The 114455-nt window shown below is 74.1% G+C and carries 105 protein-coding genes, 1 pseudogene and 1 riboswitch; of the genes and pseudogenes, 50 read left to right on the top strand and 56 right to left on the bottom strand.

Annotated elements, in window-relative coordinates:
• Window positions 1–212 precede the first annotated feature (212 nt).
• Entirely contained in the window at window positions 213–1079 is an 867-nt protein-coding gene (locus tag LG396_RS32085; protein WP_225797468.1) for a D-alanyl-D-alanine carboxypeptidase family protein, read from the top strand.
• A gap of 122 nt (window positions 1080–1201) precedes the next feature.
• Here the strand turns inward: LG396_RS32085 and LG396_RS39850 are convergent, their stop codons facing one another.
• Window positions 1202–2605 (bottom strand): SGNH/GDSL hydrolase family protein, encoded by a 1404-nt coding sequence (locus LG396_RS39850; RefSeq protein WP_225797443.1) that lies wholly within the window; start codon window positions 2603–2605, stop codon window positions 1202–1204.
• A gap of 333 nt (window positions 2606–2938) precedes the next feature.
• Here LG396_RS39850 and LG396_RS32075 point away from each other — a divergent pair, with 333 nt between their 5' ends.
• A complete protein-coding gene (locus LG396_RS32075) occupies window positions 2939–3859 on the top strand; it encodes a glycoside hydrolase family 19 protein (RefSeq protein WP_018838566.1) in 921 nt (306 codons plus the stop codon).
• Window positions 3860–3976: 117 nt separating this feature from the next.
• Here the strand turns inward: LG396_RS32075 and LG396_RS32070 are convergent, their stop codons facing one another.
• The 4 genes from LG396_RS32070 to LG396_RS32055 form a co-directional block, all read right to left on the bottom strand.
• Complete coding sequence (locus LG396_RS32070; RefSeq protein WP_225797442.1) at window positions 3977–4675, bottom strand: hypothetical protein; 699 nt, start codon at window positions 4673–4675, stop codon at window positions 3977–3979.
• 13 nt (window positions 4676–4688) lie between these two features.
• Window positions 4689–5666: a phosphotransferase family protein gene (locus LG396_RS32065; RefSeq protein WP_225797441.1), complete on the bottom strand. Its 978-nt coding sequence runs from the start codon at window positions 5664–5666 to the stop codon at window positions 4689–4691.
• Between the two features lie 97 nt (window positions 5667–5763).
• Window positions 5764–6351 (bottom strand): short chain dehydrogenase, encoded by a 588-nt coding sequence (locus LG396_RS32060; RefSeq protein WP_225797440.1) that lies wholly within the window; start codon window positions 6349–6351, stop codon window positions 5764–5766.
• A gap of 7 nt (window positions 6352–6358) precedes the next feature.
• Complete coding sequence (locus LG396_RS32055) at window positions 6359–8017, bottom strand: FAD-binding oxidoreductase (protein ID WP_225797439.1); 1659 nt, start codon at window positions 8015–8017, stop codon at window positions 6359–6361.
• 167 nt (window positions 8018–8184) lie between these two features.
• Here LG396_RS32055 and LG396_RS32050 point away from each other — a divergent pair, with 167 nt between their 5' ends.
• Window positions 8185–8820 carry a hemerythrin domain-containing protein gene (locus tag LG396_RS32050; protein ID WP_225797438.1) on the top strand — a complete coding sequence of 212 codons (636 nt, stop codon included), beginning with the start codon at window positions 8185–8187 and terminating at the stop codon, window positions 8818–8820.
• 145 nt (window positions 8821–8965) lie between these two features.
• On the top strand, window positions 8966–9997 hold the full coding sequence (locus LG396_RS32045; RefSeq protein ID WP_225797437.1) for a sigma-70 family RNA polymerase sigma factor family protein: 1032 nt from the start codon (window positions 8966–8968) through the stop codon (window positions 9995–9997).
• A gap of 9 nt (window positions 9998–10006) precedes the next feature.
• Here the strand turns inward: LG396_RS32045 and LG396_RS32040 are convergent, their stop codons facing one another.
• Complete coding sequence (locus LG396_RS32040) at window positions 10007–10972, bottom strand: NAD(P)-dependent alcohol dehydrogenase (protein WP_225797436.1); 966 nt, start codon at window positions 10970–10972, stop codon at window positions 10007–10009.
• Between the two features lie 101 nt (window positions 10973–11073).
• Between LG396_RS32040 and LG396_RS32035 the strand changes: the two are divergent.
• Window positions 11074–11755 (top strand): annotated as a pseudogene (locus LG396_RS32035) (TetR/AcrR family transcriptional regulator).
• Window positions 11756–11921: 166 nt separating this feature from the next.
• Here the strand turns inward: LG396_RS32035 and LG396_RS32030 are convergent.
• Window positions 11922–12587, bottom strand: coding sequence for a nitroreductase (locus LG396_RS32030; RefSeq protein ID WP_225797435.1), 666 nt, complete (start codon window positions 12585–12587; stop codon window positions 11922–11924).
• 28 nt (window positions 12588–12615) lie between these two features.
• Window positions 12616–13179 (bottom strand): dihydrofolate reductase family protein, encoded by a 564-nt coding sequence (locus tag LG396_RS32025; protein WP_100300340.1) that lies wholly within the window; start codon window positions 13177–13179, stop codon window positions 12616–12618.
• A 211-nt stretch (window positions 13180–13390) separates the two neighbouring features.
• Between LG396_RS32025 and LG396_RS32020 the strand changes: the two genes are divergently transcribed.
• The 5 genes from LG396_RS32020 (at window position 13391) to LG396_RS32000 (ending at window position 20351) form a co-directional block, all read left to right on the top strand.
• Window positions 13391–14191 (top strand): calcium-binding protein, encoded by an 801-nt coding sequence (locus LG396_RS32020; RefSeq protein ID WP_225797434.1) that lies wholly within the window; start codon window positions 13391–13393, stop codon window positions 14189–14191.
• A 105-nt stretch (window positions 14192–14296) separates the two neighbouring features.
• Entirely contained in the window at window positions 14297–15511 is a 1215-nt protein-coding gene (locus tag LG396_RS32015; protein WP_225797467.1) for a helix-turn-helix domain-containing protein, read from the top strand.
• 81 nt (window positions 15512–15592) lie between these two features.
• On the top strand, window positions 15593–16030 hold the full coding sequence (locus LG396_RS32010; RefSeq protein ID WP_225797433.1) for an ATP-binding protein: 438 nt from the start codon (window positions 15593–15595) through the stop codon (window positions 16028–16030).
• A gap of 487 nt (window positions 16031–16517) precedes the next feature.
• Window positions 16518–19613: a helix-turn-helix transcriptional regulator gene (locus LG396_RS32005; protein WP_225797432.1), complete on the top strand. Its 3096-nt coding sequence runs from the start codon at window positions 16518–16520 to the stop codon at window positions 19611–19613.
• Between the two features lie 108 nt (window positions 19614–19721).
• Window positions 19722–20351 (top strand): hypothetical protein, encoded by a 630-nt coding sequence (locus LG396_RS32000; protein WP_225797431.1) that lies wholly within the window; start codon window positions 19722–19724, stop codon window positions 20349–20351.
• 161 nt (window positions 20352–20512) lie between these two features.
• Here the strand turns inward: LG396_RS32000 and LG396_RS31995 are convergent, their stop codons facing one another.
• Window positions 20513–20863 carry a winged helix-turn-helix transcriptional regulator gene (locus LG396_RS31995; protein WP_037746160.1) on the bottom strand — a complete coding sequence of 117 codons (351 nt, stop codon included), beginning with the start codon at window positions 20861–20863 and terminating at the stop codon, window positions 20513–20515.
• Between the two features lie 59 nt (window positions 20864–20922).
• On the opposite strand from LG396_RS31995, the gene LG396_RS31990 reads away from it, so the two are divergent.
• The 4 genes from LG396_RS31990 (at window position 20923) to LG396_RS31975 (ending at window position 24603) form a co-directional block, all read left to right on the top strand.
• Window positions 20923–21828: an NAD(P)-dependent oxidoreductase gene (locus LG396_RS31990; RefSeq protein WP_225797430.1), complete on the top strand. Its 906-nt coding sequence runs from the start codon at window positions 20923–20925 to the stop codon at window positions 21826–21828.
• Window positions 21829–22075: 247 nt separating this feature from the next.
• The gene (locus LG396_RS31985) at window positions 22076–22348 is read left to right on the top strand and encodes a hypothetical protein (RefSeq protein WP_037746164.1); all 273 of its coding nucleotides are present in this window, start codon (window positions 22076–22078) and stop codon (window positions 22346–22348) included.
• A gap of 107 nt (window positions 22349–22455) precedes the next feature.
• On the top strand, window positions 22456–23337 hold the full coding sequence (sigJ, locus tag LG396_RS31980; protein ID WP_225797429.1) for an RNA polymerase sigma factor SigJ: 882 nt from the start codon (window positions 22456–22458) through the stop codon (window positions 23335–23337).
• Between the two features lie 75 nt (window positions 23338–23412).
• Window positions 23413–24603, top strand: a complete 1191-nt coding sequence (locus LG396_RS31975) for an NAD(P)/FAD-dependent oxidoreductase (protein ID WP_225797428.1) — start codon at window positions 23413–23415, stop codon at window positions 24601–24603.
• On the opposite strand, the gene LG396_RS31970 is transcribed toward LG396_RS31975, so the two are convergent.
• Window positions 24587–25126 carry an SRPBCC family protein gene (locus LG396_RS31970; protein WP_018838542.1) on the bottom strand — a complete coding sequence of 180 codons (540 nt, stop codon included), beginning with the start codon at window positions 25124–25126 and terminating at the stop codon, window positions 24587–24589. The genes LG396_RS31975 and LG396_RS31970 overlap by 17 nt on opposite strands.
• A gap of 93 nt (window positions 25127–25219) precedes the next feature.
• Entirely contained in the window at window positions 25220–26755 is a 1536-nt protein-coding gene (locus LG396_RS31965; protein WP_225797427.1) for an MFS transporter, read from the bottom strand.
• A 55-nt stretch (window positions 26756–26810) separates the two neighbouring features.
• On the opposite strand from LG396_RS31965, the gene soxR reads away from it, so the two are divergent.
• Entirely contained in the window at window positions 26811–27317 is a 507-nt protein-coding gene (soxR, locus tag LG396_RS31960) for a redox-sensitive transcriptional activator SoxR (RefSeq protein ID WP_037746172.1), read from the top strand.
• A gap of 120 nt (window positions 27318–27437) precedes the next feature.
• Window positions 27438–28751 (top strand): PP2C family protein-serine/threonine phosphatase, encoded by a 1314-nt coding sequence (locus tag LG396_RS31955; RefSeq protein ID WP_225797426.1) that lies wholly within the window; start codon window positions 27438–27440, stop codon window positions 28749–28751.
• A 36-nt stretch (window positions 28752–28787) separates the two neighbouring features.
• On the opposite strand, the gene LG396_RS31950 is transcribed toward LG396_RS31955, so the two are convergent.
• From LG396_RS31950 to metE, 3 genes are all read right to left on the bottom strand, one after another.
• Complete coding sequence (locus LG396_RS31950) at window positions 28788–32408, bottom strand: SpoIIE family protein phosphatase (RefSeq protein ID WP_225797425.1); 3621 nt, start codon at window positions 32406–32408, stop codon at window positions 28788–28790.
• Window positions 32409–32412: 4 nt separating this feature from the next.
• Entirely contained in the window at window positions 32413–32619 is a 207-nt protein-coding gene (locus tag LG396_RS31945) for a hypothetical protein (protein WP_037746174.1), read from the bottom strand.
• A gap of 287 nt (window positions 32620–32906) precedes the next feature.
• Entirely contained in the window at window positions 32907–35222 is a 2316-nt protein-coding gene (gene metE / locus LG396_RS31940) for a 5-methyltetrahydropteroyltriglutamate--homocysteine S-methyltransferase (protein WP_225797424.1), read from the bottom strand.
• A gap of 183 nt (window positions 35223–35405) precedes the next feature.
• Window positions 35406–35638, bottom strand: a riboswitch (cobalamin riboswitch).
• Window positions 35639–35702: 64 nt separating this feature from the next.
• On the opposite strand from metE, the gene LG396_RS31935 reads away from it, so the two are divergent.
• The 4 genes from LG396_RS31935 to LG396_RS31920 all read left to right on the top strand — a co-directional run bounded on the left by LG396_RS31935 (window position 35703) and on the right by LG396_RS31920 (window position 39413).
• The gene (locus LG396_RS31935; protein ID WP_225797423.1) at window positions 35703–36653 is read left to right on the top strand and encodes an ABC transporter ATP-binding protein; all 951 of its coding nucleotides are present in this window, start codon (window positions 35703–35705) and stop codon (window positions 36651–36653) included.
• Complete coding sequence (locus tag LG396_RS31930) at window positions 36650–37438, top strand: ABC transporter permease (protein WP_225797422.1); 789 nt, start codon at window positions 36650–36652, stop codon at window positions 37436–37438. The genes LG396_RS31935 and LG396_RS31930 overlap by 4 nt, the downstream gene beginning before the upstream one ends.
• Before the next feature lie 9 nt (window positions 37439–37447).
• Window positions 37448–38221, top strand: a complete 774-nt coding sequence (locus LG396_RS31925) for a MerR family transcriptional regulator (protein WP_130456602.1) — start codon at window positions 37448–37450, stop codon at window positions 38219–38221.
• Between the two features lie 184 nt (window positions 38222–38405).
• Window positions 38406–39413: a ferric reductase-like transmembrane domain-containing protein gene (locus tag LG396_RS31920; protein WP_372483603.1), complete on the top strand. Its 1008-nt coding sequence runs from the start codon at window positions 38406–38408 to the stop codon at window positions 39411–39413.
• A 365-nt stretch (window positions 39414–39778) separates the two neighbouring features.
• On the opposite strand, the gene LG396_RS31915 is transcribed toward LG396_RS31920, so the two are convergent.
• The 8 genes from LG396_RS31915 to LG396_RS31880 form a co-directional block, all read right to left on the bottom strand.
• Window positions 39779–40618, bottom strand: a complete 840-nt coding sequence (locus tag LG396_RS31915) for an anti-sigma factor (protein WP_225797420.1) — start codon at window positions 40616–40618, stop codon at window positions 39779–39781.
• The gene (sigK, locus tag LG396_RS31910; RefSeq protein WP_018838532.1) at window positions 40615–41184 is read right to left on the bottom strand and encodes an ECF RNA polymerase sigma factor SigK; all 570 of its coding nucleotides are present in this window, start codon (window positions 41182–41184) and stop codon (window positions 40615–40617) included. Before sigK ends, LG396_RS31915 begins: the two co-directional genes overlap by 4 nt.
• A 96-nt stretch (window positions 41185–41280) precedes the next feature.
• On the bottom strand, window positions 41281–41955 hold the full coding sequence (locus LG396_RS31905; protein WP_225797419.1) for a fasciclin domain-containing protein: 675 nt from the start codon (window positions 41953–41955) through the stop codon (window positions 41281–41283).
• 76 nt (window positions 41956–42031) lie between these two features.
• Complete coding sequence (locus LG396_RS31900; protein WP_225797418.1) at window positions 42032–43828, bottom strand: molybdopterin-dependent oxidoreductase; 1797 nt, start codon at window positions 43826–43828, stop codon at window positions 42032–42034.
• Between the two features lie 67 nt (window positions 43829–43895).
• Window positions 43896–44891, bottom strand: coding sequence for an aldo/keto reductase (locus tag LG396_RS31895; protein ID WP_225797417.1), 996 nt, complete (start codon window positions 44889–44891; stop codon window positions 43896–43898).
• An 80-nt stretch (window positions 44892–44971) separates the two neighbouring features.
• Window positions 44972–47740 carry a hypothetical protein gene (locus LG396_RS31890; protein WP_225797416.1) on the bottom strand — a complete coding sequence of 923 codons (2769 nt, stop codon included), beginning with the start codon at window positions 47738–47740 and terminating at the stop codon, window positions 44972–44974.
• Between the two features lie 69 nt (window positions 47741–47809).
• A complete protein-coding gene (locus LG396_RS31885) occupies window positions 47810–48031 on the bottom strand; it encodes a DUF397 domain-containing protein (protein WP_225797415.1) in 222 nt (73 codons plus the stop codon).
• Window positions 48028–48858 (bottom strand): helix-turn-helix domain-containing protein, encoded by an 831-nt coding sequence (locus tag LG396_RS31880; protein ID WP_037746201.1) that lies wholly within the window; start codon window positions 48856–48858, stop codon window positions 48028–48030. The genes LG396_RS31885 and LG396_RS31880 overlap by 4 nt, the downstream gene beginning before the upstream one ends.
• A gap of 190 nt (window positions 48859–49048) precedes the next feature.
• On the opposite strand from LG396_RS31880, the gene LG396_RS31875 reads away from it, so the two are divergent.
• The 3 genes from LG396_RS31875 to LG396_RS31865 all read left to right on the top strand — a co-directional run bounded on the left by LG396_RS31875 (window position 49049) and on the right by LG396_RS31865 (window position 53344).
• Window positions 49049–49477: an ATP-binding protein gene (locus LG396_RS31875; protein WP_225797414.1), complete on the top strand. Its 429-nt coding sequence runs from the start codon at window positions 49049–49051 to the stop codon at window positions 49475–49477.
• Between the two features lie 121 nt (window positions 49478–49598).
• Complete coding sequence (gene fxsT, locus LG396_RS31870; protein ID WP_225797413.1) at window positions 49599–52085, top strand: FxSxx-COOH system tetratricopeptide repeat protein; 2487 nt, start codon at window positions 49599–49601, stop codon at window positions 52083–52085.
• 827 nt (window positions 52086–52912) lie between these two features.
• Complete coding sequence (locus tag LG396_RS31865; RefSeq protein WP_225797412.1) at window positions 52913–53344, top strand: nuclear transport factor 2 family protein; 432 nt, start codon at window positions 52913–52915, stop codon at window positions 53342–53344.
• Window positions 53345–53347: 3 nt separating this feature from the next.
• Here the strand turns inward: LG396_RS31865 and LG396_RS31860 are convergent, their stop codons facing one another.
• Window positions 53348–54790: an MFS transporter gene (locus LG396_RS31860; protein ID WP_225797411.1), complete on the bottom strand. Its 1443-nt coding sequence runs from the start codon at window positions 54788–54790 to the stop codon at window positions 53348–53350.
• A 158-nt stretch (window positions 54791–54948) separates the two neighbouring features.
• Between LG396_RS31860 and LG396_RS31855 the strand changes: the two genes are divergently transcribed.
• Window positions 54949–55752, top strand: coding sequence for a helix-turn-helix domain-containing protein (locus LG396_RS31855; RefSeq protein ID WP_225797410.1), 804 nt, complete (start codon window positions 54949–54951; stop codon window positions 55750–55752).
• A gap of 150 nt (window positions 55753–55902) precedes the next feature.
• Here the strand turns inward: LG396_RS31855 and LG396_RS31850 are convergent, their stop codons facing one another.
• The 4 genes from LG396_RS31850 to LG396_RS31835 form a co-directional block, all read right to left on the bottom strand.
• Complete coding sequence (locus tag LG396_RS31850) at window positions 55903–56376, bottom strand: SAM-dependent methyltransferase (RefSeq protein WP_225797409.1); 474 nt, start codon at window positions 56374–56376, stop codon at window positions 55903–55905.
• Between the two features lie 54 nt (window positions 56377–56430).
• A complete protein-coding gene (locus LG396_RS31845) occupies window positions 56431–57171 on the bottom strand; it encodes a hypothetical protein (protein ID WP_225797408.1) in 741 nt (246 codons plus the stop codon).
• A 1-nt stretch (window position 57172) separates the two neighbouring features.
• The gene (locus tag LG396_RS31840; protein WP_018838516.1) at window positions 57173–57694 is read right to left on the bottom strand and encodes an RNA polymerase sigma factor; all 522 of its coding nucleotides are present in this window, start codon (window positions 57692–57694) and stop codon (window positions 57173–57175) included.
• A gap of 83 nt (window positions 57695–57777) precedes the next feature.
• On the bottom strand, window positions 57778–58170 hold the full coding sequence (locus LG396_RS31835) for a RidA family protein (protein ID WP_037746219.1): 393 nt from the start codon (window positions 58168–58170) through the stop codon (window positions 57778–57780).
• A gap of 189 nt (window positions 58171–58359) precedes the next feature.
• On the opposite strand from LG396_RS31835, the gene LG396_RS31830 reads away from it, so the two are divergent.
• The gene (locus tag LG396_RS31830; protein WP_308190144.1) at window positions 58360–59562 is read left to right on the top strand and encodes an NAD(P)/FAD-dependent oxidoreductase; all 1203 of its coding nucleotides are present in this window, start codon (window positions 58360–58362) and stop codon (window positions 59560–59562) included.
• A gap of 33 nt (window positions 59563–59595) precedes the next feature.
• On the opposite strand, the gene LG396_RS31825 is transcribed toward LG396_RS31830, so the two are convergent.
• Entirely contained in the window at window positions 59596–61278 is a 1683-nt protein-coding gene (locus LG396_RS31825) for a tetratricopeptide repeat protein (RefSeq protein ID WP_225797406.1), read from the bottom strand.
• Window positions 61279–61485: 207 nt separating this feature from the next.
• On the opposite strand from LG396_RS31825, the gene LG396_RS31820 reads away from it, so the two are divergent.
• The 6 genes from LG396_RS31820 (at window position 61486) to LG396_RS31795 (ending at window position 67610) form a co-directional block, all read left to right on the top strand.
• Window positions 61486–63318, top strand: coding sequence for a hypothetical protein (locus tag LG396_RS31820; RefSeq protein ID WP_225797405.1), 1833 nt, complete (start codon window positions 61486–61488; stop codon window positions 63316–63318).
• A gap of 242 nt (window positions 63319–63560) precedes the next feature.
• Window positions 63561–65561 carry a sensor histidine kinase gene (locus tag LG396_RS31815; RefSeq protein ID WP_225797404.1) on the top strand — a complete coding sequence of 667 codons (2001 nt, stop codon included), beginning with the start codon at window positions 63561–63563 and terminating at the stop codon, window positions 65559–65561.
• Window positions 65558–65962 (top strand): roadblock/LC7 domain-containing protein, encoded by a 405-nt coding sequence (locus LG396_RS31810; RefSeq protein WP_018838511.1) that lies wholly within the window; start codon window positions 65558–65560, stop codon window positions 65960–65962. Before LG396_RS31815 ends, LG396_RS31810 begins: the two co-directional genes overlap by 4 nt.
• Window positions 65963–65969: 7 nt before the next feature.
• On the top strand, window positions 65970–66338 hold the full coding sequence (locus tag LG396_RS31805; protein WP_018838510.1) for a DUF742 domain-containing protein: 369 nt from the start codon (window positions 65970–65972) through the stop codon (window positions 66336–66338).
• Complete coding sequence (locus LG396_RS31800) at window positions 66316–66993, top strand: GTP-binding protein (RefSeq protein ID WP_037746227.1); 678 nt, start codon at window positions 66316–66318, stop codon at window positions 66991–66993. Before LG396_RS31805 ends, LG396_RS31800 begins: the two co-directional genes overlap by 23 nt.
• A complete protein-coding gene (locus LG396_RS31795) occupies window positions 66990–67610 on the top strand; it encodes a GAF domain-containing protein (RefSeq protein ID WP_018838508.1) in 621 nt (206 codons plus the stop codon). Before LG396_RS31800 ends, LG396_RS31795 begins: the two co-directional genes overlap by 4 nt.
• A gap of 182 nt (window positions 67611–67792) precedes the next feature.
• On the opposite strand, the gene LG396_RS31790 is transcribed toward LG396_RS31795, so the two are convergent.
• The 5 genes from LG396_RS31790 to LG396_RS31770 form a co-directional block, all read right to left on the bottom strand.
• On the bottom strand, window positions 67793–69004 hold the full coding sequence (locus LG396_RS31790) for an acyl-CoA dehydrogenase family protein (protein ID WP_051642540.1): 1212 nt from the start codon (window positions 69002–69004) through the stop codon (window positions 67793–67795).
• Between the two features lie 388 nt (window positions 69005–69392).
• A complete protein-coding gene (locus LG396_RS31785) occupies window positions 69393–70181 on the bottom strand; it encodes a hypothetical protein (protein WP_225797403.1) in 789 nt (262 codons plus the stop codon).
• 6 nt (window positions 70182–70187) lie between these two features.
• Window positions 70188–70454 (bottom strand): hypothetical protein, encoded by a 267-nt coding sequence (locus LG396_RS31780; RefSeq protein ID WP_225797402.1) that lies wholly within the window; start codon window positions 70452–70454, stop codon window positions 70188–70190.
• 131 nt (window positions 70455–70585) lie between these two features.
• Entirely contained in the window at window positions 70586–71377 is a 792-nt protein-coding gene (locus LG396_RS31775) for a carbon-nitrogen hydrolase family protein (protein ID WP_225797401.1), read from the bottom strand.
• Window positions 71378–71425: 48 nt separating this feature from the next.
• Entirely contained in the window at window positions 71426–72184 is a 759-nt protein-coding gene (locus LG396_RS31770) for an HpcH/HpaI aldolase family protein (protein ID WP_225797400.1), read from the bottom strand.
• Window positions 72185–72245: 61 nt separating this feature from the next.
• On the opposite strand from LG396_RS31770, the gene LG396_RS31765 reads away from it, so the two are divergent.
• On the top strand, window positions 72246–72923 hold the full coding sequence (locus LG396_RS31765; RefSeq protein ID WP_037746238.1) for a GntR family transcriptional regulator: 678 nt from the start codon (window positions 72246–72248) through the stop codon (window positions 72921–72923).
• A 23-nt stretch (window positions 72924–72946) separates the two neighbouring features.
• Here LG396_RS31765 and LG396_RS31760 read toward each other — a convergent pair whose 3' ends face one another.
• From LG396_RS31760 to LG396_RS31710, 11 genes are all read right to left on the bottom strand, one after another.
• Entirely contained in the window at window positions 72947–74635 is a 1689-nt protein-coding gene (locus LG396_RS31760; RefSeq protein WP_225797399.1) for an ABC transporter ATP-binding protein, read from the bottom strand.
• Window positions 74632–75465: a creatininase family protein gene (locus LG396_RS31755; RefSeq protein WP_018838500.1), complete on the bottom strand. Its 834-nt coding sequence runs from the start codon at window positions 75463–75465 to the stop codon at window positions 74632–74634. The genes LG396_RS31760 and LG396_RS31755 overlap by 4 nt, the downstream gene beginning before the upstream one ends.
• A 65-nt stretch (window positions 75466–75530) precedes the next feature.
• On the bottom strand, window positions 75531–76424 hold the full coding sequence (locus LG396_RS31750; RefSeq protein WP_018838499.1) for an ABC transporter permease: 894 nt from the start codon (window positions 76422–76424) through the stop codon (window positions 75531–75533).
• A gap of 1 nt (window position 76425) precedes the next feature.
• Window positions 76426–77370 (bottom strand): ABC transporter permease, encoded by a 945-nt coding sequence (locus tag LG396_RS31745; protein ID WP_225797398.1) that lies wholly within the window; start codon window positions 77368–77370, stop codon window positions 76426–76428.
• A complete protein-coding gene (locus LG396_RS31740) occupies window positions 77370–78956 on the bottom strand; it encodes an ABC transporter substrate-binding protein (RefSeq protein WP_225797397.1) in 1587 nt (528 codons plus the stop codon). Before LG396_RS31740 ends, LG396_RS31745 begins: the two co-directional genes overlap by 1 nt.
• 188 nt (window positions 78957–79144) lie before the next feature.
• On the bottom strand, window positions 79145–80245 hold the full coding sequence (locus LG396_RS31735) for a hypothetical protein (protein ID WP_225797396.1): 1101 nt from the start codon (window positions 80243–80245) through the stop codon (window positions 79145–79147).
• Window positions 80246–80339: 94 nt separating this feature from the next.
• A complete protein-coding gene (locus LG396_RS31730) occupies window positions 80340–81689 on the bottom strand; it encodes a WD40 repeat domain-containing protein (RefSeq protein WP_225797395.1) in 1350 nt (449 codons plus the stop codon).
• A gap of 91 nt (window positions 81690–81780) precedes the next feature.
• Window positions 81781–82230 carry a GNAT family N-acetyltransferase gene (locus LG396_RS31725; protein WP_225797394.1) on the bottom strand — a complete coding sequence of 150 codons (450 nt, stop codon included), beginning with the start codon at window positions 82228–82230 and terminating at the stop codon, window positions 81781–81783.
• Between the two features lie 56 nt (window positions 82231–82286).
• Window positions 82287–82901 (bottom strand): hypothetical protein, encoded by a 615-nt coding sequence (locus LG396_RS31720; protein WP_225797393.1) that lies wholly within the window; start codon window positions 82899–82901, stop codon window positions 82287–82289.
• A 127-nt stretch (window positions 82902–83028) separates the two neighbouring features.
• Window positions 83029–85542, bottom strand: coding sequence for a discoidin domain-containing protein (locus tag LG396_RS39495; RefSeq protein ID WP_263979823.1), 2514 nt, complete (start codon window positions 85540–85542; stop codon window positions 83029–83031).
• A gap of 84 nt (window positions 85543–85626) precedes the next feature.
• A complete protein-coding gene (locus LG396_RS31710) occupies window positions 85627–87588 on the bottom strand; it encodes a serine/threonine-protein kinase (protein WP_225797392.1) in 1962 nt (653 codons plus the stop codon).
• Between the two features lie 265 nt (window positions 87589–87853).
• On the opposite strand from LG396_RS31710, the gene LG396_RS31705 reads away from it, so the two are divergent.
• From LG396_RS31705 to LG396_RS31680, 6 genes are all read left to right on the top strand, one after another.
• Window positions 87854–88657 carry a helix-turn-helix transcriptional regulator gene (locus LG396_RS31705; RefSeq protein WP_225797391.1) on the top strand — a complete coding sequence of 268 codons (804 nt, stop codon included), beginning with the start codon at window positions 87854–87856 and terminating at the stop codon, window positions 88655–88657.
• Window positions 88658–88667: 10 nt separating this feature from the next.
• The gene (locus LG396_RS31700) at window positions 88668–89387 is read left to right on the top strand and encodes an SDR family oxidoreductase (protein WP_100300389.1); all 720 of its coding nucleotides are present in this window, start codon (window positions 88668–88670) and stop codon (window positions 89385–89387) included.
• A 156-nt stretch (window positions 89388–89543) separates the two neighbouring features.
• Window positions 89544–89930, top strand: a complete 387-nt coding sequence (locus tag LG396_RS31695; protein WP_186543098.1) for a TOBE domain-containing protein — start codon at window positions 89544–89546, stop codon at window positions 89928–89930.
• A gap of 45 nt (window positions 89931–89975) precedes the next feature.
• Window positions 89976–90779 (top strand): molybdate ABC transporter substrate-binding protein, encoded by an 804-nt coding sequence (gene modA / locus LG396_RS31690; protein WP_225797466.1) that lies wholly within the window; start codon window positions 89976–89978, stop codon window positions 90777–90779.
• Window positions 90776–91660 (top strand): ABC transporter permease, encoded by an 885-nt coding sequence (locus LG396_RS31685; protein ID WP_372483597.1) that lies wholly within the window; start codon window positions 90776–90778, stop codon window positions 91658–91660. Before modA ends, LG396_RS31685 begins: the two co-directional genes overlap by 4 nt.
• Window positions 91661–91833: 173 nt before the next feature.
• Complete coding sequence (locus LG396_RS31680; RefSeq protein ID WP_225797465.1) at window positions 91834–92883, top strand: ABC transporter ATP-binding protein; 1050 nt, start codon at window positions 91834–91836, stop codon at window positions 92881–92883.
• 30 nt (window positions 92884–92913) lie between these two features.
• On the opposite strand, the gene LG396_RS31675 is transcribed toward LG396_RS31680, so the two are convergent.
• From LG396_RS31675 to LG396_RS31665, 3 genes are all read right to left on the bottom strand, one after another.
• Window positions 92914–94065 (bottom strand): SPFH domain-containing protein, encoded by a 1152-nt coding sequence (locus tag LG396_RS31675; RefSeq protein ID WP_225797390.1) that lies wholly within the window; start codon window positions 94063–94065, stop codon window positions 92914–92916.
• Between the two features lie 101 nt (window positions 94066–94166).
• Window positions 94167–94604 (bottom strand): NfeD family protein, encoded by a 438-nt coding sequence (locus LG396_RS31670; protein WP_018838484.1) that lies wholly within the window; start codon window positions 94602–94604, stop codon window positions 94167–94169.
• A 102-nt stretch (window positions 94605–94706) separates the two neighbouring features.
• Complete coding sequence (locus tag LG396_RS31665) at window positions 94707–95663, bottom strand: arsenic resistance protein (protein WP_225797464.1); 957 nt, start codon at window positions 95661–95663, stop codon at window positions 94707–94709.
• A 325-nt stretch (window positions 95664–95988) separates the two neighbouring features.
• Here LG396_RS31665 and LG396_RS31660 point away from each other — a divergent pair, with 325 nt between their 5' ends.
• The 3 genes from LG396_RS31660 to LG396_RS31650 all read left to right on the top strand — a co-directional run bounded on the left by LG396_RS31660 (window position 95989) and on the right by LG396_RS31650 (window position 97980).
• Window positions 95989–96552 (top strand): hypothetical protein, encoded by a 564-nt coding sequence (locus LG396_RS31660; RefSeq protein ID WP_225797389.1) that lies wholly within the window; start codon window positions 95989–95991, stop codon window positions 96550–96552.
• A 151-nt stretch (window positions 96553–96703) separates the two neighbouring features.
• Complete coding sequence (locus LG396_RS31655; protein WP_100300395.1) at window positions 96704–97333, top strand: thioredoxin-like domain-containing protein; 630 nt, start codon at window positions 96704–96706, stop codon at window positions 97331–97333.
• The gene (locus tag LG396_RS31650; protein ID WP_372483596.1) at window positions 97330–97980 is read left to right on the top strand and encodes a DUF305 domain-containing protein; all 651 of its coding nucleotides are present in this window, start codon (window positions 97330–97332) and stop codon (window positions 97978–97980) included. The genes LG396_RS31655 and LG396_RS31650 overlap by 4 nt, the downstream gene beginning before the upstream one ends.
• Before the next feature lie 64 nt (window positions 97981–98044).
• Here LG396_RS31650 and LG396_RS31645 read toward each other — a convergent pair whose 3' ends face one another.
• Together LG396_RS31645 and LG396_RS31640 are read right to left on the bottom strand one after the other, a co-directional pair.
• Window positions 98045–98731: a DsbA family protein gene (locus LG396_RS31645; RefSeq protein WP_225797388.1), complete on the bottom strand. Its 687-nt coding sequence runs from the start codon at window positions 98729–98731 to the stop codon at window positions 98045–98047.
• Window positions 98732–98802: 71 nt separating this feature from the next.
• Entirely contained in the window at window positions 98803–99444 is a 642-nt protein-coding gene (locus tag LG396_RS31640; protein ID WP_225797387.1) for a hypothetical protein, read from the bottom strand.
• Window positions 99445–99543: 99 nt separating this feature from the next.
• Between LG396_RS31640 and LG396_RS31635 the strand changes: the two genes are divergently transcribed.
• The 3 genes from LG396_RS31635 to LG396_RS31625 all read left to right on the top strand — a co-directional run bounded on the left by LG396_RS31635 (window position 99544) and on the right by LG396_RS31625 (window position 102004).
• On the top strand, window positions 99544–99924 hold the full coding sequence (locus LG396_RS31635; protein WP_037746309.1) for a BlaI/MecI/CopY family transcriptional regulator: 381 nt from the start codon (window positions 99544–99546) through the stop codon (window positions 99922–99924).
• Window positions 99921–100856, top strand: coding sequence for a M56 family metallopeptidase (locus LG396_RS31630; protein ID WP_225797386.1), 936 nt, complete (start codon window positions 99921–99923; stop codon window positions 100854–100856). Before LG396_RS31635 ends, LG396_RS31630 begins: the two co-directional genes overlap by 4 nt.
• Before the next feature lie 119 nt (window positions 100857–100975).
• Window positions 100976–102004: a C40 family peptidase gene (locus tag LG396_RS31625; protein WP_225797385.1), complete on the top strand. Its 1029-nt coding sequence runs from the start codon at window positions 100976–100978 to the stop codon at window positions 102002–102004.
• A 13-nt stretch (window positions 102005–102017) separates the two neighbouring features.
• Here LG396_RS31625 and LG396_RS31620 read toward each other — a convergent pair whose 3' ends face one another.
• From LG396_RS31620 to LG396_RS31595, 6 genes are read right to left on the bottom strand one after another with little or no spacing between them, the layout of a single operon-like run.
• Window positions 102018–102353 (bottom strand): ArsR/SmtB family transcription factor, encoded by a 336-nt coding sequence (locus tag LG396_RS31620; protein ID WP_026276475.1) that lies wholly within the window; start codon window positions 102351–102353, stop codon window positions 102018–102020.
• 48 nt (window positions 102354–102401) lie between these two features.
• Window positions 102402–103313, bottom strand: coding sequence for a UbiA family prenyltransferase (locus tag LG396_RS31615; RefSeq protein WP_225797384.1), 912 nt, complete (start codon window positions 103311–103313; stop codon window positions 102402–102404).
• A complete protein-coding gene (locus LG396_RS31610) occupies window positions 103310–104632 on the bottom strand; it encodes an FAD-dependent monooxygenase (RefSeq protein WP_225797383.1) in 1323 nt (440 codons plus the stop codon). The genes LG396_RS31615 and LG396_RS31610 overlap by 4 nt, the downstream gene beginning before the upstream one ends.
• Entirely contained in the window at window positions 104629–105210 is a 582-nt protein-coding gene (locus tag LG396_RS31605; protein ID WP_100300898.1) for a hypothetical protein, read from the bottom strand. Before LG396_RS31605 ends, LG396_RS31610 begins: the two co-directional genes overlap by 4 nt.
• An 11-nt stretch (window positions 105211–105221) precedes the next feature.
• Entirely contained in the window at window positions 105222–106016 is a 795-nt protein-coding gene (locus LG396_RS31600; RefSeq protein WP_225797382.1) for a class I SAM-dependent methyltransferase, read from the bottom strand.
• Window positions 106013–107113: a polyprenyl synthetase family protein gene (locus LG396_RS31595; RefSeq protein WP_225797381.1), complete on the bottom strand. Its 1101-nt coding sequence runs from the start codon at window positions 107111–107113 to the stop codon at window positions 106013–106015. The genes LG396_RS31600 and LG396_RS31595 overlap by 4 nt, the downstream gene beginning before the upstream one ends.
• A 295-nt stretch (window positions 107114–107408) precedes the next feature.
• On the opposite strand from LG396_RS31595, the gene LG396_RS31590 reads away from it, so the two are divergent.
• A complete protein-coding gene (locus LG396_RS31590; protein WP_018838469.1) occupies window positions 107409–107870 on the top strand; it encodes a hypothetical protein in 462 nt (153 codons plus the stop codon).
• A gap of 209 nt (window positions 107871–108079) precedes the next feature.
• Here LG396_RS31590 and LG396_RS39845 read toward each other — a convergent pair whose 3' ends face one another.
• A complete protein-coding gene (locus LG396_RS39845; protein WP_225797380.1) occupies window positions 108080–108724 on the bottom strand; it encodes a TetR/AcrR family transcriptional regulator in 645 nt (214 codons plus the stop codon).
• An 86-nt stretch (window positions 108725–108810) separates the two neighbouring features.
• On the opposite strand from LG396_RS39845, the gene LG396_RS31580 reads away from it, so the two are divergent.
• The 5 genes from LG396_RS31580 to LG396_RS31560 all read left to right on the top strand — a co-directional run.
• Window positions 108811–110283 carry a serine hydrolase domain-containing protein gene (locus LG396_RS31580; protein ID WP_225797379.1) on the top strand — a complete coding sequence of 491 codons (1473 nt, stop codon included), beginning with the start codon at window positions 108811–108813 and terminating at the stop codon, window positions 110281–110283.
• Window positions 110284–110731: 448 nt separating this feature from the next.
• Entirely contained in the window at window positions 110732–111547 is an 816-nt protein-coding gene (locus tag LG396_RS31575) for a MerR family transcriptional regulator (protein ID WP_225797378.1), read from the top strand.
• On the top strand, window positions 111535–112842 hold the full coding sequence (locus LG396_RS31570; protein WP_225797377.1) for a glycosyltransferase: 1308 nt from the start codon (window positions 111535–111537) through the stop codon (window positions 112840–112842). Before LG396_RS31575 ends, LG396_RS31570 begins: the two co-directional genes overlap by 13 nt.
• Window positions 112843–112885: 43 nt before the next feature.
• Window positions 112886–113356 carry a hypothetical protein gene (locus LG396_RS31565; RefSeq protein ID WP_225797376.1) on the top strand — a complete coding sequence of 157 codons (471 nt, stop codon included), beginning with the start codon at window positions 112886–112888 and terminating at the stop codon, window positions 113354–113356.
• A gap of 553 nt (window positions 113357–113909) precedes the next feature.
• A partial coding sequence (locus LG396_RS31560) for a DUF6851 domain-containing protein (RefSeq protein WP_372483595.1) occupies window positions 113910–114455 on the top strand: 546 nt, incomplete at its 3' end.

Here is a 114455-nt window from a genome sequence, read left to right as displayed (position 1 = left end):
GAAGCCGCCGCGCCTGCCGTGAGGCTCGCGCCGGCGCCGCGCGCAGCGTGCGAGCGCCGCGCGCACGCGCGCCGCGCACCGACATTCGGAGCATCGGAGCAACTGCCTTGACAACAACAGAACACAGCGTCCGCCCGCGCCGTACGGGCACCCGGTTCCGCAAGGTGACCGCCGGCGTCGTCGCCGCGGGCGCCCTGCTGGCCGTGGCCCCGATGGCCTCCCCGGCGAGCGCGGCGGAGACCGCCGCCGCGCCGACGGTCTCCGCCAAGGGCGCGTTCCTGATCCACGGGCGGTCGGGTGAGAAGGTCTTCGCCAAGGGGGCCGACACCAAGCGGCAGATGGCCAGCACCACGAAGATCATGACCGCGCGCGTGGTGCTCAGCCAGCCGAACCTGAACCTCGACAAAAAGGTCACCATCCAGCAGGCGTACCGCGACTACGTCGTCAACAAGGGCGCCAGCACCGCCGACCTGAAGACCGGCGACAAGGTCAGCGTCGGCACACTGCTGTACGCGATGATGCTCCCCTCCGGCTGCGACGCCGCGTACGCACTGGCCGACACGTACGGCTCCGGCAGCACGCGCTCGGCGCGGGTGAAGAACTTCATCAAGAAGATGAACGACAAGGCCGCCTTCCTCGGGATGACGAACACCAAGTTCGACTCCTTCGACGGCATCTCGGCCACCGGGAACAACTACTCGACGCCGCGCGACATGGCGAAGCTGGCGCGGAGCGCGTACCGCTACTCCGACAAGTTCCGCGAGATCATCTCCAAGACCAAGGCCGTGCGCTACGGCACCGCGAGCAACGGCAACAGCCGCACCTACACCTGGCACAACACCAACCAGCTCCTCGGCTCCTACAGCGGCGCCAACGGCATGAAGACCGGCACCACCACCCCCTCGGGGCCCTGTCTGGTCTTCACCGCCAAGCGCGACGGCAAGGTCTACATCGGCGTGGTCCTCAACGCCAGCGACCGCTACCGCGACGCGGCCAAGCTCCTGGACTACGCCTACGGCAGCCGCACGGCCAGCACGATGCAGCTCCGCCAGCTCCCGGAGAACGCCCAACGCGACTGATCCACAGGCACGCGCGGACGTAGGTCCGTGAGCCTGTACGCCCGTACGGCATGAGGGGCCGGCCCGCGAACCGCGGACCGGCCCCTGTGCTGCTCATGCCGATGCTGCCTGTCCCGTGCCGCTCAGGTGAACAGGCGGAGGGGGATCGAGGCTGCCATGGCTTCCATGCCCGCGTCGTTCGGGTGCAGGCCGTCGCCGCTGTCGTACGCGGCCAGGAGGCGGCTCGGGTGGGCCGGGTCGCGGGTGGCCGCGTCGAAGTCGACCGTGCCGTCGTACTCGCCGGCGGTGCGGATCCAGTCGTTCACCGTCTGGCGGACCTCCTCGCGCTCCGGGGTGTAGAAGCCGAGGTCGTCGCCCTCCACCGGCAGGACCGTCGCGCCGTGGATGCGCAGGCCGCGGGCGTGGGCCTGGCGGATGAGGCTGCGGTGGCCGTTGATGAGGTCGGCGGCGGTGACCTCCTCGTCGCGGGGGGCGTCGCGGCCGGGGTGGCCGAGGTCGTTGATGCCGAGGAGTACGACGACGTGCCGGGCGGCCGGCTGGTCGAGTACGTCGCGGGCGAAGCGGCGGATGCCGGCCTCGCCGAAGAACGGGGCGTACCGCTCGGCGTTGGAGCCCGGGGGCGGGTTGGGGTCGCGGAGGAGGCGGTTGCCGCCGATGCCGGCGTTGAGGACGCCGGTGCCGGGGCGGCCGGCCTCGTCGCGGAGGCGGCGGGCGAGGACGTCGGGCCAGCGGCGGTTGGCGCCCACGGTGGTCGCGGAGCCGTCGGTGATGGAGTCGCCGAAGGCGACGATCGCCTGCCGGGAGCCGGTGCCCGCCCCCGCGTCGCTCCCCGGCGCGGCGCCGGTGACGGCGATGCCGGCGAGGAAGTACCAGCTGGTGACGGAGCGCACGGGCTCGACGGCCGGCTTCGCGGCGACGTTGCCGGCGGCGACGTAGTTGCGCTGGAACGCCGACCTGTGCACGGTGTCGGCCGGCGTCGCCTGCGGCAGGTACACGCTGACCGCGAGGTCGGCCGCGGTCGGTACGTCCAGCGACACCGGGTCGCTCCACCGCCGGGTGCCGGGCGCCAGCGTCACCGACGTACGGCCGCCGAAGCGCACCGCCCGGTCGGTGCCCGGTACGACGGCGGTGCCGTCGCCGGGGACCGAGCGGGCGACGCGGACCTCGCCGACGACGAGGGGTTCGGTGCCGTACCGGTTGGTGAGGCGGATACGGAGTGCGCGCCCGCCGGCGCTCGTGTGGACGACCTGGCGCAGGGTCTGGTCGGCGAAGGCGGTGGTGTCCGAGGCGGGTGCCGTCGTCTCGGCGGCGGCCCAGGTGCCGGTCCAGGCCCGGCCCTGCGCGCCGTCGGCCGCCGCGCCGTCCGTCTCCGCGGCGGAGGCGGCGGTGGCGGTGAGCGCCTGCCACGTACCGGCGAGGACGGGGGTGGCGGCGACGGCGACGGCGGCGCGGCCGAGGCTGCGTCTGCTGGGACCCCGCGAGGGGCCGTGGCGGGGATCGGGTGGCGGGGTGGCTTCGTCGGGCACGTGCGTACCTCCCGGCTCGGCGGTCGGGCCGCGTTCGGCGGCCCGCCGCGAACGGCGGCCGGTCCTGCTGCCGGACCGGCTGAGAAACCAAACGGAAGGAAGGTACGGCTGCTCAGAGCGGGGGTCAACGGTGCGTGGGGGGCGTTCGATCGGCGCGTACCGGCGCGATAGAAAGCCCTTGCTGGTGAGGGCCGTGGACCGGCCGTGGGCCGGCGTGCTGATCCTCGCGGTATTTGTTGGTCTAGACCTTGACAGGTCCAGACCAATGGGCTTTGCTCCACCATGCCACGTACACCCCCACTGACAGGATGTGATGACGTGTCAGCCACACACGTGCACGTACACCTGCACCGCAGACTCGGCAGACGGATCAGGCGCACCGTCGCCGCCCTCGCCGCCGCGGCCGTCCTCGCCGTGCTCGTCCCCCTCGCCACCGCCACCACCGCCAGCGCCGCCGCCTGCGCGGCCGCGTGGAGCAGCGGTTCGGTCTACACCCAGGGCAACGTCGTCTCCCACAACGGCCACAACTGGCAGGCCAAGTGGTGGACGCAGGGCGAGACCCCCGGCACCACCGGGCAGTGGGGCGTCTGGGCCGACCAGGGCACTTGCGGCGGGAGCGACCCCGGGCCCGGCCCCGGGGAGTTCGTGACGGAGGCCCAGTTCAACCAGATGTTCCCGAACCGGAACTCCTTCTACACGTACAGCGGCCTCACCACCGCCATGCGGTCCTACCCGGCCTTCGCCAACACCGGCGACAACACCACCAAGGCCCGCGAAGCCGCCGCCTTCCTCGCCAACGTCAGCCACGAGACCGGCGGCCTCGTCCACATCGTCGAGCAGAACCAGGCCAACTACCCCCACTACTGCGACGCGACCCAGCCCTACGGCTGCCCCGCCGGCCAGGCCGCGTACTACGGCCGCGGACCCATCCAGCTCAGCTGGAACTTCAACTACAAGGCCGCCGGCGACGCGCTCGGCCTCGACCTGCTCACCAACCCCTACCGGGTGGAGCGCGAGCCGGCCGTGGCCTGGCAGACCGGCCTCTGGTACTGGATGACCCAGTCCGGCCCCGGCACCATGTCCGGACACACGGCGATGACCACCGGCGCCGGCTTCGGTGAGTCCATCCGCTCGATCAACGGCGCCCTGGAGTGCAACGGCGGCAACCCCGCGCAGGTCCAGAGCCGCATCAACAACTACCAGCGCTTCACGCAGATCCTCGGCGTCACCCCGGGCGACCGGCTGAGCTGCTGAGCTGAGCCGCCCTACCCCCGCCCCGTCCCCGGGGACGGCGGGCCCGCCCCCCGGCGGGCCCGCCGTTCGCGCTTTCCGGCACGCGCCGGGGCCGTGTCCCGGGGCCGCGCGCCCGGGTCACTCGGCGGGCATCGGGAAGAGGAAGCGGAACTCGCCGTGTCCCGGGCCCTCGAAGCCGGCGTTCCGCCAGGTCAGCGTCGTGTCGCAGGTCGCGTCGTCCAGGCGGGACGCGGTCACGCGCACGACGGCCGGGGGCCCGTCCCGTAGCGCCACGTCACCGAGGCCGCGCCGCTCGCCCTCGCCGAACGTCCCGGCTGCCAACGGCGCATCACCGGCGCCGCCCGCCTCACCCACCTCGCCCGCCTCGCCCGCGCTGATACGCCAGCGGACGTGCGCCGCCTCGCAGCCGTAGCCGACGCTCAGGTTGCCGGCGAGCTTCTCGGCATCGGACCCCCCGTCCACGTCCAGGGTCGTGCTCACGTCGGCGCCGGGCTCCAGGCCCCAGACCTGGTAGATGCCCGTGCCCTGCACGTCCAGGGCCGGCCGGTCGCCGTCCCGGTACGCCAGCGGGTAGTCCGTCAGCGACTGCCACATGAAGAACGCGAACAGAGCCGATATCCCGACGATGCCCCCGCCGACGACGATGTTCCACCCGCCGTCCGTGGCCGCGACGTACAGGAAGACCCCGGCGAAGAGGACCACCGCCGGGATCCAGCCGTTCACGTACACGACGTCCGAGGCCAGCGTCCCGGCCCCGGTACCGGCGGCGTGCGCCATGGTCATCGCCTGCCCGTCGCCCTGCGGTTCCCCTGCCACGGAGGCCGGGAGCTTACTCCCCAGTGTCCCCCGGGCCGCCGGGGACTCCTCCCTCGAGTTCCTGGTACAGGCCGGCCAGCGCCTCGGCGTCGTCCTCCGTACCCGTGTGCGGCGCGCTGAACCAGCGGGTGTACTCGTCGAGTTCGGAGAGCCGCCAGTCCAGCGCGAACAGCTCCAGCATCGACGGGTCCGGGTCGAGTCCGTCCCGCAGGGCCGAGGGGACATCGGCGTAGTCGCGTTCGCGCGGGGCCAGGGCCAGCGACTCCCAGTCGACGAAGTGCAGCCCGGCGGGGGTGAGCAGCTGGTTGGCGTGGTGCGGCTCGCCGTGCGTGGGGACCCACGAGGCGCGGCGGGCGCGGGCGGCGTCGGCGAGGTGCCGGTAGCGGTCCGTCCAGCGGGCGATGGGCTCGGCGTGCGCGGCGAGGGCGGCGCGCGCCTCCTCGCCGAACGGTCCCGACGTCCAGGGCTCCGCGGTGCGGGCCCGCAGTCCGGCCGCGAACCCGGGGCCGACGCGCGGCGCCCAGAGGGGCAGGTCCTGCTCCCCGACGACCGCGCCGTGCAGGGTACGCAGGGCGCGTACGACCTCCGCCACGTGCTCCGGCTCGGCGGCCTCGGCCTCCGTGGGCGTACGGCCCGCGACCCACGGCGTGACGCTCAACGCGCCTTCGCCGAACGGCACCGTGAACCGCGCCCCGGCCCCCGGCACGGCCCCCGACCCCGCCCGCGCCAGCGGCGGCGCGCACACCGACTCCAGCCCGGCCGCCGCCAGCGCCGCGGCCCCCGCGTATGCCGCCTCCAGCGACTCCGCCGTGTGCCGCGGCGCCGGCCCGTCCAGCGTCGCGAACAGCACCGTCCCGCCCCCCGACACCCGCCAGTGGTGCGCCCCGAAGCCCCACGGGAGGTGCTCCGCGTGCGCCGCCGCCGGCAGCCAGTGCTCGGCGACGGCCTCCAGGACGTCCTGATCGGTCACGGAAGCGGGCCGGGTCAGCATGAAGGGGATCTTGCGGAGCCCGGGCAGGCCCGGTCCGTACGGGCCGGGCACCGACCGCCCCGTCCCCGCGAGGCCCCCCGCCCCCGCGAGGCCCCCGTCACGGCCGGACGGTCACGCCCTGCGCCGTGCCCGCCACGGCGTCCACGTACGCGCGCGCCACCTCGGCGGCGGGCGTGCCGTCCGCCGGGTCCATGCCGAGGCTCTCCAGCGTCTCCGCGACCCACCCGGGGCTGACGAGGTTGATCCGCAGGCCGCGCGGCAGTTCGGCGGCGGCGTTGGTGACGAACCCCTCCAGCCCGGCGTTGACCAGGGCGCCCAGCGACCCGCCGGCCAGCGGCGCGGCGAAGGTGCCGCCGGTGAGGGTGACGGAGCCGCCGTCCCGGAGCCGGCGCAGCGCGCGCCGGGCCAGAGCGACCTGGCCCAGGAGCTTGCCCTGCACCCCCGCGGTGAACTCCGCGTCCGTCACCGCCGCCAGGTCCACCAGCGGCCCGCTCGCCGCACAGCACACCACCGCGTCGAGGTCCGGCACCTCGTCGAAGAGGCCGTCCAGGGTGGCGGGATCCTCCAGGTCCACCCGCACGGGCCCGCTGCGGGAAGCCTTCACGACCTGATGGGACGCGCCCTCCAGAGCGTCGGCGACAGCGCTGCCGAGCGTTCCGGTCGCACCGATGACAAGTACCTTCATGCGGCGATCATGTCAGTGACCGTACGGACAGCGCGTGGTGGAAGACGTTCCGCGGGTCCCAGCGCTCCTTGGCGCGCTGGAGCCGGGCGTAGCCCTCCTCGCCGAAGTACAGCGTGTGCCAGGGAGTGCCGGACGTGTTGAGGGCGGGGTCGGCGAGGTCGTTGTCCGGGTAGTTGATGAACGTCCCGCTGTCGTCCGCGCCCGCCGGTACGCCGCCGGAATCCGCCCATACCTTGTCGTACAGCTCGCGCGTCCACCTCAGTTGCCGCTCGTCCTCCTTCTCGTCCATCCAGCCGGTGAGGAAGCCGACGAGGAAGACGGAGTCGCGGTGCGGCATCGCGGTCGCGCCGGGGGAGACGCTGTTGACCTGTCCGCCGTAGGTGTTGATGAACACGGTGCTGAAGGGGTTGTCGTAGCCGGGGTCCGTGAGGCCCCGGTGGAGGGCGCCGAGTTGGGCGGCGGAGAAGCCGCGGCGGCGGTAGCCCGACTTGATCTTCATGCGGCTGGTGAAGGGGACGGCGTCGGCGCCCGAGGTCCGCAGCGTCGCGTGCAGCCACGGCAGCGTCTCGGCCCGCCGCTCGGGCCGCGGTACGCCCCGGCCGCCGGTCAGCGCGCCCTGGAGGTCGTCCAGCAGGCGGCGTGCGGCGGTGTCGCCCGCGGCGATCTGGCCGGAGATGCCGATCGTCCCGGTCTTCGAGGCGGACATCGCGAACTCGCCGTAGAGGGCGGCGGCGGAGGAGCCGGGGGCGGAGTTGCGCTCGCCCCAGCGGCCGTAGTTGCGCAGGAGGGTGACGAAGGCGTCCTCGTCGAGGTCGGCCCAGCGCCAGTCGAGGGAGTACGTGAGGACGGTGGCGGGCGGACGCGGGAGCAGGCCCCCGGGGTCGGCGTCGGCCGCGGTGCCGCCCGGGCCGGCGCCTGCGCCGGTCGGGGAGCGGAACCAGTAGCGGGTGACGACGCCGAAGCTGCCGCCCCCGCCCCCGGTGTGCGCCCACCACAGGTCGCGGCGGGGGTCCGACGCCTCCCGGGTCGCGACGACGCTGCGCGCCCGGCCCGACCGGTCGACCACGACGACCTCGACGGCGTACAGGTGGTCCACCGTCAGCCCGTGCAGCCGGCACAGCGCGCCGTACCCGCCGCCCGCGACGTGCCCGCCGGCGCCCACGCCGGTGCAGGTGCCGCCGGGAACGGTGACGCCCCAGCCGAGGAAGAGCCGCCGGTACGCCTCGGCGAGGGTGGCGCCGGCCTCGACGACGAAGGCGCGGCGGCGGGGGTCGTAGCCGACGTCGCGCATGCCGCTCATGTCGATGACCACGTCGGTGCCGGGGTGGTCGACGAAGTCCTCGAAGCAGTGCCCGCCGCTGCGCACGGCGACGCGCCGCCCGGTGCGTACGGCGTCGTCGACGGCGCGTACGACGTCGGCGGTGGTGCCGACGAGGCGGATGCGGGAGGGGCGGGAGGCGTGGCGGTGGTTGTAGCCGCGGAGGCGGAGGGAGTCGTAGCGGGGGTCGTCGGGGCGTACGGTCACGGGGCCGAAGTCGGCGGCGGCCTCGGTCGCGCTGTCGGTGCTCGCGGCCTGCGCCGGGGCGGCGGCGTACGCGGCGGCCGGTGCGGCCACAGCGGCGGCGGCGCCCGCGCGGAGGAGGTTGCGGCGGGTGGACGGGGGCATGGTGGTGGTTCCTCCCAGAGCCGGGACGGTGGCATCCGACGCTAAGGACCCGCCGTACGGCGGGACATGGGCCCAGCACCCCGCCCCGGGGTACAGCCAGCCCCCCTGCGGCGCTCACATTCCGCGGGGCTGCTCCGTCTTAAGGGGTGAGCAAGGGAGAACCGATCATGAGCGACACCATCGACTTCACGCTGATGTACGTGATGCACGACGCGCTCCGCCGCGACCTGGAGCACATCGCGAAGGCGACACAACGCACCGACGACGACCCGCGCCGCATCCTCGCCGCCGCGGCCGGGTGGGAACTGTTCAAGAAGGTCCTGCACATCCACCACACCGCCGAGGACGAGGCCCTGTGGCCCCCGCTGCGCGACGCCCTGGCGAGCCGGCCGGACGACCTCGCCGTCGTGGACGCGATGGAGGACGAGCACGCGCGGATCGACCCTCTCCTCGACGCGGTCGACGCCGCCCTGGCCGACCGCGAGCGGGGCCCGGAGCAGCTCGCGGGGCTGGCCGACGAACTGGCCGTGCAACTCACCGCGCACCTCACCCACGAGGAGGACGTCACGCTGCCGCTGATCGAACGGACGCTGACACCCCCGCAGTTGCTGAACTTCGGCGGCGTGCACGCCGCCAAGGGCGCCGCCGACGGGCCGGTGCTGACGGCGTGGATGCTGGAGGGCGCGGACGAGAAGACCCTGGCGGCGACGCTGGCGATCCTCCCGGAGCCGGTGCGCGCGGCGTACCGCGACGAGTGGCGGCCGGCGTATGTGGCGAAGGACTGGTGGGGCACGGGCGCCTGAGGTCGCTCCCTGTGTCGTACGGGTCGGAATCTCACATTCCGGCCCGTACGGCAGGCCATCGGCGCATTTTCGCTTCGGATGTCACATCAGCCGGCTCTGGACGGTCATCATCTGGACGGAGGTGTCAGAGGGAGGACTCGACCAGATGGACGAACACGACTGGCTGGCCGAACGTTTCGAGACCGACCGCCCCGGCCTGCGCCCCCTTGCCTACCGGCTCCTCGGCCCGGCCGACGACGAGGCGGCCGGCGGGGACGGCTGGACGCGGCTGAGCCGCGCGGACCGCGGTGCGCGCGCGACGGGCGCCACGGGCGCCGACGGCGCGCGGGGCAGCGCCGACCGCGCCGCCGGAGACGCCACGGGGGCCGGCCGCGAGGGCGCGGAGGACCTCGACGGCTGCCTGCGTACGACCGTCGCGCAGGTCACGCTGCACATGCTCCGGTCCGGCACCGTCGTGGAATCGCCCGGCACGGGCGAACCCCCGGCGCTTCCCGGCTCCGTACGGGTGGCCATGCTGGTCGTACTCGACACGCTGACGCCGCCGGAGCGGCTGGCGTACGCGCTCCAGGACATGTTCGCGGGGTCGTTCGAGGAGGTCGCGGCGCTGGCGGCGCGGACGACCCGGCAGCTGGCGGGCAGCGCGCGCGGGCCGGGCCCGGCGGGCGAGGCCGGCTACGACAGGGGCCTTTCGGGGGCCGCGCCCGCCGTGAACTTCGCGGCGCGGACGGGCGCGGACATCGCGGGCGCGTTCCTGGCGGCGTCCCGCGGGGGCGACTTCGAGGCGATGCTGACGGCACTGGACCCGAACCACCCGAACCACCCGGAGCGCGGCAGCGCACCGCAGCCCCCGCGCACCAAGCCCACCACCGGCGACACCCCCCGCAACGACGGCACCCCCCACCCGCCGTCCTCGGCAGGCCAGCCCGGCACCCACGCCGAACGCCGCGGCGGCGACGCGGTCATCGGCACCACGGAGGTCCGCGGCCCGGAGACGGTCACCCGCGTCTGCACGGTACGCACCTGGGCCCCGATCCCCGCCCTCATCGACGGCGCCGCAGGCCTGGTCTGGGTCCGCAACGGCCGCCCCCAACTGGCCTTCCGCTTCACGGTCCAGGAGGGCGAGATCACAGCCACGGAACTGGAGACCGACATCGCGGACCTGAGCATCGTCTACTAGGCCGCGTATCTACGCGACCCTGACCACGTACTTGCCCTGGACACCGCCCGCCTCCAGCGCCTGGTGCGCCGCTGCCGTCTCCTCCAGGGGGAAGACCGTGTCCACCGCGGGGCTCAGCTTGCCCTCGGCCACATGCCGGGCCAGGTCGTCGAAGTCCGCCCGCGTGGGGTTGCCGCTGAAGAATCGCACCCGGCCGTGTCCGTGGACCGTGCTGGCCGCGAGGTAGCCGAGCGACGCCGCAGGCCGTTTCGGGTCGAAGGCGATGGTGACCATGCGCCCGCCCGGATTCAGCAGGCGCCGGAAGGCCCGCAGGTCGGTCCCCGCGGTGTCCAGGACCACGTCGAAGCGCCCCAGTTCCGCCGGCCGCACGGTCCGGTGGTCGACGGCCTTGTGCGCGCCGAGCCCGCGGACGAAGTCGAGGTTGGCCGCGCGGGCCAGGGCCGCGACCTCGGCGCCGTACGCCCGTCCGAGCTGGACCGCGGCGTTGCCGACACCGCCCGCCGCGCCCCGGACGAGGAGTCGTTCGCCGGGGTGCAGCCCGGCTTTGTCCCGCAGCGCCGTGATGGCCGTGGTGGCCACCGGCAGCGCGGCGGCGTCCACCAGGTCAAGGCCGTCGGGGAGCCGGCCGACCCGCTCGGCGGGCACGGTCACGTACTCGGCGGCGCTGCCGAACCCGGAGGTGCGGCCCAAGACCCCCCATACGCGGTCGCCGGCCGCGAACCGTGTGACTCCGGCCCCCGGGGCGGCGACCTCGCCGGTGAAGTCCAAGCCGACGCGCTTGGGGAATTTCCGGCCGCTCAGCAGGCGGAGACGGCCGGCACGCGCTGCCAGTTCGCCGCCGTTGACGCTGAACGCGCGCACCTTCACAAGGACCTCGCCGGGGGCCGGCTCAGGACGTGGCACGCGGCCCGTGTAGAGCACATCGGGGCCGCCGTAGCGGTCGTAGAGCACTGCCTTCATCATGCGGTCGTTCATCGTTCTGCCTTTGCCGCCGGGGCCCGTACGGGGATCTGGCATCGACCGTAAGCTCCTAAGTGGACGCAATCGTCCACTTGGACCGGAAGCGAGAGACACTGATGGCGAAATCCTCTCGGATCACAGCCCGGGACGGGGTGCGGGCGGACGCCCGGCGCAACCGGGAGCGCGTCCTCGTCGCCGCCCGTGCGGTCTTCGCGGAGCACGGGATCGACGCTCCGATGGCGACCGTGGCCCGACGGGCCGGGGTCGGCGTGGCGACGCTGTACCGGCATTTCCCGACCCGGGACGCCCTGGTGAGAGGCGCGTTCGCGCAGCAGATGGAGGCCTGCGCGCGGGCGCTCACCGAGGCTCTGGCCGCCCCTGACCCATGGCAGGGCTTCCAGCAGCTGGTCGAGACGGTCTGCGCGCTGCAACGGGAGGAACGCGGGTTCCCGGCCGCGTTCGTCGCGGCCTTCCCGGAAAGCACGTCGGAACACGCGCAGTCCCGCCGACGAGCCGAGCAGGACTTCACGACCCTGGTGCGGAGGGCCCAGGCATCGGGCGAGCTGCGGGCCGATTTTCGCCCTTCCGACCTCGCCGTGGTCCTGTTGGCACACTGCGGTCTGGTGACCGCTCTACCGGATGACGGTGCAGCGTCCCGGCGCCTGGTGGCCTATCTGCTCCAGTCGTTCCGCACCGACCCGGCCAACAAACCGCTACCCCCGCCGACTGCGCTGTCACTGCGCAGCCTCCCGATGGCAAACTGACAGTCCCCAGGGGCAGCGGTCCCCCGGAGCCTGACATGAAACGGTGCCTGCCGCGGGGACGCGCGCGGGCCCGCCCCGGGAACCGGTCCTTGGAGCCGATCCCGCCCGCTTCTATGAGCCCTCCCGCGCGCTCGTAGGCGGCCATTTCATGCCGTGATTGTGGGGGCGCCACCGCCCGTCGCTGAAGAGCCGGTCGGCCGTCATCCGCCGATGAAGCTCACCGTTTCCGTCAGCCGCGCCCGCCCGGTGCGCAGCGGCGGCACGCCTTCCTGCTCGAAGCCCACCGAGATGCCGCAGAGCAGTACGGAATCGTCCCCGGCGCCGACCGCGCGGCTGACGGTCGTGCGGTACATGGTCCACATCACCTGCGGGCAGCTGTGCAGCCCCTCGGCCCGCAGCAGCAGCATCACCGTCTGCAAGTACATTCCCGCATCGGCCCACTGCCCGGGTCCCATCGCACGGTCGAGGTAGCAGAACAGGACGACCGGCGCCCCGAACGCCCCCGAGTTCAGCGTGGCGATCTTCCTGGGCCGGTCGGGATCGTCGCGCTCGATCCCCAGCGCCTCGTACCGCTGGCGGGCCGCGGCGGAGAAGCGGTCCAGGTACGGCGGGGTCAGCTCGTCCGGGTACATCGGGTACTCGCGCTCGTCACCCGGGTCGCCCGCCAGCGCCCTGGCGGTCGTGAGCCTCTTCAGCTCGGCCAGCGGTCCGCCGGTCACGACGTACAGCTGCCACGGCTGGAGGTTCCCGCTGGACGGAGCCCGCGTCGCCCCGGCCAGCACGCGCTCCAGCACCCTCCTGGGCACCGGCTCACCGCTGAACGCCCGCACGGCCCGGCGGCTGTCCACGGCCTCGTACACGTCCACGTCCTGGCGCCTCCCCTGCGGCCGGTCCCTACACGGTACGGGTCCGGTAGCGCGCATAGATCAGCCCACTGTCGAACGCCCGCTCCTCGACCAGCTCCAGGTCGAGCCGCACCCCGTCGGGAAAGAACCGCTTGCCGCCGCCGACCACGCTCGTCGTGATGAACAGGTGGTACTCGTCCACCAGCCCGGCCGCGATCGCCTGCGCCGCGAGGTTCGGCCCGTCGACGGTGAGGTCCGCCTCGGCCTCGTCCTTGAGCCTGCGCACCGCGTCCGGGTCGAAGGACCGCTCGATCCGCGTCTTCGCACTGGACACCGACTCCAGCGTGGTGGAGTACACGACCTTCTCGGCGGCCTGCCAGTCGCGGGCGTACTGCATGATGTGCGGCGGCTGCCCGGGCACGTCGTGCGCGGTCTCCCAGTAGACCATCGTCTCGTACATCCGCCGCCCGTAGAGGTACGTGCCGACGGGCCGGAAGACGTCGTTGACGAAGGTGTGCACCTCGGGATCCTCGGCCCCGGTGCCGATCCCTCCCTCCTCCGCCTCGGCGTAGCCGTCGAGCGAGGTCATCATCGAGTAGATGAGCTTTGCCATGCTTCTCCTTCGGACAGAGCGAGAACCCCCGGCACCCCGAAGGATCTGACCCCGCCCAGCCCCGAAACTCATCGCCCGGCGCGCCAGTGTGATCGCAGGGCAACCATTTCCGTGCGGTGTGGGTCTTGTCGGTGCCGCCCGTGTACGGGGTCGGCACTCAGCTCCGCCCCGGGGCGATCCCGGGGCGTTGAACCGTGGAGGAAGCGCCTTCATGCATCACCGCACCGCCGTGGCGGGCCTCGCCGCGGCCGTAGCCCTGTCCGCGTTCACGATCCCGGCGACCGCCCGGGCGGACGCGTCCGACGGCGACATCCAGATCACTGAAGTGGTCGCCAACGGAGGGAAGAACATCGTCCTGGGGACCAGGGAGGTGAAGAAATTCACCATCTCGGTGACCGCCGTGGACGACTCGGGCATCGAGGTCGGAGACACCTTTCCGACGATGTGGAACAGAATCATCCACAGGGACGACGGCCTCTACGAGTACTACGGCTTGGTGATGCCCGACGACATCGCCGGCAAGTGCGTGAACGAGAGCTTCACCACGACCACCTGCACCTACAAGCTCGAAATGGATCCGCGCGTCGACCCCGGGGACAACACCACGGCCGGAACCTGGAAGGTCAGCGCGCACTCCGAGGCCAACGACGGGGACTACATCGACAAGGACGCCGCCGCGAAGGCGAAGGTCCTGCGCAACTCCAAGCTGAAGGTCAACGCCTCGCCGGAGCCGGTGAAGAAGAACAAGGCCATCACCGTCACGGGCGCCCTGACCCGCGCCAACTGGAAGACCTTCAAGTACGGCGGCTACACCAACCAGCCGGTGAAGCTCCAGTACAGGAAGAAGGGAACCGGCACTTACAAGACCCTCAAGACCGTCAGGACGGACAGCAGGGGCAACCTGAAGACGACGACGAAGGCCACGGCGGACGGCTACTACCGCTACTCCTTCGCCGGTACGTACACCACCGCGGCGGAAACCGCCAAGGGCGACTACGTCGACGTGAGGTGACCCCGGCTACGGCCCGAAGGCCGCCTCCGCGGAGGGCGAGTGCGCTCGTGGCCCGTTCGCTGGCGGGTAGCGTGGGTGGTGGGGATCCGCTTCGCGGAGGTGTCCATGGGGTACGGCGAGACCATCGGTGACCGGGTCGGGCGGCTGCGTGCGCGGCGGGAGTTGACGCAGGAAGGCCTCGCGGAGCGGGCCGACGTGTCGGTCGGCACCGTGCGGAAGCTGGAGCAGAACCGCCGCCACTCCGCCCGGCTGTCCACGCTCAACAAGCTGGCGCGCGCACTCGACGTCGAGACCTCGGCGCTCATCGGCCAGCCCACCACCTTCGAAGCGCACACCGAGGGCGACGCGCCCTCGGTGCTCGCCCTGCGGCAGGCGGTGGCTCCGGTGTCGGATCTGCTCGGCGAGGATCCGCAGCCCGAGGACCCGCCCACGGTGAGCGCCCTGCGGGCCGCCCTGCGGTCCACAGAACGCATCCGCAGGGAAGGCCGCATCGGCGAGATCGGCACGCTCCTCCCGCAGTTGATCCGCGACGCCCGCGCCGCGGTGGACGTACACCACGGTGCCGCCGGGTCCGCCGCCTGCGCGGTGCTCGCCGAGGCGTACCAGGTCGCGGCGACCACGCTGGCCGCCCTCGGCAAGGAGGACGCCGCGTTCACCGCGATGGAACGGGCGACGGCCGCGGCCCGCCGCTCCGACGACCCGCACCTGGAGGCCGTCGGCGCCTCGACGCTGGCGTGGATCCTCACCCGGCAGGGCCGGCTGGAGGACGCAGAACACGTCGCCCTCGCCCAGGCCGACGCGATCGACCCGGGCTTCCGGTCGCGGCCCGTGGAGCTGTCGCTGTGGGGGGTCCTGCTGCTCCGCGCGGCCACGGCCGCCGCCCGCCAGGGCGAACACCACTACGACCGGGTGGAGGACCTCCTGCGCACGGCCTCGGCCGCCGCCGCGCGCATCGGCGAGGACCGGCTCGACTACGCGACCCCCTTCGGGCCGACGAACGCGGGGGTGGCGAAGGTCAACTTCCTCGTGGAGATGGACAAGAGCCACGAGGCCGTCACCGCGTCCCGCACGATCCCGGGCGTACGCTCCCTGCCCCCCACGTGGCGCGCCCGTTTCCACGTGGACCGCGCCCTCGCCTACGCGAACCTCTCCCAGGACGCCCGCGCGACCGCCGCCCTGCTGGCCGCCGAACGGGACGCACCGGAGTGGATGCGGTACCACGGCACGACCCGCCAACTCGTCACCGACATCCGCACCCGCGAACCTCGCCGCACGGCCCCCATCACCGAACTGGCGGACCGGCTCTACGTGGACAGGTAGGACACGGCGTCCCACCCGACCCGGAGAATGGCACAGAACGTCCCTGTCCGGTCACTCTTCGCCACCTCTAGCTTGTGCCGCATGCAAGAAGCGCGTGAGAGCAGGACACCCGAATCGACCGCCGGGGATCCACCGGCCTACAGCGTGACCCTCCCGCGTACCGAGGCTTCGGTGGCCAGGGCGCGCAGGCTCGTCACCACCTCGCTCCGCGACTGGTCGCTGGAAGCCGGGAACGCGGACGTGTGTCTCGTCATCAGCGAGTTGGTGACGAACGCGGTGCGGCACGCGCGGCTGGATGCCGTGCACGTCAGGGTGTCCCAGGTCGGGCCCCGCCGCGTCCGGGTCGCGGTGGTCGACCGCTCGCGGAGCATGTCGCGGCTCGTCCAGGCGGGCGTGGGCGACGAGTCGGGGCGGGGGCTGGTCGCGGTCGCCGGGTGCTCCGCCGCGTGGGGTGTCGAGCCGATGCCGTGGGGGAAGCGGGTGTGGGCGGACGTCGAGGTCCGCGGGGGCGGCTCGTGAGCGGGCGTCTCGCCGAGGTGCTCCACGTGGCCGCACTCGTCGGCGTCCTCGTGCTTCTCGCCGTGGGGATCGCCTCGGCTGAGCCGGGGCGGGACCCGTGCGAAGGAGAGTGGCACGACACCCCGGGGGAAGGTGCCGCGCCACTCGGTTCTTGGGGGCCCTCAGGGCCGTGGGGGATCGGGGGGTCGGGCGGTGTGGGTGGCGTGGGCCCCGGCGGTGGGCTCACGCCACCCACGTTCTTCCCGGTGCGGGGGTGCCGGCGGTCGCCGGATCGCGTGCCGGAGCGTTCCGGATGCCGCACCGCGTCCCCCCTCGGTCGCGCGTGAAGTTGCCGTCTCCTCTATGACAGCCGGGAGCCGCAGGATGTGACGGGCCGGTCTTGCCGGGGGTGCGGACTGAGGCTTACCTTCACGCTGTCGCCGCCGCGACGCGCCCCCGCACACCCCCGCAACGGCGTGTCGCTGGACCCCACCGGCCGGAGGCGCTCATGACCGTGACCGTTCCGCGCCCCGCGGAAGCACCCGTGCTGATCGGGCGGGCGCGGGAGTTGGGCGCGCTCGTGGATGCCCTCACGCGGTCGCCCTCGGTGGCGATGGTCGAGGGCGAGGCCGGGATCGGGAAGACGCGGCTGATCCGGGAGGCGCTGCGGGATCCCGCCGTGCGGGGGCGGCGGGTGCTGGTCGGGGGGTGCCGGCCGCTGCGGGAGCCGTTTCCGTACGGGCCCGTGTTCGATCTGCTGCGGCATCTCGCCGGCGGGCTGCCCACCGCGCTGAGCCCGGTGTGCGGTGCCCTGCGGGCGTATCTGCCGGAGTTGGCCGACCGGCTGCCGCCCGCGCCCGAGCTGCTCAGCGACCTGCGCGCCGGGCGGCACCGGCTGTTCCGCGCCGTACGGGCCCTCCTCGACGCCGCGGGCGAGACCGTCATGGTGGTCGAGGACCTGCACTGGACCGACGACGGCACCCGCGACCTGCTGCGCTTCCTCGTCGACGATCCGCCCGACGGGCTGTCCGCCGTGCTCAGTTACCGCCGCGAGGACCTCCCCGGCAGCGGGCTGCCGCTGGGCCGCGCGTACCGGCAGCCGCCCGGCACCACCGCCGTCGTCATCCCCCTGCGGCCCCTGGACGTCCACGGCGTACGCGGCATGTTCACCGCCCTGACCGGGGTGTCCGCCGATCCCCCGTGGCCCCCGGGCGTCCCGAGTGCCCCCGACGCCTCGGGTGCCCCCGATGCCTCGCCCGCCTTCCTCGACGAGCTGCACCGCCGCACCGCCGGCATCCCCTTCGTCGTCGAGGAGGTCGTCCGCGCCCTCCCCGCCGCCGAGCACGGCGCGTTCGCCCGCATGCCCGTGCCCACCCGCCTCCAGGAGGCCGTCGCCGACCGCATGAGCGTGCTCTCCCCCGCCGCCGCCGACGCCGTACGCGCCGCCTCCGTCCTGCGCGTACCCGCCGGTGAGGCGCTGATCGCCGCCGTCGTACGCGGCACCCCCGGGCAGCCCGCCGCGCCCGCGGACTCCGCGGCCGTCCGCGAGGCGCTGCGCGCCGGGGTGCTGCACGAGTGGGGCGAGGACCGCTACGGCTTCCGCCACGCGCTCGCCCAGCAGGCCGTCTACGCCGGCCTCCTCGGCCCCGACCGGCACCGCCTCCACCGGCAGGCCATGCGCGCCCTCGCCGCCGAGGACCCGCAGCCCCTCATCCAGCTCGCCTACCACGCCCACCACGGCGGCGAGCTGGCCCAGTGGCAGCGCTACGCCGAGGCCGCCGCCGGCTCCGCGCGCGAGGTCGGCGACCTGGCGCTCGCCGTGGGGGTGTTGGAGGAGCTGCTGGCCGACGGGCGGCTCGGGCGGCCCGAGTGCGCCCGTATCGCCGTCGACCTCAGCCGCGACGCCGTCGTCGGCCTCACCCACCACCGGGCCACCGTGCTGCTGCACGACATCGTCCGCGACGGCCACATACCCGACGGCGTACGCGGCGAGATCCGGCTCAACCTCGGCCTCCTCCTGTACAACCAGGCCGGCCGCTACGAGGAGGGCCGCACCCACACCGAGGTCGCCGTCGCGGAGCTGCACGGCCGCCCCGCGCTCGCCGCCCGCGGCATGGCGGCGCTCGCCATGCCCAGTTGGGGCGACCACCCGCGGCAGGTCTACGAGACGTGGATCGTACGGGCGGAGGCGCTGGTGGCGCACGAGTCCGACCCCGCGGTCCGCACCGCCGTACGCGGCAACCACCTGGCCCTGCGCATGAGCCTCGGCGATCCGGCGGTGTGGGACGAGGCCGAACGCCTCATCGGCGGCCCGGGGCCCGGCACCCACCGGCGCCAGGTCGCCCGCGCCTGCGGCAACTTCGCCGACGCCGCCACCTGCCTCGGCCACTACCAGGCGGCGCAGCGCTACCGCGGCGAGGGGCGCCGGCTGGCGGCGGAGTGCGGGGCGGCGTTCCTGGAGGGCATCGTGGAGGGCACGGCGCTGCGCCTGGAGTGGTACGCGGGCCGCTGGCGGGGCCTCGCGGAACGGTGCCGGCGCACCCTCGACGCCGTGCACGGCGTCTCCAGCATCGCCGCCGACGCGCACCTGGTGCTGGGGCTGCTGGCGTCGGCGGTCGGCGAGTGGGACGAGGCGGCGGCCGAACTGGCCGCGGCCGGGCTCGCCGACCCGCGCAACGCGCCCGCCCCGGTGCTCGCCACCGCCGCCGGCGCCATGACCCGGCTGCTCGCGGCCCGCGGCGAGCCGGAACGGGCGCGGGCGGAGGCGGAGCGGGGCCTCGCGCGGATCCGGCACAAGGACATCTGGCCGTGGGCGGGCGACCTGGCGCCGCCGGCGGTCGCGGCCCTCGTACGGGGCGGGGAGCTGCGGGCGGCGGCGGAGGTCACGGCGGAGCTGGCGGCGGGCATCGCGGGCCGGGACGCGCCGCTGGCGGCGGCGGCGCTGGAGGCGTGCCGGGGGATCGTGGCGGCGGGGCGGGGGCGGCCGGCGGAGGCGGCGGGGTTCTTCGCGGCGGCGCAACGGGCGTACGGGGCGCTGCCGCAGCCGTACTCCGCGGCCCGGGCGGGCGAGGCGGCGGCCCGCTGCCGCCTGCCGGCGGACGGCGTTCCAGCCGGGTCCGTCCCGACGACCGGTGCCGTCACCGCCGCGGGGCCCGTCACGTCCGCCGGTCCGGTTGCCGCCGGCCCTGATGCTGCCGGCGGCCCCGTCACCTCCGGCCCCGTCACCCCCGACCCCGACCCCGCCCGTGAACTCGCCGCCCTCGCCCAGCAGTTCGCCGACCTCGGCGCCGTCCGCGACGCCGCCCGCTGCCGTCGCGTCCTCCGCGGCAACAACGTCCCCCTCCCCTCCCGCCGCGGCCGCCGCGGCTACGGCGACCAACTGTCCCCGCGCGAACGCGAGGTCGCCCGGCTTGTGGCACTCGGCCACACCAACCGGCAGATCGCCGACGTGCTGTACCTGTCCCCGCGCACCGTCGAGCAGCACGTGGCGAAGCTGCTGCGGAAGCTGCACGTCGGCTCGCGGGCGGAGGTGGCGGACGCGACCGGGGTGGCGGAGGTGGCCCGGGCGGCGGGCGGGGCGGGGGAGCAGCACGCGGGCAATTAATACGTGGTCCCTACCTACCGTTTCCCGGATTGTTCTCGGTCCGCAGACATGCGATCTGTGAGAACGGGCGGCGTGCCGCCCCATCCCCCACCAACCGAGGAGCACTCCATGCGGAGCAAGGTACTCCTGAGATCCGTACTCGTAGGCGTCGCGGCCATGGCCGCCGCGGTCGTCGGCCCGGGCGCGCAGGCGGCGCCCGCGCCCGAGGCCCGTACCGCCGCCGTCGAGGCGCACGACCACGCCGACCACGCGACCGGCAAGCTGGGCGAGGGGCACGGCATCACCGCCGAGGAGTTCGAGGCGCTGGCGGCCCAGAGCCCGAAGGGCGGCGACTTCGGCGCCCAGGCCTGGCCGGTCCCGACCGACCGCGCCTACCACCTCACCTCGTCCTGCAGCGGCGCCGCCGGCGTCATCGGCCAGGGCGCCGCGGCCTGGGCGAACCTGAACCAGACCAGCGGCAGCGACACCCCCGTGGAGTGCCGCAACAGCTACATCACCGACTGCGGTGGCGGCGGCAACATCGTCGGCTGCAATTGGGGTCAGGGCCAGCGCATCGCGCTGTTCCTGGGCGGCGTGAACGACGACGCGCTGCTCGCGGCGCACGAGTTCGGCCACGACTGGTACGGCCACTCCAGCTACCAGTGCGCAGGCTGGTCCAGCGCGGCGCACGTGATGGCTCCGTCGATATGCAACTTCGCGGGTCAGGGCGCCAAGCAGGGCCCGGTCCGCATCGACTGACGCACCCCCCGGTCCCGCGGGGGCGCCAGGACGGCCGGCGCCCCCGCGGCAGACCGCGGGGACCTCCCCGCCGCCGTCCGGCCGTACCCACCTTTTTGTGGGTACTTGGCACGCCGCCACCCAGCGGCGAGGCTGGAGGCAGAGGCGGAGCACGGAGGTGGTCAGGGAGCCGGGGAGGCTCCGGTGAGGTTGTCCAGACGGCGGTGGCCCCAGTCGGAGAGCGGGGTCAGCGCCACGGAGAGGTCGCGGCCGAAGTCGGTGAGGGAGTAGACCGTCTTCAACGGCAGCCCTTCGTGCACCTCGCGGTGCACCAGGCCGTCGCCCTCCATCTCGCGCAGCGCCTGCGTCAGCACCTTCTCGCTGAGGCCGGGCAGCAGGCGGAGGAGTTCCCCGGGGCGCCGGGGGCCGGTCTCCAGCAGCCAGAGCAGAGCCGTCTTCCACTTGCCGTCGATGACGGCGATCGCGGCGGTCACCCCGCAGACGTTCGTGTTCTGAGCGAGCTTGCGCGTCATGGCACCCCCATGGTCACCACGTGTCTCTTTTCCACTGTCTTCACTTATGGAGGTTAGTCATGTCCGCAAACCTTGCTGTCACGGTCCTCGGTCTGGGCCCGATGGGACGGGCCCTGGCCGGGGCCTTCGTCGCCGCGGGGGTACGCACCACGGTCTGGAACCGGACCCCGGGCCGGGACACCGAGCTGGTCGGGCGGGGCGCGCTGCGCGCGGCGTCGGCCGCGGAGGCGGTGGCCGCGAGCGAGCTGACCGTCGTATGCGTCGTCGACTACGACGCCGCCGACGCGGTGCTGCGGCGCCCGGGCGTCGCCGAAGCGCTCAAGGGACGTACGGTCGCGAACCTGAGCGCCGACACCCCCACGCGGGCCCGCGACGCCGCCGCCTGGGCGGCGGACCACGGGGTGCGCTACCTGGACGGCTCGATCATGACCCCGGTCACCACCATCGGCACGCCGGACGGGGTGTTCATCTACAGCGGCCCGAAGGACCTCTACGACGAGCAGCAGTCGGTGCTCTCCGCGCTGGGCGGCGCCCACACCCACCTCGGCGAGGACCACGGCCGGGCCGCCGCGTACGACGTGGCGCTGCTCGACATCTTCTGGACCACGATGGCCGGCTGCGCCCACGCCCTGGCCGTGGCCCGGGCCGAGGGGGTCACCCCGGGCGAGCTGGCACCGTTCGCGAAGGGCATCGGCGCGATCCTGCCGGAGGCCATCGAGGAGATGTCGCAGGCGGTTGCCGAGGGGGACTACTCCGGTACGAGCAACCCGATCACGTCGTCCGCGTCGTCGATGAAGCACATCATCGCCACCTCCGAGAGCCACGGCGTCGACGCCGGGGTGATGCGGGCGGCGGCGGGGCAGGCGCAGCGGGTCATCGGGCTGGGGTACGGGACCGACGGGTTCGTCCGCGTCACGGAGCTGATCGCCGGCGGGCTGGCGGCGGCGGAACCCGAGCGGGGCTGACGGGCCGTATCGAGGCCCGGCCGGGGGCGGGCCGGGGGCTACGGGCGGCGGCGAGGGCGACGGCCGGGGCGGGGGCCGACGGGCGGGCCGGGGGCGACGGGCGGGCCAACGGGGGGCGTCCTGGCCGCGTCCGGCCGGCCAACTTCCGGCCTTCCCCGCGCCCCCTGCGCGTGAGACCGCGACCGGACGGGCATTCCACCGTCGACCCGCCCGCACAGCGGAGAGCGGGCGCGACGAAGGGGGAGCCATGAGGCGACGGTGGGGGATCGGCGCGGGTCTGGCGGCGGCCGCGGCGGTGCTGGTGCTCGCGGGCTGCGGCCAGCCGACCGACTACAGCGAGGTGGTGACGTTCACCGACGAGCACGGCCGTGCGTGCACCGCGGCGGTGGTCGTCGACCAGGAGCAGAACGAGGGCGACGACTACGAGGTCTCCGGCCTCGACTGCGACTACCCGCCGGAGGGCCGGGAGCCGGGCCCCGCGGGCCACCAGCCGCTGCCGGAACGGCAGTCGGAGGACTGACGGGACCCGCCGGGGGCCGGCCCGGCCGCCCGTACCTGCACGCCACCCCCCTCCACCTGCCTGTTTACACTGCAGTTCCGTCGCAGGTGTGAGGAGGCCGTGCCCCCGTGGAGCCCACCCGTGCGCTCGGCGAGACGGACTGGGCCGCGCACCGCCCCGCCGTCTTCGGCGCCGCGTACCGCATCCTCGGCAGCGTCGCGGAGGCCGAGGACGTGACGCAGGACGTCTGGCTGCGCGCCGCCGCCGCCGACCTGTCCGGCGTCCGGGACCTGCGCGCCTGGCTGGTGACGGTTGCCGCGCGGACCTCGTACAACGTGCTGAAGTCCGCCCGCGTCCGGCGCGAGACCTACGTCGGCCCCTGGCTGCCCGAGCCGCTGCCGACCGGGCCGGACGCCGCCGCGCCGGTGCTCGTGGACGAGTCGGTCGGCACCGCGATGCTCGTGCTGATGGAGCGGCTGACGCCCGCCGAGCGGGTCGCGTTCGTGCTGCACGACGTCTTCGACTTCCCCTTCGCCGGCGTCGCCGACGTGCTGGGCGCCACCCCCGCCGCCGCCCGCAAGCTCGCCTCCCGGGCGCGCACCCGGGTGCGGGCGGACGGGGAGCGGCCGCGGGCCTCCCGGGCGGAGACCGAGCGGGTGCTCAGGGCGTTCAAGGCCGCCGCCGAGGCCGGGGACATCGCCGGGCTGGTCGAGTTGCTGCACCCCGACGCCGTGTACGTCGGCGACGGCGGCGGCAAGGCGGTCGCGGCCCGCCGGCCGGTGCGCGGGCCGGAGACGATCGCGGTGCTCGCGGTCCGTTCGGTACGCAACGCCCGCCCCGACACCGTCCGCCTCGTCGAGGTGGGCGGGCAGCCCGCGCTCGCCGCGTACCGCGGCGGCGTGCCCGTCTGGCTGGACACCGTGGACGTCGCGGACGGCCGCCTGACCGCGGTCCGCCGGCTCGCCAACCCCGACAAGCTCGGCCCCCTCGCCGCCCTCGGTCACATCTGACGCCCCCGTCTTGTCTCCCTGCGGATCCTCGCCCCGAGAGGGTCCGTACCGAGCAAGCTGAGGAAGGACCACACGATGAACCATGTCGTGATCATCGGCGGGGGCTTCGCCGGCGTATGGAGCGCGGCGGGCGCCGCGCTCGCGCGCGGGGACGCGGACCTGCGCATCACGCTCATCGCGCCGAACGACCGCCTGGTGCTGCGCCCGCGGCTGTACGAGCCGGAGCCGGACCGCGCGACGGTGGCGCTGGACCGGATCCTGGGCCCGATCGGCGTCGGGCACGTACGGGCGACGGTCGGCGCCATCGACGCCGAGCGCCGCGTGGTCGTGGCGGACGGGGCGGAGATCGGCTACGACCGGCTGGTGCTGGCGTCCGGCAGCCGGCTCGTGCCGCCCGCGGACCTGCCCGGCGCCGAGCGCCTCTTCGACATCGACACCCTCGACGGGGCCCGCCGCCTCACCGGCCACCTGCGCGGCCGGGACGGCTACGCCGCCGTGGTCGTCGGCGCCGGGTTCGTCGGCCTGGAGGCGGCGGCGGAGCTGGCGGGCCGCGGCCGGGTGCTGCTGGTGGACACCGCGGAGGTGGTCGGCGCGCCGCTCGGCCCGGGGCCGCGGGCCGCGATCGAGGCGGCGCTGGACGAACTGGGCGTCGAGCGGCGGCTCGGCACGACGGTGACGGAGGTCGGCGACGGGTACGCGGTGCTCTCCGGCGGCGAACGCGTCGACGCGGACGCCGTGGTGTGGTCGATCGGGATCCGGGCCGAGGGGCTGACGCGGCAGCTCGTGGCCGACCCCGGCGACCTCGACCACCTCGGCCGGGTGCCGGTGGACGAGTGGCTGCGGGCGCGGCCGGAGGTGTTCGCGGCCGGCGACACGGCCGCCGCGCGGTACGACCCGGAGCACACCGTCATGCAGGCGTGCCAGCACGCGACGCCGCTGGGCAAGGTCGCGGGGTACAACGCGGCGGCGGACCTGCTGGGCGTACCGCTGCGGCCGTTCACCCCCGCCCCGTACGTCACCTGCCTGTATCTCGGCGGCGCGGGCGGGGTGTTCACCCGGGGCTGGGACCGCAAGGTGATGGCGACGGGGGCGGACGGCGGGTTCGTGAAGGAGCAGATCAACGGGTACATCCGCCCGCCGGTGGACGACGCCGCCGCGATCCTGGCGGCGGCCGACCGCGTCCACATCGACCTGCCCTTCTACCCGCGGGAATCCGGGCAGGGCGCCGACGAGCCGGCCGCGGCCGCGGTCAGGCCAGCGAGGTGAAGTAGTCCCGCTGCGCCGGGTAGTAGTCGTCGAACGACGGCGCCGCGGTGTCCGCGGCGCCGTCGCGCGCGGCGACGAGCAGGTCGAGGTAGTACTCCCAGCCGGGGCCGACCTCGCCGACCCCCGCGATGGTGGTGAGGTGGTGGATCAGCTCCAGCCGCGTCCCGCCGCCCTCGGCGTCCGCGAGCAGCGCCTCCATGCGCCAGTCGCCCGACTCGTCGACCATGGACACGGCGAGCCGCCGCGGCGGTTCGCAGACGTCGACCCGCAGGTCGGACCAGGGCGCCCCGTCCTCGTACGCCATCTGGACCCGGACCGTGCGGCCGGGCGCGGCGTCGCCCTCCCACTGGCCGAACCAGCGGACGGTGCGCTCGGGTTCGGTGAGCCAGGACCAGACGTCGGCGGCGGGGGCGCCGAACGTGCGGGTGAGCACGAGGTCGTGGCCCTCGGCGGTGGGCCGGAGTACTCCGGTGGGCTCGGGGGTGGCGCGGGGGGCATCGGTTGCGTGGTCGTCGGCGATCACGGTGTCCTCCGTACGGTGTGGAAAATGCGGCCCCCGGGTCGCGCGCTCCGCGCGGTGTGACAGCGCGTGGCGGGCCGAAAGCGTAACAAATGGCTATTGGTTCACGTGCCGCTTTCCCCGTACGCCGACCAGCGCCACCAGCACCGCCGTCGCCACCGTCAGCGCCGCGCACACCCCCGCCGCCACCTGGAACCCCGACTCGAACGCCCCCCGCGCCGCGCCCAGCAGCTCGTCCGCCACCGGCCCCGGCAGCCGCTCCGCCGCCGTGACCGCCGCGCTCAGGTCGTCCTCGAACGCCCCCGCCGCCCCGGCCGGTACGCCCTCGGGCGCGGCGCCGCCCGTCCGGTCCCGGTAGACCGCCGTGATCACGCTGCCCAGCAGCGCGATGCCCAGCGCACCGCCCAACTGCGGCGCCGTGGAGGAGATCGCCGCCGCCGCGCCCTGCCGCTCCGGCGGGGCCGCGCCGACGACCATGTCGGTGGCCAGCGCCATCATCGGCCCCAGCCCCGCCGACACGATCACCGCACCGGTGACGAGCACCGGCAGCGCGTGCTCGCCGCCGGCCTGCGTCAGCACCCCGTACCCGACGGCCGAGAGCCCGAGCCCGACGGCGATGATCCGCGCGGGCTCGTAGGTGCGGGCCAGCCGCGGCGCCAGCATCGAGCCGGCGATCACGCCGAGCGCCGAAGGCGCCGTCCACAGCCCCGCGTCCAGCGGCGACAGCCCCTCGACGAGCTGGAGGTACAGCGCGAGCGCGTAGTTGGAGCCCCACAGCACGAAGATCCCGGCGGCCAGCGTCGCCGCGGCCGTGGCGAGCGTACGGTCGGCGAAGAGGCGCAAGTCCACGAACGGGTCGGCGAGCGCCCGCTGCCGGCGGACGAACGCCACCGCCACCAGCACCCCCGCCGCCACCGCCGCGACCGGCACCGCGCCGGCGCCCTCGGCGGCGATCTGCTTCAGCCCGTACACCACCGGCAGCACCGCGGCCAGCGACAGCAGCGAGCTGAGCACGTCCACCCGCCGCCCCGCCGGGCCGCGCGACTCCGGCAGCAGCACGGGCAGCAGCACCAGCAGCACCGCCATCACGGGCACACCGAGCAGGAACGCCGAGCCCCACCAGAACCGCTCCAGCAGCCACCCGCCCACCAGCGGCCCGATCGCCGTGCCGCCGGAGACGCTGGCGACGATGACGCCGATGGCCGTCGTCCGCTCCCGCGGCCCGGGGAACAGCGCCGCCGCGAGCGCGAGCGTCGACGGCATGAGGGTGGCGCCGGCGACGCCCATGAGGGCGCGGGCGGCGATGAGCATCTCCGCGTTCACGGAGTACGCGGCGAGCAGCGAGGCGGCGCCGTAGCCGGCGGCCCCGTACAGCAGCAGCCGGCGGCGGCCGATGCGGTCGCCGACGACGCCCATGGTGACGAGGGAGCCGGCGAGGAGGAACGCGTAGATGTCGACGGTCCACAGCAGTTGGGTGCTGCCGGCGGAGAGGTCGCGGCCGATGGCGGGCAGGGCGAGGTTGGTGACGGTCAGTTCGAGGGAGGCGAGCAGCGCGGGCAGCGCGAGCACGGCGAGCCCGAGCCACCGCCGCCGCTGTCCGTGCTGCTGCTCCGGGGTGCCGGTAGTGGTCATGGCGGCCAGTCTCAAACCTCGACCATAATCGAGGTCAAGGGCTAGGCTGACGGCCATGGACAAGCCGCCCTTCGACGCGAAGGAACTCACGGTCGGCCAGCTCGCCGCGCGCTCCGGCGTCGCCGTCACGGCGCTGCACTTCTACGAGGGCAAGGGCCTCATCCGCAGCCGCCGCACCGCCGGCAACCAGCGCCGCTTCACCCGCGACACGCTCCGCCGCGTCGCGTTCATCCGCACCGCGCAGCGGGTGGGCATCCCGCTGCGCACGATCGCCGAGGCGCTGCGGACGCTCCCCGACGAGCGCACCCCGACGCAGGAGGACTGGGCCCGGCTGTCGGCGGCCTGGCGCGACGAACTCGACATCCGGATCGACCAGATGGTGCGGCTGCGGGACCGGCTGAGCGACTGCATCGGCTGCGGCTGCCTGTCGCTGGAACGCTGCCTGCTGCGCAACCGCGACGACGTCCTCGGCGACACGGGCCCCGGCCCGCGCCGCCTGCTCACCCGCCGGCTGGCCCAGGAGACGCGGAACCCGCCGGCTGGCGAGCAGGGGAGTGGCTGACGGAGCGTCAGTCACACGGTGTCGTCGGCGACTCCCCCTTGCGGGGCGAGTCGATGGGCCAGGCGACGGTATTCGGGTCACGGCGGCGGTCGGGGTGATCAACCGGGGAATGGCCTCAAGGTGGACGACTACGACGTGGATGAGATCCTGCAGCAGGCGCTGGACCGGCTGACGGTGCTGGCCGACATCAACTCGGCGCTGGCCGGGACCCTGGAGGTGGGCGAGGGCCTGCGGCGGGTCACCCGGATCGTGGCCCGTCGGCTGGGGGACTGGTGCGCCGTCGATCTGCTGGCCGGCAAGGGCAGGATCGAGCGTATCTCTGTCTCCCGTACTGAAAGCGGCCTCCAGCCGCACGAGGAACAGGCTTTCCTACCCCTCCCTCCGGGGCCGGCTGCCGATCCCCTGGTCCGCGTGCTGCGCGGCGCCGGCCCGCTGCTGCTGACGGAAACCGACCTCGCCCACGACGACCGTGAGGAATCGCAGACGCGGCAGGTCTCCTTCGCCGCGGGCGCCACCAGTGCCGTCATCGCCCCGCTGCGGGCCCGACGGGAGGTCATCGGCGCACTCATCGTCAGCCGCTCGGGAGACCACCCTCCGCTTACCGAGCACGACCTGCCCCTGATCGGCGATCTGGTCCAGCGCGTCGGTCTCGCCATCGACAACGCGCGCCTCTACCGCCAGGGGCAGCGGGTCGCCGAACGTCTCCAGCGTTCGCTGCTGCCCGAGCTGCCCGAAGTCGATGACCTGCGCATGGCAGCCCGCTACTCCCCCTCGCTGGCCACCGCCGAGGTCGGCGGGGACTGGTACGACAGCTTCCTGCTGCCCACCGGCCAAACCACGCTGATCATCGGCGACGTCACCGGCCACGATCTCAAAGCCGCCGTCACCATGAGTCAGCTTCGCAACATGCTCCGCGGCATCGCCAGCGACCGCCAGGAACCCCCCGAGAAGATCCTGCACCGGATGGACGTCGCCCAGCACACCCTCTACCCCGGGACCACAGCGAGCTGCGTCTTTGCCGTCCTCCGAGGACCTGACACCGGTCCCTGGGAAATCCACTACGCCGTCGCCGGCCATCCGCCGCCCCTTTTGATCACCCATGACGGCGACGCCCGCTACCTCGAAGGGGGCCGGAGCCACCTCCTCGGCGTCACCACCGACCTGGCCCGCACCAGCGCCATCGAACCCCTGCCGGCCCGCTCCACCCTCCTGCTCTACACCGACGGTCTCATCGAACGCCGGGGCGAGACCCTCGACCAGAGCCTCACCCGTCTGCGCCAGCACGCCGCGGCTCTCGCCCGCGAGACCCCCGACACCTTCTGCGACGAACTCCTGACGGGCCTCGCCCCCGACAGCACCGACGACGTCGCCCTCCTCGCCCTGCGGCTCCCGGGGGCCGACAGTTCTGAGAACACGGCATCACGGGCGGACTGACCTGATCCGGGAAGGGCTCCAACCGCTGCGGGCCGGTCAGTCGCCGGGTGCCTCCGGTGTGGTCTGTTCGGCCCAGATGACCTTGCCGTCCTTGGTGTAGCGGGTGCCCCAGCGTGCGGTGAGCTGGGCGACGAGGAAGAGGCCCCGTCCGCCTTCGTCCATGGTGGCGGCGTAGCGCAGGTGCGGTGAGGTGAGGCTGCGGTCGTAGACCTCGCAGGTGAGCGTGTGGTCGCGCAGCAGCCGTACCTTGATGGGCCCGACGCCGTGGCGCATGGCGTTGGTGATCAGTTCGCTGAGGATCAGCTCGGTGGTGTCCTGGAGGGTCTCCAGTTCCCATTCCGCGAGGAGTGTGGAGACGGCGGCGCGTACGCGGCGGACGGCTGCGGGATCGGATTCGATGTCCCACTGCGCGACCTGTTCGCTCCCCAGGACGCGTGTCCGGGCGACGAGCAGTGCGATGTCGTCGCTCTGAACGGGCGGCAGGAGTGCGTCGAGTACGGCGTCGCAGGTCTCCTCGGGGGTCTGCTCGGCACGTGCGAGGGTCTCGCGGAGAATGCGGAGTCCGGTGTCGATGTCCTGGTCGCGGCGTTCGACGAGGCCGTCGGTGAACAGGACGAGCCTGCTGCCTTCCGGCAGGTGCAGTTCCACGGATTCGAAGGGCAGCCCGCCGATGCCGAGGGGGAGGCCCGAGGGCACGTCCAGGAATTCCACGGTGCCGTCGGGGCGTGCGAGGGCGGGGGCGGGGTGGCCGGCTCTGGCGATGGCGCAGCGGTGGGTCACGGAGTCGTAGATGGCGTACAGGCAGGTGACGCCGGTGATGCTGGTCTCGCCGCCGGCGGCGACGGCTTCCTGGTCGGTGCGGGTGACCAGTTCGTCGAGGTGGCCGAGGAGTTCGTGGGGCGGCGGATCGAGGGAGGAGAAGCTGTGTACGGCGGTGCGCAGCCGTCCCATCGTGGCGGCGGCGTGCAGTCCGTGTCCGACGACGTCGCCCATCACCAGGGCGACGCGGGCGCCGGACAGGGGGATCACGTCGAACCAGTCGCCGCCGACGCCTTCCTGCGCGGGGAGGTAGCGGTAGGCGACTTCGACGGCGTGCTGTTCGGGCAGGGTGCGGGGCAGCAGGCTGCGCTGGAGGGCCACCGCCATGCCGTGCTCGCGGGTGTAGCGGCGTGCGTTGTCGAGGGATACGGCGGCGTGGGCGGCCAGTTCGGCCGCGAGGGAGAGATCGTCCTGTTCGAAGGGCTCGGTCTTCTCCGAGCGCCAGAAGTTGACGACACCCAGCAGCACACCGCGGGCGCGCAGCGGCGCCGTGATGAGCGAGTGGACTCCGTGGTCCAGGATGTGCGAGGCCCGTACCCGGTCCACCTCCTGCCATCCCGGGGAGTCGCGCAGCCGGGGCACCAGGATCGCCCTCCCCGTCTCGATGCTGCGAGCGGGTGGCGAGGACGGCGTGTAGGTGATCAGGTCGCCGATGGGGAAGAAGGGGGTTTCGTCACGGATACCGCTGACGGCCGTGCGCTGCATCCGCGGGCCGGTGCCGCCGGTGCCGCCGCCGTTCATCCCCGGTTCGTCACCGCGCACCACGGCCTCGGGCAGGTCGACGGTGGCGTAGTCGGCGAAGCCCGGAACGGCGGCCTGGGTCAACTCCTCGGCCGTACGGATCACGTCCAGGGTGGTTCCGATGCTGCTGGTCGCGTCGTAGAGGAACTCCAGCCGTCGCCGGACCAGCTCGACCCGCTGCGACGCCTCGCCGATCATCTCCATCACCTCGTCGGTGCGGACCGGTTCCTGGCCGACCACCGCGTCGACCACGAGCCGCGCGGACGCCGCGCCGACAGAGCCGGACAGCTGGGCTTCCGCGTGATGGACCAGCTCCGGGGGCGCCTCGGCCTCCGGTGAGTCGGGCCTCGTCCCCGGGTAGGCGCGCAACGCCCGCTCGGCGCCCTCCCGCCCGAGGAAGCGCTCCAGCATCGTCTGCAGCGCGCCGACCGTGGCGTGGGCCTGCCAGCGCCGCTCTCTGGCCGGCTCCGCGAGGATGTCGACGAACTGCACCGCCTGCGCCCGCTCGGCGACGTTCGGCCGGCCGGCGAGCGAGACAGCGACGTACCCGCCGATGTTCACCAGCGCGCTCCAGAACATCGCATGGCTGACCGGGTCCATTCCCGACAGGCCGAACAACCGCTGCGGCCGGAGCAGCTCGATGCCGAGCGGGCCCTCGCGCAGGAACGAGGCGGGCAGCAGCCCGGACTCGGCGAAGCTCGGCAGCAGCAGGGTGTACGCCCACATGACGAACCCCGCCACCAGACCCACCAGCACACCGAGGCGGGTGCCGCCCTTCCAGAACAGGCCGCCGAGGATCGCGGGCGCGAACTGTGCCACGGCCGCGAACGACACCAGGCCGAACGACGTCAGTGCCCGCCCCTCGCCCGCGAGCCGGAAGTACGCGTAGCCGAGCAGCAGGATCAGCACGATGGTGGTCCGGCGGATGCCCAGGACCAGGCCGGAGAGATCGTCTCGACGGGCCAGCCGGGACCTGCTGCGCAGCAGCAGCGGCATCACGAGCGAGTTGGACACCATGGTGCTGAGCGCGATGGTCTCGACGGCGATCATGGCGGTGGCCGCGCTGAGGCCGCCGATGAAGACGAACAGCGCGAGTGCCTGCTGGCCTTCGGCGATCGGGAGGGCCAGCACATAGGTGTCGGCGTCGGTGGCCCCGCCGAGCCGTAGGAGGCCACCGGCCGCGAGCGGAAGCACGAAGAAGGTGTTCGCGAGCAGGTACAGCGGGAACAGCCACATCGCGCGCTTGAGGTGCTTCTCGTCGACGTTCTCGACGAAGGTGACCTGCCACTGCCGGGGCAGCAGCACGATCGACAGCATGGACAGCACGATGACCCAGACCCACGTGCCGTAGCTGGTGTGCCCGTGCAGGGTGAACAGTTGGGTGAGGTCGGCCTGCGCGGCCCGGGAGAACAGGTCGTCGAACCCCCGGAACATCCAGAAGGTCACGAAGACCCCGACCGCGAGGAGCGCCGCGAGCTTGACCACGGACTCGAACGCGACCGCGGCGACCAGACCCTCGTGGCGTTCGGCGGTGTCCAGGTGGCGGGTGCCGAAGAGGATGGTGAACGCGGCGAGCAGCAGCGCCGCGTACAGCCCGGTGTCCTGGAGCAGCGGAACCTGGCCCATCTCCGAGGCGGCGGTGATCTCGGGATACCGGCGAATGATCTCGAAGGTGTCGGAGACCGCTTTGAGCTGGAGCGAGATGTAGGGAGCGATCCCCACCACGGCGATGATCGTGACCAGACCGCCCAGCACCGCACTCTTGCCGTAGCGGGCGGAGACGAAATCGGCCAGTGAAGTGACCCGATGGCGGCGGCTGACCCGCATGATCCTGCGCAACACCGGCCAGCCGAGCGCGAGCATGAGCACGGGCCCCAGGTAGAGGCCCAGGAAGCCGACGCCGGTGGCGGCGGCCCCGCCCACGTTGCCGTAGAGCGCCCATGCGGTTTCGTACACCGCGAGGGACAGGGCGTAGACCGTGGCGTTGTTGATCAGGCTCCGGCCGGCGGCCGCCCTCCGGTCGGCGTAGAAGGCCACGACGAAGAGCAGGCCGAGGTACGCCACCGAAACAGCGACGATGATCTCGGCCCGGAGCACGGCACTACTTTGATCGGGCGCCGACGATGGCGACCAGGCCGATCACGATCGCCCAGACCAGGTACAGGTACGCCCAGAGAAGCGGGACGCCGAAGACCCGGTCCATGCGGTCGAACTGCGCCAGCAGCGGTGGCACGACCAGCACGAACCCCAACGCCCCCACGGCCGCCAGGCGCCCGGCCAGCCGCTCGTCGTCCCGTGACCTCGCCACGGCTGCCTCCACAACCCCATGTCACGCCTCGCCACGCACCCGGGTGTGTCCCGTGCCGCATCACGGCAGCGGACACCGCAGTGCCACACAGACGCCGCCCCAAGACGCTATCGGCAGCCCGCTGCATGATCGAAGACCAACACACCCACTGCTGCTCCCCCGGAAGGAACCGCCCTCGGCCACACGGGTCCCGGGCCCGCGCCGCCTGCCCACCCGCCGGCCGGCCCGGGAGACCCGGAACCCGCCGGCGGGTGAGGGAGGAGGACGCCCGACGCGGTGCCGCTACGTCACCCCGGCAGCTCCCCCCGCAGCTCCCGCGCCGCCGCCACCAGGCTCGCCAGCGACGCCCGCGTCTCCGCCCAGCCCCGCGTCTTCAGCCCGCAGTCCGGGTTCACCCACAGCCGCTCCGCCGGGATCGCCCGCAGCCCGGTGCGCAGCAGCGCCACCGTCTCCGCCGGGTCCGGCACCCGCGGCGAGTGGATGTCGTACACGCCGGGCCCCGCCTCCCGCGGATAGCCGTGACCGGCCAGTTCGTACGCCACCTGCATGTGGGAGCGCGCCGCCTCCAGGCTGATGACGTCCGCGTCGAGGTCGTCGATCGCCGCGACGATGTCGCCGAACTCCGCGTAGCACATGTGCGTGTGGATCTGCGTGTCCGCGCGCGCGACGCCCGTCGTCAGCCGGAACGCCCCGGTCGCCCACGCCAGATACGCCGGCCGGTCCGCGGCGCGCAGCGGCAGCGTCTCGCGCAGCGCCGGCTCGTCGACCTGGATCACCGCCGTGCCCGCGGCCTCCAGGTCGGCGACCTCGTCGCGCAGCGCGAGCGCCACCTGCCGGGCGGTCTCGGCGCGCGGCTGGTCGTCGCGGACGAACGACCACGCCAGCATCGTGACGGGGCCCGTGAGCATGCCCTTGACCGGGCGGTCCGTCAGCGACTGCGCGTACGTCGTCCAGCGCACCGTCATCGGCTCGGGGCGGGAGATGTCGCCCGCCAGGATCGGCGGGCGGACGTAGCGGGTGCCGTACGACTGCACCCAGCCGTGCCGCGTGGCCAGGCAGCCGGTCAGCTGCTCGGCGAAGTACTGCACCATGTCGTTGCGTTCGGGCTCGCCGTGCACGAGCACGTCGAGTCCGGCCTCCTCCTGGTACGCCACCACCTCGCGGATCTCCGCCGCGATCCGCTCCTCGTAGCCGGCCGTGCTCATGCGCCCGGCGCGCAGGTCGGCGCGGGCGGCGCGCAGCTCCGCGGTCTGCGGGAAGGAGCCGATGGTCGTCGTCGGCAGCGGCGGCAGCTCCAGCCGGGCCCGCTGGGCGGCCGCGCGCTCGGCGTACGGCGCGGGGCGGCGGGCGTCGGCGGCGCTCGCGGCGGCGGTACGGGCGCGGACGGCCGGGTCGCGGGTGACCGGGGAGGCGGCGCGGGCAGCCAGGGCGGCGCGGTTGGCGGCGAGTTCGGCGGCGACGGCGCCGGTGCCGCGGGCCAGGCCGCGGGCGAGCACGGCGACCTCGGCGGTCTTCTGCCGGGCGAACGCCAGCCAGTGCCGCAGCCGGGGGTCGATGTCCCGCTCCGCGGCGGTGTCGAGCGGCACGTGCAGCAGCGAGCAGGACGCGGCGATGTCGACGCGGTCGGCGAGCCCGAGGAGGGTGCCGAGGGTGGCCAGCGCCCGTTCCAGGTCGCAGGCCCACACGTTGCGGCCGTCCACGACGCCGGCGACGAGCCGCTTGCCGGGCAGCCCGCCGACGGCGGCCAGTGCGTCGAGGTTCGCCGCACCGGCGCCGGTGAAGTCCAGCGCCAGGCCCTCGACCGGCGCCCCGGCGAGCACGGGCAGGGCGTCGCCGAGGCGGCCGAAGTACGAGGCGACGAGCAGCGCGGGACGGTCGGCGAGGCCGCCGAGTTCCCGGTAGGCGCGTCCGGCGGCGGCGAGTTCCGCGGGCGTACGGTCCTGGACGAGCGCCGGCTCGTCGAGCTGCACCCACGCGGCGCCGGCCGCGCGCAGGTCGGCCAGCACCTCCGCGTAGACGGGCAGCAGCCGGTCCAGCAGCGTCAGCGGTTCGAAGCCCGCGGGCGCGCCCGGCGCGGGCTTGGCGAGCAGCAGGTAGGTCACGGGGCCGAGGAGCACGGGCCGCGGGCCGGGGGCACCGACCGCCAGCGCCTCGGTCAGCTCGGCGGTCTGCTTTGCCGAGTCGGCGGTGAAGACGGTGTCGGGGCCCAGCTCGGGCACCAGGTAGTGGTAGTTGGTGTCGAACCACTTCGTCATCTCCAGCGGGGCGGCGTCCTGCGTGCCGCGGGCCATGGCGAAGTAGCCGTCGAGGCCGTCGGCGGCGACGGCGGCGCGGTGGCGGTCGGGGACCGCGCCGACCATGACGGTGGTGTCGAGCACGTGGTCGTAGTACGAGAAGTCGCCGGTCGGCACCTCGTGGACGCCGGCCTCTGCCAGCTCCCGCCAGTTGGCGCGGCGCAGTTGCGCGGCGGTGGCGCGCAGCTCCTCAGCGGTGACGCGCCCCTTCCAGTAGCCCTCGACCGCCTTCTTCAGCTCCCGGTGGTGGCCCTGCCGGGGGTAGCCGTACACGGTCGCCCGGGCCGCGGCTGCGGACTTCGCTGTCACGGAGATCTCCTTCGCGAGATGGATCCCTGAGATCCCGGCGCCGGAAGGAGAGGGGGAGGAGACGCGCGCCAGGCAGCCCGGCATGTCCCCGCGGTACCGCGGCGGGTGCCCTGATGCCGGTCCTGTACGTCACGTGCGCCGACCCTGCCCTCGAAGGTCACCGGGATGGCCGCGCGCGGAAGGCCCGCGCACGGGCAGCGGGCAGGTCTTCGGACTCGCGGGCAGGTCCGTACGCGGACGTGTCGTCGCGCGCACGGGCGCCTACTGGCCGTCGCTTCCCGGACCCGTCGGGTCCAGTGCGTATGACGGCGGTCGTTCCCGCTCACCGCTGCGGGGCAGTCCCGGATTCCCACCGGGTTCCCTCTTGCGACGCCACCGCCTGGCGGACGGGGCGAACCGGCTGCACCGCCAGTGTAGGGCGACACCGCCGCGGGCCGCGGGCTTGACCCCGACGCAGGGTCAACCTCCGAGCATGGCCGCATGACCACGAAGAACCCCGCCGTCGAGGCGTACGGACTGCGCAAGGCGTACGGCGCCCGCGAGGTCGTCGCCGGCGTCGACCTCACCGTGCCCGCAGGCACCGTCTACGCCCTCCTCGGCCCCAACGGCGCCGGCAAGACCACCACCGTCCGCATCCTGACCACCCTCCTCGCCGCCGACGCCGGCACCGCCCGCGTCGGCGGCCACGACATCCGCCGCGCACCCGGCCGGGTGCGCGCGGCCATCGGCGTCACCGGCCAGTTCTCCGCCGTCGACGGGCTGCTCACAGGCCGCGAGAACCTGCGCCTCATGGCCGACCTCGGCCACCTCGCGGGTCCCCGCGCCACCGCCGTCACCGCGCGGCTCCTCGCGCGCTTCGGCCTCGCCGACGCCGCCGACCGGCGCGCCGCGACGTACTCCGGCGGCATGAAGCGCCGCCTCGACCTGGCGATGACGCTGGTGTCCGGGCCCCGGCTGATCTTCCTCGACGAGCCGACCACCGGCCTCGACCCGCGCAGCCGCCGGGAGTTGTGGGACGTCGTGCGCGAACTCGTCGCCGACGGGACCACCGTCTTCCTCACCACCCAGTACCTGGAGGAGGCGGACCGGCTCGCGGACCGCATCGGGGTGCTCGACGGCGGCCGGCTCGTCGCCGAGGGCACCGCGGCCGAGCTGAAGCGCCGCGTCACCGGCGGCCACGTCGAACTGCACGCCGCCGACGCCGCGCGGGCGGCGGAGCTGGCGCGGCGGCTGCCCGGCGCGGTGGCGGACCCGGCGGCGCCGGCCGTCACCGTGCCGTACGACGGCAGCGTCGGCGCGCTGCGGCGGCTGCTCGCCGGGCTCGACGACGACGGGTCGGTCACCGGCCTCGCGGTGCACACGCCGGACCTGGACGACGTGTTCCTGGCCCTGACCGGCGGCGCCGCCGCTGCCGAGGGGGTACGGGCATGAGCGCCCCCGGCACGTACGTCCTGCGCGACTCCGCGACCATGCTGCGCCGCAACCTGCGGCACATGGCCCGCTACCCCTCCATGACGATCATGCTCGTGGGCCAGCCGCTGCTGTTCCTGCTGCTGTTCACGTACGTCTTCGGCGGCACGATGGGCGCGGGGCTCCCCGGCGGCGACCGCGGCGACTACCTCACGTACATCGCCCCCGGGATCCTCACGATGACGGTCGCGAGCGTGTCCATCGGCACCGCCGTGCTCGTCGCCAACGACATGACCGACGGCATCATCGACCGGTTCCGCACCATGCCCCTCGCGAAGTCCTCGGTCCTCACCGGGCACGTGCTCGCCGCGATGATCCAGACCGCGCTGGCGCTCGCGGCGGTCGGCGCGGCGGCGTTCGCGCTCGGGCTGCGCACGGCCGCGTCGGCGGCCGACTGGGCCGCGCTGCTCGGGCTGCTGGCGCTGCTGTCGTACGCGCTGACGTGGTTCACGGTGGCGCTGGGGCTGGCCAGCCCGGACCCGGAGACGGCGAGCAACCTGCCGATGGTCTTCGTGCTGCTGCCGTTCGTGGGCAGCGGCTTCGTACCGGTCGAGTCGATGCCGGCGGGGCTGCGGTGGTTCGCCGCGCACCAGCCGTTCACACCGGTCATGGACCTGCTCCGGGGGCTGCTCGCCGGCTCGCCGGACGGCGCGGACGCGGCCTGGGCGGTGGGCTGGTGTGCGGTCCTCGGCACGGCCGGCCACCTCTGGTCGCGCCGCCTCTACCGCACCCGCGCGGCGGCCTAGGCTGCCCTGATGCTGACCATCGGCGAACTCGCGTCGTACGCGGGCGTGACGGTGCGCGCGGTCCGGCACTACCACGCCAAGGGCCTGCTCCCCGAGCCGGACCGGGACCACTCCGGCTACCGCCGCTACGACGCCGCCGCCGTGGTCGAGCTGATCCGCATCCGCACCCTCGCCGAGGCCGGCGTCCCGCTGGCCCGGGTACGGGAGCTGCTGCGCGCCGACGAGGCGGAGTTCGCGGCGGCGGTCGCGGACATCGACCGGCGGCTGCGGGCCGAGATCCGCGCCCGCCGGGAGACCCGCCGCCGCATCGCCCGGCTCACGGCCGGCGACAGCCTCGCCCTGCCGGCGGAGGTCGTGGCGTTCCTCGACCGGCTGCGCGAACTGGGCGTCGACGAGCGGATCGTCGCGGTCGAGCGCGAGGGCTGGATCCCCCTCGCGGCCCACGCCCCCGACCGCGTACCGGAGTGGCTGGCCCGTAAGCGGTCCCAGCTCGACGACTCCCAACTCCTCGACTTCTACCGCACCCTCGGCCACGCCCTCGACTGGGCACCCGACGACCCCCGCCTGACCGTCCTGGCCGACGACCTCGCCGCGTACCTCGCCCGCCTCACGGCGGAACGGGGGCAGGACTACGTCGCCGACGTCGACCTCGCACCGCCGCTCGCGGAGCTGATGGACAAGCTGGCCTTCGAGGCGGCGCCGCCGGGGCGGCGGCTCATCGAGCTGCTGCGCGAGCGGGGTTGGACGGGGTGGACGCGGCTGGAGCCCGTGGATCCGCGTTGATCTCTCGTGGGTGATGGGTACACATCACCCGGGGTCGACGGGACTCAGGAGGCAACAGATGGCAGTGGTTCGTCGATCAGGGCTGCCCGAAAAGTCCGGACCCCGAACGGCCGGCCGGACAGATGGCCGCACCGGCGGGTGGTTCGACTGGACCGGGCTGAAGGCCGACATCCGGGCCGCCGGAGTGGACGCGGGCATCTCGCTCGTCGTCACCGGCGCGATATTCGTCTGGCTCTACGTCCGCGTGGACAACGGCTCGTCGGCGACCCTCCAGGTGATGCCGATGCTCGCCGACGCCGACAAGTACTGGATGTACTGGCTCTGCCAGGCGTTCGGCTGGTCCGGCCTGCTGTGGGCGTGGATCACCATCGTCTTCAGCCTCCTGCGCACCGGCCCGCGCCCGAGAGCCCGGTGGCTCCCGCCCGCCGGACTGGAGAAGCTGCACCGGACCACCAGCCTGACGACGATCGCGCTGATGTTCATGCACGCGCTGATGTTCTTCCTGGAGGAGGTCCGCGGCAACGAGGGCGGGGCGACCTGGCCCGGCCGGGTGTGGGACGCCACCGTCAAGGTCTTCATACCCGGCGGCTACACCACGGGCACCGGCCGCATCGCCATCCTCATCGGCCTGCTCGCGTTCTACCTCGCGATCCCGCTGGGCCTGGCGTACTACCTGCGCCAGCGGACCGGTTCGCGCATGTGGCGCGCGCTGCACCGCTTCATCATCGTCGTCTACGTGCTGAGCGTCTGGCACACGCTGCTGTACGGCACGAACGTCTGGTACGACGGCACCTTCCGCACCCTGGTCTGGGCCCTCCAGATGCCCATCGCCGCGATGCTCCTCCTGCGCCTCCTGGCCCCCGCCCGCCCCAGCGAACACCTCCACCTCCGCGGCCCCCGCCGCGCCCGCCCCCTGCCGCTGACCGCCCGCGCGGCGGGCCGCCTGGCGGTGGTCGCGACGGTCGCGGGCCTGGCGGCGGTGGTCGCCACGGGCGTGGACGGCGGCCGCACACCGGACGGGGCGTCGCCGGAGGTGTGGCCCGATCAGTGGGTGATCTGGACGGGGTTGCTGGTGCTGACGCTGGCAGTGGTGGCGGTGATGCACCGGCTGCGGCCGTCGGCGGTGGAGGGGCGTACCGCCGCGGAGCGGAGGCGGGGCGAGGAGGCGACGGCGGAGGCGGGGACGGGCTGAGCGGGCGGACGGAACGCCGCCGGCGGGGCCGTGGGGGCCCCGCCGGCGACGCGCTCAGGCGGGCAGCGGGTGTGCGTCCGCGAGGCCCGCGTGCCTGCGAGGCCCGCGTGTCCGCGTGTCCGCGTGTCCGCGTGTCCGCGTGTCCGCGTGTCCGCGGGGCCGGTGCCTGTGTGCCGGCGCCTGCGCGGACGCGCGGCCTCGGGCCCGCGCCCCCGCTCGTGTGTCCGCGCGGCCCGTACCGGAAGCATGTGCGTCTGCGCGGCCCGTACCCGCGCCTGCGCGGACGGGCGGACTCGTGCCCGCGCCCGCGTGTCCGCGCGGCCCGTGACCGTGCCCGCGCGGACGCGCGGACGCGCGGTCCGTGCTCACGCCGGCAGCTTCATCGCCGCGATCGGCTTCGTGGTGGGGCGTGCGGAGCCGCCGGTCGGTTCGACCGTGACGCCCATGCCGGAGGCGTCCGCCACCCGGCCGTCCATGAGCACCGCGCCGCCGTCGCCGTCGAGCAGCCCCGCCGGCCGCATCTCCTCGCCGCCACCGCCACCCGCACCGTCCCCCTCGTCCGCGAACCAGAGTTGATACACCCGGCCCTCCGGCAACTCCGGCAGACCCGCCGCAACGAACACCGCCCGGTCCCGCTCCCGGGACACGACCACCGTGCCCGTCGCGTCCCCGCTCAGCCGCCCGGAGGCGGCCTTCGCGTCCGGGGCCGCCAGCACCGCGGTCACCTCGGCGGAGCTCCGCTCCGCCTCCCGCGCCGCCGACCGCGCGTCCTCGGCCTCCTGCTGCTGCCACACGGCGACCCCGCCGAGCCCGGCCGCCGCCGCGAGGCACGCCGCCAGCGACCAGCGCCCGGCCCCCCGGACGGCGGCGCCCCGGCGGCGCCGTACCCGCGGCGCGCCGCCACCGGCGTCCGCCGCCCGGCCGCCGTCGACGGACGGCGGCTCCTGCCGTACGGTCTCGATCCGCCGAAGCACCTCCGTCTTCAGCCCCGGCGCCGGCCGCGCGGCGACCGCCGTGCCCAGCCGGGCCGCGGTCTCCGCCAGCTCCCGTACCTCCACCGCGCACGCCTCGCAGAGCGCCATGTGCTCCTCGAAGAGGGCCCGTTCCGGCGGCGGCAGCGCGTGCAGGACGTACGCCCCGGTGGCGGTGTGGGCGGAGTGCGCCGCACCGAGCGCGTGGTCGGCGCCGGCGCCGGCCCCCGTCACGTCCCCACCCCCAGGCAGTCCCGCAGCCGGATCAGCCCGTCGCGCAGCCGCGTCTTGACCGTCCCCAGCGGCAGCGACAGCAGCCCGGCGACCTCCCGGTACGTCAGTCCGCGGTAGTACGCCAGCGTCACCGCCTCCCGCTGCAACTCCGTGAGCATCCGCAGGCAACGGCGCACCTGCACCCGTTCGAGCCGCCCCTCCACCTGCTCGCTCACCTCGTCGAACGCCGGAGTCCGCGCCAGCAGCGCCGCCTTCTGCTCCCGCTCCGCCGCGGCCTGCGCCGACCGCACCCGGTCCACCGCCCGCCGGTGCGCGAGCGTGAGCACCCAGCTCCGCGCGCTGCCGCGCTCCGGCCGGAACCGCGCCGCGGTGCGCCACACCTCGACCATCACGTCCTGCATCACCTCCTCGGACTGCGCCGGATCGCGGACCACGGAGCGCACCAGCCCGAGCACGGGCCCGCTCAGCGCGTCGTACACGTCGCTGAACGCCTCGCGGTCGCCCCGTGCGACCCGGGACAACAGCTCCTCCGCGGTGCTCTCGCCCGGTTCTGGCGACGCCGGCACCCCGGCTACGTCGGTTGATCGCACGGGACTCCTTCGGGACTCCTTCGGCAGCGTGCTCACTTGCTCATCTGCTCACGTACGAAGCGCGTCATGTGCTCACTTCGGCATCAGGACGGTGTCCACGAGGTAGACGGTGGCGTTCGCCGTGGGCACGTTGCCGCAGACGACCTTCGAGGAGTCGTTGACGGTGTAGTCCTCGCCGGACCCGGCGGTGGTCAGCTCGCTCTTCTGCAGCGTGGGGTACGTGCCGCTGCGGAGCTGCTCGGGCGTGAGCTTCTGGCCCACCACGTGGTACGTGAGGATCTCGGTGAGCTTCTCCTTGTCGGCCAGCACGGCGTCCAGGTCCTTCTGGGGGATCGCGGCGAAGGCGTCGTTCGTGGGCGCGAAGACGGTGATGTCCTGGGCGCTGTTGAGGGTGTCCACGAGGCCGGCCTTCTTGACCGCGGTGACGAGGGTCGACAGCTCCGGGTTGTTCGACGCGGCGGTGGCCACGGGGTCCTGGGCCATGCCGTCGAAGCTGCCGGCGCCGTCCTGGGGGACGGCCGCGCAGGCGGGGCCGAAGGGCCCGGAGGAGCCGGCGGGGCTCTCGGCGGCGTCGTCGGACTTCTCGGACCGGGACGCGCTGTCGCTCGCGGACTTGTCCTTGCCGTCGCCGTTGTCGCCGTCGTCGCCGCAGGCGGCGAGGGACAGCGGGAGTACGGCGGCGGCGGTGAGGGCGACGGCGACGCGACGGGTGCGGGTGGTGGGGGTGGTGCGGGTGAAAGCGCGCATGGTGAATCGATCTCCTTGAGGGTTGATGTGGTGCGGGGTTGAGGGTCGGGGGCGCGTGCAGGCGCGCGGGGGCGGGTCAGACGACGTCGACCACCACCGAGTGCCTGCCGGTGGCGCCGTCGGGCAGGACCGGCGCGCGGGCGGCGGTCTGCACGTCGCCGCCGCGGTCGGTGGCACGTACCTGGAGGGTGTGGGAGCCGGGTTCCGCGTCCCACGTCCACACCCACTGGCGCCAGGTGTCGACGCTGTCCTCGGCCGCGAGCCGGGCCCGCCGCCACGGGCCGCCGTCGACCCGGACCTCGACGCGCTCGACGCCGCGGTGCTGCGCCCACGCGACGCCGGCGACCGGTACCCGCCCGGCCTCGACGGTGGCCAGGGGCCGGGGGGTGTCGATACGGGACTGGGTCTTGATCGGCGCCCGGGCGGCCCAGTCGCGCCGGACCCAGTACGGGTCGTAGGCGTCGAAGGTGGTCAGCTCCAGCTCGGTCAGCCACTTGCAGGCGGAGACGTAGCCGTAGAGGCCGGGCACCAGCATGCGTACGGGGAAGCCGTGGTCGAAGGGCAGCGGCTCGCCGTTCATGCCCACCGCGAGCATGGCGTCGCGGCCGTCCATGACCGTTTCGACGGGGGTGCCGATGGTCATGCCCTCCACGGAGCGGGCGACGAGCTGGTCCGCGGGGCCGCCGCGCGAGGGCGGCCGGACGCCGGCCTCGCGCAGGAGGGGCGCCAGGGGGACGCCGATCCAGCGGGCGTTGCCGACGTACGAGCCGCCGACCTCGTTGGAGACGCAGGTGAGGGTGACGTGCCGCTCGATCAGGTCGCGGCGGAGCAGGTCGGCGAAGCGGAGGGAGAGTTCGCGGGGGACGCCGTCGCCGTGGATGCGCAGGCGCCAGGACGCGGCGTCGACCCGGGGGACGACGAGGGCGGTGTCGACGCGGTAGAAGTCGCCGCTGGGGGTGAGGAACGGGGGGACGCCGTCGATGCCGAGGTCGGCACCGGGCGGCACCGGTGGCGCGGCGGACGCGGGCTCGGGCAGCCGGAGCCGGTCCCGCGAGGCCACCGCCTCGGCGGCCCGCCCGGCACGCAACTCCCGCCCGAGCACCCAGGCCCCGCCGGACGCGGCGGCGGCGGTGGCGGCGGCGAGGGCGAACCGGCGGCGGTCGAAGGGGGGTTGCGGGGGTGCGGAGCCGGGGGAGGCGGGGGCGGCGTCGGCGCCGGGCAGACGGCCCGGGTCGTCGGATTCGTCCGCGGCGTCCGGGCCGTCCGCGCCGTCCGCGCCGTCCGTGTCGGATGCATCCGACTGCCCGGGAGCACTCGGTGGATGCCGCTCGCCACCGGGAGGACGAAGGAGTCCGGACAGCCCGTAGAGGACCCCCGCGCCCACCACCGCCCCGGCCGCCGACGGCAGCGCGTCCGCGGGCCCGGCGCCCAGCCCGGGCCGGCTCAGCGCGGCGGCGGCGCCCAGGACGCCGAAGGCGAGCACGCCGGCCGATCCGGTGCGCCGCATCCGCAGCGTCAGCGCGCCGAGCGCCAGGGCGAAGAGCGTCAGCAGCACGAGCACGCCCGACTTGAGGACGAGCTTGTCGTCCTCGCCGAAGTTCCGGATCGCCCAGTCCTTGACGGCGGCCGGTGTCGCGTCGACGACGGCCGCCCCCACGGCGTTCAACGGCGCCGCCTCGACCCGCACCCCGACGGCCGCCGACTCGGCGACCCCCAACGCCGCCCCGGCGGCGACCAGCCCGCACACCCCGGCGGCGGCAAGCACCGCGGTGGTACGCGCGGGGCGGACCGGCGCGGCGGCGGTGCGGCCGGCGGCGGTGCGCGCGGCGGTGCGCCGGGCGCGGCGGGCATCGGATCGCAGTGGGCTCCTCACACCCCCCATTCGACGCCGCCCCGGCCGCGGATTGGTCCGAGTTTCGAACCCGGCTCGCGCGTCCCTTTCAGCCCCCGGGTGTGGGGACGTGCGGGGGCAGCAGGCCCGTGGACCTGGCCGTGGTCCAGAGGGCTTCCGGGATCGGGTGGGTGAACGCGGTCGCCGTGCCGGCCACCTCCGCCGGCGTGCGGGCGCCGACCACCACGCCCGTCACCGCCGGGTGCCCGAACGGGAAGGCGAGCGCGGCCGCCGTCGGGGGCACGCCGTGGCGGTCGCAGAGGGTGCGCCAAGCCGTGACGCGCTCGGCGAGGGCGGCGGGGATCGTCGCGTAGCCGTGGGGGGCGTCCGGGCGGGGGTCCGTGAGCAGGCCGGACTGGTAGACGCCCGCCGCCAGCACCGCGACCCCGCGCGCCGCGCACAGCGGCAGCAGCTCGTCGAGCCCCGTGTGGTCCAGCAGGTTGTACCGGCCCGCGAGCATCACGCAGTCCGGCCCCGGCGCCGCCGCCTCGCGGAGGTAACGCGCCGCCACCGGCGCGTGGTTGACGCCGATCGACACCGCGCCGACCGTGCCGCGCGCGCGGAGTTCCGTCAGCGCCCGGTAGGCGTCGGTGACGGCGACGGGGAAGTCCTCGTCCGGGTCGTGGACGTGCAGCACGTCGATCCGGTCCAGCCCGAGCCGCCCCAGGCTGTCCTCGACAGAGCGCATGACACCGCGGTACGAGTAGTCCCGCCGCGGCCCGACGCCGGGCGGCGGGTCGGCCCAGATCGGCTGCGTGTCGGTGCCGCCGGGCACGATGAGCCGGCCGACCTTCGTGCACAGCGCGTACGCCCCGCGCGGGCGGGGCGCGAGCGCGGCGCCGGCGCGGCGTTCGGAGAGCCCGTACCCGTAGACGGGCGCGGTGTCGAAGAGCCGGACGCCGGCGTCCCAGGCGGCGTCGACGGTGCGCGCGGCGTCCGCGTCGGAGACGGGTGCGAACAGGCCGCCGATGGAGGCGAGTCCGAGGCCGAGGCGGGTGACGGAGACGTCGGTACGTCCCAGGGGTACGACTTCGTCCGGTCGCACGGGCGGCTCCTCTCGGGGTGGTGCGGCGGTGTTCGGCGGAGTCCGGGTGGTGGCGGTGGCGGGGCGCGGTGGGTTCGCCGTCACAGCGCGATGTCGTAGCCGCCCGTGCTCAGTGTCGCCGCGTCGCCGTCCCGCGGGCAGCGGTACGACACTTGCGCCAGCAGCAACCGCAGCACCTCGCGCACCGGCCGCGTCAGCCCCGGCGCGTCGAGGGCGGCGAGCAGGGCGTCGACATGGGCGGGTCGCGCGTAGGCGAGCGGGCGGGTGGCGAGGGAGGGGATCTCCGCGTGGCGCAGGTCGTACAGGTCGGTGATGCCGCCCGCGTACCCCGCGGCGAGCAACCCGCCGTCGGGGGAGGCGTGCAGGCTGGTCACGGGCCCGAGCATGTACCGGCTGGGCGAAGCCGGGGGCTCCGGCATCACGCCGGGGCGGGGCGCGAGGGTGGCGGCGTCGAGCAGGCGCAGCCGCCAGTCGTCGTCCACGATCGCGAGCTGCCCGCGGCCCGGCAGCGCGGTCATCGCCGTGACGCCGTCGACGGACCCGGCCGACGGCAGCGCCCCGACCTCCGGCCGGAGCACCTCGACGACGCCGCGGCGCTGCTCGTGGACGGCGAGGGCGGCGGGTCCTGCGAGGACGGCGCGGGTGGTGACGCGGGGGCGGGTGCCTCTGGCGAGGACCCGGGGGGTGGGGATGGCGCCGGGGCGCGGACCGGTGACCGATTCCGGGCCCGCCGCCGTGCCCTGCGCCGCATCCGCGTCCGCGCCCCGGTCCCGGTCCCGGTCCCCGTTCAACTCGACGAGCAGCAACCGGCGTCCGCAGACCGCCAGCCGTCCCGTGTACGCGTCCGCGGCCAGCGCGCGCGGCCAATCAGCACCGGGGTCCAGGCCCCACGCGGCGACGGACACCTCGCTCGGCTCCGGCAACGGTAGGCCGTCCTCGACCCCGCCGTCCGCGCCCTCGCCGGCACCCGCGTCCGCCGGGCCGCCGAACAGCAGGTGCCCCGACCGCGTACCGGCGACGAACCGCCCCGCCCCCCATGCCTCCAGCGACGTCACGGCCCCCGGCAACTCCCGCAGCACCCGGCTCCGCCCGCCCGCGCAGTGCAGCAGCCGGGACGGCTGGAACGCGGTGCTCGTCCGCTCCGCCGCGACGAACGCCTCGCCGCCCAGGTGCGCCAAGTGCCCCACCGACGACGCGAATCCGTCGTACCGCTCGGCCAGCTCCCCCCGGTGCAGGTCGATCACGCCCGCCGCGCGGTTGCTGGTCGCGACGGCGAGCAGCGGCGCGTCCGGGGCGAAGGACAGGTCGTTGACCCGGCCGCGGAAGCGGATACGGGCCAGGTGGTAGCCGGCGGGCCAGTCGCGTTCGAGGGCGGCGAGGCCGGCGGCGAGCGTTCCGGGGTCGATGCCGCGGAGCAGGGCCAGCAGCCGCCGCCCGGCCTCGTCGCCGGGCCGCCAGGCGTCGCGGGGGTGGGAGGCGGCGCCGTCGCGGGGGTCGGGGCGGTCGCGGGGGGTGCGTCCGGTGGCGTCGGCCGGAGGGGTATCCGCCGCCTGGCGGGCGGCGAGGAGGGGCACCAGCCGGTGGCCGCGGGCGAGGGGGAGGTCGCGTACGAGCTGCCACAGGTCCGCGAGCCGGTCCTCGTCGTCGAGCCACCCGGCGAGGTGCGTCAACTCCGCGTCGGTCAGCCCGTCGACCCGCCGCGCCCGCTCCTCACCGTCGGCCGCCCCGAGCACCATCTGCGCCAGCCCCGGCCCGGCGGTCCAGCGCGCCGTACGGGCCTGTATGTCGGGCGGCTGGTCGGTGTGGAGAAGGAAGGCGGCGCGGCGGGCGGGGTCGCGGTGGGAGGGGGCGAGGTGGTGGGTGACGCACCAGCGGAGGAGGTCGCGGCGAGGTTCGAGGGCGTACGCGCACAGTTCGTCGACGAAGTCGGCGAGGTCGGAGAGGACACCGAGGTCGGAGTCGTCCTCGACCCTGCGCGGTGCGGGGGATCGTTCGCGCAGGGCGAGGATCCGTTCCCGCGCGACCGCCGCGAGCGGGTGGTCGTCCGCGTACCCGGCCGCCTCGATGAGTGCCTGCCGGGTCCCGTCGTGGGCCAGCAACCGCGCGGTATCCGGCTCCACCACCACGCGGCTCAGGGCCCGCCTGTCCGGGGAAGGAGCCTCGCGACCCCAGCCGGTCAGGGCGGGCAGCAGGCGCCTGCGGGGCGCGCGCGCCGGCAGCCCACCCGCGGGTATGCGCTGGAGGAAACCCTTCCAGAGCATGTCCAGTTCTATCGGCGGCGGTACAGAGGGGCAGGTCAAGAGAATGTCGAACAGCCGCTCGTCCGTCACGAGCGGGCCGACGTCGGGGGCGCCGCGGGAGACCGACTGGGGCCACAGCCTGTTCGTCGCCCAGGTGTCCGCGGTGCGGCACAGCTCGGTGACCGCCTTCCGGACGTCATTGTCGTGGTCGGCAAGGAGCGCCGGTGCGTGCGCGGCCCAGTCCCGTCCGGTGGCGCGCAGTTGCTCCGGCCCGTGCAGGGCGGCCGTGCGCAGCCGCGCGAACGAATGCGGCGTGGCGAGCGCCCGGGTGTCGAGCACGGTCTGCCGCAGGCCGGGGTCGTCGGTGGCGGCCCACCGGTCGGCGACGACGGTTCTGGCCTGGTGCGTACGCGGGTGCTCGGGCTCACGGGCGACGCGGCTCAGCACCGCCAACGCCCCCGGTTCGCCGCGTAGCGCCTCGTCCGTCAAGCGCCGCCAGGCGCGCCGTGCCCGTGCGCTGACCTCACGGGGTCCCCGGGCCCGCCGCAACAGCCGCTCGGCCCGGCGCTCACCCCGCGCCTGCTCCCGCCCCGCCGCCGTCTCGTCCAAAGCCGGTCCCCCTCGCTGCCGTTCGACAGGCCCCCCGCCGGGGCGGCGGGGGGCCTGTCGAAGGGAGGATCAGATGGCGCCGAACTCGTTGCGCCGGACGGCGGTGATGAAGGATGTCCAGGCGGTGGGTGCGAAGGTGAGTGTGGGGCCGTGTGGGTCTTTGCTGTCACGGACGGGGATGACGCCTGAGGTGACGTGAGCCGGAGCCCACTCGACACAGTTGCCCCCGCCGTTCCCGCTGTAGCTCGACTTGACCCATTCCGTAGGGGAGAGGTCAGGCGTGGTGCTCATGTCGGAAGTACCTCCATGACGGACCGGATAAAGGCCGCCGAGTCATCCGGCGACAGGGCCGATGCCCTTAAGAGATCGTATACCCGCTGCCGTTCGATGGCGCTCGGATGATCCTCCGTCAACGTGCCGGTAGTGATGCTCTCTTCGTAGGCGACCCGTGCGCCATTCTCCATGGTCATCAGCATGATTGAGCCGCCAATCAGCGGATGTCCCCCAACGTCGAAGGGGATGACCTGGACCATGGTCCTCTTTGTGAACGTCAGCTCCACAAGGCGTGCGAGCTGTGCGCGCATCACTTCCGGCCCGCCGAGTCCCCGGCGGAACATGGACTCGTCCAGCACCGCGGAATAGTCCAGCAACGTGTCAGAGGAAAGGACAGCCTGCCGACTCAGGCGAGCAGTGACCAGTTCCTCGATCCTGTCTTCCGGTGCCCAGGGGTTGGCCTGTGTGAATTGGGCGCGCGCATAGCTCTCCGTCTGGAGCAGACCCGGCACAATCTGGCTGCTGTACTCACCGATTACCTGGGCGCGCGCCTCAAGTTCCATCCGGCGTTTGAACTGGTCGGGGTGGATCTCCTTCGCCGCGAGCTTGTACAGCTCCTGGAAGATCCCGTCCGTGCCGAACGCGGCGTCCAGCCGCGGCGGCAGATCCGGCGGCGGCATCGCTTGTGCCGTCTCGATGCGGGCCAGGTGGCTGCGGCTGATGTTCACGACGTCGTTCAGCGCTTCGAGGCTCATGCCCGCGCGCATGCGGTGGGAGCGCATCTTCGCGCCGAAGAGGTGTCGGGCGCTTCGGTCGGGGGTGAGTTCGCGAGGGCGTGCGGACATGGTGCGACTCCAGTCTCTCCAGCGATGGCGGGGGACAGAAAGACCTGTTGCAGAACAGGAACGGAGGGCAACGCTGTACTTACGCAACGTAGTAGATCCCCGGTCAGGGCATCGGACGAACTGACGAATTGGCGGGCGTGGGGGCGGACGGGGACTACGACACGGCTTCACCCGGAACGAGGTAAGGACCATGACCACGCAGTCGCGGATGTTCGCCCGGAGCGCCCGTTCGGTAGGCAGGGCGCGCGAGTTCGTCGCCGGTGTGGCGGACGCGGGCGATCGGGCGGACGACATCGGGGTGTGCGTCTCGGAGTTGGCGACCAATGCGCTACGGCATACGCCCGTGGGGCGCCGGTTCCTCGTACGGGTGGTGGCGCAGCCGCATGTCGTTCAGGTGGAGGTGCACGACGCCGGGGGCGGGGAGCCGCATGTGTGCGCCCCCGCGGACACGGATGATCGGGGGCGGGGGTTACTCCTGGTGGCGGCCCTGGCCGACGACTGGGGCACTTCGCCGCGCAACGGCCCGGGGAAGGCAGTCTGGGCAACGTTCAAGGTCCCGGTCGCGGAACCAACCCCCCATCTCCCCTCACACCCACCCAAGGGTAGGCGCCCGCTCTGACAATCGATCACGCCTCGTGCTGTCACGGCTGCATACCGAAGTCCCCGGCCATACCCGCTGATCTACGGCGGAGGGCATCCTCGGCGTACGGGATGAGCGAGGGGTGGAGAGGGCTGCGGGCGTGGCGAGGCATGTGGGGCGGGGCCGGTGGCGGTGGATGCTCGCCCGGCTGGTGTGGGCGCCGGTGTGCGGCCTCGCGGCGGGTGGGATCGCGTGGGCGGTCGTACGGATCGGGCTGGACACGGCGGATCAGCTCTCCAGTGTGATCGGCGGGGCCGCCGGCCTGGTCGGTCTCGCGGTATCGCTGCTCACCCTGCGTTCGCCCGCTCCCGCCCTTCCCACTGCCGCTGTTGGCGGTGGGGCGGGAGGGCGTTGGGTGCGGGAGGCCGCCGCTCATGCCTCGTACCGCGCTCCCGCCGTTCCGGCCCCTGTACGTGGCCGCGACAGCCAGCTCGCCGACATCGAGCAGATGGCGGCCGGTCGGGACGGCGGACTGGTCGTGGTCTGCGGTACGGGCGGGCTGGGCAAGACCACCCTTGCCGCCCAGGCCGCCCAACAGGCCGAGGCGCAGGGGCGGGCGGTGTTCTGGGTGCGGTGGCAGGACGACGCCGCCCGCCTCGCCCATGACCTCACCCGCGTGGTCAAGGAACTGGGACTCGCCGAGCCCCGACTTCAGGACGCGCAGAGCGGCCAGGCCGCGCTTGTCGACGTGGTGTGGGAGCACTTGGCGGCGGTACGGGGGTGGGTGATCGTGATCGACAACGTCGACACCCCTCGCAGCCTCGGCCCGGGCAGTGAGCCGCCTGGTTCTTACCGGGGGTGGGTACGTCCTGACGGAGCGGGGCTCTTGGTGGTCACCACCCGTGACGGCGCGCCCGACACCTGGGGGCCGAGAGCCCGCCTCGTCCCCCTCGAACCCTTGGCTTACGACGCCTCCGGTCAGGTGCTACGTGACGCCGCACCCGGCGCCGGCACCGTGCAGGAGGCCGCCGCGCTCGGGGAACGCCTCGGCGGGCTCCCGCTCGCGCTGGAGACCGCGGGCCGCTACCTGGCCAACCCCACCAGCCGCTACCGCACCTTCACCGCCTACGAGCACGCCCTTGCCACCGAGTTCGGCGACCTCGTCGGTGCAGAACACCCGCAGGCGGCCGATCAGGAAGTCGCCCGCACAGTGGTGCGGCACACCTTCGACCTCTCCCTCACCCAACTCCACACCGACGGCTACACCCTGGCCCACCCCACCCTGTACCTCCTCGCGCTCCTCGCACCCGCACCCGTCCCCCGTGCCCTTCTCACCCCCGCCCTGCTCACCGACGCCACCGGCCGCACGGTCACCGCAGCCGAACTCGACGCCGCCCTCGCAGGGCTCCACCAGTACGGCTTGATCAACACCCCGGGGGAGACCCTTGCGGTCGGGCAGGTTGTGCTGCATCCCGTGGTCCACGACGTCATCGCGCTCACCACGCCCCCCAGCACCGACCGCACCACCTGCTACGCCGCCCTCGACGCCCACCTCACCCGAACCGTGCACGACACCACCGCCGCGGGCCGCGCCGGCTGGCCCACCGCCCGCCTCCTCGCTGCCCACCTCCCGGCCCTACTCGACCGCACCTCAGACGCCGACTTCACCACCAACCGCGACCTGCTCGACAACCTCGCCGACACCCTCCACGACGCGGGTGCCGCGACGGAGGAACACCCCCTGCGCCAGTGCGTCCTGGATGCCGAGACCCACCACCTGGGCCCGGATCACCCCGAGACCGTCACCGGCCGCCACTACCTCGCCAACGCCCTGGACTCACTCGCCCGTCACCAGGAGGCCGCCGACCTGCACCGGCAGACCCTCACCGACGACGAACGCGTCCTGGGCCCGGATCACCCCAACACCCTCGGCAGCCGCAACAACGTGGCCAACGCCCTATACGAGCTGGGTCGTTATCAGGAGGCGGCGGATCTTCATCGGCGGACGCTCACCGACCGCGAACGTGTCCTGGGTCCGGATCACCCCCAAACCTTCGCCAGCCGCGACAACCTCGCCAGCGCCCTCGACGAGCTGGGTCGTTATCAGGAGGCGGCGGATCTTCATCAGTGGGCCCTTGCCGACCGCGAACGTGTCCTGGGTCCGGATCACCCCCAAACCTTCGCCAGCCGCAACAACCTTGCCACCTCCCTGTTCGCGCTGGGTCGTTATCAGGAGGCGGCGGATCTTCATCAGCGGACGCTCACCGATCACGAACGCGTCCTGGGCCCGGATCACCCGCGCACCCTCGCCAGCCGCAACAACCTTGCCACCGCCCTGTGGACGCTGGGTCGTTATCAGGAGGCGGCGGATCTTCATCAGCGGACGCTCACCGACTACGAACGTGTCCTGGGTCCGGACCACCCCCATACCTTCGCCAGCCGCAGCGACTTCGCCACCTCCCTGTTCGCGCTGGGTCGTTATCAGGAGGCGGCGGATCTTCATCAGCGGGCCCTCACCGATCACGAACGTGTCCTGGGTCCGGATCACCCTCGCACCCTCGCCAGCCGCAACAACCTCGCGGAGGCCCGGGCCGCGGTCGCGCGTACCCAACGGCGCCGATGGCCGTGGCGGCGTGCCCGTCCCTGACCCTGCCCCAGGGCCGCACCCCGCACGGACTCGGCGGCAACGTGGCTGGTCCGACCCGTGCGTGCGCCGGGTGCGGGGGTGGGGCGAAGGGAGAAGCGGTGTCGTCAGGGCTCCCCCCGGGCCACCCCGCTTGTCGATTGTCGGGCCTGCGTCCGGCGTCAAGGGCGTTCCCTCCGCTTCGCTGCGGGAACGTCGCTGCGCGATGGGGCTTCGCCCCACCCTTGACCCCGGACTCCGGCCCGTGACAGACCGGCAGCTAAGGGTGGCCCAGGGGGAGCGGGCACCCGAACGCCGTGCCTACGGAGGCAGACCCCCGCGGACGGGGGGCCGGACCACCCGAGCCGGATCTGCCCGATCGCCGAGGCGTCCCCGCGGACGGGGGTTGGCCACCGGAGTCCCCCTCCGTCGCCGCCGCCCACGCCGCCCGGGTTTTCCCCCGGCGGCGCTGGTCCTCCTCCGTCGCCGGCGGCCCCCGCTGCCCGCGGTCCGGCCGCCCGGGCCCGTAGCGGACGAATCCGGTCGTAACTCGCGGTAACTCCCTCCGTGAATCAGGGCAAAACGGTCCTGAGGGCTGACTTTTGCTCGTTCGCGTGCATCCTGACTGTCCGAGTGTCGGCTTTCCCGGAATGCGCGCCGCCGGTGTGAAGTCTCAGTGGTCTGCCCGGCAAATCTGCCCAAAACGCCCGCCCGTCCCGAGTTTCGCCCCCATTTCGTCCGCCCGGCACCACCCCCTTACGTCCCAGGTAATCGCGCCGGCCCCGCCGCCGCGGGCAAGCTTGCGATCTCCCCGCGCAATCGAGACGCGGACCGAACGCAAAGAGGTATCCGTGTCCACCAGCACCCGCGACGTCGTTCAGGAACTGCTGCGCAGGATCGGCGACGGCGATCCCGAGCGCATCGCCGAGCTGTACGCCGACGGGGCCGACTGGAAGCTCGACTGGCCCGAAGCCGAGCACGGCCGTCCCGCCACCCCCTGGATCCGGCACCGTTCCACCCGTGCCGACGCCGCGGACCACTACCGCCGGATCGGCGAGTTCCACGTGCCGGAGGAGGTCGCGACCACCGTCGAGCGCATCCTCGTCGACGGGGACCATGCCGTCGTCCTCGGTGAGATCCGGCAGACCGCCCGGCCCACCGGACGGCCGTACCGTGCGCGGTTCGCCCTCCATCTCACCGTCGAGGACGGTCTCGTCACCCGCCACCATGTCTACGAGGACAGCCTCGCCGTCGCCCAGGCCTTCGACGCGGAACGGGCGTGAAGGTCACCGGGTCCGGGCCGCGGCGGCGGTGTTCCTCCCGAGCAGCGTCGCTATCAGGACCGCGCCAACCGTGAGGAGCACCGCGGCGACCGTGAGTGCGAGGGCGAAGCCCTCCGTGGCCGCGTGCAGCGGGTCGTGTTCCGCGGTCAGCGCGTCGCGGCGGCGCGTCGCCAGGGCGACGAGGACCGCCACCCCTATCGCCCCGCCGACCTGTTGTACGGAGCTGAGCACCGCCGAGCCGAGGCCCGCGTCCTCCTCGGTGGTGCCGCTGAGCGCCGCCACCGTCAGGGCGGGCAGGCTCAGTCCGCACCCGAGGCTCGTCACGAGCATGCCCGGCAGTACGCCGGTGGCGTAGCCGTCGCTCGGTGCCACGCCGGACAGCAGCAGCATCCCGGCCGCGGTGATCAGGAACGACGCGACGAGTGCCGGCCGGGTGCCCAGCCTGCGTACCGCTCGGGCGGAGAGCCACATGCCCGCCAGGATGCCCGCCCCGTACGGCAGATAGGCGAGGCCGGCCGTGAGCGGGTCGTAGCCGAGCACGGTCTGCAGGTGCACCATCAGCAGGAACGCCATCGCGTACATCGCGGCGGAGAACAGCAGGGTCGTCCCGTTCGCCACCGCACGGAAGCGGAAGGCCAGGAACGCCAACGGCACCAGCGGCTCCGCGGTCCGGGCTTCGACTGCCACGAACGCGGCGGCCAGGAGCACCGCGAGGACCAGGGGCCCGGTCGCGGCGGTGTCCGTCCAGCTCGACTCGCCGGTCTGGAGCAGCCCGTAGACCAGGGACACCACGGCACCCGTGCCCAGTACCGCACCGGGGACGTCGAGACGTACCGTGCGCGCGGCCCGGCTCTCCGGGACCAGGCGGGGGAGCAGCACCATGGCCGCCACGGCCACGGGCAGGTTGATCAGGAAGATCCAGCGCCAGGACGCCAGGCCGGTCAGCGCGCCGGAGATCACCAGGCCCGCCGTTCCGCCCAGCCCCGCTATCCCGCCCCAGATGCCGAACGCCCTGGCCCGCTCCCGGGGTCCCGGGTAGAGGAGCGCGATCAGCGCCAGCGCGGCCGGGCTGGCCATGGCCGCCCCAGCGCCCTGCACGAACCGCCCCGTCACCAACTGCCACGGCTCCTGCGCCAGCCCGCAGACCAGGCTCGCCGCGCCGAACAGCGCCACGCCGGTCAGGAAGACGCGCCTGCGGCCCAGCAGGTCCGCCATGCGGCCGAACAGCAGCAACAGCCCGCCGAAGGCGAGGAAGTAGGAGTTGACGACCCAGGCCAGGCCGGCGGCGCCGAAGCCGAGGTCGTCGCGCACGCTGGGGAGCGCGACGCTCACGACGTTGTCGTCCAGGACGAGCATGAACTGTACGAAGCACAGGACCACCAGCGCCGCTCCCCGGCGTCCCACGGTCTCGGCGCCGCCGGCGGCCGTGGCCGGTGCCGAGGTCATGCCGGGCGCTCCGTCCGAGTGGAGGGGTCGTCGGCAGTGCGGTGGCGCCCGTGGCGCGGCTGATCGATCGGCATGGTCACGACGCTATGCAGCCGCCGCGCTGGCCGCGATGCGTTACAGGGCCAGGTCGTATCGCGTTGAGGACATACGCTGGGCGCATGACCGACGCCGTCTTCGGAGCCGTCCCGGTCGGCGTGGGTGCCATCGTCGTCGGCACCTTCCCGCTGGCGTCCGGGCAGTGGTTCGTCCCGCACAGCCACCCGCAGCACCAGCTGGCCTGGGCGCGGCGCGGTGTGCTCGGCGTCGCCGTCGGCGACGCCTACTGGGTCCTGCCGCGTACGCGCGCGCTGTGGCTGCCCGCGGGCGTCGTCCACCGCACCGGGGCGACGCGCGACGCGGTGCTGTGCAGCCTGTACTTCGCACCGGACAGGTGCGACCTGGACTGGACGGAACCCACGCCGGTCGGCATCGACGGGCTGCTCGCCCACCTCATCGCGTACCTCGGCGACGACGACCTGCCCGACGGTGCGCGCCTGCGGGCCGAGGCGGTCGTCCTGGATCTCCTGCGGCCCCTGCCGGCGACGCCCATCGACGTACCGAGCGCCTCCGACGACCGCGTACGGGCCGTGGCCGACGCGCTGCTCGCCGACCCCGCGGACGCCCGGAGCCTCGAGGCGCACGCGCGGGACGCGGGGGTGAGCCGGCGCACCCTGACCCGGCTGTTCGTCCGCGACACCGGCATGAACTTCGACCGCTGGCGCACCCATGTGCGGCTGCGCGCCGCCCTCCCGCTGCTCGCCGAGGGACAACCCGTCTCCCGGGTCGCGCACGCCGTGGGGTACGCGACGCCGAGCGCCTTCCTCGCGGCGTTCCGCCGCACCGTCGGCACGTCCCCGGGTCAGTACCTGGGCGGCGGCGCCTCGTTCGAGGAGGCCGGCGGGAGCGGGCGGGCGGCCCGGTGATCCGGCGTTGTCAGACCGGGCGCCTACCCTTGGGTGGGCGTGCGGGGATGTGGGTGGTTTGTCGGAGCGGGCGCCTACCCTTGGGCGGGTGTGCGGGGGTCCTTGGGGTTTCCGGGTCCTCCGGGGCTCTTCCGGGTCCTCCGGGTTCGGCTAGGGCTTGAAGTACTCCGACATCATGTCGCTCACCCACTCCGGCTGACCGATCTCCCCCGGGCGGAACTCCGCCATCGCCGGCTTCAGGTCCACGACCGGTGTCCCCGACACCGCGTCGAGTCCCACCACGGTCAGCTCCCGCCCCTCGACCGACTCGATCGCGCAGCACGTCACCCCGATCCGGTTCGGTCTTCGCGGGCCGCGGCCCGCGAAGACGCCCATCGGCGGGAGGTCGGCGCGGCCCCGGTAGGGGCGGGGTTCGCGGAAGTCGTCGTCGGCCGCCGTCGGGAACCGGTCGAAGAGGAAGAGGACCTCCACGTGGGAGAAGCCCTCCAGGCCCGTCAGGCAGTCCTCGCCGAAGCGTTCGTCGACGGTGATCGTGCTGCGTACGGCGCCCCAGTTGTCCGTGTTCTGGATGTCCGTCCGGTCGTTGCGTACGGTGCCGATCGGTGTGATCTCGAAGCTGCGCATGGCCCGAGGCTATCCCCGGCGCGTCCGCCGCCTCCCGTGCCGGCGCCGGTCCCGTCAGCCGTCCCGGTTCACCCAGAACGACGGGCAGCGCACGCCCTTCTCCTGCGCCTTGTTCATCGCCCGGAGGCGCTCGTCGCGGACCGTCTCCAGGTCGAGCATCGGCTTGCCCGGCACGCTGCGGTAATACGTGACCGACTCCTGCCCCAGGTCCTCCACCAGCAGGTGCTCGCCGCGGGCGAAGGGCTTCTCGTCGTTCCACTCCTCCGGGTCCGGGATCCGCACCGTCGTGCGCGTCTCGGTCGACGGGGGCGTGTGCCAGCGGACGTCGGTCAGTGTGACCTCCACCCACGGGAACGCGTCCGGGGGATGCGGCACTTTCTCCACGTCGGCCACCGTGCCCTCCAGCAGGCGCTTCGTGCACGCGGCGTTCTCCAGCAGGGTCAGGCCCTTGCCGTCCGCGTCGGCGCCGCCCCCCGCTCCGCCCTTCGCGGTGCGGTCCGTCTCCGCGCCGCCGATCGCCGTGTACGCGAGGAAGCAGAACGCCGCCACCGCCGCCGCGCTCAGGGCCACCGCCGCGGCCCGCCGCGCCCGCCGCACCCCGCGCACCCGGCGCGCCCGGCGCGCCCCCCGCGCCCGCCCCGGCGGCCCGGCCCAGCCGGCCTCCCCCTCCCCGCCGGCCGCGGCCTCCTCCCGTACGGCCGCCGCGTCCGCTGTGTCCACCACGGCCGACTCCGCCGCGATCACCCCGAGCGCCTTCCGCAGCCGCTCCTCCTCCGCCTCCGTCAGACCGGCCACCTCACCGCACCTCCCTCTCCCGCAGCCGTGTGCGCAGCACCGCCGCGGCCCCGTGCAGGCGGCTCTTGACCGTGCCCTCCGGGATGCCCAGCGCCTCCGCGATGTCCTTCACCGGCAGGTCCGCGTAGTAGCGCAGCACCACCACCTGGCGCTGTCCCGCCGGCAGTTCCTCCAGGCCCTCCGCGACCGCGAGGGCCAGCAGCCGCGCGTCCTCGGGGTGTTCCGCCGGGCGGGTCCAGCGGGCGGCCAGGCGGTCGCGCAGGCCCGCGTCGCGGGTGCGGCCGCGGTGCCAGTCGGCCGCCACGCGCGAGGCGACGGCCGCCGCCCAGGCGGCCGGGTTGCGGACGGGGGCGCGGTCCGGGCGGTGCTGCTGCTCCAGCAGCTTGAGCTGGACCTGCTGCACGCCGTCGTCGAGTTCGCCGAACGGCACGCCGCCGAGCGCGAGCACGGCCCGCACCCGGCTCGCGTCGGCGGCGGACAGGGCGGGGCCCGCCTCGTGCGCCGGTCTGCGGCGGACTGCCATCGCGTCCCCTCCCTCGCCACGCCTGCAACCGCGTCAGGGCTATGACGGAGTACCGGGGCGGAACGTTCGCCAGGGCCGCGGACTCACTCCGGCACCACGGCCAGCGCGTCCACCTCCACCCGGAAGTCCGGGCTCACCAGCCCCGCCACCTGCACCAGCGAGCTGGCGGGCGGGAGCGCCGGGTTCTGCAGCTCGTCCCGTACGCGGCGGAACGCCGGCAGGTCGGCGAGGTCCGTCAGGTAGACCGTCAGCTTCACGACGTGCTCCAGGCCGGAACCAGCCCCCCGAAGGGCCGTGTCGAGGTTCGCGAAGACCTGGCGCACCTGCGCCTCCGCGTCGTTCGGGCCCACCAGGCGGCCGTCCCCGTCCAGCGGCACCTGGCCGGAGACGGCGACCATGGTTCCGGTGAACGCCACGGCGTGGCTGTAGCCGTTGACCGGCGGGGATCCCTCGGGCCGGACGATGTGCTGCTGCATGCGCGTGCTCCGCTCGTCGATCAGTTGTCGCGCCCTCGAAACTACCTTCCTCGCGAATCTTGCTTTCCTTCCCGCCACGGGCGATATCAGGACACGTCATCTTCCATTCCCGCGCCGCGGGCCGCTCGGTGGCAGCCTGGAGAGGACTACGTGCACGAGCGAAACGGGGGCGAATCCATCGTGCGCATTGTGGTGATCGGTGCAGGCGTGATCGGTACGGCGCTGGCGGCGCGGCTCGGCGGCGGGGGACGGGGAGCGGCCGGACCCGCGGAGGTGTGGCTGCTGGACGGGGGCGAGCCGGGGGCGGGGACCACGGCAAGCTCCATGGCCTGGATCAACGCCCACTCCAAGACCCCGCGGCACTACCACGAGTTGGCGGTCTCGGGCATGCGCGCCCACGCCGACCTCGTACGGGCCACCGGCCCGGCCGCGTACGCGGGCGCAGGAGGCGGCGGCAGCGGCGGGGAAGGCGGCGGCGACGGGGCCGGGTGGTACCGCCCCGGCGGTGCGCTGCGGTGGGCCTCCGGCGGCGCCGGTCTCGACCAGCTCCGGCGGACCGTCGCCCGGCTGCGGGACTGGGGGTACGCCGCGGAGTGGATCCCCGTGCCCCGCGCCCGGGAGCTGGAGCCGGCGCTGCGGATCGAGGACGCCGCCCGGGTCGCGTACTTCCCCGACGAGGCGGCCGTCGACACCCGGCCGTTCGTCGCCCACCTCCTCGCCACCGCCCGCGCCCGCGGCGTCCACGTCCGTACCGGCGAGGCCGCCCGCGTCGTGGCCATCGACACCGCGGGCGGCCGGGTGCGCGGCGTGCGGTGCGCCGGGGGCGAGACGGTGCCGGCGGACGTCGCGGTGTGCTGCGCCGGGTGGCGCACCCCGGCGGTCGCCGCGCTGGCCGGCGCGCACGTGCCGCTGGTGCCCGGCGACGCGCCGGGCTCCGAGGCGCCGACGCTGCTGGCCCACCTGCTGCCGGACGCCGGCGCGGGCCCGCCGCTGACCCGCATGGTGCTCAGCCCGCGCCTGCACGCCCGCCCGCTCGCGGGCGGGCGCGTCTACCTGGAGGCGCTGGACCTCAACGACGAGGTCGACCAGCACACGCCCGCGGACCGCGTCACCGCGCTCGCCCGCGAACTCCACGCCCGCGCCCGCGACATGCTGCCCGCGCTCGCGCGGGCCGCCCGGCTCGCCGACGCCCGGGTGTGCACGCGCCCGCTGCCGCCCGACGACAACTCCATCGTCGGCCGGCACGCCGAGGCCGAGGGGCTGTACTCCGTCGTGACGCACAGCGGCATGACGCTGTCGCTGCGGCTGGGGGAGCTGGTGGCGGGGGAGTTGCTGACCGGCCGGGAGGCGCCGGAGCTGGCGCCGTACCGGCCGGCCCGGTTCGTACGCTGAGGCGGGCGCGCCGGGCCGGGCGCGCCCGGCCGCTCACTTCAGCATCAGCGCCGCCTTGTACGAGAAGTCCCGCGCCGCCGGCACGTTCCGGAACGGCCGCAGCCGCTCCCGGAACCCGGCCAGATAGCTCCGTACGCGCGCCGACTGGATGTCCTCCGTCGCCCGCAGCGCGCCCGTCGCCACCTGGCAGGCGTGCTCGACCTCGCGCTGCTGGAGCCACGCCGTGGCCAGCACGACGCGCGTGAACGCGATGCTGCGCGCGTACCGGTCGGTGCGCGCGGCGATCCCGTGCTCCGCGTGCGGCCGGGCGGCGCGCGCCTGCCGCAGGTCGACGAGGCAGTGCGCGATCTCGTCGTGCAGCTCCGCGCCGCTGAAGTAGCGCAGCCACACCGGCTCCTGGGCGGGGCTGCCGGCGGCCAGGGTGCTCTCGGCGTGGGAGAGGGAGATGGCGGTCGCGCGCGGGTCGCGCAGCCGGGCGTGCGCGCGGGCGGCCATCGCGTGCAGCACGGACCGGCCCGCGGGGGTCAGCCCGGGTTCGGCGAGGCCGGCTTCGGCGAGTTCGACGGCCTCGCGGTAGTCGCCGAGGTGGACGGCCTGGTGGGCGAGGGTCCCCAGGATCTTGGCGGCGAACGCGCGGTCCTGGCCGTGGTACGCCATGTCGAGCGCGAGCCGCAGGTAGCGCCGGGCCGCGCCGTGCCGGCCGGTGTCGTACAGCAGGTGCGCGGTGTGGTGGGTGACGAGGGACGCGGCGCGGAACAGGTTGCGGCCGACGGCGCCGGTGTAGCTGCCTTCGAGCATCGGCAGCACGTCGGTGCGCAGATGGGTCATCGCTATCGAGCGGACGGCGCCGCCGCCGTAGCGGTTGTCGAGCATCGCGAGGTGCTCGGTGAGCGCGTGGATCTTCGCGATGTCCGGCTGCCCGACGCGGTACGAGCCCGCGGCGCGCTGCGGCGGCGCGGGCGGCGTGGCGCGGCGCCACCGGCGTACGGAGTCCCGCAGGGCGGTGGCGGACACCGGCGGCAGGGCGTAGCGCGGGTCGGCGTCCCAGAGCTGGGCGGCGGTGCGGACGGCGCCGAGCGGCGTGGTCGGGCCGCGCAGGCCGAGGTCGTCGGGGGGGAGACGGCGGCCCATGGGGGTCCCCCCGCCGGTCAGGGAGTAGCCGGTGGGGGAGGGGGCGGCGATGTCGCCGGGGGTGATGTCCCGGCCGAGGCGGCGGGAGAACACGGCGGCGATCAGCTCGGGCGGTACGGAGGAGCCGAAGCTGCCGCGCAGCCAGCGCTTGACGTACGTGTGCGTGCAGCGGAGTTCGAGGCCGCGGCGCCGGCCCAGCTCGCGTACCTGGCCGGCGAGGGACGTCGGGGTGAGGCCCGACTCCCGCATGAGCGCGGCCAGCCGCACGTTGACCCGCACGCGTCCGCGCGCGGTGGCCCCGTCGCGCCCCGCGGCGGCCGCGTTCCGCGCGGCGGCGGCCGTGCTCTCCCCCACCGCCCCCAGCCGTTCGCGCGCGAAGCGGTTGCGCCAGCGGCACACCGTCGCCGCCGTGACCCCGAACCGGTCCGCGACTTCCCCGTTCGACTCCCCCGCCGCGCACGCGAGCACGATGCGGCAGTGGAGCCGTCTCGCCGCCGGGGTGGCGCTGTGTGCGACCAGGTGTTCGAGGAAGTGGAGTTCCCGGTCCGTCAATGTCAACCGAGTCGTGGGCCTGCCTCGCGTCATGGTCGCGCATTATTGCCCGTCTGGGGCGCCCCGAAGGCCGGTTGCGGCCGGACGACCCTCGAACGACCTGGAAGATCACCCGATTTAATGCGTGCAGTCTCGGTGAACGCTCTGCACACCCTCGGAACTTACACATGGCACATGCCAGACGGCAGGCTACGGAGCGCAAAGTTCCGGTCTGAGCCGGCAGATCGAGGTAGCGCTTACATGACCACGACGGGACCACCCGCCGACGGCCACACCCCGCAGCCCGCGGACGACGACCCCTCGGGCAACCCCCTGGGCGCCGCCCGGGGGGACAGAGCAGACACCAGATCGGACACCAGAGCGGACACCGCGGAGACCAGGACCGAGACCAGAGCAGACACCGCAGAGGCCCCGGAAGACCTCCCGGAGGACGCCCCGCGGGAGTCGGAGCACGGCCCCGTGCCGCCGCCCCCGCCGACGCTGCTGCGCGTCGAGCTGGCCAAGCGCGGCTGGGCCAGGTTCTCGACGTTCGAGGTCCACTACACGCACGCCGCCCGCAAGGCCGCCGCCGAGTACGGCGACCCGCGCCTCGCCAGACTCACCATCTCCAGCACCACCTTCAAGCGGTGGCTCGCCGGGGAGCAGATACCGCGCGGCAACGCGGGCACCGTCCTGGAGCACATGCTCGGCATCGACGTCGACGCGCTCCTCGGCCCCGCGCCCACGCGCACGTTCACCACGCCCCGCCTCCCCGACGACGCCTCGCTCGCCACCGCCCGCGCGCTCGACGTCACCTGGTCCACGTCGTTCCTGTCGCCCACCGCGCCGGCCCCCGGCGGCGGCGGGGTCTGGCAGCTCGACGGCCACCGCGTCTTCGACGGCACCTCCGTGGCCGTGCAGTTGTACGAGGCGGAGGCCGGTTCCGACAGCGTCGTCATCGGGCCCGACGACCACCCGCACCTGCGCGACTTCATCCGCCCCGCGCGCCGCGCGCTCCTGCTCGCCGCGCTCGGCGCGCGGCGCGGCGAGGGGTTGTTCGTCCTCGACGCCGTACGCGCCCGCCAGCCCGTCGCCGCGGACCCGGTGGACGTGCTGCCGATCCCGCGCGCGTACCGGCTCGACGACCTCACGTACGGGGTCCTGTGGGCCGTGCTCAACCTCGACGACGGCCTCCTCGCCGACGACGCCGTGCTGGAGGCGGAGCGCAGCGGCCTGGACGACTTCCTGACCCGCGAGCGGTCCGCGGTGGCCCGCTCGGCGATGCCGGAGCTGTCCGACGTCGGCACCGCGTGGCTCGGCTCGCACGTCTGCGACCAGCACATCCTGCGCGAGCTGCGCGCGGACTCCGGCGAGCCGCCGGTGTTCTGGGCGCGCGAGCAGTACGGCGAAGAGGCCGCCGCGTGGCTGTTCTTCCGCCACAAGCACGCCTACCTGCGGTCGCTGCGCGACGCGCTCGCGGGCTCGGACCGCCCGTACGGGCACGTCTTCTGCCTGCCGCACAACGCGGTCAAGACCAGCGAGCGCTACGAGCGCACGCTGCTGTTCCTGACGCTGGCGCTGCTGGAGCGGCACGGGCTGACCACGTGGGTGTGCACGGAGCCGGAGTACGCGCAGGTCGACGGGTTCGCGCTGCTGCCGGGGGAGCGGGCGGTCATCGCCAACTGGCTGCGTACGGACGGCATCTGGCAGGTCGACACCACCAGCCACTGGGCACGGCTGCGCGCGTACTCCGACGCCGTGCGGCACGCGCAGACGCACAGCGTCATCGACGCTCCCACGGCGGCGGAGCGGCTGCGCCGGCTCGCCGACCACCTGGACCTCGACTGGGCCTGGCTGACCGCCCGGTGCGCGGAGCTGGGGCGCTACGGCAGCGCCGGGATGCTCCGGCCGCGCAGCCGGCTGATCGGCCTGGCGGAGCTGGACGACGTGCTGCGCTACGTCGGCGGGCTGGGGCCGGGCGAGCCGGTCCCGGGCACCGCGGAGGCCGACCTCCCCGGAGCCTTCGCCGGGGCCGTGACCGGCGGAAACCGAACGCAGTTCCGGCCCGGCGGGCCCCGCGGCGGGCGAAGATGACGCACACGTTCGAACCCCCGGGAAGCGACCCCCAAACGACCCCGGGGAGCGGTGGCAACGACACCCGCGGCTGAGCAATGTAGGTGTGGCTCACGGTGCCGCCCTGACCACCGTGACCATCCGATGTGATGTGCGCCCCTGCGCACTGCCCGGCAGACGGCCGGAAGAAACGCCGCACGACGACGCCGTACGACAGCGCAGCCGGAGGCTGTCCTCGTACGGCCCATCAAGCGAGGAAGCCCATGTCCGACCACCCCGCTCCCGCCGGGAACACCGGCCCCCGCCAGGGCCGCTTCCCGTCCCGGCGGCGCCGCGCGGGCCGCGCGCTGCGCGCCCGCCTCTGGCGGGTCACGCTGCTGCCGGTGTCCGCCGCGCTGCTGGTGGGCGGCGCCACGACGTACGGCGCGCTCATAGGCGGGTCGACGAGCGCAGAGACCCGCATGATCATCGGCGCCGGAGTGCTGGCCGTGGTAGGCATCACGGTCCTGGCGATACTCCGCATCGGCGCGCTCGCCGACGCCATCGACGCCGAGGAGGACGCCCGTACCGAACGCAACCTGGAGCTGACCGCGCTCCTGGAGGCCGCGCAGGGCGAACTGCTGCGCCTGGTCGACCAGGCGCAGCGCGGCGAGCGCCCCGAGCCCGACACCCTGTCGCTCTCCTCACCCCCCGCCGCCCGTGCCGCCGCCGACGTCACCCCCGAGTCGGTGGAGCGCCTGGTGCACGCCACCGTGCACGCCGCGCTCAAGGCCGTCGTGGACGTCTCGTCCCGCGGCCGCATCGAGGTCTTCGTCAACCTGGCCCGCCGGCTGCAGAACCTCGTCATCCGCTCCCTGGACGAACTGGACGGGCTGGAGAAGCAGGTCGAGGACCCGGACCTGCTGCACGGCCTCTTCCAGCTCGACCACCTCGTCACCCGGCTGCGCCGCCAGGTGGAGAGCCTGGCGATCCTCGGCGGCGCCGTGCCGCGCCGCATCAGCCGGCCGATGCCGGTGAACGCCGTGCTGCGCTCCGCGGTCTCCGAGGTCGAGGACTACGGGCGGGTGAAGCTGGTGCCGCCGATGACCGGCGTGCTGGAGGGTGCCGTCGCCCCCGACGTCATCCACCTGATCGCCGAACTCGTCGAGAACGCCGCCGGGTTCTCCCCGCCGGAGACCAAGGTCGAACTGCGCGTCGAGCCGGCCGCGGCCGGCCTGGTGGTGGAGATCGACGACCGCGGTCTGGGCCTGCAGTCCGACACGCAGGACCGGATGAACACCCTGCTGAGCCGGGCCACGCCGCAGGTCGTGGACGAGCAGATCAAGGACGGCCGCATCGGCCTCCTCGTGGTCGCCCACCTCGCGCGCCGGCACCGGATCCCCGTGCAGCTCCAGCGCAACGTCTACGGCGGCTGCCGCGCCACCGTGCTGCTGCCCAACGCGCTGCTGATGGACCCGGAGGAGAAGGGCGAGCGCGCCGCCGCCCGCGCGCAGCAGACCGCGGCCGCCGTCGCGCCGCCGTCACAGGCGCAGCCGCAGCCGCAGGTGCCGGCACCGGCCCAGGCCCAGGCGCAGCCGCAGCCCGCGGCGCTCGCCGCCGCCGCGCCGCTGCCCGCCGGGACCGCCGGAGCCGCCCCGACCGCCGGAGCCGCCAACGGCGTGGCACGGCAACGGCCGCAGGGCGCCCACGAGATCAACGGCGCACCCCAGCTCTCCGGCGCCGCCGAGGCCACGGGTGCGCACCGGATGACGGGCGCGCACGAGACCGCCCCCGCCCACGACACCGGCCGCGCGCCCGACCCCCTCGGCGCGTACGACAACACCCCCGCGTACGACGGCACCGAGTACGACACCCCCGCCCCGTACGAGACCACCGCCGCCCACGAGCGCACCCCCGTCCACCCGGCCCCCGCGGCCGGCCACCCCGACGCCACCCCGCACACCCCCGACCCCGCGGCCGGCTACACCCCCCGCCACGCCGCCCGCGTCCCGGCCCCCGCGCCGCAGGCCCCGGCCCCCGGACAGCGCCCCCCGCTGCCCGAGCGGTCCGGCAGCCACCTGGTACCGGAGCTGCGCCGCGAACCCGGCCTCCCCGGAGGCGCCGTACCCGGCGGCGCGGCCCCCTCGGCCCTTCCCCTGAACACCGGCCTCATGGCCAGCTTCACCGCCGGCTCCCGCGCCGCCGAGGACGGCGAACAGGCCGACCCCACCCCCTCCCCCTCCCCCACGCACCAGCACCGATCCACGGAAGGCCCGTCTTCGTGAGCGAAAGCCTCGACTGGCTTCTGGCCAACTTCGTCCAGCAGGTCGCCAGCGCGCGCAGCGCCGTCGTCGCCTCGACGGACGGCGTGCGCATGCACGCCCACGACCTCGACACCGCCTCCGCCGACCGGCTCGCCGCGGTGGCCACCGGGCTCTTCTCGCTCGGTGCCGGCATCGGGACCGACACCGTGCGCGGCGTGCGCCAGGTGCTCGTGGAGCACGAGGACGTGGTGCTCTGCGTGATGGCGGCGGGCCCCGGCGCCGTGCTGGCGGTGCTCGCGGAGCCGGACGCGGACCTGGGCGTGATCGGCTACGAGATGGGCCAGTTGGTCAAGCGCGTCCCGACGCACCTCACCTCGCCCGCGCGGACGGCCGTGACCGCGGCCCCTGGCCACGCCCGGTGACCGGGACATGACGTCGTACGACGACGCCCCCTGGGTGACCGACGGCGCCCCGCGGTTACGCCCGTACGCGGTCACCGGCGGGCGCACCGCGCCGACCCGCCGGCTGGCCCTGGAGACCCTGGTCATCGCGGCCAGGACGCTGCCCCGGGTGCCGCTGACGCCGGAGCACGACGAGACGCTGCGGGAGTGCCGCGCGGGCCCGCGCTCGGTGGCGGAGGTGGCCGGCCGGCTCGGGCTGCCGGTGGCGGTCACCAAGATCCTGCTGTGCGACCTGCTCGACACCTGCGCGCTCATCCTGACGGCGCCCGCGGGCCCGCCCGACCCCACCGACCCATACCTACTGGAGAAGGTCCTTGTCGGACTACGCAATCTCTGACGACTCCTTCGTCCCGCTGAAGATCGTGATAGCCGGCGGGTTCGGGGTCGGCAAGACCACGATGGTCGGTGCGGTGAGCGAGATCCCGCCGCTGACGACCGAGGAGACCCTGACCGCCGCGAGCGTCGACCACGACAGCCTGGACGGGGTGCCGGAGAAGGACGCGACCACCGTCGCCATGGACTTCGGCCGCATCACCCTCAGCGCCCACCACCTGATGCTGCTGCTGTTCGGCACGCCGGGCCAGAAGCGGTTCTGGTTCATGTGGGACCACCTCGCGAGCGGCGCCATCGGCGCCGTCGTCCTCGCCGACACCCGGCGGCTCGCGGACTGCTTCGCGGCCGTCGAGTACTTCGAGCGGCGCGGCCTGCCGTTCGTGGTGGGCATCAACGAGTTCGACGACGCCTACCACTACACCCCGGAAGAGGTGAAGGCCGCGCTCCATCTGCGCAGCGACACCCCGGTGATGTGCTGCGACGCCCGCGCCACCAGCTCCGCGCGCCACCTGCTGATCAAGCTGGTCGAGCACGCGCACGCCCGGTCCGTGGCCGCCAGGGCCGCACCCCCGGCGGAGCCGGCGGCCGAGGCCGGGGCGGCGTCCGCGTCCGAGTCCGCACAGCCCGTGCCCACCTCCCCACCGAGGAGCCCCGCATGACGACCTTCGACCACCACACCGCCCGCCATCTGATGACCGACGGGGAGCAGGACCAGGAGCTGGAGCGGCGCAAGCAGCGGCTGCACGAACTCGGCCTGGGCGACCGCCCGGACCCGGAGTTCGACGCCTTCGCCGCCCGCCTCGCCGAGGGCGCCGCCTCGCTGGCCCAGCTGGGCGGGACCCCGTACGCGATGGTCAACCTGATCACGGACCACCAGTACTTCACCGGCCTGTACGCGCCGCCCGCCGACTGGGCCGACCCCAGCCTCGCCGACCAGCCCGGCGGCAAGCCGGAGGTCAGCCGGATCATGGACCGCGACCACGGCTACTGCCCGCACGTCGTCGGCCGGCGCACCGCGCTCGTGCTGCCCGACGTGTGCGCGTACCCGCGCTTCGCGGGCAACCCGGTGGTGGACCAGATCGGCATCCGCACCTACATGGGCGCGCCGCTCATCGACCCGGTGACGGACGTGACGCTGGGCACCGTGTGCGTGGTGGACACCGAGCCGCGCCCGTGGGGGCGGCAGGCGCAGGAGGGGCTGGAGTTCATCAAGACCCAGGCCCGTTCGCTGATGGAGATCCTCGAAGAGCGCAGCCGGGGCCGGGCGGCGAGCTGAAGGCCCCCGCGTTCGCGCCGCGGGGGCGGTCCGGGGGCTGCGCGCCCCCGGGCCCCCGCGCTCGGGCCCGCGGCCCGCGCCGCGCCTCCCCGCGCGCCCGGCGCCCGGACCGGCGGGCGGGCGGCGCCGTCACCGCCGCCCCGCGCTTCACCGCCGCCCGCCTCTCCGCCGGACGCGGCGCGTCACACCGCCTGGGACGCCACCGCTTGGGGCGCCGCCGCGTGGGGCGCGAGACGCGTCGACCACGGCTCGTGGTCCGCGCCGAGTGCCACCTCCGCCAGCCGCAGCCGCTGCACGTCTGAGGTGCCCGCCGGCGGTAACACGTGGTACGCGTCGCGCAGATACCGCTCCACGGACATCTCCGGGTAGAGCCCGCACGCGCCGTGCACCTCCATCGCCGTACGCGCCGAGTCGAGCGCGGACTCGACGTTGACGAGCTTGGCGTTCTGCAACTCCGCGTCGCAGGGCAGCCCGCGGTCCAGCAGGTGCGTCGCGTGGTACGCGGCCAGCCTCGCGGTCATCAGCCGCGACTGCATCTCCCCCAGCCGCTGCTTGACCGTGCCCAGCTCCGCCAGCGGCCTGCCGTAGCGGATCTGCCGCGCCGCGAACGCGGTGGTCTCCTCCACGAGCGCCTGGTGGATGCCGAGGGCGACGGCGGTGAGGTTGGGCCGGCCGTACAGGATGCTGGAGGAGTACGCGACCGAGAGCCCGTCGCCCTCCTGCCCCAGCAGGTTCGACACCGGCACCCGGCAGTTGTCGAAGATCACCTCGCCGAAGCTGAAGCCGTGCAGGCCCATGGAGGGCCGGTGCGGGCCCAGCATGCAGCCGGGGCGGTCGGACTCCACGAGCAGCGCCGAGAGGCCCTTGGAGCCCGCTCCGGTGCGTACGACGACGCCGTGGAGATCACCCACGTGGCTGTTGCCGACGAACACCTTGCGGCCGTTGAGGATGTACTCGTCGCCGACGCGTTCCGCGCTCGCCGACATCCCCAGCACATGGCTGCCGGACGTCGGCTCCGTGACGGCGATGGTCGGCATGCACAGGCCGGCGGACACCAGGGGCAGCCACGTCTTCTTCTGCACCGCGCTGCCGAAGTGCACGATCTTCGCCACGCCGAGCTGCGACGCCTGCACCATCGCGCCCATGGCGGCGCTCACGCGCGAAAGCTCCTCGATCACGATCGTTTTGGCGAGGTGCCCCATCTCCATCCCGCCGTACTCCGCCTCGACGGTGACGCCGAGCCAGCCCTGCCTGGCGATGTCGCGGGACAGCTCGTACTGCACGCTCCGCGACTCCTCCATCCCCGCGACACGGGGGCGGACCTCGCGCTCCGCGTAGGTGCGGACCTCCTCCCTGAGACGTATATGACGCTCCGTGAGGAAGTAACCGTCCATCTGAGTCTCGCCTTCTCGCGTGCAGGTGGGGTGAGCAGGTCGGCGTGGGCCTGTGGTGACAGAGGCCGGGTAGGGCCTCCACCCACCGTGAGGATTTATCGCCTTCGCCGCAGTACCCGGAAACGCTCGCTTCCGGGTCGTTCACCTCGCTGTGTGCGCGCCGTCGCGCTCCGCACCCGCCTCGAATGCACGCTACGGCCCGGTTTGCTCGCGGGCCCGCCGAGGCCGAACGCCCCCGGAACGGCCCCCACTCGGCCGGCAGCGACCGGTCGGCTACCGCGCCCTGCCGCGCGGCCACAGCACTCCCTGCGGGGTGCGGACGGCGACCCACTGCCCGGCTGCCGGCGGGCCGATGACATCGACGGGCCGGGGAGTGCCTTGCGGTGTGTCAAAAGGGGGGGAGGCCCTGCTTGATGCGGGGGATGTGGTAGTCGAGGAGGGGGATCGACAGCTCGAACTCGGGCCGGTCACCCTCGGACCGCACGTGCGCGTGGACTTCGGGCGCACGGCCCCCGGCAGTGACGGGTCCCGCCCCTGGCGGGGTTTCGTCCTCATCCACGCTCACGGTCATCATCATGCGAGTGACGGGGAGCACGGGCAGCAGCAGGAAGCGGCGCATGCGTTGAAACGCCCATCGTTCCCTGATCCTTCGGAAGAGGAGGGTGGACTCCCGCAACTGGCTCGCGCTCCACCGCACGGTACCCATGCCGTCGGGCAGTTCGAACAGGGCGTCGCCGTCCTCGCTCGGAGTGCTGCGGACGTGCTTGGGCCGCGCCGACAGCACGGCGGTGACCTCGGTCCCCTCACCGGCTTCGATCAGCCTGTCCCGGTGGATGCTCAGCACCGTCGAGCCGCGGGTGAAGACGTGGACCACTCCGGAGAAGTGGCTTTCGGCCCGCGCGCGGACGGCGCGTCCCCGGAGGTCGGTGAACACGGGACGCACGTCCACTGCGGCTGCGGCTGCGGCTGCTGGGGCGGGTGCTGGTGCGGGACTGTCGTCGGTCCGGGCGGAGGTGGTCTCCCGCCGCAGCGGCCTGCGCGCCAGCCACACCTGGCCGGCCTGGCCGTCCGTCTTCATCAGCGGCTGCTGATGACGTGGCTTGAGCCTTGCGTGCACGTACTGGTAGACGTCGGTGACGGTGACGAACCCGTCGTGGCCGACGGCCCCGTGGCGCATCCCGGCTCACTCACGCGGGTCTATGTCCTCCCGCTGCTCCTCCGCCAGGTCTTCGGCAGGCTCCGCCGTCGCCTTGCCCGCACCGCGCAGCCCGTGCTCCAGGCCGCCGCCCTTCGTACCGGAAGTGTCCCGCGTGTGGAGCGCCAGGCGTTCGGCAGTGCGCGCCAGGTCCTGGTGCAGCAGCCGGGTCTGGGAAAGCCAACGGTCGTCGTCCGGGGCGAATCGATCACTCCCGGCTGAGACGGACACCTCTAATTCCGGCGGTTCGCCCACGCCCGCTCCTCCTCCGGGCCGCGGAACTCGACAGGCCGCTCTCAATGTACGGCTTCTCCGCGACGTCCGCTCCCCCCTTCGGGGGAGCGCCGTCCACGGTCCACGCGCGGCTGCTGCCTCAGGTCCCGCCGTCAGTCGAACGTCACGGAGAAGCGGCGGTTGGCGAGGCTCGGGTTCTTCGCGCGTACCTCCGCGACCCGCGCGGCGTCCAGTACCGCGGACGCCACTCCGGGCGTCTCACCGGCGGACGCGGCGATCTGGCCCATGGGGTCGATGATGGCGCTCTGCCCGCACGAGACGGGTCCCGTCTGGCCGCAGCCGAGGACGTACACGGTGTTCTCGATCGCCCGGGCCCGCAGCAGCGTGGTCCAGTGGTCCTCCTTGACCGGTCCCGCGACCCAGGCGGCGGGTACGACGAGGGCCTCGGCGCCGGCGTCGACCAGGAACCGGGCCATCTCCGGGAAGCGCAGGTCGTAGCAGGTCATGACACCGACGGTGAGGCCGCCGAGGCGGAAGGTCAGCGCCTTGGCGGGCTGCGCCTGGACGCGGTCGGACTCGCGGTAGCCGAAGGCGTCGTAGAGGTGCACCTTGCGGTAGACGCCGAACTGCTCGCCGGTGCCGTCCACGGCCAGCACGGTGTTGCTGGGCTTGCCCCCGCCGGCCGCGGCCTCCGTCATCCCGGCGACGATCGCGACGCCGTGCTCCTTGGCCAGCGCGGCGATCGCCGTGGCGAACGGGCCGTCGACCGCCTCGGCCTTGCTCGCCGTCTCGGCCTGCGGGTCGGGGTCGGCGTACATGGAGTTCTCGGGGAGGACGACGAGGTCGGAGCCGCGCGCGGCGGCGGTGGCGACGAGACCGGCGGCGGCCTCCAGGTTGGCGGCCTTGTCGGTGGTGGCGGCGAACTGGGCGACGGTGGCGAGCATGAGGTGGTGCCTTTCGTGTCGTGGAACGGGTGCCGGCCGGCGGCCGGGTCAGGGGCGGCCGGCCAGTTCGTCGGTCTCGGCGACCGCGGCGCTGAACCCGGCGAGCAGCGCGCCGTGCTGCATGGTCAGCACCAGCTGGTCGGCGCCGTGCGCGAGCGCGAACGCCTTCTCCGCCGCGGACCAGGCCGGCAGCACCCACGGCTTGCCGGCGGCCCGGGCGGCGTCCGCGATGGCGGCGAGGTCGGCGAAGTCCGCCTCGCTGCGGGTGTACGCGCCGCGGGAGCGGCGCATCGACAGGTCGCTGGGGCCGACGAACACCCCGTCGACCACCGGCAGTTCGAGGATCTTCTCGATTTCCTCGATGGCCCCCGCGTCCTCGATCATGGGGTAGACCCGGGTCTCGCGGTCCTGGCGGGCGATCCAGTCGTCGTCGAACCCGCCGTAGCCCGCGGTCCTGCCGCCCGCGAAGCTGCGGTCGCCCAGCGGGGGGAACTTGCCGTACGAGCAGACCTCGGCGGCGTGCGCCGCGCTCTCCACGTGCGGCACGACCACGGCCGTGGCGCCGAAGTCCAGCGCCTGCTGGATCGGGCCGCGTTCGGGGCCGAGGACCTTGGCGAGCACGTCGAGGTCGAGCCGGCGCAGGAACGGGATGAAGCGCTCCAGGTCGGCGAGGTCGAAGGCGCCGTGCTCGATGTCGAGCACCACGGCGCCGTACCCGGCGGCGGCCACGATCTCGGCGGTGGCGAAACCCGGGTCGGACAGCCAGGCGGCGTAGGCGCGCCGGCGGTCGGTCGTGCGCGGGGGCATGAGCCTCCTCGTGAGTAGGTATACACTGCGTATACACATGGAGCTACAGAGGGCGGGGAGCGTGTCAGTCGACGAGGGCGGCCGTGCGGTGACGGCTCGGGCGCGGGCGTACGAGTGGGTCAGGGAGGCCGTCCTGCTGGGGCGGTACCCGGAGGGCTCGTTCCTGGAGGAGAAGGTCCTTTCCGAGGCGGCGGGGGTGTCGCGGACGCCGGTGCGCGAGGCGCTGCACCGGCTGGCCGCCGAGGGGTACCTCGACCTGCTGCCGCGGCGCGGCGCGCAGGTCCGCCGCGTCACCGTGGCCGAGATGATCGAGACGTACGAGATGCGCCAGGTCCTGGAGATACACGGCTTCCGCACCCTGTGCGAGAAGCGGCTGGAGATCCCCGCCCGGCAGGCCGAACTGCTGGAGCGGATGGGGGACGCGGACCTGCTGGCGCGCTGCCGCACCGGCGACCGCGAGGCGATCGCCGAGCACGGCAAGCTCGACTTCCAGTTCCACTTCGGCTTCGTCCAGGCCACCGGCAACACCGTGCTCACCGACCTGTTCCGCAGCCTCCGGCCGCGCCACCAGCGCATCGGGGTCTCGGCCATAACGATCCGCCCCGAGCGGCTGCCGCTCATCATGCGCGAGCACACCGCGCTGCTCGACTCCCTCGGCGGGTACGAGTTCGAGACCGCGGTCCGTACGATCCGCGCCCACCTGAACCCCGACCAGACGGTGGTCGCGAACCTCAGGTGACCGGCGGGAGCGGTGCGCGGCGCTCACGCCGCCGCCATCTCGCGCCACAGCCGCCGCCGCTCCGCCTGCTCGACCGGGTCCGGCACGGGCGCGGCGGCGACGAGCCGCTTCGTGTACTCCGTACGCGGGTTGGCCAGCACCTCGCGCGCCGGGCCGTGCTCCACGAGCCGGCCGTTCTGCAGCACCGCGACCTCGTGCGCGAGGAGTTCGACGACGCCGAGGTCGTGGCTGATGAACAGGCACGCGAAGCCGAGCCGGTCCTGCAGCTCGCGGAACAGCCGCAGCACGGTGGCCTGGACGGAGACGTCCAGCGCCGAGGTCGGCTCGTCGGCGATCAGCAGCTCCGGCTCCAGCGCCAGGGCGCGGGCGATGCCGACGCGCTGGCGCTGGCCGCCGGACAGCTCGTGCGGGAACCGGCCCGCCCACTGCGCCGGCAGCTCCACCTGCTCCAGCAGCTCCGCCACCCGGGCGTGGGCTGCGGCGCGGCCGGCGGTCCGGTTGACGAGCAGCGGCGCGGCGATCGAGTCGCCGATCGACCAGCGGGGGTTGAGCGAGGCACCGGGGTCCTGGAAGACCATCGAGTACGTCGGCCGGAAGGCCCGCAGCCGGCGGCCGGACAGGCCGGTGACGTCGGTGCCGCAGACCTCGACGGACCCGGCGGTCGCGCGGGCCAGCCCGACGACGGCCCGGCCGATGGTGGACTTCCCGGAGCCGGACTCGCCGACCAGGCCCAGGACTTCGCCCTTGCCGATCGTCAGGTCCACGCCGTGCACGGCCTTGAAGCCCTTGCGGCCCAGCCGCCCGGGGTACTCGACCTCCAGGCCCCGTACCCGCAGCGTCGTGTCCTTCGGAGCCTCGGGCTTCGGCTCCGCGACGGGCTCCGCTCCCGGAGGAGGCGGCTTGGGCACCGCGGCCAGCAGCCGGCGGGTGTACTCGTGCTCCGGCGCCGCGAACAGCCGCCCGACGGGCGCCTCCTCGACGACCTCGCCCTCCTTCATCACCACCACGCGGTCGGCGACGTCGGCGACCACGCCCATGTCGTGGGTGATGATCAGCACCGCGGAGCCGAGGTCCCGGCGCAGGCCGCGCAGCAGTTCCAGGATCTCGGCCTGCACGGTGACGTCGAGCGCGGTCGTCGGCTCGTCGGCGATGATGACCTCGGGGTTTCCGGAGATCGCCATGGCGATCATCGCGCGCTGCCGCTGGCCGCCCGAGAGCTGGTGCGGGTAGCTGTCCACGCGGCGTTCGGGCTCCGGGATGCCGACCTTCGTCAGCAGTTCGATCGCCCGGGTGCGGGCGCCGGCCGCCGAGACCTTCTCGTGGCAGCGGATCGCCTCGGCGATCTGCTTGCCGATCGTGTAGACGGGGTTGAGCGCCGTCATCGGCTCCTGGAAGATCATCGCGATGCGCTTGCCGCGGACGCCGCGAAGCGCCTCGTGGCCGAGGCCGAGCAGCTCGGTGTCGTGGAAGCGGATGCTGCCCCGGTGCCGGGCGCTGCCGGCGACCAGGCCCAGGACGGACATCGAGCTGACCGACTTGCCCGAACCGGACTCGCCCACCAGCGCGACGACTTCGCCGCGGCCGACGGTGAAGCTGACGTCCCGTACGGCGGGCGTCCACTCCCCGGCGACGCGGAAGTCGACCGACAGCCGCTCGACGCTCAGCACCGGCTCGGGCGCCGCCCCTTCCTTCTCCCGACCTGCGCCGGTCACTTCGGCACCGCCGCGGTTCCGGCGCCCGCCGCCGTACGGGTGTTGCGGTCGTACTCCGCCAGGTACGCGGCGCAGAAGCCGAGGACCCGCTCGATCCACACCTTGCCGGTCTCGGCGCTGCCCAGGCTCACGTCGCCGGTGCAGCCCGTGGCGCTGATCTCGGAGAAGTCCCAGAGCACCGTGCCGGGTACGGGCTGGCCGGGGATGGCCGCCTCGGTGTAGCTGGTCGGCGTCCAGCCCGCCGGCGAGGAGAGCCCGCCGGGCTCGGCCAGCTCGCTCTGCACCTGCTCGGGGAACATCGCCAGCATCGCCGAGTGCTCCGGCTCGGCGCCGTGCCCGTAGGCGGTGGCCGGGTCCTCGTACACGTCGCGCATGAGCGCGTAGCCGAGCTGCCAGGGGTAGAGGTGGCCGACGAGCACGCCGAAGTCGCGCCGGGCGTCGAGCGCGGCGCCGGTCACCGGGCCGACGTTGCCGCCGTTGTTGTCGACGATGACGATGCGCCGGAAGCCGGAGGCCACCAGCGCCTCGATGATCTCGTACGTGACGTTGCGCAGCGTCTCCTGGCTGAGGGAGAGGTTCCCGGCGAAGCCGCGGAACACGCCGGAGTGGCCGTAGTTGAGGGCGGGCGCGACCCAGTGGCCGTGCTCGCGGGCGAGCTTGTCGGCGACCCACTCGGCGACGATGGAGTCCTCGTGGACCGGCAGGTGGGGCCCGTGCTGCTCGATGGCGCCGATGGGCAGCAGGACGACCGGGTCCTGCTCCGCCAGGTGCTTGACCTGCGTCCAGGACAGCTCGCCGAGACGGTGGGTGTCGGGCAGGGAGACGGCCATGGGGTTCGGTTCCTTTCGCTGCTGTGCTGTTGGTGCGGTGGTGCTTGTGTTGCGTACGGGGGAGTTCACGAGTCGGTGCCGCTGCGGCGGGGGTCGAGGAGATCGCGCAAGCCGTCGCCGAAGACGTTCAGCGCCAGCACGATGAGGATGATCAGCACCGACGGGTAGACCAGCAGCGTGGGCTGGACCTCCAGGAAGTCGCGGCCCGCGCCGACCATCGTGCCGAGCGACGGCAGCGGCGGCTGGGCGCCGAGGCCGAGGAAGCTCAGCCCCGCCTCCATCTGGATGGCGAAGCTCACCGACAGGCTGAGCTGCACGATCACCGGTGCGGCGACGTTCGGCAGGATCGTGCGCAGCAGGATGGTGCTGCGCCCGGTGCCCATGATCTCGGCGGCCTCGACGTACTCCACGCTGCGGATCGCAAGCACCTGGCTGTAGACGATCCTGGTGAACCGCGGGATGTACAGCACGCCGATGACCATGACGACGTTGACCAGTTCGGGACCCATGGCGGCGACCACGGCGATGGCCAGCACGATGGGCGGGAAGCTGAGCAGGATGTCGATGCCGCGCATGATGATGCTCGACGCCCAGCGCCCGCCGTAGCCGGCGACCAGGCCCAGCGTCGTGCCGATGGCGCCGGCGATGAGGACCGCGGAGAGCGCGACGGCCAGGGACGTGCGCAGCCCGATGAGGAGCCGGGAGAGCACGTCCCGCCCGTAGTCGTCGATGCCCAGCACGCCGCCCTGGGTGAGCGGGGTGCCGGCGATGTCGCGGTAGTCGTGCGGTGCGATCAGCGGGGCGAACAGCGCGGCGGCGCCGACGAGCAGCAGGAAGCCGCCGGCGACGGACGTGCGCCGGTTGCTCGCCAGGCCGCGCAGCAGGTGCCGGCCGCCCCGGCGGGGCGGGGTGGCGGCGGTGGGCGGCGCGGGGGAGGTGGTGAGTTCGACGGTCGGCATGTCAGGCTTCCTCCGCCCGCGGGTCGAGGGCTCGTACGACCAGGTCGCCGACGAGGTTGACGAGGATGACGACGGCCGCGACGGCGAGGACGACGGCCTGGATGACCGGGTAGTCGCGCTGCCCGACCGCGCTCATCAGCAGCGAACTCACCCCGGGCCAGCCGAAGATCGTCTCCACCAGCACGGTGCTGCCGATCAGGGTGGTCAGCTCCACCGTCGTCGCCGACGCCACCGGCAGCAGCGCGGTGCGCAGTGCGTGGTCCTTGATCACCCGCTGCTCGGCGAGGCCCTTGGAGCGGGCGGTGCGCACGTAGTCCGCGGAGAGCGTCTCCAGCATCGCCGCGCGCGTCATGCGCGTGATGACCGCGCAGGAGGCGGCGGTGAGCGTCACCACCGGGAGGATGAGGATCTGCAGGTGGGCCACCGGATCCTGCCAGGGGGTGGTGAACCGCTGCGGCGGCAGGATCGGCACGAGGAACGCGAAGACCATCAGCAGCAGCGTGCCGACGACGAACACCGGCAGCGAGATGCCGAAGATCGAGCCGGCGACGAGCGCGTGGTCGGCGGGCTTGTCCGCGCGGGTGGCCGCGACCCGGCCGAGCAGCACGCCGAGCGTGACCGCGATGACCAGCGAGACGAGCACCAGCTCCAGGGAGTTGCCCAGCCGGTTCGGCAGGTCCTGCATCACGGGGCGGCTGCTCAGCAGCGAGGTGCCGAGGTCGCCCTGGAAGAGCCGGCCCCAGAAGCCGAAGTACTGGCTGACGAAGGAGTCGTTGAGGTGCATCGCCTCGCGGGTCTGCGCGACCTGCTCCTCGGTGGCGCCCTCGCCGAGCGCGGCACGCGCCGGGTCGCCGGGGATGAGGCGGACGAGGAGGAACACGATGCTGCCGACGGCGAAGAGCTGGAGCACCGCCTGCGCGAATCTGGTGAGGAGGAACCGTCTCATTATTTGTCCATCCATATGCGGCGCAGCGTCACGCCGGTCCACGAGCCCTTGGGCGGGTGCTCGTAGCCCTTGACGTAGTCGTAGTGCGCCTCGCCCTGCTGACGGCGTACGGTCCAGGTCATCGGCACGAGGTCCAGGGCCCGTTTTTCGACGTCCCGGTAGATCTCGTCGCGCAGCGCGCGGTCGCGGGTGCGGCGGCCCTCGGCGAGGAGCTGGTCGAGCCGCTCGTCCTTGAAGTCGGTGTTCGCGGTGAAGGTGCCGGTGCTGCCGAGGAAGTCGCTGAGGGAGGCGGCGTCGCCGAACTTCGGCGCCGTGCCCCAGGAGTGCACGGGGTACGACCTGGCCTCGACGCTCGCCCGGAACGTCAGCCACTCCTGCTGGGTCAGCCGCACGTCCACCCCGGCCTCCCGGATGCCGGGCAGCATGGCCTGGGCGGGGCGGGCGATGACGGAGTACGTGCTGGTGGTGACGACCGGCAGCGTCAGGTTCTCCTGGCCGGCCTTCTTGAGGAGGAAGCGGGCCTGCTCGGGGTCGTAGTCCATGGTGTTGTCGAGGGAGCCCGAGTAGCGGGCGAAGGCGGGCGGCATCAGTGCCCCGTCGATCGGCTGGCCGTGGCCGAGGAGCGCGGTCTCCAGCACGGACGGCCGGTTGATCGCCAGCGCGATGGCCTTGCGGACGCGGACGTCGTCGAACGGCGGCTTGCTGGTGACGAAGCCGACGAAGCCGAAGCCGAAGCTGCGGTCAGAGGCGAAGCGCAGCCGGGGGTTCTCGCTGATGACGTCGACGTGGGTGGCGGGGACGTAGTCGATCATGTCGACGGTGGCGGTGCGCAGGGCCGTGACGCGGGCGTAGTCGTCGCTCATGGGCTGGAAGACCATGGCGTTGACGTACGGCAGCTCGGGCTCGAAGTACTCGTCGAAGCGCTCGTAGGTGGTGCTCACCCCGGGGATGCGCTCCACGAACCGGAACGGGCCGGTGCCCATGACCTGCGTCTTGGGGTCGACGCCGGACTCGATCCAGCGCTGGGAGACGATGTTCGCGGTCGGGTTGGCGAGGACGAAGGGGATCGTGGAGTCCGCCTGCTTCAGGTGGAAGACGACCCTGGTGGCGTCGGCGGCCTCGACCTCCTCGACCAGGTCGAGGAGCGGGCCCGTGGTCGCCGCGGTCTTCTCGTCCATCATGCGGCGGAAGGAGAACGCGACGTCCTTCGTGGTCAGCCGTGAGCCGTCGTGGAAGCGGACCCCGGGGCGCAGCTTGACCTCGTACGTGGTGTCGTCGGCCCAGCCGAACTCGGCGGCGAGGTCGCCGATGATCTCGCCGTCGCCGTCGTACTGGAGCAGCGCGTTGTACGTGAGCTGCCGCAGCAGGTCCGACGCGGCGCCGGTGGTGACGTGCGGATCGAGGTTGGCCGGGTCCGTGGAGAGCCCGAAGTGCAGCACCCCGCCGCGATTCGGGCGGCCGGGCCGGGGCGTCACTTCCTCCATGGACGACGGCAGGTTGACCGGACTGCCGCATGCGGCGAGTGCCGCACTGCCCAGCGCGCCACCGCCGGCGGCGAGCAGGTGCCGCCTGCTGATTGGTGCCATTGATTTTCTCCACACATCGGGGCCAGGGGACGAGCCGTACCGGCGGTGGATCCACCGTGCATGTGGCAGGTATACACGGGGTCCACATGGGGGTCAACGGGTGTGCGGGGCTTGTTTACGCGACGGAACCCGTGGTCAGCGCGGCTGGGAGGGCGACAGACACGGGTGCGACGAAGGCGCGCGAGGGCTCAGGACAGCCGGGCGCGGGTCTCGGCGAACAGGTCCGGGTACGCACTTCCCCAGGTCGCGGCGGCGTGCGAGAGGGCGTCCAGAGCTGCCCTGAGCGGGTTCGGCTCGGCGGCGCCGAAGAGCGCGGGCAGCGCCATGGCCTGCTGCAGTACGTTGTCGCAGCTGCCGTCCGTGGAGTCCACGAGGGTGTGCGGGACGTCGGGGTCGGCGAAGAGCCGCTCGAAGGCGCGCGTCAGGTCGGCGAGAGGGCCCGCCAGGGCCTCCCCCCGGTCCACGGCGTCCAGCCCCGCGGCTATCCACCCGACACGGTCCAGACCGGCCGCGCTCAGCGCCCGGCGGGCGGCCCAGCCCGCGAGGTCCCGCTGCGCCGCCGGCCCCGCGGCGTCGACCACGTCGATCAGGTCGCGGTCCAGCCGCACCAGCATCATCACGTTGCCCCCGGCGGCGAGCACCCGCTCGCTCGGTATCCGCCCGCCCCACCGCCGCCGCTCCGCCCGCTCACGGGCCTCCGCGCGCTCGCGCTCCTTCGCCTCCTGCCTGCGACGCTCGGCCTCGGCCAGCTCCTCGGCGGTGGGAGGCGGGGGGAGGCCGCGGGCGACGCCGTGCCAGTAGGCCGCCTGCCGGGAGGTCTCGCGGACGATCAGCTCCGGGGCGGGCGGGGCGGGCCAGAACTGCAGCAGATAGTGGTCGACGGGCGGGCCACCGTCGAGCACGGCCGACTCCGCGTCCCACTCGACGTCCATGCCGCGCGCGCAGTACCGCACCCGGTGGTCGGTCTCCGGCAGCTCCGCGGCGCACAGCTCCCCGTCGCCCCACGGAACCACCGACGTCCGCGACGAGGTGGGCCGGAAGGAGACCTCGACGACCTCCTCCCAGCATTCGGCGACGGGCGGCGCATCCTCGTGCACCTCGACGGTCAGCCCGACCCGGCCGGTGTGCAGCCCGGTGGTGCAGAACAGGAACCCCGGCACGGCAGCCCCGCACAGCCCGTTCCGCTGGCCGGCGCGTGAGTCCCACGGCTCCTCGCCGAACTCCCGCCGGCTGTCCACGTAGAACTGCATGTAGCTGACGTGCAGTTCGCCGCTGTACACCGTACGCATGCGGCCAAGTCTGCCCGCCACCACTGACATCTGAAGCCCGCCCGGGGGCAGGTTCGCCGGGGTGCGTAGCTGCGGCCGCCGGCTGCCGTTGGCGTCAGGCGAGGAGGTCCGCCGGTGGGGCGGTGGGCATGCCGATGCGGAAGACGCGTGTCTCGCCGCCGAAGCCGTCGTCGCCCGTCGTCACGTTGGCGGCCAGCCAGCGGCCGTCCGGCGACCACGCCAGCGGCCCGCCGTACCGCCCGCCGCGGCGGCGCGTGACGATCCGGTGGTCGGCGACCCGCCAGACGCACAGCTCGAACTCGGCGGGCTCGTAGTACCGGCCGTTCTTGACCGTCGCCGCCACGTACGCGCCGTCCGGGCTCACCGCCAGACCGCCCACCCGCTCCCCGATGCCGGTGATGGTGTCCACGACGCGCGGACCCGACGTGTCCAGGACGTGGATGTCCGGGCCCATGCCCGCCGCGAACAGCCGGGACTCGTCCAGGGTGAACGCCGCCGCCTCGACGACGAGTTCCACGTCGTCCGCGCCGGCGGGCACGACCTCCTCGGCGCTGCCGGAGTCGCCGGTGAACGCGTCGAACCAGTCGCCCTCGCCGTACTCCACCCGGTAGCGCCCCGTGCGGGACCTGAGCTTGCCCTCCTGACGGGGTACGTCGACGGAGCCGCGGGCGGCCACGTCGTACGCCCACTGACCCTCCCCGGCGAACTCCGTCAGCGCCACCACGTGCTCCCCGGGCACCCAGACGAGCTGCGGGAAGATCCCCGCCTCCACGTCCTCGGCGCGGGCGTGCTCGGTCCAGTCGCCGGTGCGGTAGACCACAAGACCGTCCTCGTCGCTGGCGACCGCCAGAAAGCGGCCGTCGTCGGAGAACGCGAGCCCGCCCGGCGTGCCGGCCTCCTCCGCCAGCCCCTCGAACGGCGTGAGCGTGACGGGATTGCGCAGGTCGGGGACGTGCGGCGCCTCGTCGGAGCGTACGTCGTCGGCGGCCATGCGGTACGACGCGGTGCCCCAGGCGTCCCCGACGCTCAGCTGCTCCAGCCAGCGCGGGTCGGTCACGCGCACGTCGTACTCGGCCTGGACGAGCAGGTCCTCGTCCTGCCAGCCGCCCATCCGCTCGTAGTAGAAGTCGTGGAGCCGCTCGAAGTCCTCGTCCCATGGCGGGTGGTTGGCGGTCGAGGTCCGCTCGGCCCGCTCGACGAACCACCGGCTGTGGAGGTTCACCCAGTCCTCGTCGAGGATCTGGTCCACGGTGACCGCTTCCCCTATCGGGTGCTCCCACCGGCCCTGCTGCCACAGCACGTGGAGGAAGAAGCCGGGCTCGTCGGGCAGCGGCGGGTGCCCCTTGGCCTCCGTGTCGTAGTAGACGACGAAGACCTTTAACGTCACCTGGCGGCGCTCGGGTTCGAGCGCGAGGACGCGTATGCCGTAGAGATCGGTGGACAACGGCGGAACCTCACTGTCGGAAAAGAGGGATTGCGGGAGACCTCGGCGCAGCGCCCGGCGCGCTCACCGCGCTCAGCGCTGCGCGGAGCGGTCAGCGCGCCAGCCGCATGTCGATCCATTCGGCGGTCTCGCCCGGGAGCACGTAGCGCTCGGTCTCGACATAGCCGTGCTCGTGCGCGAACCGCAGCCCGCTGTCGTTCGACGCCAGCACCACGGTCGCGATCCGCTCCGCACCCAGCTCCCAGGCCTTGAACAGCCCTCGCGCGTGCAACTCCGTGCCGATGCCCCGGCGGCGGTGCTCGGCCAGGACGCGGGCGATGACGGTGGCGGTGCGCGTGTCGTCGTCGTCCTCGGGCGGGCGCACGGTGCTGCAACCGACGAGGATGCCGCCCAGGTGGGCGACCTCCAGGTGGTGGCGCCGCGCGCGTTCGCGTACGTCGTCCAGGGACAACTCGTGTGCGGGGATGGTCACGTTGTGGACGTGGCGCCAGTCCTTGAGCGCGTCGTCCTCGACCGGCTGCGTGAAGCGGAGATCGGACACCCCGGCAGCCAACCCCGCGGGGGGTAGGCGCGTCAACTGCCGGGTCCGCTGCGGGGTCAGTGGCCGCCGACGGGCTCGACGCAGCCGCCTTCGAGGTACGCGCCGTGCACCTCGATGCCGCCGTCGGGGCCGGTGCTGCCGCTGATGCACGGGCCGGCCCCGGCCACGAAAATGTTCCACGCGACGGCGTCCGGTCCGGCCTGCCGCGCGCCGACGGTGTCGCGGGCGTAGCCGAGGCCCTCGATGAGGCGCAGGGTGCGCCGCTCGTCCCTGAGGTCGGCGGGCGCCGCGTCCTTGAGTGCGGCCCCGATCAGCGCGGCGTGGGCCTCGCCGCGGCACTGCTCGGCCGGGGACATGTCGGTGGTCTGCTTGTAGGCGTGGTTCTCGGCATATTTCGGGTTCTCGGGCTGCGGACCGCTGCCGTCGGCCGGGCTCCCGCTCGCCGCGGCGGTGGGCTCCGACGGTACGGCGCGGCACTTCTCGGCGATCGCGGGCCAGGCGCTGTCGTGCTCCTCGCGGGCGGCCGCCTCGTACTCCTCGGCGGTGGAGGGGGACGCGCTGCCGGCGGCCTCGGCCGCGCCCGCGCCGGGCCCCGGGCCCGGATCGCCCTTCGAACCGCTCTCCGTGCCGCACCCCGCCACGAGCACGGCACCCAGACACACGGCAACCACGGCACTCCTGCCCCGCCCCACCCCGGACCTCCCCGTTTCCGCGCGCTTGCGCCCGTACCCGAGCTTGCTCCCGCCCTGGGGGGATTCTCCCCCCGCCCCGGGGATCCCGCTGTAGCGGGCGTCACTTTCAGGAGCCGGGAGGCAGGACCGCGGCTCCGGCGGCGGGCAGGTCGACGGTGACGGTGCGGTCGGGGGTGCGGACCCGGGCGCGGACCGCGGTGTCGGTGAGGTTGAAGACCGCGAGGTAGCCGTCCGCGAGCGCGGCGGTCACGCCGGGGGTGTCGGTGGTCGGGGGCGGGGCGGCGGCGAGGGCGCGGGTGCGGGGGGCGCGCTGGGCGGGGTAGGCGACGGCCGTCAGCGGCGCGGGCGGGCCGGGGGCGAGGGTGACGGACGTGGCCGTCACGCGGATCGGGGCGCCTCCGCCGCGTACGACGAAGCCGGCCCGGTCGTCGACGTTCAGCCAGTTCCCCGCGAAGGCGTGCCCCGCGGGCACCGCCGCCGCGTCGCGCCACTCGGTGCCGTCGGCGGACACCTGCACGCGGTACTCCGCGCCGTACGCGGCCTCCCACCCCAGCCGTACGCGGTCCACCCGGTGCTCCGCGCCGAGGTCCACGGCCAGCCAGCTGTCGGCCCGCGGGCGCTCCGCGCGGGAGACGGCCCAGCGGGTGGCGGGGTCGCCGTCGGTGGCGTGTTGCGGCGGGTACGCGGGGTCGGCGGAGGAGGCGGTGACGGGGCGCCCGCGGGCGAGGTCGGCGCCGGGATCGGAGCCGGGGTCGGTGCCTGTCGCGTACGCCTCGACGTGCCAGAGGGAGTAGCCGTACTGCGTCGCGGGCCGGACGCCGAGGATCCGTATGTGCCGCGCCGCGACGGCCGGGAAGCGCACCTCGTCCACCCCGCCGTCGCCGCCGTCCGGCGCCAGGGTGACGGAGCCGCCCGGGCCGTGGAACGTACGGTCGCCGTCGAGGCCGCGTACGCCGGGCATGGCCAGCGTGTGCAGCCGCAGCCGCCCCTCGTCGGCGCCGAGGCCGGACGTGGCGTACACGACCGCGCCGGTGGGCAGCGTCGCGTAGCCGGCGGCACCCGCCTCGAAGCGCAGCACCGTCGCCGAGCCGTCGAAGCCGTCGCCGGCGCGCGTGTAGCGGGCGACGCGGCGGCCGGTGACCGCGAGCGCCGTGCCCGGCAGGAACGCGGGGGCCGCACCCGTGACGTCGAAGAGCCAGTCGTCGTGCTCGGGCAGGAACGCGAACTTCACGTGCCCCGCCTTGCTCACCGCCATCGCCAGCGCGCGCGCCGACTGGTGGGCGACGAGGCCGACTTCGGCGCCGTAGTCCGTGGTCCCGGCCACGCCCGCCCAGTAGCGGGCCTCGCTGACGGGCCGTACGTCGCCGTGCAGCCGGTCGCGCCAGACGTGCAGCAGGTAGGCGGTCGCCACCTCCGCGCGCGCCTCCGGCTCGTACTTCGGCTCCCCGCTGAACTTCGTCAGCCGGTTCTCCGGCGGGTACGCGAGATACGGCTCCAGATGGGCGGCGAGCAGCACCTCGGAGCGGGCGGTGTACGGGTCCGCCTGGCCCATGCGGCGCCAGGTCAGGGGGAGCACGTCGCGGCCGTAGAGGTGGTAGCGGTCGTTGACCATGGGGTGCGCGGACAGCCCGGCGGCGGTGCCGAGGTGCGTCATCGTGTGCCAGAGCCCGTCCGCGTTGGGCTGCTTCGCGAGCACCTCGGGCAGCGGGGCGCCGGCGATGAGGAAGTGGAGGGCGTTGCGCCCGGGGTACGCGCCGGTGGACTGCTGGTACATGGGCGCATAGGTGCCGTGGTTCTCGACGACGTGGTCCTCGTACATGTTCTGCGCGGTGTTCCACTCGGACACCGGACGGCCGTCGATCAGGGTGCCGTTCTCGCGGTCGGCGGAGGGCAGGCCGGTCATGTTCGACAGCCACCGGGTCAGCCACTCCCGCCAGGCGCCGGCGTCCGGATGGTCCGGGTGGTACGCCAGCCCGGTGGCCAGCGGCATCGACTTGGCGCCCATCTCCTCGATCTTCGAGTCGCCGCGGTGGCCGCCGGCGAGCCCGTTGGACGACCACCCGCCGCTGCGCGGATCCTCGCCGGCGCCGAGGCCGGCGACGTACTGCGCGCCGCGGACGGCGATGGCGTCGACGTGCGCGCGGGTGGCCGCGTCCAGCTCGTCCCACAGCAGCCGGGCGGCGGCGGTGAAGTACGACTCGAACGTCCCGTCCCAGAACACCCGCCCGCCCCACTCGTACCCGCCGCCGCCCCAGCTCGCGCCGGTGGCCCAGAAGTTGGTGGCGGCGAAGTGCCGGATGGTCCGTACGGTGTGGTCGGCGAGGGTGTCGCGGTCGACGCCCGCGAGATCGGCGTCGTACGTGCCGTGGGTGAGCAGCACCGCGTTGCCCAGGACGCTGACGAAGCGGAAGTCGGCGAGGGGGTAGCGCCCCGCGTCGGCGTCCCACTGCGTCTCGACCCAGCGGGTGTGCCGCAGGAGGAGCCGGTGGTAGAGCAGAGCCTCGGGCCCGGCCCCGGCTGCGGCGGCACCGACCCATGGCGTACCGAGGGCCAGCCCGGCGGCGGTGGCCCCGCTTGCGAGGAGAAACCGCCTGCGGGGAAAGGGAGTCGGGGTCGCCATAGCGGGATGCCTCCCGTCGCCGCGGTCCGGGGCCCCGACTGTAACCCCTGCGAACCGCCGGGGAGTAGATCGCGACGGCCCGGCTCATCCCGCGCGGAGCCGGGCGGCGGCGGATGCCGCGAGGTCCTCCGCCATCCCGCAGAGATCCTCGGTCGGACGCTCGCCGTGGACGTCGAGGCGCACCATCTCGGCGGCGGTCACGGCATCCTGGCCCTTGTACCTGTGGTGCTCGACAAGCGCGCTACAGGTGTCGCCTGCGTCGTTCGGTTTGACGACCGTGCGATACCCGCTGAGTGTGAGGACCGTGCCTTCCTGAGCGGAGCCGGGCTGGTCCCGGAAGAAGCTCACCCCTGCGTCGAGCTCGTCAATGGTGCTCGACCACTCGCAGCCCCAGTTCGCGATTGCGGCGTCCGGCACGTCGGCCCTGAGGCCGGGAACGGCGGACAGCGCGGTGGCGTCGAGGAGTTTGCAGGCGTTCCCCCAGACCAGCGAGGTTTGCGGGTAGGCCGGTGTACGACGGGGGATCGGACCGGCGTCGAGGACCTCGGCCGCGCTCACAGCGGCTCTTTCGGCGACCGTGCACAGGGTGGCGTTGCCGCCGTTGACCGAGCCTTCGCCCATGTTGACGCGGACCTGGACCACCGTTTCCCCGGTGCTGCCGCCGGTGGTCAGCAGCCGGCTGCACTCGTCGTTCTCGGGCTCGTCCTCGACGATGTTGATCCTCCCGATCGTGCGGAAGGGTTCGGCCCCCTGGGGCGGCGAGCTCTGCAGGAGGCGGATCGACACATCGATCCGGGTCTTGTCGTCGACGCCCACCAGCACGTCGCAGCGGTCGAAGTTCCCGTAGTCCACATCCTTGCGGACGTCCTCGTCTGCGAACTGTTCGAGAACGGAGGTGTCGGCGAGGGCACACACGTCCGCGGTGTGCGGGCTGCCGATCAGGGCCTGCGCCCCCGGTTGTCCGCTCCGGCGGTCCTCGGACGCGGGCCTTCCGTCCCCGCCGTCCCCACCATCGCCGCCGATTACGAAGACGAGCGCCAGAGCCATCGCGGCACCGACACCGAGCGCGGCCGCGAGCAGTGGCCGGCGACGGCGCTTGGTGAGGGTGTCGGCGGCGGCAGCGTCCCCGAGTGCCGTAGCCGTGTCCTTCGAGGCTCGGGGGCCGGCTGCGGCGACGTCCTCCAGCAGTCGCTTGGCCTCCGCGGCGTCGGGGCGCTGCCGGGGGTTGTGCCGGAGCATGGAGGCGAGCGCGGGGTACAGCGGTCCCACGGCGTCGGCGTCCAACTCGACGAAGCCCTGCTCGGCCTGTAAGTGCCTCAGGCTCCGGGTGTTCTCCCAGGATTCCGCTTCCTCCTGGTGGCCGTCGCCCTCCCTCTCCTCCGGCTCGCTGCCACGCGGCGGCGCACCGGTGACCAGGGCGCAGAGGGTGGCCGCCAGGCAGAACACGTCCGATACCGGCCGGGGGACACTGCCCCGGGCCAGTTCAGGAGCTGCGTAGTCCGGTGTGTAGCTGAACGGGCCGTTGAACGTGATGGTCTCGCTGCCGCCGACCCGGTAGGCCGCTCCGAAGTCCAGCAACTTCGCGTCGCCGCGCCTCGTGAGGCCGATGTTCGCGGGCTTGATGTCGCAGTGGACGACGCCTTCCTCGTGCAGGGCGACCAGCGCGTCGGCGAGTTGGGCCCCGATGCGGGCCGCCTGTTCGGGGGAGACCGGTGGTAGCCGGTCCAGGCCGCCGCCGGGCACGTACTCCATGACCAACCAGTACGTGTCCGCGTCGCCCCCGCCGCCCCCGCCGCCCTCCGGCGCCACGGTGACGACGTCGTACAGGGTCACGACGTGAGGATGGTCGCGGAACTTGGCCATGGCCCGCGGCTCGCCCAACAGTCGGCGCACCGCCGTCTCGCCCTCGCCGTCCGTCCGCTCCGGCTTCAGCGCGACGTCCTGACCCACCACCGTGTCGTGGGCCCGCCACACATCACCGCCGCGCCCCGTGCCGATGACCTCCTTGAGGACGTAGCGGCCGGCGAATTCCTCTCCGGAACGCAAAATCAACCCCCGCTCGACCCTGTGGACACGACCGGCGCCACGCGCCGGACCGAACCTACTGTGTAAGGAGGACTGTGCGCAGAGTCACCAGAGCTTTCAACAGTCGCCCGCATCGGCAGCCGCACTCTGGCCGGAAGTGATCGGACGGCTGACCGGATGACACCTTCCGCCCGGGGCCGCCGTGGGTCCCGCCTGCACGACCGGTCACGCGGGTGATCAACACGTGTGGGCTGCTGGGCGGGGTGGAGCGGCTTGAGGAATCATCGTGGTGGTGAACGTGCACTCCATCCCGGTGCGGTCGCAGGCGGAGCAGTGCGAGTCGGTGGTCCGTATGCCGCCGCCCCGCCTGGCGCCGTACGTCGTCGGCTGCTCGGCGTTCCGCGCGGGCGGCGGCGCGGCCGTGCGCCACCGCCTGCTGCCGGTCAACGCCACGGTGCTGGTCATCGACGTCACGGGCGCCGACCGCCTCGTCACGGGGGCGCGCTCCGCGTACGGGATCCACACGACGCAGCGGTGGCGCGAGGGCGTCACCGTGGGCCTCACCCCGGCGGGTACGGCGGCGCTGCTGGGCGTGCCGGCGCGGGAGTTCGTGGGGGCGACGGTGGAGCTGGCGGACGTGCTGGGGCGGCGGCGGGAGGAGGAGCTGGCGGAGCGGTTGGCGGAGGCGGAGGACCGGCTGGGGGTGCTGACGGGGGCGTTGGAGACGTGGTTGAAGGCGGGCACCGGCAGCCCGGACACCCCGGCCGGCGCGGCCTGGACCCGGCTCCAGCGCCCGGGCCGCCGGATCCCCGTCCCCGCGCTGGCGGCCCGCCTCGGGGTCAGCCGCCGCTACCTGGAGCTGCGCTTCCAGCGCGAGATCGGCATGCCGCCGGGTCAGGTGGCCCGTATCGCCCGCCTCCAGCACGCCGTCGGCCGGCTGGCCGCCCCCTCGTACGACCTCGCCGCCATCGCCGCCACCTGCGGCTACGCCGACCAGCCGCACTTCACCCGGGACGTACGGGAGCTGACGGGCCTGACGCCCACCGCGCTGTGCGCAAACCTTCAATACCGGGAGCCCGCGCCCGGATAGCGTCCGGCGCATGCTGCTGAACGGTAGGACGGCACTGGTGACGGGCGGTTCCCGGGGCATCGGCCGGGCGATCGTGACCCGGCTGGCGCGCGACGGGGCGCGGGTGGTCTTCACGTACAAGGAGAACGAGCAGGCGGCGCAGGAGGTCGTACGCGACGTCCCGGGCACCCGGGCGGTCCGCGCGGACCAGGAGCAACCGGACGCCCTGGCCCGCGCCTTCGCCCCGGTCGGCGAGGGTCTCGACATCCTGGTGAACAACGCCGCCGTCAACCCGCGGATGCCGCTGGCGGAGCTGACGGCGGCGGAGTTCGACCGGGTCATGACGGCGAACGCGAGGTTCGGCGCGCTGGCGATGCGCGAGGCGGCGGCCCTGATGCCGGACGGCGGCCGGATCGTCAACATCTCCACCCTCAACACCGTGGTCCCGGCCCCCGGTCACGCCCTGTACTGCGCGAGCAAGGCGGTGCTGGAGCAGTTCACCCAGGTCGCCGCCCGCGAACTGGGCCCCCGCGGCATCACGGTCAACACGGTCTCCCCCGGCGCCACGGAAACCGACCTCCTCCACGCCACGAACCCCCCGGAGGCCCTGACCCGGACGGCGGCCATGACCGCACTCCAACGCCTGGGCGACCCGGCGGACATCGCGTCGGTGGTCGCGTTCCTCACGGGCCCGGACGCCGCATGGATCACCGGCCAGAACCTCCGCGCCACCGGCGGCCTGCTGATCTGAGCGAACGCGGCGTGGCGTATCGGCGGCCACCTCGCCTTCGGCGAACGGCCGGTCGCCTTCGTTCTCACGCATTTGCGAGCTGGATCCCCTTACTGATTTGCATGTGCCTGACCATGCGTGACTTTCTCCTTGCAGGTGCGGCACTATTATCGACGCATGCATACGTATCGGATGGGAGACGCCGCCGCCCTGCTCGGTGTCAGCGCCGACACCGTCAGGCGCCTGGTCGACGCCGGCAAGCTGACCGCTGAGCGCGACGAGGCGGGGCGCAGGATCATCCCCGGGGCCGCGCTCGCGGCGTACGCGCGGGACGTGCGCTCGACCGAGCGCACGTCCACCGGGTCCTCCGCCCGCAACCGCTTCGCCGGGATCGTCACCGACGTGCACATGGGGGACGTCTCGGCGCAGGTGGAGATCCAGGCGGGGCCGTTCCGGGTGGTGTCCATGGTCAGCCGGGAGTCGGCCGAGGAGCTGGAGCTGGCGCCGGGGGTGCCGGCGGTGGCAGTGATCAAGTCGACCAACGTGGTCGTCGAGCGGCCGTAGACGTCAGGGAGTGGACCTGTGAGGACCCGTAGCAGCAACCGTCCCGTGCTTCTGGCGGCCGGCGTGGGCGCCGCCGCCCTGCTGGTGCTGAGCGCCTGCTCCGACTCCGACGACGGCTCCGGATCCGGCTCGGATGCGGGGAAGGACGGCGCCGGCTCCGCTTCCGGGGAGCTGTCCGGTGAGATCACCGTCTTCGCCGCCGCCTCGCTCACCGAGAGCTTCGAGGAACTCGGCGCGCAGTTCGAGCGGGACCACCCCGGTACGAAGGTGACGTTCAGCTTCGGCGGCAGCGACGCCCTGGCCGCGAGCATCACCGGCGGCGCCCCCGCCGACGTCTTCGCCTCCGCCAGCCCCACCACCATGGACCTCGTCACGGACGCGGGCGCCGCCGCCGGCACCCCCGAGACCTTCGTCCGCAACAGGCTGGAGATCGCCACCCTCCCCGGCAACCCGGACGGGGTCGCCTCGCTGAAGGACCTCACCGACCCCGGCCTGAAGGTCGTGCTCTGCGACGAGGCGGTGCCCTGCGGGTCCGCCGCGCAGAAGGCCCTGGACGCCGGCTCGCTGAAGCTCACCCCCGTGTCGTACGAGGAGGACGTCAAGTCCGCCCTCAACAAGGTGGTGCTGAAGGAGGCCGACGCGGCCGTCGTCTACAAGACCGACGTGCAGGCCGCGGGCGGCAAGGTCGAGGGCGTGGACTTCCCCGAGTCGGCCGACGCGATCAACGACTACCCGATCACGCTGCTCGAGGACGCGCCGAACACCGCCGCCGCCGAGGCGTTCGTCGAGCTGGTGCGGTCCGCCGAGGGGCAGAAGGTGCTGACCGGGGCCGGGTTCCTCAAGCCGTGACACGCCCTTCCGCCGCGGACGGGAGCGGGAGCGGCGGCCCGCGGGACGTCCTGGCCGGCGGCCCCGCCCCCGTCCGGCGCCCCAGGAACAGGACCCGCGTCCGCGGCGGTGCGCCGCTGCCCCTGCTCGTACCCGCGCTGCTCGGCCTCGCCTTCCTCGTCCTGCCGCTCCTCGCCCTCCTCCTCCGCGCCCCGTGGAGCAGCATGCCGGAGCTGCTGACCAGCGCCGAGGTGTGGCAGGCGCTGCGGCTCTCCCTCGTGTGCGCGACCGCGGCGACCGCGCTGAGCCTGGTCATCGGGGTGCCGCTGGCGTGGCTCCTGGCGCGGGTGGAGTTCCCCGGGCGCGGGCTCGTCCGGGCGCTGGTGACGCTGCCGTTGGTGCTGCCGCCGGTGGTCGGCGGCGTGGCGCTGCTGATGGCCCTGGGGCGCAACGGGGTCGTGGGGCGGTGGCTGGACGACTGGTTCGGGGTCACGCTGCCGTTCACGACCGCGGGGGTGGTGGTCGCCGAGGCGTTCGTGGCGATGCCGTTCCTCGTCATCGCGGTCGAGGGCACGCTACGGGCCGCGGACCCCCGCTACGAGGAGGCCGCCGCCACCCTCGGTGCCTCCCGCTTCACCGCCTTCCGCCGCGTCACCCTGCCGCTCGTCGCGCCGGGCATCGCGGCCGGGGCGGTGCTGGCGTGGGCGCGGGCGCTGGGCGAGTTCGGCGCCACGATCACGTTCGCGGGCAACTTCCCGGGGCGTACGCAGACGATGCCGCTGTCCGTCTACCTCGCGCTGCAGAGCGACCCGGAGGCGGCGATCGCGCTGAGCCTGGTGCTGCTCGCGGTGTCGGTGGCGGTGCTGGCGGGGCTGCGGGACCGCTGGATGACCTCGGCATGAGCGACGATGCGGGACGCGGAGGAGACGTGGCACGCGGCGGAGACCGGGTACGCGGGGGAGACCCGGTACGGGGCGCAGATCGGGTGCGCGCAGGAGATCCGGTACGGGGCGGAGATCCCGTGCGCGGAGGGGGCGCGGCCCACGGCGGAGTTCCGGTGCGGGGGAAGGATCCCGTGCGCGGCGGCGACGGGCTCGACGCCCGGCTCGTCGTCGAGCGCGGCGCCTTCCGGCTCGACGTGGCGCTCACCGCCCGCCCCGGCGACGTCGTCGCCCTCCTGGGCCCCAACGGCGCCGGCAAGACCACCGCCTTGCGTGCCCTCGCCGGGCTCGTCCCGCTCACCGACGGGCATCTGCGCCTCGACGCCGCGGAGTTGGACCGTACGCCCCCGGAGGACCGTCCGGTCGGCGTCGTCTTCCAGGACTACCTGCTCTTCCCGCACCTCAGCGCGCTGGACAACGTCGCCTTCGGCCCTCGCTGCCACGGCGCCTCCAAGACCGAGGCCCGCGCCGAGGCCGCCGGCTGGCTGGCGCGGATGGACCTCGCGGAGTACGCGGCCGCCAAGCCCCGCCGGCTCTCCGGCGGCCAGGCCCAGCGCGTCGCCCTCGCCCGCGCCCTGGCCACCCGCCCCCGGCTGCTGCTCCTCGACGAACCGCTGGCCGCCCTCGACGCCCGTACCCGCCTCGACGTCCGCGCCCAGCTCCGCCGCCACCTCGCGGACTTCGAGGCCGTCGCGGTGCTCGTCACCCACGACCCGCTGGACGCGATGGTGCTGGCCGACCGGCTCGTGGTCATCGAGGACGGCCGCGTCGTGCAGGAGGGCGTGCCCACGGACATCGCCCGCCACCCGCGTACCGACTACATCGCCCACCTCGTGGGCCTCAACCTCTACCGGGGGCGGGCCCGCGGGCACACCGTCGACCTCGACGGCGGACCGGCGATCACCACCGCCGACGACCTCACCGGGCCGGTCTTCGTCGCCTTCCCGCCCAGCGCCGTGACCCTGCACCGGGACCGGCCCACCGGCTCCAGCGCCCGCAACCTCTGGCGCTGCGCGGTCGCCGGCCTCGAAACGCACGCGGACCGGATCCGCGCGGAACTCAGCGGCGAACTCCCCCTGGCCGCCGACCTGACCACCACCTCCGCCGCCGAGCTCGACCTGCACCCGGGCGCCACGGTCTGGGCGGCCGTCAAGGCGACCCAGACCCGCGCGTACCCGGCCTGAACCCGGCGGCGCGGCCGGAACACGGCTCGCCTACTCGTCCGCGTCCGCCGCCTTCTTCCGGTTCGGCTTCGGCGCCTGCGGCGAACTCGCCGCCTCCGCCTCCGCCTTGGCCTCGCTCACCGCCGCGTCCGCCACCTTCGCCGCCGCCACGGCCGCCGCGACCGCGTCGAGCGCCGGCTTCGGCGCCGCCTCCAGCTCCGGGGTCGCGCCCTTGCCCGCCTCCGGGTCCTGCGCCCCGGCCGGCGAAGCCGTCGAAGCGGTCGCCGCCGTCGCCGCCTCGTTCGCCTGCGCGGCCTGCGGCAGGCCCGGCGCCGACTTGTCGCCGAAGGCGGTGGTGACGGTGCGTACCGCCTCGGTCAGCTCGCCCGGGATCACCCAGAACGTGTTGTTGTCGCTCTTCGCCAGGTGCGGCAGCGTCTCCAGGTACTTGTACGCCAGGATCTTCGGGTCGGCGTTGTTGCGGTGGACGGCCTGGAAGACGCGCTCCACGGCCTGCGCCTCGCCGTCCGCCCGCAGGATCATGGCCTGCTGCGCGCCCTGCGCCTCCAGGATGTCCTTCTGCTTCGTGCCCTCGGCGGTCAGGATCTTCGCCTGCCGCTCGCCCTCGGCGTGCAGGATCGCCGCGCGCTTGTCGCGCTCGGCGCGCATCTGCTTCTCCATCGCCTCCTTGATGCTGTGCGGCGGGTCGATGGCCTTGATCTCGACGCGGTTGACGCGGATGCCCCACTTGCCGGTGGCGTCGTCGAGGACGGAGCGCAGCCGGGCGTTGATCTCCTCGCGGGAGGTGAGGGTCTCCTCCAGATCCATGCCGCCGATGACGTTGCGCAGGGTGGTGACGGTGAGCTGGTCGATGGCCTGGAGGTAGTCGGAGACCTCGTACGCGGCCTTCCGCGGATCGGTGATCTGGTAGTAGAGCACCGTGTCGATGTTGACGACGAGGTTGTCCTCGGTGATCACCGGCCGGGGGTCGGACGAGTACACCTGCTCGCGGACGTCCAGCTTGGTGTTGACGCGGTCCGCCACCGGCAGGACGAAGTTCAGGCCGGGCTGGAGCGTACGGCGGTAGCGGCCGAAGCGCTCGATGTTGTAGCGGCGCGCCTGCGGGACGACCCGCACGCTGCTCGACACGAGAAAGACGACGACCAGCGCCGCCAGGAGAATCGGAATGACGACCGGGTCCACACTTCCTCCGTTGGCTGTGCGTGCTGCGGTTCGGCGATGCTGCGGTTCGGCGGTTCTGCGACGGTTCTGCGGTGGAGCGGTTCAGCGCTGTTCGGTGCGGTTCAGGGGAGGAGCTCGCGGGGGTAGACGACGGCGGTCGCGCCTTCGATCTCCATGACCTCCACCAGCGCCCCCACCGGGATCACCGCGGTCTCGTCGAGGGCGCGGGCGGACCACTCCTCGCCGGAGAGCTTGATCAGCCCGCGGGTCGCGGTGACCTCCTGCACGACCTCCGCCCGCGCGCCGAGCAGCGCGTCGCTGCCGTCGCGGGTCAGCGGGGTCTGCCGCATGTGCTTCAGCGCCACGGGCCGTACGACGACGAGCCCCGCGGCCGCCGCCGCCCCGAGTGCCGCGAACTGCCCCAGCGCGCCGACGCCCACCCCGGCCACCACGGCGGCGACCATCGCGGCGCCGGCCAGCAGGCCGAAGACCAGTGTCATCGTGAAGAATTCGGCGGCGCCGAGCGCCGCGGCGGCGAGCAGCCAGACGATCCACGGCATCGCGTCAGCCTCCCTCGGGGGACTGCTTCCAACCTACCTCCCCGAAATGCGGGGCAGAACAGGCGAGTTCAGGCGGGTTGGGCGCCGCGGGTCACGTCTCGGTCACGCCCCGGCGCGTACGCCGTCGGGCAGCAGCCGGGGCACGAGGCGTACGTACACCACCATGCCGACGACCTCGACCAGGGTCTGGGCGACGACCACCACCGCGGCGGCGGCGAGCCGGTCGGGCAGCGCGAGGGCCAGGGGGAGGACGACGAGGGAGTTGCGGGTCGCGCCGGTGAAGACGATCGCGCGGCTCGCCGGGACGTCGAGCCGGAACAGCCGGGCGACGCCGAGGCCGGCGAAGGCCATCGCGGCGAGGAAGAGGACGTAGAACGGCACCACGCGGGCCACGTCGCCGACGCTGTCGTCGACCTTCGGGACCTGGGAGGCGACGACGGTCGCGAGCGTCGCGGCCATCAGCGGCACCATCGCGGTGCCCGCGGCGTCGGCGGTCCTCCGCCCGGCGGGGCGGCGGGCGGCCCACGCCTGGGTGAGCCAGGCAAGGGTGAGGGGGAGGGCGATGAGCACGGCGAACGCCTCGACGAAGGGCCCGGCCTCGACGATGTCGGCGAGGTCGGAGCCCATGAAGAGGTACAGGTAGCCGGGGAGCAGGACCATCTGCGCGAGGAGCAGGAGCGGGGTGGCGGCCAGGAGTTGGCGGCTGCTGCCGCCGGCGAGGCCGCTGAAGACGATCACGTAGTCGATGCAGGGGGTGAGGAGGACGAGCAGGACGCCCATGCGGACGGCCTGTTCACCGGGGAGGAACGCGAACATCGCCGCGACGACCAGCGGGACGACGGCGAAGTTGACGACCAGCGCGGCGGCGAGGAACCGCCCGGCGCGCAGGGACCGGAGCAGCTGCGCGGCGGGCACCTGGAGGAACGTCACGTAGAGCAGCGTGGCGAGGACGGGGTTGATGGCGTGCTCCAGCCCGGGCCCTGCCCCGGGCGCGGCCCACCCGAGGAGCCCGCCGGCGGCGAGGGCGCCGAGGTAGACGGCGACCTGGTGCCGCTCCATGGCGGCGACGAAACCGGGCGGCTGCGGCACGCGGTGCTCCTGCGGACGGTACGGAACGGGCCGGTCGACCGGCACCTTTTTCTCCCCCCGACCGTAGACGCCGACCAGCTCACGCCGGGGGTGCGGGCAGCCCTCGGAGCAGCGGAGGCGGGCAGGGCTCCTGCCGCGGGCCCCCGTAGCGGGCCGATGCGACCGGTGTCGCTCGTCCGACCGCCGACGGGCGGCGGCAGGGGGCTCCGGGCGGCGGGCAAGGGTTGCCGACGCCGGGCGGCCCGGCACGGTGCGCGGTGTTGCCGCGCTCCTGCTCGGGCTACGATGCGCGGCGATGACCAGGCCACGCAGGGTTCCGGACGCCGCGCAGCGCCGCCTCCGCCTGCTCGGCTGCGTCCTCGTCCTCGTCGGCCTCCTCGCCGGTGCGGCGGCCTGCGCCGACGCCGGCAGGTCCGGCGGCGCCGCGGGCCACGGCCTCGTCCTGCGGGCGAACGCCCCGCAGAGCGACGTCCTGGAGGCGGTGCTACGGCCCGACGGGCCGGGGCCGGACGCCTCCCGGTCCGACGCCCCCCGGGCCGACGGACTCCCGGCCGACGGCCCGCCTGCGGGCAGCCAGGCGTACGCCCCCGCGGGGAACGGCGCCCCCGCCGTCGCTCCCCGCCCCGTCTCCTGCGCCGAGGCCCACACCCCCGGCACCCCCGCAGAGGACTGCCCCGCCGCGTCCGAGCGCGCCCCCGCCACGCCCCTGTCCTCCGGGCCCGGGCCCTGCCCGCCGCCCGGTGCGGGCCCGCCGTTCGCCGCGGGTACGGGTGCCCCGGCGGAGGCCGGTGTCACCGCGTCCCCACCCGGCGCCCGCGGCACCCCCGACCTCCACGAACTCCAGGTCCAGCGGACCTAGGACGGCCCCCCGCGCACCCCTGAACCTCCCGCCGCCCCGCGGCGCCGGTGCGTGCGCGGATCACGTACTCCGTCCACTCCGACGAACACGCCCCGCCGCCCGGCCGCGTACCTCCGTGTCCGCGAGCGGCCCGGGGAGAAGGGTCCGCACCATGGGTTCCGCCAAGTCCAAAGCCGCCGCCCGCCGCGCCCGCGCCGAGGAGCTGCGGCGCAAGGAAGCCGCCCGCGAGCGCCGCAGCAAGCAGCTCACCTACCTCGCCGCCGCCGTCGTCGTGATCGCCACGGCCGTCGGCGGCTACTTCATCGTCGACAGCGCCCAGGAGGACGAGAAGGCCGCCGCGGCGCCGCTGAAGGGCGAGCAGAGCTGGGACGACCTCGACCAGAACCACGTCACCGAGGACGTCGACTACAAGATGACTCCCCCCGCCGGCGGCGACCACGACGGCGCCTGGCAGAACTGCAACGGCGACGTCTACGACGAGCCGATACGCGACGAGAACGCCGTGCACTCCCTGGAGCACGGCGCCGTGTGGGTCACGTACGGCGACGGGGCGAAGGAGGCGGACATCGAGAAGCTCGCCAAGCGCGTCGGTGAGACCCCGTACTCGCTGATGAGCCCGCACGCCGAGCAGACCGGCACGATCACGCTGACCGCCTGGGGCAAGCAGCTCACGGTCGAGAAGGCGGACGACCCGCAGGTGGGCAAGTTCTTCGACAAGTACGTCCAGGGCCCGCAGACCCCCGAGCAGGGCGCCGCGTGCACCGGCGGGAAGCCGGCGTGACCGTGGCCGCCGTCCCCTGGCGCGCCCTGCGGTGGCCGCTGGCGGCGCTGGCCGCGGCCGTCCTCGTCTGCGGTACGTTCCTCGCCGTCCTCGCCACCGGCGCGGACGGCGACGACGGCCCCGCCGTCCCGGACACCGCCTCCGCGGACGCCGGGTTCGCCCGCGACATGGTCGTCCACCACCAGCAGGCGGTGGAGATGTCCCTCATCGTGCGCGACCGCACCGACGACGAGGACGTGCGCAGGCTCGCGTACGACATCGTCAACACCCAGGCCAACCAGCGCGGCATGCTCCTCGGCTGGCTGGACCAGTGGGAGCTGCCGGCGTCGTCCGGCGGGCCGCCGATGGCCTGGATGGGCCACGAGATGCCCTTCGAGGCCCGCGACGGCGCGCTGATGCCCGGCATGGCCACCGACACCCAGATCCGCCGGTTGGGCGCGGCCGAGGGCGAGGAGGCCGAGGTGCTGTACCTCCGGCTGATGACGGCGCACCACCGGGGCGGCGTGCAGATGTCGCAGATGGCGGAGCCCGTCGTGGAGACGCGGGTGGTGCGGCGGCTGGCGGGGACCACGCTGCGCGGGCAGCAGTCGGAGATCAAGCTGATGCGGGACATGCTGGAGGAGCGCGGCGGGATCGTGAAGCCGTAGCCGGCCCGGGCCGCCCCGGTCGGTCCCGGTCGGCCCGGCCGGTCCGGTCCCGGTCGGGAGTACGTCAGCGGGCGAGGGCTTCGTCGAGGGCGGCGGCGAAGTCCTCGTACGTCTGCGGGTTGGAGATCTTCTCGCCGCCGAGGAAGAACGTCGGGGTGCCCTGGACGTCGAGGGCGAGGCCGTCGCGCTGGTCCGCCTGTACGCGCTTCGCCGTGCGCGGGTCCGCCAGGTCGCGGTCGAAGCGGGCCATGTCCAGGCCCAGTTCGCGGGCGAAGCCGCGGAAGACGTCCTCCTCGGACTCCCCGGCCTCGCCCCACTCGGCCTGGGTGTCGAAGAGCTTGCGGTACATCTCGTCGAACTTGTCCTGGCGGGCGGCGGCCTCCGCGGTGCGGGCGGCGAGTTCGCCGTTGCGGTGGCCAGGCATGGGGAAGTAGCGGGCGACGAAGGTGACGCGGTCGCCGTAGCGCTCGCGGAGCTTCTCGACGGCCGGGTAGTACGCGCCGCACGCCTCGCACTCGAAGTCGAGGAACTCCACGAGGGTCAGCTCGCTGTCGGCGGGCGAGGTCAGGCGGTGGCTGTCGGCGCGTACGACGCGGGGGTCGGCGGCCGGGGCGGCGTCGGTGGGGGAGTCGTCGCCGGGCAGGAAGGCGGCGGCGAGGGCGAACACCGCGAGGAAGACCGCGGAGATGACGACGGTGGCGTAGAGATGCTTCTTCTTGTTGCGGCTCTGGGTGGCGGGCTTCTCGGGCATGGGTTCCTCACGACGGGTGCGGGCGGACGGCGGGACGGCGCCGGCCGGCGCCGCGTCCCCGTCCGCGTCCGTCAGGAGGCGGGGGCGAAGCGGCCCGGACCCGGCGGCCGGGCGGGGAGCAGGCTGTACGCCGGGGGCGCGCGCAGCCGCAGCCGGGCCGGGCCGCGGTGCCGGCGCACCGGCGCCCCGGCGGCGGGCAGAGGCGGGCGGGGCGGCGCGTACGCGGGGTGCGCGGCCCGTACGAGCCGGTGCGCGAGGACGTGCGCGCGCACCTCGGCGACCAGCGTCCGCCCGCGCGCGAGCAGCGCGTCGGCGGCGCCGAGCAGGCGGGCGGAGATCAGCAGCGCGACGGCCTGCGCCGCGAGCAGTCCCCACGGCGGGTGCCCCGGGCCGCCGAGGCCGGGGGCGGAGAGCACGCACAGCAGGTCGAGCGCGAGCTGCGCGGCGACGACGGCGGCGAGGCCGCCCGTGCCGGTACGCCGCTGCCGCCCCGCGACCAGCCAGCCGCCGACGGCCGCCACGGCGAAGAGCCACAGGCAGCCCTGGGCGCGCAGCACCCCGGCGGGCAGCGCCGCGCCGAGCTGCGGCAGCAGCACGCAGCCGGCGGCGAGCGCGGGCGTGAGCGCGGCGGCGGGTGCGGCGGCGGGTGCGGCGGCGGGCGCGGGTGCGCGCGCGGGCCCCGGCGCCGGCACGGGGCGGGTACGGGCGGTCATGGTCGTCGCAGCCTAACCAGCACCCCGGGCGCCCCCGGTGCCGGTCTCCCCCGTGGCTACGATGTGGCTGCGCGGATCGCCGGACGAGAGGAAACGATCATGCGGCGGCTGGGGGATCTCGAAGCGGAGATCATGGACCGCCTGTGGAAGTGGGACCGCCCCGCCACCGTCCGCGAGGTCGTCGACGACATCAACAAGGACCGCGAGCTGGCCTACACGACGGTCATGACCGTCGCCAACATCCTGTACCAGAAGGGCTGGCTGCTCCGGACGAAACAGGGCCGGGCCTGGCTCTACACCCCCGTGCGCAGCCGGGAGGCGTACTCCGCGGCGCTCATGGAGGACGCCCTCGGCGCCAGCGAGGACCGCTCGGCGGCCCTCGCCCACTTCGTCGAGGGCATGACCGACGACGAGGTCGCCGCCCTGCGCAAGGCGCTGCGCGACGCGGGCCGCCGGGGCGACAGCCGGGGCCCGGGGTGAGCGAGGCGCTGCCCGTCCTGGGCTACGCGGCCGTGCTCGGCGTGCTCGCGCCGCGCCTCGTGCTGCGCAGCGCGTGGCCGCACCGGGCGCCCCGGCTCGCGGTCGCCGTGTGGCACGCGCTCGCCGCGGCCTTCACGCTCTCCGTGGCGCTCGCCGCGTACCACCTGGCGACGCCCACCGAGCACCTGCACGCCAGCTTCGTCGGCTTCCTGCACTCCTGCGGCCTGGGCCTGGACCGCGGCGTCGACCTCGGCCTCGGCAGCGGACAGCCCGACCCCGGAACCGCGGGCCGGCTGGCGGGCGCGCTGCCGGCGGCCGTGGTCGGGGCGGTGGCGCTGAGCATCGGCGGCCACGCGCTGCGGGCGTGGCGGGTACGGGCCAGGCACCGCGCCGTACTCGACATGGTCGGCCGCCGGTCGGCCGCGCTGGGCGCCGTCGTCGTGGCGCACGGCACGCCCGTCGCGTACTGCCTGCCGGGCCGCCGCGCCCGCGTCGTCGTCAGCGAGGGGACGCTGGAGTTGCTGTCGCCCGCGCAGGTCGACGCCGTGCTGGAGCACGAGCGGGCGCACGTCGCCGGCCGCCACCACCTGCCGCAGGCGGCGGCGGACGGCTTCGCCGCCGTGTTCCGCGCGCTGCCGCTGGCGCGGCACGTACGGCGGCAGACGGCGCTGCTGCTGGAGATGGCGGCGGACGACCGCGCGCTGCGGCGGCACCCGGGCGGGGTGCTGGCGACGGCGATGTACGAGATGGCCGCCTGCCGGGCGCCGGGCGGGGCGTTCGCCGTCGGCGGCGGCACGGTGCCGGTTCGGCTGCGGCGGGTGCTGGGCCCGCGGCGCCCCGCGCACCCGGTGCTGCGGGGCGCGGTGGCGGCGGTCGCGCTGGCGGTGCCGCTGGTGCCGCTGCTGGTGGCCTGCCCGCCGGCGCCGGTCTGACAGCCCTCAAGGGCTGTCCCGTACCCCCGTTCCACGGGGGTCGCTTGCCCGCTCTTCTACTAATCTACTAAGTTGCCTTTCGGTTCATGTCGCCGCCGAGGATGAGGAGCAACTCCGCCATGGGAGCGCACCGCCGCCCGAAGTCCCCCGGCCGCGCCCGGATCACGACCCTCTCCTTCGCCGCCGGGGCGTTCACCCTGCTGTCGGCGCAGAGCGGCCAGGCCCAGCCGAAGCAGACCGTCGAGGAGGTGCGCGCGGAGGTGGAGAAGCTCTACGAGGAGGCCACGGGGCCCACCGAGGAGTACAACACCGCCCGCGGGCGCCAGCAGAAGCTGCAGCAGGAGGCCGACAAGGCCCAGGACGAGGCGGCCCGCCAGCAGCAGGAGATCAACGAGCTGCGGGACCGGATAGGCCCGCTGGCCGCCGAGCAGTACCGCAACGGCGGCATCGATCCCAGCGTCCAGCTCGCCCTGTCCGCCGACCCGGACGAGTATCTGAAGGAAGCCGAGATGGCCGACCGCGTCGGCCACCGGCAGGCGTCGGCCCTCAGCGTGCTCCAGGACAAGCAGCGGGAGCTGGCGCAGCAGCGCAAGGAGACGTCGGCGAAGCTCCGCGAGGCGGAGGAGTTCCGCAAGGCCGCCGCGGAGAAGAAGGACGAGGTCCGGAAGAAGCTGACGGAGGCACGCACGCTCCTCAACTCCCTGACCGCGGAGGAGCGGCAGCGGCTCGACGCCGCCGAGGAGCAGGAGGCGGAGGAGGCCGGCACCAGCGACTCGGCGGACACCTACGACGGCCCGGCGAGCGGCCGCGCGAAGGCGGCCCTGGACTTCGCGTACGCGCAGCTCGGCAAGCCGTACGAGTGGGGCGCGACCGGCCCGGACTCCTTCGACTGCTCCGGCCTGACGGGCGCGGCGTGGGGCGCGGCGGGGGTCTCGCTGCCCCGCACCGTCAAGCAGCAGTACGACGCGGGCCGCAAGGTCGGCCAGGCCGACATGCAGCCGGGCGACATCATCTACTGGTACAACGACACCCAGCACAACGGCATGTACGTCGGCGACGGCCAGGCGATCCACGCGCCCCGCACGGGCAAGAACGTCGAGATCACCCCGGTCGACAGCATGCCCTTCTACGCCGCCAGCCGCCCCTGACCGCCCCAGGCCGTCAGCAGCACCCCTCGGTTTCGGCGTCCACGCAGGTCCGGTCCTTGGCCACGGCGATGACGGCGGTGCGCAGGTCGTCCAGCGCGTGCCCGAGCCGGGCGTCGGCGAGTTCGTAGCGCATCCGGCGGCCGTCGGGCGCGGCGACGACGAGCCCGCAGTCCCGCAGGCACGCCAGGTGGTTGGAGAGCCGGGTCCTGGAGACGCCGATCGACTCCGCCAGTTCTGCGGGGTAGCCGGGGCCGTCGCGCAGGGCGAGCAGGACGCGGCAGCGGATGGGGTCGGCGAGGGCGCGGCCGAAGCGGGCCAGCACGTCGATGTCCGTGGCGGTGGTCAGCACCTCCACGACGGTACACAGGATGGTGAACTCCGGGCGGACTTCCGGACGTCACAGCACCAGCGCCCCCGCCACGAACGCCGCCAGCACCCCCAGCGGGTGGAACGAGGCGCGGTTGAAGACCGCGAGGGCCGTCGGTCCCTCGGGGCGGCGCAGCAGGCGCGCGGCGGGGAGCACGAGGGTGGGCAGGGAGGTGAGCGCGGTGAGGACCAGGCCCACCGCGCCGTAGTACGGCCACGCCGCCGCGGCCAGCGCGCAGGCCGCCGCGGCGGTGAGCAGGAGCAGGGCCGCGGAGAGGCGGGCGGCGGCCCGCGGGCCGTAGACGATCGGGACGGTCTTGATGCCGAGCGGGGTGTCCTCGTCGACATCGGCGAGGTCGTTGGGGATGTTCCGGCCGCCGATCTCCCACGCGGCCATCCACACCGCCAGCAGCCCCAGCCGCAGCGGGTCGACGGTGTCCGAGAAGGCGAACCAGCCCGCGCACGCACCGATCGCCACCATCGCACCGCTGAGCAGGAACTTGTACGCGGTGACCGTCGCCAGCCGGCAGTACGCCGCCTCCAGCAGCGCGGCGCAGCAGAAGAGCACCGCGCACACCCAGCTCAGCGCCACCGCCACCGCGAGCGCGACCCCGCCCAGCAGCAGCACCCAGACCAGCCCCGCCGCGAACCGCAGCCTGCCCTGCGCGAGGGGGTGCCGGCCGCCCGCGCTGTCGATGTCCGGGGCCGCGCGGGTGTGGGCCATCGCCGCGCTGCGCCGGTCGAGCCGGGCGTCGAACAGGTCGTTCGCGGCGAAGACCGCGAAGAACGCCGCGGCGGTGGCGAGCACCGCGGCAGTCAGGCGGCCCGGCGCGGGATTGTCGGTGGCCAGCAGCGCGCCGACCAGGGGCTGGGCGATACTCAGCAGCGCCTGGTTGCCGCGCGAGAAGCCGTACAACGCCCGCGCCTGGACCGCAAGACTCATGGAGTGGATTCCCTGGGTTCGGAGAGGTGGGTGGTGTGGGTGGTGCGAAGGGAGCGGGGCGGACGGGGGGCGGGGAGGTCCGGGCCCGCGCCGACGTACCAGTGCGCGAACGCCGCGCCCGCGGCGCCCGGTTCTGCCAGTTCGCCGAGGCGCTGCCGCCGCCGGGCCAGCTCCGCCCGGCGGTCGGCGGGGTGCCGGCCCTGCGGGTGCAGCAGGTCGAGGAACCCGGCCGCGAGGTCCCGGGTCCGCAGCACCTCGGGGAGCCTGCGGGCCGTGTAGTCCGACAGGTACGCCTCGTCGCCGTCCCGGTAGCGGCGGATCAGCGCGTCGGCCAGGTCGGCGGCGTCCGCGACCGCGAGGTTCATGCCCTTCGCGCCCGAGGGCGTCAGCACGTGCGCCGCGTCCCCGGCCAGGAAGAGCCGCCCGTGCTGGAACCGCTGCCGCACGCTGCTGCTCATCCGCAGCACGCCCGTCTCCACGATGCGCCCCAGCCGCGGCACCGCCGCGCCCGCGCCCACCAGCCGGGTGCGCAGCCGCTCGTGCACGCGGGCCGCGGTCCAGCGGGCGGTGGCGTCCCCGGCGGGGATCTCCAGGTAGAGCCGGGCGATGTGCGACGTACGCGGCATGACGCCCGCGAAGCCGTCCTCGTGCACCGCGTAGACCACGCCCGGCACCCCGCGGTCGACCTCGGCGAGGAGGGTGAGCCAGTCGTACGGGTAGCGCTCGTCCAGCCCGTCCTGCGGCGCGGTCTCCGGCGGGAGCGCCCGCGGGGTGATGCCGTGCGGGCCGTCGCAGCCGACGACGTAGTCGCACTCGATGTCGAGCCCGTCGCACTCCACGCGCGCGGGCCCGGCGCCGTCGACGTGCACGCCGGTCGCCGGGAGGGAGAACTCCGGGGTGTGGCCCGCCGCGCGCAGGTCGGCGATGAGGTCGCGGACGAGGAGCTGCTGCGGGTACACCCAGTGCCGTACGCCCCCGGACTGGGCGGCGTAGTCGAAGCGCAGCAGCCCGCCCGCGCACAGGAAGTCGCACCAGCCGTGCCGCGTGCCCTCGGCCAGCAGCCGGTCCGCCAGCCCGTGCGCGCGCAGGTACTCCACGACCCGGTGCTCCACCAGGCCCGCCCGCGCGCGGCGTTCGACCTCGGCGCGCGAGCGGCGCTCCACGACGGCGACGCGGATGCCGGCTCGTAAGAGGACGTTCGCCAGCACCAGGCCCGCTGGTCCCGCACCCACGACGGCGACCTGCGTACGCACCCGCCGCTGCGCCCGTGCCACACCGCTCGCGCTGCTCGCGCCCTTGGTGCCCCTCGCGCCCGTCATTCCGTCTCCCGCAGGTCCGCCGGTACGTGCGCGGGGTTGAACACCTCGTGGATGGCGGCCAGCACGTCGTCCCCGGACCACAGCCGGTACGTCCGGAACGCCGCCTCCTCCCGCGGGTCCGGCGGCCACGGCGTGACCCCGGCGCGTACGACGGTGCGCCCCAGCCGCGCGCCCGCCGCCTGCAGCGCCGGGCCCAGCGGCGCCGCGGCGTCGGTGAGGCAGCGCCGCAGGGCGGGGTCGCCGCCCGGGCCCGCGACGGTCTGGTTCCACGACCACATCCGGCCCCGGGTGTCGGTGAGCGTCGAGTGCCGTACGAGCACGTCGCCGTCGGTCCCGAGCAGGGCCGCGGCGCCGCGCGGGGCGTCTTCCGGGCGGACGAACCCGAGCGTCACGTCGCCGACGTGCAGCCGCGCGCCGGCCCACGACTCCAGGAGGGTGGTCGTCAGGCCGTCGCTGCCGAGCAGCATCCGCGTCAGCGGGCTGCGGAACAGGGCGATGGCCGAGCGGGCGGTGTCGGTGCCGGGGGTGTCGAAGCTGTCGTCGTGGGCTGCGGGAAGGAGCTGGGTCCTCGTGGGCATACCGTTGAAGCTCACTTTCGGGTGCGAAGACGGGAATCGGCAGTCGCCGGGGCATACGACGACCGACTCGCGGTGACGACGAGATACCCCGGCAGTGCGAACCGAGTGTGCACCGTCAGTGGCGCTCCGCACATCCCCGCCAGCGTCCTGACCGCGGCGGCGCTGTACACCTTGCGCAGGCTGATCAGCCCGTCGTGCGCCTGCGCCGGGCCCCCCGTCAGGAACATCAGCGGCACCGCGGCCAGATACAGCGGATGCCGCCACCCGTCCACGAGCAGCAGCGTCCGCGCCACCCGCGTGCCTTCGCTCAGCAGCGCCACGACCCCGTCGGGCGTCAGGTGGTGCAGCGACATCGCCATCACCGCCACGTCGTACGCGCCCGCCGGGGCGTCGATCGCCGTCGCGTCGAGCACCTCGCAGCGGGCCCGCGGATGCCGCCCCAGCGGCCCGGCGCGCAGCTCCGCGACCACCCGCGGGCTGACGTCGCTGACGGTGACCCGGGCGGTGGGGTGGGCGCGGAGGATGCCGTACGCCAAGCGCCCGGAGCCGGCGCCGAGTTCGAGGACCCGGGGGCGGCGGGCGGGGCCGAATGCGGCGGCGGTGAGGCGGGCGCAGGTGCGGTAGCCGAGGGTGAGGCGCTGGAACCGGTCGAGTCCGCGCAGGACGCGGCGGGCGGTGGCGGGGTCGCCGGGGCGGTCGAGGTACTCCTCCCGCGCGGTCTCGTAGAGCCGGTCCCAGCGGGCGGCGGCGGGGCCGCCGCGGGGCATGCGGAGGGGGGAAGGCGGGTCGGCGGGCGGGGGGTTCACGGCCGGTCACTCCCGGAGCCGTGGCCGTACGCCGGGCCCGCGACCTCGTCGGCGAGCCAGGCCAGCCGGTCGCGGTCCGCGCCCGGGGGCACCGGCGCGAGGGCCCGGTGGCAGCGGACGACGTACGCGCGCGCCATGCTCTGCGCCGCGCGCAGCGCGCCGGTGTCGCGGGCGAGGCGCGCGAGTTGCCGCTGGCGGGCGCGCTCGTCGCTGCTGCCGTCGACGAGTTCGGCGAGCACGGCCCGCTCGGCACGGCCGCCGAGGCGGTGGGCGAGGAGTACGGGCAGCGCGGGCCGGCGGTTGCGGAGGTCGCTGCAGACGGGCTTCCCGGCGTGCACGTCGCCGCCGTCCCCCTCGCCGCCCGCACCATCGGACACGTACGGCAGCAGGTCGTCCCTGATCTGGAACGCGATGCCCATCGCCTCCCCGTACGCCGCGAGCACCTCGGCCTGCTCCGGGCTGCCGCCGCCGAGCAGCGCGCCCACCTGGCACGCGGCGCGGAACAGCGACGCGCTCTTCAGCCGGACCATCTCCACGTACGCGGCGATGCCCCCGTCCGCGGCCGCCGCCACCTCGCGCAGGCTGCCGCTGAGCGCGACCTCCTGCGCGACGCCGCGCGCGGTCTGCTGCCCGGCGGCGCCCAGGGCCTCGACGGCGTCGAGGACGCACCCGGCGGGCACACCGGTGCGCCGGCAGGCGCCGAGCTGCTGGAAGAGGGCGAAGAACAGCGAGTCGGCCGCCAGCACCCCGTGGGCGAGGCCGAACTCGCGGTGCGCCGCGACCTTGCCGCGGCGCAGCTCGTCGCCGTCGATGATGTCGTCGTGGACGAGGGTGGCGACGTGGGCGAGTTCGATGCCGACGGCCGCGGGCAGCACCGCTTCGTACGAGCCGCCGACGGCACCGGCGGCCGCGAGGAGGGTGATCGGCCGCAGCAGCTTGCCGGGTGGACTGAGCGCCCACCGCTGCGCGGTGGCCAGCAGATCGGGGTCGTCGGCGCCGGCTTCGCCGCGGTCCAGCCAGTCGGCGATGCCGGCGTCGACGGCGTGACGCAGCTCGGCCAGCGGAAAGCACGCCGGGCCGGCGTCGGTGCGCTGCATGAGGAAGCCGCCTTCCCGGGGGCAGGGTGCGTAGGCGCCCGTTTGGCTGGTAACGACGGCGTCAAAGCCCAGGGCACTCCGCATCACCCCGTTGGGGGGTTCCCCGCCCGGCGCGCGGCATTCACGGCACGTCCTCCGGACGCTCGTTGACGCGCCGGTAACAAAGTTGGCGCAATAGTGATGCTCATGACAATGAAGTCCCGTCGCCGGTCTTGCCGTCGCCCCGGGGAGCTGCCTCAATGCGTAGACATCGGGGGTGATCCACCCCCGACCCCCCACAAGGAAGAGGCCCTCCATGAAGAACGCACGCACCGCCCTGGGTGTGGGTGCCGCGGTCGCCGGCGCGCTGTTACTCGCGGCGCCGAGCGCGCTCGCGGTGGAGCCGCAGACCGCCACCATCGGGTTCGACTGCGGCAGTTTCGGCTCCGGCGAGGCGACGCTCGAAGCCACGCAGGACGGCACCGCGGCGACGATCACCATCACGACCGACGCCATCACGGCGCCGATCCCGATCGGCGCGAACTCCGCGTCCTCGACCCTCACCCTCACCAGGAACGGCACCGACACGGTGGAGTTCTCCGGTAAGTCCAACCCGGCCATCCCGGTCGGCGCGCCGGCGAACACGGGCCCGCTGGCCGGCACGGTCGCCTCCGGCGACTCCCTGGAGGCCACGTCGCTGACCGTCTCGGTCCTCGGCATCACGGCCGACTGCACCGCCACGACCCCGCAGAACCCGGGCCCGTTCGTCTTCGAGTGACGGGACCGCGCTAGGCGACCCGCGGCAGGCGCCCCGCGGTGCGCGCGAAGCGCATGACGCACGACCGGTGGCCGGGCCCCCGCCCGGCCACCGGCTCGTACCGCCGCCACCGCCTGGACGGCCGTCCGCCTCGGCCGCCCGGCGACCGGCCGCCGCACCCGCCGCCGCGTCCTGGCCGCCGACCACCGCCGCCGACCGCCGCGGGCGCGTTACCGCCGGTACTGGCGGCACTCCCCGGTGAAGACGCCGTCCAGGCACTCCCGCAGCAGCTCCTCGCCGACCGCGGCCGCCGGGCGTCCGCCCACGCTCCCCGCCGGCTCCTGGTAGAGCTGGTCGGCCAGCCCCGTGACCAGCGCCGCGATGCGCGCGGCGGCCACGTCGCCGTCGACGTCCGCCGCCACCTCGCCGCACTCCTTGCCGTTGTGCACCGCGGTCGCCAACTGCCCCCGGAAGTCGGCGGCCGTGGCCCGCGCGACCTCGGCGAGCGCGGCGTTGTCCAGGGAGCGGCCGAGGAAGGCGCGCGTGACGCGGTACTCGGCGCGCCTGTCCTCGTCGAGCGGCAGCTGTTCCAACAGGCTGTGGAAAACCACGTCGGAGATCCGCCGCTGCTCTTGTGTGCCCCTGGCGATCCATCCCGCCACGCGCTCGCGGAACGCCCCGGTCACCTGCTCGTACGCGAAGAGCAGCAGGTCGTCCTTGCTGGCGAAGTAGTGCTGGACGAGCCCGACCGAGATCCCGGCCTCCCGCGCCACCGCGGCGACCTTGACCGCGTCGAGCCCCGCGGTGGCCACCAGGTGCCGGACGGCCGCGGCGATCTCGCGGCGGCGGGCGGCGTGGTCAGCGGTCCTGGGCACGCGGATAACCGTATCAGGGTATGGTTACGTCATAACCGTACGGCCATACGGTTATGCCTTGTCCCGCCCTGCCCGGAGACGGAATCATGCGAACTCGCGCAGCAGCCCTGGTACTCCTCCTGATCGCCGCCCTCGCGCCCCTCCCGGCGCAGGCCCGGTCCGCCACCCAGCAGGTCGACGCCTACCTGCGAGAACGTGCCCGCGCCACCGACACCCCCGGCCTCGCCTACGCGATCGTCGGCCCCCGCGGCACCGAGCGCACCGGCGCCTTCGGCCACGACGGCGCCGGCAGGCCCGTCACCGCGCGCACGCCGTTCCTGTGGGGTTCGATCGCCAAGCCCGTGACGGCGACCGCGGTCATGACGCTGGTGGAGTCCGGCGCCGTCGACCTCGACGAGCCCGTACGCACCTACCTCCCGCGCTTCACCCTCGCCGACCCCGGCGCCGCCGCCCGCATCACCGTGCGCCACCTGCTCCGGCAGACCAGCGGCATACCCGAACACACCGGCGTCACCGACCGCTTCGGGGAGGACGGCGACCCGTACGGCCGCGCCGTGGCGGACCTCGCCGACACCGGGCCGCAGGCCGCCCCGGGCGAGCGCCACGGCTACTCCAGCGCCAACTACCTCCTCCTCGGCGCCCTCGTCGAAGCCGTCACCGGCCGCCCCTACGAGGCGTACCTCCGCGACCGCGTCCTCGACCCGCTGGGCATGCGCGGCGCCGTCACCACGCCCCGCGAGGCCGAGGCGGTCCCGGGCGGCCACAGCTACGTCTTCGGCCAAGTCGTGGCCGCCGACCGGCACTACGACCCGGCCGGCGCCGCCTACGGCTACCTCGGCGGCACCGTGCGGGACCTCGCCCGCTTCGCCGCCGCCCACCTCGGCGGCGGCACCCTCGACGGCGTACGGGTCCTGGCCCCCGGCTCCGTCGCGCGGATGCACCGCGGCACGGCCGACTCCGGCGGCACCCAGCGCTACGGTCTCGGCTGGCGCGACGACAGCCGCAACGACGACCTCGGCACCCGCACGGTCTGGCACACCGGCGGCGCCCCCGGCTTCCACGCGATGGTCGCCCTGCTCCCCGACGCCGACCGCGCCGTCGTCGTCGTGCAGAACGTCTACGGCTACTTCCAGGCCGGCGACCTCAACGCCGCGGGCTTCGGCGCCGCCCGCATCCTCGCCGGCGGCGACCCCGAACAGCCGCCCGGCGACGCCCCGTACACCGCGTTCCTCGCCGCCCTCGCCGCCGTGCTCACCCTCACCACCGCCGCCACCGCCTGGACGGCCTTCCGCCTCGTCCGCCCGGTGACCGGCCGCCGCACCCGCCGCCGCGTCCTGGCCGCCACGGGCGCCTGGACCCTGGCCGCCCTCACCGCCGCCGCCCTGGCCGGCATCGCCGCCCCCCGCTCCTTCGGCGTCGACCTCCGCCTGATCCGCCTCTTCGCCCCCGACCTCGGCTGGCTCCTCACGCTCACGGCACTCGCCGCCTGCGCGCTGGCCGTGCTCCGCCTCGCCGCGGGCGCCCTCGCCCTGCGCCGTACGGGCCGCGGCGACCGGTGACGTGTGTGGGCGGGCCGGAGGGCGGCGGGGGCGCGGGAGCGCGTCAGCCGTCCGCCAGTTCGGCGGTCGCGGTGCGTCCCGCGGCGGCCGTGCGGCGGAGGAAGGCGGCGAGCCGGGAGCCGTTCGCGGTACCCGGCGCCCACCTGCTGCCCGAACGCCTCGACGCGGTGCACTACGCCTACCGCCGCACCCTCGATCTGGTCGGCACAACTCTGACCCCGGCCGTCCCGCCGGCGCGTGCCCGTTCGTCGCCTGGGCAGAGGGACAGCCTCGCCCGCGGGCCGCCCGCGGGACCACCGCGCCGGCGTCGGCCGCCGTACCCCGTACGGCCGTCACCCGGCAGCCGCCGACGACCACCAGCCCCGCCGGTGCGGCCGAACGCGGCGCCGGGCGGGTTGACCCTGCCCTTACGTCAGGGTTCAGGATGAGCCCGAGGAAAGGCAGAGGGATGAGCTACTCCGTGGGGCAGGTCTCGGCGCTCGCCGGGGTCACGGTGCGTACGCTGCACCACTACGACAGGGCCGGGCTGCTGTCGCCCGGCGGGCGCAGCCCCGCCGGCTACCGGCTCTACGACGACGCCGACCTGGCGCGGCTCCAGCAGGTCCTCTTCTACCGCGAACTGGGCTTCACCCTCGACGAGATCGCCGCCATCCTGAAGGACCCGCAGGCGAACGCGCTGGAGCACCTCCAGGCCCGGCAGCGGGAGCTGGCCGAGGAGATCGGCAGGCTCCGGCGGCTGGCGGAGGTGGCGGCCCGCGCCATCGAGGTGCAGCAGACCGGGGTGCGGCTGAGCCCGCAGGAGCGGTTCGAGGTCTTCGGCGAGATCGCCTTCGACCTGAGCTACGCCACCGAGGCGCAGCTGAAGTGGTCGGAGTCGCACGGGCAGCGCGAGGCGATGCGGCGCGCCGCCGCCCACACCAAGGAGGACTGGCGGGAGCTGATGGAGGAGGCCGCCGCCTGGCGTACGGAGCTGCTCGCCGCCTTCGACGCGGGGGAGCCGGAGGACGGCGAGCGGGCCATGGACCTCGCCGAGGAGCACCGCCTGCACGTCACGCGCTGGTTCACCGCCTGCGCGCCCGGCATGCACAAGCGGATCGCGGACGACTTCCGTGCCGACCCGCGGGCCTTTGCGCTGGTCGTACCGCCCTCCGGGCAGCGGCCGGGGCTGGCCGGGTACCTGTGGAAGGCGGTGCACGCCAACGCGGCCAGGCGCGCGGAACGGTGCACCGCCGGGGAGGACGGGGACGAACGATGCGCATCCTGATCGCCGCCGCCGGCTCGCGCGGGGACGTCGCGCCGTATACGGGCCTGGGCGCCGAGCTGCGCCGGGCCGGGCACGACGTCGCCCTCGCCGCCACGGACGGCTTCGCGCCGCTGGTGCGGGGGGCGGGGCTGGAGTTCCGCCGGCTGCCGGCGGACCACAGGACGGGCACCGGGGGCGGCGACGGCGGGGGCGGCGGGGGCGGCGCGGGAAAGCGGGAGCTGATGCGCAGCGCCGCCGCGTTCGTCACCGAGCTGGGCCGGGGGTTCGCCGACGCGGTGGCCGAGGGCACTGACCTGCTCCTCCTCTCGGCGACCACCGCCCCGCTCGGCTGGCACCTCGCCGAGGCCACGGGCACACCGGCCCTGGGCGTCTACCTCCAGCCCACCGCGCCGACCGGTGACTTCCCGCCCGTCGTCACCGGCGCCCGCCCCCGGAGCCGGTTCGTCAACCGCACCGCCGGGCGCTTCGCGCTGCGCATGGCCGACCGCGTCTACGGCCGCGCGGTCGCCGACCTGCGCGCGCACCTCGACCTCCCCCCGCTGTCCCCCGCCGCGATGCGCCGGCGGCAGGAAGCGGCGGACTGGCCGGTCCTGCACGGCTTCAGCACCGCGCTGGTGCCGCGCCCCGCCGACTGGCGTGCCGGCCTGGAGGTCGTCGGCACCTGGTGGCCCGCGTACGAGCCGGCCGCACAACTGCCGCCGGAGCTGGCGGACTTCCTGCGCGCCGGACCCGCCCCGGTGCTGGTCGGCTTCGGGAGCATGGCGGGCGGCGACGGGGAGCGGCTGGGCGGCATCGCCGTACGGGCGCTGCGCCGTGCAGGGCTGCGCGGCATCCTCCAGGGCGGCAGCGCCGGGCTCACCGCCGCGGGCGACGCGGGCGACGACGTCCTCACCATCGGCGACGTACCCCACGCCCTGCTCTTCCCGCATCTCGCCGCCGTCGTCCACCACGCCGGGGCCGGCACGTCGGCCGCCGCCCTGCGCGCCGAAGTCCCGTCGGTCCCCGTCCCGGTCACCGCCGACCAGCCGTTCTGGGCGGCCCGCCTCGCCGCCCTGGGCGCCGCCACCGACCCGATCCCGTTCCGCACCCTCACCGCGGAACGGCTCTCCGGTGCCCTGAGCCGGGCCGCGGGCGAACCGTCGTACGCGCGGGCCGCGAAGAAGGCCGCCGCGCAGATGGCGACCGAGGACGGCGCGGCCCGCGTACTCGAAGCCGTCCGGTACGCGACCGAAGGAACCGGCACTACCGGCGCGACCGGCACGCCTGGCGCGACCGGCACCACCGGCGCCCGGTAGCCCGCGGGTGCGCCGCGCCCCGCTCCGGCGGGATGATCGGCGGATGGACGAACTCATCGCGCTCGCCCGGGACCTGGCCCCGGAGCCCCGGCTCACCGGCGAGGTGCTCGCGGCGGCGCTGGAGCGCGCGGGCTGGTCGGTGCTGCGCGCCGGGACGGGCACAGCGTTCCCACGGGTCTGGCAGAAGGGCGCCCTGCGGGCGGGCATCCAGGGGGACGGCCCGGGTGTCCGCCTCTCCGTCACGCTGTGGTGGCGGGAGGTCGAGGAGGACGACGAGGACTTCGTGGCCCTGGAAGCCCTCTACGAGGAGGCGGAGGCCGAGTCGCGCCGGGTGGGGGAGCGGCTGGACGAGAGCCTGCCGGGCGCGCCTCCGGAACCCGCAGGGGGAGACCCGACGGACGGCCTCGACTACCTCCACCACCGCGCCTGGCGGCTCACGAACCGCACCCTCCTGGTGGGCGCCATCCAGCACGACAACGGCCTCCCCGTGTTCGTCGAGGCGGTCATCGGCTGACCGCCGCGGGCCCGGGAAACCGCCCGTGGCCGGGTGCCGGTAATTTGCATTTGCTTTACTTTTGGCGATGAGCAGGGGATTTGCGAACGCACGAAGTATCGCTGAGCCCTCCATAGTTCATTTCGAGTGGCTCTTGAGTACTGGGGGGTAGCGTTCCCGCGTCAGGATTTCCCGGAACGCGAACGGCATCGACTGCTTGGAGTGCTTGGTGTCTGAAAGTGTCGGGGCGGACGGGCTTTATTCAGCCCTTGTGGAATTATTCTTCGCCCGCTGCGTGTCAAGCAATGCGACGCATGCCGACGTCGGTTGCAAGACTTGACACCGAGTCCGCACCTTCAGGCCGCCGCTGCCGTTGCCCGATATCTGGGGCCTCTCCCGTTTCGGCACCCACACCGGCGACCTGGCCCGCACATGCGGCCAGAACCGTCTCCCCACCCCTGCTCTCCCTCAGCAACCGGAGAGCGCACGGCGCCGCCATCGAAATCCCCCACTCGTGAGGGGTCGCTTCGGGGTTTCGTCTCCGGGCCCCTCCCCGCCCAAAAGAAAGAGGATCATGGCGAATTCCGGACGCAGTTCTGTGTTAGGTACCCCGCTGGGCCGCAGGTCGCTGCTGGTCGGCGGCGCCTCGGCCGCGTCGCTGTCCATGCTGTCGTTGTCCCGCCCCGCCTTCGCCGCCGCCGGCGATGAGCCGCCCGAGCTGCCCGACCTGGACAAGGACAACTACATCAAGTGGGCCCAGCCCACCGGTCCGCGGACCGGCAAGTCGGCCAGCGACGCGTTCATCGGCACGATGGACGTGACCGTCATCCTGTTCATGAACCGCGCGGCGATGCTGGCGCTGTTCGACGCGCTGGCGCCGTACCACGAGACGGCGGTCGGCGTGCACACGAAGATCCCGCGCCGCCCGGCCAGCGAGTCCGCCACCAACCGGAACATGAACATCGCCTGCATCTACGCGCAGCGAGGCATCTGGAGCCAGCTGCTGCCGCGCAACCTGGACCCCCTGCGGGACCTGATGCTCGGGCTCGGCCTGGACCCCGACGACTGGTCGGAGGACGTGACCACCCCGGCCGGCATCGGCAACGTGGCGGCCAAGTCG

The sequence above is a fragment of the Streptomyces aculeolatus genome (assembly GCF_020400605.1).
In the GTDB taxonomy this organism is placed as follows: domain Bacteria; phylum Actinomycetota; class Actinomycetes; order Streptomycetales; family Streptomycetaceae; genus Streptomyces; species Streptomyces aculeolatus.
This window is presented reverse-complemented; position numbering and strand designations above follow the sequence as displayed.

Coding starts and splice junctions, on each gene's coding strand:
- LG396_RS32085 (WP_225797468.1), top strand. CDS start 213: ATGGCCTCCCCGGCGAGCGCGGCGGAGACCGCCGCCGCGCCGACGGTC.
- LG396_RS32065 (WP_225797441.1), bottom strand. CDS start 5,666: ATGCTGACCCGGCCCGCTTCCGTGACCGATCAGGACGTCCTGGAGGCC.
- LG396_RS32060 (WP_225797440.1), bottom strand. CDS start 6,351: ATGAAGGTACTTGTCATCGGTGCGACCGGAACGCTCGGCAGCGCTGTC.
- LG396_RS32055 (WP_225797439.1), bottom strand. CDS start 8,017: ATGCCCCCGTCCACCCGCCGCAACCTCCTCCGCGCGGGCGCCGCCGCC.
- LG396_RS32050 (WP_225797438.1), top strand. CDS start 8,185: ATGAGCGACACCATCGACTTCACGCTGATGTACGTGATGCACGACGCG.
- LG396_RS32045 (WP_225797437.1), top strand. CDS start 8,966: ATGGACGAACACGACTGGCTGGCCGAACGTTTCGAGACCGACCGCCCC.
- LG396_RS32040 (WP_225797436.1), bottom strand. CDS start 10,972: ATGAACGACCGCATGATGAAGGCAGTGCTCTACGACCGCTACGGCGGC.
- LG396_RS32025 (WP_100300340.1), bottom strand. CDS start 13,179: ATGGCAAAGCTCATCTACTCGATGATGACCTCGCTCGACGGCTACGCC.
- LG396_RS32020 (WP_225797434.1), top strand. CDS start 13,391: ATGCATCACCGCACCGCCGTGGCGGGCCTCGCCGCGGCCGTAGCCCTG.
- LG396_RS32015 (WP_225797467.1), top strand. CDS start 14,297: ATGGGGTACGGCGAGACCATCGGTGACCGGGTCGGGCGGCTGCGTGCG.
- LG396_RS32010 (WP_225797433.1), top strand. CDS start 15,593: ATGCAAGAAGCGCGTGAGAGCAGGACACCCGAATCGACCGCCGGGGAT.
- LG396_RS32005 (WP_225797432.1), top strand. CDS start 16,518: ATGACCGTGACCGTTCCGCGCCCCGCGGAAGCACCCGTGCTGATCGGG.
- LG396_RS32000 (WP_225797431.1), top strand. CDS start 19,722: ATGCGGAGCAAGGTACTCCTGAGATCCGTACTCGTAGGCGTCGCGGCC.
- LG396_RS31995 (WP_037746160.1), bottom strand. CDS start 20,863: ATGACGCGCAAGCTCGCTCAGAACACGAACGTCTGCGGGGTGACCGCC.
- LG396_RS31990 (WP_225797430.1), top strand. CDS start 20,923: ATGTCCGCAAACCTTGCTGTCACGGTCCTCGGTCTGGGCCCGATGGGA.
- LG396_RS31985 (WP_037746164.1), top strand. CDS start 22,076: ATGAGGCGACGGTGGGGGATCGGCGCGGGTCTGGCGGCGGCCGCGGCG.
- LG396_RS31975 (WP_225797428.1), top strand. CDS start 23,413: ATGAACCATGTCGTGATCATCGGCGGGGGCTTCGCCGGCGTATGGAGC.
- LG396_RS31965 (WP_225797427.1), bottom strand. CDS start 26,755: ATGACCACTACCGGCACCCCGGAGCAGCAGCACGGACAGCGGCGGCGG.
- soxR (WP_037746172.1), top strand. CDS start 26,811: ATGGACAAGCCGCCCTTCGACGCGAAGGAACTCACGGTCGGCCAGCTC.
- LG396_RS31935 (WP_225797423.1), top strand. CDS start 35,703: ATGACCACGAAGAACCCCGCCGTCGAGGCGTACGGACTGCGCAAGGCG.
- LG396_RS31930 (WP_225797422.1), top strand. CDS start 36,650: ATGAGCGCCCCCGGCACGTACGTCCTGCGCGACTCCGCGACCATGCTG.
- LG396_RS31925 (WP_130456602.1), top strand. CDS start 37,448: ATGCTGACCATCGGCGAACTCGCGTCGTACGCGGGCGTGACGGTGCGC.
- LG396_RS31905 (WP_225797419.1), bottom strand. CDS start 41,955: ATGCGCGCTTTCACCCGCACCACCCCCACCACCCGCACCCGTCGCGTC.
- LG396_RS31885 (WP_225797415.1), bottom strand. CDS start 48,031: ATGAGCACCACGCCTGACCTCTCCCCTACGGAATGGGTCAAGTCGAGC.
- LG396_RS31880 (WP_037746201.1), bottom strand. CDS start 48,858: ATGTCCGCACGCCCTCGCGAACTCACCCCCGACCGAAGCGCCCGACAC.
- LG396_RS31875 (WP_225797414.1), top strand. CDS start 49,049: ATGACCACGCAGTCGCGGATGTTCGCCCGGAGCGCCCGTTCGGTAGGC.
- LG396_RS31860 (WP_225797411.1), bottom strand. CDS start 54,790: ATGACCTCGGCACCGGCCACGGCCGCCGGCGGCGCCGAGACCGTGGGA.
- LG396_RS31855 (WP_225797410.1), top strand. CDS start 54,949: ATGACCGACGCCGTCTTCGGAGCCGTCCCGGTCGGCGTGGGTGCCATC.
- LG396_RS31850 (WP_225797409.1), bottom strand. CDS start 56,376: ATGCGCAGCTTCGAGATCACACCGATCGGCACCGTACGCAACGACCGG.
- LG396_RS31840 (WP_018838516.1), bottom strand. CDS start 57,694: ATGGCAGTCCGCCGCAGACCGGCGCACGAGGCGGGCCCCGCCCTGTCC.
- LG396_RS31835 (WP_037746219.1), bottom strand. CDS start 58,170: ATGCAGCAGCACATCGTCCGGCCCGAGGGATCCCCGCCGGTCAACGGC.
- LG396_RS31825 (WP_225797406.1), bottom strand. CDS start 61,278: ATGACGCGAGGCAGGCCCACGACTCGGTTGACATTGACGGACCGGGAA.
- LG396_RS31820 (WP_225797405.1), top strand. CDS start 61,486: ATGACCACGACGGGACCACCCGCCGACGGCCACACCCCGCAGCCCGCG.
- LG396_RS31815 (WP_225797404.1), top strand. CDS start 63,561: ATGTCCGACCACCCCGCTCCCGCCGGGAACACCGGCCCCCGCCAGGGC.
- LG396_RS31805 (WP_018838510.1), top strand. CDS start 65,970: ATGACGTCGTACGACGACGCCCCCTGGGTGACCGACGGCGCCCCGCGG.
- LG396_RS31795 (WP_018838508.1), top strand. CDS start 66,990: ATGACGACCTTCGACCACCACACCGCCCGCCATCTGATGACCGACGGG.
- LG396_RS31790 (WP_051642540.1), bottom strand. CDS start 69,004: ATGGACGGTTACTTCCTCACGGAGCGTCATATACGTCTCAGGGAGGAG.
- LG396_RS31785 (WP_225797403.1), bottom strand. CDS start 70,181: ATGCGCCACGGGGCCGTCGGCCACGACGGGTTCGTCACCGTCACCGAC.
- LG396_RS31775 (WP_225797401.1), bottom strand. CDS start 71,377: ATGCTCGCCACCGTCGCCCAGTTCGCCGCCACCACCGACAAGGCCGCC.
- LG396_RS31770 (WP_225797400.1), bottom strand. CDS start 72,184: ATGCCCCCGCGCACGACCGACCGCCGGCGCGCCTACGCCGCCTGGCTG.
- LG396_RS31755 (WP_018838500.1), bottom strand. CDS start 75,465: ATGGCCGTCTCCCTGCCCGACACCCACCGTCTCGGCGAGCTGTCCTGG.
- LG396_RS31750 (WP_018838499.1), bottom strand. CDS start 76,424: ATGCCGACCGTCGAACTCACCACCTCCCCCGCGCCGCCCACCGCCGCC.
- LG396_RS31745 (WP_225797398.1), bottom strand. CDS start 77,370: ATGAGACGGTTCCTCCTCACCAGATTCGCGCAGGCGGTGCTCCAGCTC.
- LG396_RS31740 (WP_225797397.1), bottom strand. CDS start 78,956: ATGGCACCAATCAGCAGGCGGCACCTGCTCGCCGCCGGCGGTGGCGCG.
- LG396_RS31735 (WP_225797396.1), bottom strand. CDS start 80,245: ATGCGTACGGTGTACAGCGGCGAACTGCACGTCAGCTACATGCAGTTC.
- LG396_RS39495 (WP_263979823.1), bottom strand. CDS start 85,542: ATGGCGACCCCGACTCCCTTTCCCCGCAGGCGGTTTCTCCTCGCAAGC.
- LG396_RS31700 (WP_100300389.1), top strand. CDS start 88,668: ATGCTGCTGAACGGTAGGACGGCACTGGTGACGGGCGGTTCCCGGGGC.
- LG396_RS31695 (WP_186543098.1), top strand. CDS start 89,544: ATGCATACGTATCGGATGGGAGACGCCGCCGCCCTGCTCGGTGTCAGC.
- LG396_RS31670 (WP_018838484.1), bottom strand. CDS start 94,604: ATGCCGTGGATCGTCTGGCTGCTCGCCGCCGCGGCGCTCGGCGCCGCC.
- LG396_RS31665 (WP_225797464.1), bottom strand. CDS start 95,663: ATGGAGCGGCACCAGGTCGCCGTCTACCTCGGCGCCCTCGCCGCCGGC.
- LG396_RS31660 (WP_225797389.1), top strand. CDS start 95,989: ATGACCAGGCCACGCAGGGTTCCGGACGCCGCGCAGCGCCGCCTCCGC.
- LG396_RS31655 (WP_100300395.1), top strand. CDS start 96,704: ATGGGTTCCGCCAAGTCCAAAGCCGCCGCCCGCCGCGCCCGCGCCGAG.
- LG396_RS31645 (WP_225797388.1), bottom strand. CDS start 98,731: ATGCCCGAGAAGCCCGCCACCCAGAGCCGCAACAAGAAGAAGCATCTC.
- LG396_RS31640 (WP_225797387.1), bottom strand. CDS start 99,444: ATGACCGCCCGTACCCGCCCCGTGCCGGCGCCGGGGCCCGCGCGCGCA.
- LG396_RS31635 (WP_037746309.1), top strand. CDS start 99,544: ATGCGGCGGCTGGGGGATCTCGAAGCGGAGATCATGGACCGCCTGTGG.
- LG396_RS31625 (WP_225797385.1), top strand. CDS start 100,976: ATGGGAGCGCACCGCCGCCCGAAGTCCCCCGGCCGCGCCCGGATCACG.
- LG396_RS31615 (WP_225797384.1), bottom strand. CDS start 103,313: ATGAGTCTTGCGGTCCAGGCGCGGGCGTTGTACGGCTTCTCGCGCGGC.
- LG396_RS31610 (WP_225797383.1), bottom strand. CDS start 104,632: ATGACGGGCGCGAGGGGCACCAAGGGCGCGAGCAGCGCGAGCGGTGTG.
- LG396_RS31605 (WP_100300898.1), bottom strand. CDS start 105,210: ATGCCCACGAGGACCCAGCTCCTTCCCGCAGCCCACGACGACAGCTTC.
- LG396_RS31595 (WP_225797381.1), bottom strand. CDS start 107,113: ATGCAGCGCACCGACGCCGGCCCGGCGTGCTTTCCGCTGGCCGAGCTG.
- LG396_RS31590 (WP_018838469.1), top strand. CDS start 107,409: ATGAAGAACGCACGCACCGCCCTGGGTGTGGGTGCCGCGGTCGCCGGC.
- LG396_RS31580 (WP_225797379.1), top strand. CDS start 108,811: ATGCGAACTCGCGCAGCAGCCCTGGTACTCCTCCTGATCGCCGCCCTC.
- LG396_RS31575 (WP_225797378.1), top strand. CDS start 110,732: ATGAGCTACTCCGTGGGGCAGGTCTCGGCGCTCGCCGGGGTCACGGTG.
- LG396_RS31570 (WP_225797377.1), top strand. CDS start 111,535: ATGCGCATCCTGATCGCCGCCGCCGGCTCGCGCGGGGACGTCGCGCCG.
- LG396_RS31565 (WP_225797376.1), top strand. CDS start 112,886: ATGGACGAACTCATCGCGCTCGCCCGGGACCTGGCCCCGGAGCCCCGG.